Below are 115,343 nucleotides of genomic sequence, written 5' to 3'. Positions count from 1 at the left end.
GGTGAGATCCTGAAAAATTGAGGATCAAAGCAATCAGCATCCTCGATAAACCCGCCCCATTTCGACATTGGCTTGCCTGAAGGTGAATCCAGCCCGTTGTTTTCCTTCCATTCCCAGCGTGAGTTGGGGATCTCTGTGATGCAGTCGGTACCTGCCTTAAGATGTTCCCAAAATTCCTGTATGTTTTTTGCCTTAGGGTAACGTCCAGCCATTCCGATAATCGCAATATCCTCCCCAATCTTGGGTGAAGTGGGAGAGACGGCTGAAGAATCCCGCATTGGAGCAGGAGACTGGCGGACTGCATCGTCCGCCTCTCCCATTGAATAGTGATCAGAAAGATGCGAAGCTAGTTCTGCAATTGTTGTATATTCAAACAGCAGCGTTGGAGAGAGATCTGCTCCTATCTTAGCCCCTATCTCCTGAACCACATTAAGCAAGGATGGTGAATCCAGCCCAAGCTCATAGTATCCGGCGTGGATATCCATCTGTTCTGCAGGCCTATCAAGCTGTTCAGCAAGCAATTGACGCAAATACGTTTCAATTGCGGTATAGTCCCGGCCGGGATTCTGTAAGACAGCTTGTCTTTCTTCTTGAATTTCTTTTGCAGAATGAAAGGCTGCCGTATCCCTTACAGACTTGCCTGCAAACTGTTTTAGCTCGGCTACTTTTTGTCCTGATGAATTAAAATATTCAATCGTCATATAAGTGAGTTCTTTCTTCTGGCGCAAAGATGAAGAGAGGATCCGCGCTGTACATCCTTTTTGCAATCGTTCTGAAGCTGAAAACGATTCATAACACAACGGCAAATACATCGTTTGATCTGAGAGCAGGCAGCTTGAACTTATGCCGCTGCCGTCAATGAGAGTCGGATGAAACAGAAACGCTTCAGAATGAAGCAGCGCTTCCTGTCCGACTGCTAAATCAATCAAAGCACCTTCCTTGGTTTCAAAAATCTGCCCTTCCGCCTTCATCATGCCGGTATGCACTAATTGTTGAGAGCGGCATTGTTCATATATTTCATCCAAATTCAGGATCCTGTTAGCTGTACGTTTCCACTGATTAAGGTCTATTGTTTCCGCAAAAGCAGTCCGCTCTTTACGATACATGTCAGCTGTCACATATTGTTTTTTGTCCGATAGCAACTCGCCATGCTGTTTTTGTCCGTCGATGATGATGGACCATGTCCCTTTCTTGCTTTCAGACACGTGAATGGTCAGCGCAATGTCATATGATTCATCTGCGATCAAAGGGTAATAAATGGTCAGGTTTTTCAATTCAAGCTCTTGATATGCATAACCATGTTCTTGGAATACTTGGTAGATCAAATCTATATAAGCAAGGCCGGGTAATAACGCTTGTCCATATACCTTATGGTTGGACATGATAGGATTATTTAATGAAATGGTCAGTTGTTCAGTTATCATTTTCCCACTCCTCTCTTATTTGAAAGTTTTCCAAAACATTTCTTTAGGAGCTCCCATGCCTGAAAGCATTGTTTTCTGCACGGTCTGAGCTGATGGTTCTAATAAAACGGGCTGCCGATTTAATTCCGGCAAAGGCAGAGGTTTTCTTCTGATTGCACGCTCAACCGAGTCTTTCCAGGCTTCTACAATCAGATGGGCATTCGTTCCGCCATCGGCAAAGCAATTGATTGCCGCAGCTGGCATTGTCTCCTTCCACTCGGCTTGCGATTTACAGAAATACAAATCTGTCTCTTCTATATCAAAATGCGGCATGTTTTCGTCGCCTGACAGGAATGGAACCAGTTGTCTATGTTTCAGCATTAAAGCGACTTTAATCAGGCTCGCTATTCCTTCTGCACATAAAGGGTGGCCGATGTTAGGTTTCACTGATCCCAGCCCTAATGGCGCCTTTAATCCAGAGCGGTAAATGGCTTGAATCGCCTTTAGTTCAAGTAAGTCTGTTACTGCTGATCCCGAGCCATTCGCTTCGAGATAACTGACCTCTTCAGGCTTTTTGCCGCTTTTTTCAAGCGCTGTATGCATGACATCCTTTTGCGCCTCGAGATTCGGTGAAGACGGGCCTGCCGTTCTTCCGTCATTGTTAATAGCGGCGGCTTTAATGACTGCATATATGGAATCTCCGTCTTCCAGTGCTTGGCTGACGGTTTTGACGAGAACCATGCCCACACCTTCTCCTAAAATGACACCGTCTGCCCGCTTATCAAAAATATGAAATGACGGTTTTTTACTTAAAAGTCCTCGCTCCTGAAACATTTGATGCGCATCAGCGTCAAGCAAGCTGACGCCGCCCACAACTGCTGCCTCAATATCTCCGCTCCGCAGAGCCTGAATGGCCATATTCAGCCCAACCAGCGCAGAGGAACAAGCAGTATCCAGCACAATACTCGGTCCCCTTAAGTCAAAAAATTGTGAAATGTTAGCTGCTAAATAGTTTTGTCCGCCAGCCACAATCGGATTTTTTGCTTTTGAAAGACTGGACGGATCAGGCTTGTGCTGGCTGCGGCCTCCTATATAAACACCAGCACTCATGCCTTTCACTTCTTTCTCTGTATAACCGGCGTGATACCACAGTTTCAGACTTTCCTCCAATACGGCCAAAGCTTGAGGGTCCATCGCTCTGACATCGTTCTCTGACATCATGAAGAAATCATGATCAAATCGGTTCATTTCATCAATGAGACCTGCGTAATTTGAACTGGAGTGCCCGAATCGCTCAAGCGGTACAGGTTTAATCGCAGACCGTCCATCACGTATTAAATCCCAGTATGCCTCAAGCGTTTCCGCACCAGGGAACCTGCAAGTAAGACCGATGATGGCAATATCTTCTTCAAGACCCGCCGTTTTCACATGACTTATCTGTTCTGGCATTGGCGTCTGTTTCATTGCTGATTGCGCCTTGACAGGTGTCTGTTTCTCAGGAACAGATCGATGTAAAACAGCTGATACGTCATATTTCGATATAAGCCAGTTTGCAAAAGATTCTATTGTCGGATATTCAAACAATATTGACGGATCAATATCTCCATTTAATGTTTGGTTCATCTGCTGTACCAGCTGAGCCAATATAATCGAATCGATTCCGTATTCTTGGAATGGCTCATCCGTTTCAAAGTCTTCAGGCGCTATCTTCAGTTCATCTGAAAAAAGAGTTACAAGCCAGTCGACTGTTTCAAGGTACAGGTTGTGAGTGTCTGCTTGCTCTTTCGTCTCAGGATCAGAGAGAGCTTCAACAGGCAGTGACGGCTGTATAAGCTTGTCCGGCTTCCATACATTTGTATCTGGGATCGCTGGCAGCACAACAGCATGCTGTATATCATTTAGAATCTGATCCAGCAGCTGTAACCCCTCATCGTTTCTCAAGCTCATCAATCCCGTCTGTTCTAAAGCTTTGCTGCGAACCTCACCTAAACCGGTCTCCTTCCAGTTAGGCCACTGAATGCTGACAATTGGACATTCATCTTTATGGGCCTCTGCAAAATAATCCATAAAAGCATTCGCCATCGCATAATCAGCTTGTCCGGCTGCAAGAACAGGAATGGCCGCTGATACTGATGAAAACAAGGAAACAAACGCCAATGGTTCGTCTCTCAGCAGTTCAAACAACGTTTGCAGGCCTTCGACTTTCGGTTCAAGCACCTGTTCGATCTCTTCGAGTGATTTTCTGATAAATGCCGGATTATGTTTGTTCACCTTCCCGGCACAGTGGATAACTCCGCCAATCGCCCCCATTGTTTCGTGTATGGTCTTCAGGCTCTGTTCGACGGCAACCCTGTCGGTCAGGTCCAGTGAAAGCACGTGAACTTCCGCACCCATGGCTTCTAGCTCTTGAATGGCTTTTATTTTCTCCGCAAGCGAGGCAGTTTTTACTGAATTCCACTGGTCACGCGGCGGCAGTTCTTCACGGCCGATGAGCACCAGATGCTTAACGCCGTATGTTTTCACAAAATGCCGCGCACACAACGAACCGAGACCTCTTGTCCCGCCTGTAATGAGCAGGACCTTGTCTGCTGAAAACGATACTTGCTTTTGATAAGGGGCGGCAGCATCTGCTGGCTGCTCTGCCAAATACGCGCGATAACGCTTGCCGTCTCGATAACAGACTTCTGATTCTGTGCTATCGGCATAAAACTCGTCTGCAATCAGTCTGGCCAGTTCCTCACGAGAGGCTTTGCAATCCATATCTGCGTGTCTTGAAGTAAGGTGGCTGTACTCGCTTTGAAGCATGCGATATAAACCGGCCCGTGAAGCACCAGACAAATGAACAGCTTTATTTTCGAAAGACTCCAGCCCTTTCGTTACACCCAAGATCGTCAAATGATGCTTGCTTGTACGTCCTTGCTCGATCAGCTTTTGGAGCCAGTTTATCCAGCTTATAGACTGCTCATGGCTCGTTCCGCACCCGATCAGATCAACTGCTCCAGCAACATGTTCTTCGTCAGCAGCAGATACATGATCGAGCTCTTGACTGTCAAATATACGGTAGTTCGAAAAATATTTCGAAAGCTCTGCCGCCAATGCCATTGTCTCCTCGTTTGCTAATATGGCAACGGTTTGGTTCGTACGTGCTGCTGGTTCAATCGGACAATGCTGCCACTGTTTGTGCAAAAAGCAGCGCTTCGTAATCGGTTCGGAGTGAGACAATGCTGAACCAATGTATTCAGGCTTGTCTTCTTGATTTGGCAGCCAGTAATACTCTTTTGCAAACGGATAAGCAGGCAGACTGATTCGGCGAGGCATGTGATCTTCATAAAGTCCGTTCCAATCGATCTGCAGCCCTTTCACCCATAATTCCGCTACTTTCTCCAGCCTTTTCTTCTCTATCCATGTTTGCAGCAATGCTTTGGCATCGTAATCTGTTTCAAACAGCTTGATTTCGCTTTTCTTCGTTTTCACGTGAGCGGCAAATATGCTGCTGTTTGGCACGTCCGCTAAATAATCACCTAAAGCTTTGATAACCGCTTCTATCGAATCCGCTAAAAACGCCATCCGATAATCCATCGCTTCCCGGCCGGTCTGGAGTGTATATGCCATATCCTCCAGATCGATTTCTTCAAGCGAACTTGCGAAATCTTTCATTGCTTTTGCATAGGCCTTCAATTGCTGTTCTTTTTTCGCTGAGAGCACAAATAATGTTGAATGCTGCTTTGTTAATCGATCATTCCTTTTTTCAGGCTGATATTCTTCTATAACAATGTGGGCATTCGTCCCGCTATATCCAAAAGAGCTGACACAGGCTCTCCTCGGTTTTCCATCGGCCGATTCCCAAGGCTTAAGCTCCGTATTTACATATAAAGGAGAATGCTCAAATTGAAAATGCTCATTCGGTGTTGTGAAGTTCAAGGTTGGCACCAGTGTTTTGTGATTCATACACAATAACACTTTTTGAACACTGGCTACTCCGGCCGCCGCGGATGTATGTCCAATGTTGCTTTTAACTGAGCCGATTGCACAAAACTGTTTTTTGTCTGTTTTTTCTTGAAATACGGTGGACAAAGCCTCTAATTCAATTGGATCGCCTTGTTTTGTTCCGGTGCCATGCATTTCTGCATAACTGATACTCTCAGGATGTATGCCGTATGTTTCATATATGCCTCTTTCCAGATCCATTTGGCTTTTCGCACTCGGTGCCGTGATTCCGTTTGTTTTCCCGTCTTGATTAATGCCAGAGCCAATGATGATGCCATAAATATGGTCACGGTCCGCTTCCGCATCTTTCAGCCTTTTCAGTACCAGCGCACCCGCACCCTCGCCGGGCACAAAACCATTCGCGCCATTATCAAATGCTTTACATTGTCCATCAGGTGAGAGCATGCCAGCTTCACACATACTGATGTAAGATTCCGGCGACAGGTATAAGCTGACACCGCCAACCAGCGCCATATCAATTTCTTTGTTTATGAGTGCCTGTCGCGCTAAATGAGTGCCCACCAATGAAGATGAGCATGCGGTGTCAATAGGAATAGCAGGCCCTTTTAAATTAAGAAAATACGGAATACGCGCCGCGGCGATCGCAAAGCTGTTCCCGGTGGCGTTTGCTCTTGCCTGCCGATTCAGCATAACCCCATATTCATTGCTCATAATGCCGAGATATACGCCGCATTTTTTCTCATTTAATGTTCGGGCGTTATATCCAGCGTCCTCAAAGGCTTTATAGCCTTCCTGCAAAAATATCCGATGCTGCGGGTCCATCAGTTCAGCTTCTGACGGCGGAATATTAAAAAACAACGGATCAAAATGTTCAATATCATCAAGCATCCCCATTGATTTACAATAGACTTTCCCTTTTTTGTTCAGAGCAGGATCATAGTATTTGTCAACGTCCCAACGTGATGTTGGAATGTCCCGAATGGCATTTCTTGCATGAACCAGGTTATCCCAATACTCTCTTACATTACTGGCACCCGGGTACCTTCCCGACATCCCGACAATGGCTATCGCATCCTCCCGGTGATCTTGATGAATAGGAGCCAGTTTCTTCTCATGTTCTTTCTTTATTGGGGATTGAACAGACTGAAGCGGACGCTTTGCCGGCTCTGCCTCAGGCAGTGCGACCGGCTGTTTATCAGCTGCAGAGGCCTCATGCTGCTCTGTCATTTCTTGTTTTCTATTAAGATGCGTTCCAAGCTTAGACTTTAGCATTTCGGCAAAGTCTTGTATCGTTGGATAATCATACACTTTGGTGACTGAAAAGGACGTGCCATATTGCTTATTCACCGCTTTTATCCATTCAAGCCCAGTAATCGAGTCCATTCCGATATCAATGAATGCTTCGTCAATATCCACCTCATGCGGCTCCATGAATAACACATCTGCTATGCTTTCCCTCAATTCTTCATGCAGCGATTCAATTGTCCCAGTATATTGGCTTGATGCAGATATTTCAGCTGCTGCATATTGAATGGTTGCTGAAGCTTCTTCCTGCAACGGCTGATGATGCTCTAACGGCTGCAGGGAGATATTGTCCGGTTTAGCAGCAGGTGCTGCTGTTTTCTGTTTCATCGGCGCGTACATCTCCGTTTGGTTCGGAGCATCGCTTTCTGATATTTTCTCTCCGGCTTGTGCACTTAACTCATGTGCTAAGTAAACAGCGAAATCACGTGTTGTCGGGTAATCATAAACCTTGGTGACATTCAGTGATGTGCCATACTGTTTATTTATTGCTTTTATCCATTCAAGCCCGGTAATTGAATCCATTCCGATATCAATGAATGCTTCGTCTGGGTCAACCTCGTTTTGTTCCATGTACAGCACTTCCGCTAAGCTCGCCGTCAGCGCATTGCACAATTCTTCCGCCGAGATCGTCTCTGTTTCTGTATCTGATGGATGCTGAGATGCTGTACGCTGCAAACGCTCCTGATGTACCGGTAAAGGCTGTAACGTGATATTGGCAGGCTTGCCGCTGGCTTCCCTTACTATAGATGGCTTTTGTATGACCGGCTGTACTGTAAGAGCTGGTTCCACTGTTCTTTTTTCCTCAGCCTTTGTTGCATTGACTTCTATCCAATAGCGATCTCTTGCAAAAGGATAGGCGGGCAGACTGATGCGCTGCGGTTTTTGATCCTGATAGAGCGTGTTCCAGTCGATACGCAAGCCTCTTACCCAAAGGTCTAAAACCTTCGCGTACTTTCCTTTTTTCATCCATGCCTCGATTGTTTTTGACATATCTTCATCAGCTGTAAAAGCAGCAATGGATTCTTTGTTGCGCTTCACTTGTCCTCGATAGACAGATTCACGATTTTCTGTTTCGGAGATACATTCATTCAACTTTTCTTCAAGCTCCTGCATCGTTTCAACAACGAACGCCAGGCGATCATTCATCGCTTCACGTCCAACTTGCAGCGTATAGGCGATTCGGTGCAAATCTGTTTCAGCATATCTTTGTTCACGAATGGCATGCAGCAATCGTTCCGCCCGTTTCTGAAGTTTTTCCTCATTTTTTGCTGAGAGCACAATGACAACCGGCTGTTTCCCTGCTAGAGAACGTTCCTGCTCAGGTTCCGGAACATACTCTTCTATTAAAATATGGGCGTTAACTCCCCCAGCGCCGAATGAAGAGATGCCTGCGATTCTAGGATATTCAATGTCTTTACCATTGACAGAAATGATCGGCCTCTTCCATTCTTCTAGCTCTTGCGGAACTTTAAACGGTGAGTTAAGGAAATCGATATTCGGGTTCAGCACATTTGAATGCAGGGAAGGCGCCAGCTGCCTGTATTTCATTTGGAGCAATACCTTCGTTAATCCTGCGATACCTGCTGCACTCTCACAGTGCCCGATATTTGATTTGGCTGAACCTATTGCACAAAATTGTTTGTCATTCGTTTGTTGCGTAAACACTTTGGATAGCCCTGTGATTTCAATAGGATCTCCGAGAGACGTTCCCGTGCCGTGTGCTTCGATATAACTGACTGCCCGCGGGTCAACCTTTGCTTCCACAAACGCCTTTTTGATCACATCAGCTTGGGCATTCGGGTTTGGAACTGAGTACCCGTTTGTTTTTCCTCCGTGGTTAATGGCTGTCCCCTTAATGATTCCATAAATGTGATCGCCATCTTCTAGAGCTTTAGACAATGGCTTAAGAAGCACTGCTCCAACGCCTTCTCCCGGCACATAGCCGTCTCCGCCCTTTCCGAAGCTTTCACATCGGCCTTTGCTGGACATAAATTTGTTCTGCCCAAGCATCAAATATTTATTTGGGTGGATTGAAACATTCACGCCCCCCGCGAAAGCCGCCTCACACTCTCCGCGCTGCAAGCTTTGGCAGGCCAAATGAATCGCAGTTAAGGAAGAAGAACACATGGTATCCAAAGCAATACTCGGCCCATGAAAATCAAAATAATAAGATACCCGGTTCGCGATGGATGATGGATTCCCTGTTAAAGCCAGAGACCTGCCACGCACCTGCTCTTGCGCTCCGTACAGCTGGTATTCTTCGTACATGACACCTACGTACACCCCGACGCTTCCGCCAAGCTCTGAATCACGCTTACGGCCGAGATGCTCCCTTGTATATCCTGCGTCTTCCATCGTTTCATACACGCACTGCAAAAATAAACGCTCCTGAGGGTCCATTAATTTTGCTTCACGCGGCGAAATATGGAAAAACGTCGGATCAAATTTGTCTACATCCTTCATGAAGCCGCCCCACTTGCTGTAGGTTTTTCCAGGCTTGTCCTTATCTTCATCATAATAGAGACTATGATCCCAGCGATCTACAGGAATTTCCGTAATACAGTCTCGTCCATCCCTCAGGTTTTCCCACAATTCATAGATGTTGTCTGCCTGAGGATAGCGCCCTGAGATACCGATAATCGCAATTTCCTCTGCTTCCTTTTCTCTAGGCTGCTTCTTCCCTTGTTCTTGCAAAGGAAAGAATCCAGACTTTCTTGGGACAACAGAGATTTCTCTCTTTTCAGGCTCTGAGTCTGTTTTTCTATTTTCCGCAGCTGAAGGTTTGTCTGTTTCAATTTCCAAGATGTCCAGCAGCTTTTCTCGGTGGAAATCGGTAAAATACCGGGTTAAGGACCGAATATCCTGGTACTCAAAGAACAATGTTTTAGACAAAGATCCAAATACTTTTTCTAATTGACCCGTTACATGCATGATCATAATAGAATCGATCCCATAATCCTCAAGAGGAGCTTCAGCGTCAATCTGGCTGGCTGGCAGCTTGATAACCGAAGAAAGCACTTGTACCATATAATTCTCCGCTTTTTCTCTCAATGTCTCTTCATCGACTCCTAGGACAATGTCTGCTTTTTCTGTATCCTGAATGTCATTTCTATTTTTCCTAATGCGAGATTGGCCTTGACCATGTCCTGTTTCATCTAAAAATGCACGAATCTGATTGGCAACACCTGATGCCACCAACAGCTGCGGCTTTCCTGACGCCCAGCCATGGTATAATGCCTGGATCCCATGCCCTGTTTCCATGGCCACCATGCCTGTTTCTCTTGTCAGCACCCTCGCAGTTTCATCATCAATACGCATGCCCCCGTCTTTCCACAGCGGCCAGCACACCGAAAGAGTTTTCCCGTAACGTTTGTGCAGCGCTGCTTGGCCATTTCGATATTCGCTGAATGCATTCATAAATGCATTCGCCATTGCGTAATCAGCCTGTCCCGCACTTCCCACTGCCCCGGCACCAGAGGAAAAAAGGATAAAGAAGTCGAGCGGAATATCTTTTGTTGCTTCATCAAGATGAATCAGACCGGCTACCTTTGGAGCGAGCACGGTATGAACTTCTTCTTTCGTTTTCTTAATAATGAAATTATCTTTTATCATACCGGCGCTATGAATAATGCCGTCTAAGCCTCCGTAAACGTTCTGGATCTCTTCTAATAAGGCATCAACAGCTTGTTTCTCTGTCAGATCCGCTTGTCTGTAAACCGCTTGGACGTCAAGTTTCTGTAAGGCTTGAAGCTTCGCCTGCTTCCTTTCATCGAGCGGAGAGCGTCCTGTCAGGATCACGACAGCATCCTTCGTTTGGTTTGCGATTTCATTTGCAAAGATGAAGCCAAGACCGCCTGCACCGCCTGTAATCAGATAAACACCTTTATCCTTCCATGGCATGTCAGCACTCAGGTGCTCACCAGATATTTCTTTCCAATTGCTTACAAACCGTTTTCCTTGCCAGTAGCGGATATGCGTGTCACGAGGACAGCGTCTGTTTTCTTCCAATATTTCAAACAGCTCATTAGCAGACATCCCGGTGTCCAATTCAATCAGCTGTCCTGTCAGTTTTGGGTTTTCTAGTACAGCCGTTTTGAGCAGTCCGGTTAAGCCGCTTAGTAGCTGCGGCTCTTTTAATGCAGGCACCGCCACTTGAATGAATGTATATCCCCCTGTTTTCGAGTGCAGCAGCTGCTTAACTTCTTCAAATAACTGTACGGCGTATGCTTCAAACCGTTCATCAATTGTCTCTGCATAATGCTGCAGTACTGTACATTCAAGATCATTTCGGATGTTTTCCATTTGTTCTCCAAAATCACAGATAACGATTTTATGTGTCTCGTATGCTGTAAAATCATTCTTCTCGGCAAGACCTTTTTCTTCCAATACGTGTTCAAATAGCAGCGTGTCAATTGTCTCAGAAGGATTTTTTGCATCTTCTATCACTCTTGCAGAATAGCCCTTCATTCGCACGCAAATCTGCCCCTCTTCATTGCACAAATCGATATCAAGCTTCTGCATACGATCCCCAGCTCCACTGCCCTCGCTGTATGTGATCCGCACCCACATAGACGCCTCGCAGCCTTTGAAGATTTGGACATCCTGTAATGCAAAAGGCAGCATGGCCTTTGTGTTTGCTAAACTCGTATCGTCTCGCAGTCTCAAACCGATAGATGCTTGAAATGCCGAATCTATCATGCTCGGATGCAGAACATAATGGTTTTGCGTACCGGAGATCACAGTCGGCATCGTCAATTTCGCAAGAACTCCGTTTTTGCCGGCATATATGCTGTCGATCGCTCTATGGCTATCACCATAATGAATGCCCATTTCTGCATAAGCCTCGTAGCAATCGGAAGGTGACAGAATCCGCTCATCATTATTTGCCTTCAGTTCTTCAATGTCTATGAGCGGAGATTCATCAGCCTCACAAGGCACTGCACTCCCTTGTCCGTATACAACCGGCGCTTTCTCTGCGCTTTCAGTCTCCTGGCAGATTTCGAATGCAATCTCACCATTGTCCTCAGGATATAAACGTATGTGTATGTCTGCTTGCTGTTCTGTGACGGCAAACGGCCGAACCCAGACGATATTCCGGAGCCGGAATCCTGTTGGGAACTGATCTGCAGCTGCCTTTTCCACGGCTGCACGAACCATTTCCAATAAAGCTGCACCTGGTAAAACACGCTCGCCATTAATGACATGATCCTTTAAGAAAAATTCACGTCCGGTGAACGCTGAACGGAAGCGGACTCCCGACATGTCGGACACATTTTGATGCAGAAGAGGATGCAGGATGTGTCCTTCCTGCTTTAAACGATCTGCCGCCTCTGCTTTAGGCACCCAATAACGCACCTTCTCAAAAGGATATGTCGGCAAACTGATCCGTTTTGGTTTCTTTCTTTCATATAGAAGCTTCCAATCAACTGCAGATCCGTTCGCCCACTGCTCCGCAATCTGATAGAGTTTTCTTTGCTCCAGCAATTTATGTACCGTTTCTGCAGAAAGCGATAAATCGCTTCCTCTTGATAATCGTCCCATCCAGCAATTCTGAATGGATTCGTGCCCTTCTGCAAATGCCTTCAATTGACCTGCTAATTCTTGAATTCCGGCTGCAACAAAAGCAACTCGTTCTTCCATCGGTTCACGACCTACCTGCAATGTATAAGCCAAATCTCTAATCTGAATCCCTTCATGAAGAAAATCCAAGAGACGTTTTGCATATACACGAAGACGTTCTTGATTTCGAGCAGAAAGCGGGATAACAACAGGCATGTCAGAATCTGACGGCGTTGAAACGTCATGCTCATCTGTTTGAGGAATGTATTCCTCAAGGATAATATGGGCGTTTGAACCGGTCGCCCCGAAGGAACTGATACCCGCCCGGCGCGGATAAAGGATGTCTTCCTCTTTCTCCTTGATAACAGGCTGCTTCCACGTTTTTGTTTCATGCTGGACATAAAATGGAGACTTTGCAAAATCCACGTACGGATTCAGTTCTTCTGAATGCAAAGAAGGCACGAGTGTCTGATGGTGAAGCTGAAGGGCAACCTTGCTTAAACCGCTGATACCCGCGGCGGATTCAGCATGCCCGATGTTTGACTTAACAGAACCGATCGAACAGAACTGCCGATCCTCTGTATATTGACGGAATGCTTTCACCAACCCCTGTACTTCGATCGGATCTCCTAAGGACGTTCCGGTTCCATGCGCTTCCACATAACTGATCGTCCGCGGGTCAATTCCCGTTTTCTCCAAGCATGCCTCAATCAGATCAGCTTGAGAAACTGGACTCGGCACTGAAATGCCGCTTACAGTGCCCACATGGTTCACAGCACTTCCTTTAATCACAGCATAAATGCGATCTCCGTCTTCCTCCGCCTGGCGCAATGGCTTTAATAAAACCGCACCGATTCCTTCGGCCGGCACATAACCGTCTCCACCCTTACCAAATGTACGGCAGTGCCCGTCAGTGGAAAACATATCCCAGACCCCGTATGTCATATATTTATTAGGATGCAGGGACAGGTTCACTCCGCCCGCTAACGCGACATCACACTCACCGTGCCGAATGCTTTCCAACGCCAGATGTACAGCAGTCAGAGAAGAGGAGCATACCGTATCGACCGCCATGCTCGGACCGTGGAAATTACAAAAGTAAGATACACGGTTGGCAATTTGCGCATAGTTCAGCGAGAGAGGAAACACATTTTCCGCTGATGATTCTTCAGCGCCGACTAATGTATAATCCTTATGCATGACGCCCGCAAAAACTCCTACATGCTGCCTTTTGTTCCGTCCTTTAGGCTTGGCCAAAGTCTTTGGTGTGTAGCCTGCATCCTCAATCGTTTCCCAGCAGGTTTCTAAAAACAACCGCTCCTGAGGGTCCATGGTCTCTGCTTCTCTCGGCGTGATTCTGAAAAATTGAGGATCGAAGCAGTCTGGATCATCAATAAATCCGCCCCATTTGGAAATGTCCTTACCCGAAGGAGATGTGATTCCCTCAAAGCGCCGCCAATCCCAGCGCGACTCAGGAACCTCGCTAATGCAATCTTTGCCCTCTTTCAGATTGTTCCAGAATTCATGAATATTATTTGCCTTCGGATACCTGCCCGCCAAGCCGATAATGGCAATGTCGCCTGCTGTCTCAGAAGGTACACGAGAACATTCTTTACGTCCGCTTGTCTTCCGGCCTTCGGCAGCCTTATCGCCGATTATGCTATCGGAGGTGTGCTCTCTTTCATTTTGATCAAGGGAACCAGCGGCACTAAAATGCTCAGCATATTCCTCGGCAAGAAATGCTGACAACTCGGCAATGGTGGTATGCTCAAACAAGAGAGTCGGCGAAAGGCTCTCACCGATCTTGTCACTGATGGTTTCTACCACTTCAAGCAAGCCTGATGAATTCAGTCCCATTTGGTAATAGCCGACCTGCTTTTCAATCTGTTCGATCGGTTTATTTATTTTGTCTGCGATTAATTGGCTTACGAACTGTTCAGCCTCGCCATAGGCCCCCATACTGCCGGATGGAGATACCGTTTCAGCAGCTTGAGTATGCTCGGCTGTGTCCTTTCCCGTCTCTTGTTTCTCCTCTACATCCTGTTGCTTTCCGCTAATCAGCTCCGCTTCACGCACTAGTTTGCTTGTGAAGTTTTTCAGTTCAGCCACTTTTTCTCCGTAAGCATTGAAAAATTCAAGTGTTACATAAATCAGCTCTTTTTCCTGACGGACGGAGGAGCGCTTTATTCTCGTCATGCAATGTGTCTGCAAAAGTGCTGAAGCGGTAAAGGATTCATAGAACAGAGGCAGATACAGCCTCTGTTCTCCTTTAAGCAAAGATGTGAGCAAATTGTTGGCACCTACCCCGCTCCCGTCTATGAGAGTCGGATGAAACATAAAGCCTTCTGCGTGATGCATGGCTTCCAAGCCGAGAGAAAGATCAAGAAGGACGCCGTCTTCCTCTTCATAGATGTGACCGCTGGCTTTCATATATTCGCTGTGCACTAACTCCTGACGTCTGCATTGTTCATATACATCATCAAGCTTAACAACGTTTTGCGCAGCTGCTTTCATGTGATTAAGATCCAGTGTTTCTTCAAATACAGCCGGAGAGTGGGCGTGCATGTCAGCCTTCATATAGAGCTTTTCTTCTGAAGCTTTATTCCCATCACGTTTTTCAAAGCCTTTAGCTGTGATTTGCCACCTTCCTTCTTTTTTCTCCGTACATTGGACATTGAGAATGATCACCGCATTCTGTTGCACAGTCAGTGGCTGATAGATGGACAAATTCCGCAGCTGAAGCTCTGAGCAGGCGTAGCCGTTTTCTCTGAAAATCTGGTAGATCATATCAATATAAGCCAATCCCGGCAGGACATTTTGTCCGTAAACCACATGGTGATAAATAAACGGATTTTTTAACGATAATGTGAGTTGTTTCGTTATATTTTTCACGTTAGACCTCCACCTCATAAGTATCCCATATGTTTGCCGCATCCACTTTTAAGGTCTCCGCTTCCGGCTTTGACTCGCCAGGCGAAAACGCCCGTTTCTTTAATTGAGGAGGCGATATTGGACTGCGCTTGTTGGCACGTTTTTCATCTTCTTCCCACGCCTCTACGATGACATGAGCATTCGTCCCCCCATCGGCAAAACAGTTGATGGCCGCTGATGGCCGCGAATCTGTCCATTTTTCCAGCGTTCGGGTGAACGTGATATTCGCTTTTTGTTGATCGAAATGCGCCATCTCTTTTTCACCTGATAAAAATGGGACAAATCGGCGCTCTTTCAGCATCAGCACAACCTTAATAAAGCTGGCGATCCCTTCAGCACATAGCGGATGCCCGATGTTCGGCTTGATTGAGCCGAGAGAAAGAGGCGATGAGTGACCGGAGCGGTACACTGATTGGATCGCTTTCAGTTCAAGCAGATCGGTTACCATTGAACCTGACCCGTTTGCTTCAAGATAGCTGATGTCCTCTGGTTTTTTTCCGCTTTTGGCAAGCGCGTCTTTCATGACTTCCTTTTGCGCCTCCAGATTAGGTGTGGCCGGCCCTGCCGTTCTTCCATCGTTATTGACCGAGGCCGCTTTCACGACAGCATATATGGTATCCCCATCTTCAATCGCTTGTTTTACCGTTTTTAACATGACCATTCCGACACCTTCACCCAACACAACTCCATCAGCACGCTCATCAAACACATGGAAGGATGAATGCTTGCTTAAAATGCCGCGCCGGTCGAACAGTCTGTGAGAAGCATCTGAGCTTAGTAAGCTGACACCGCCGACTAAGGCAGATTGAATATCTCTACTGCGAAGAGCTTGAATGGCCATATTCATGCCGACCAAAGCTGACGAACAGGCTGTATCTACTACAACACTCGGGCCGCGGACATCAAAAAATTGTGAAATATTAGCCGCTAAATAATTTTGGCCGACTGTCACGATCGGATTCTTAGCATGATCAAGACTCTCTTCATTAGGTTTGTGCTGGCTTCTGCCTCCAATATAAACGCCGACTGGCTTTCCCTTTATTTCCTCAGGTGTATACCCAGCGTGATACAAGAGTTTCAGACACTCTTCCAATACGAGTAATGCTTGCGGGTCCATCGCCCTTACATCATCTTCATGAAGCAGAAAGAAATCAGGATCAAAATGGCTGGCGTCATCAATCACGCCGGCATAATATGGCGTTTTACAGCCCCAGCGCTCTGCCGGAACCGGACCGATTGACGAACGTCCCTCAGATAGTAACGACCAATAGGTTTCCAGCGTATCTGCTCCCGGAAAGCGGCAAGACAGCCCGACAACGGCTATATCTTCAGCATGAGAGTCCGGTGCAAGAGGCGCCGGCGCCTGTATCTGGGCGGCAGGAGCACGCTCCTTCGCAGTGGCAGATACGCCTGCCTCCATTTTGTTCTCCACAGCTGATGATGTATCCGATATCCTGCTCCCGAATAGAGCCGACAGCGTTTCGGAATAAGAGCCGAGCAGCCAACCTGCAAATCTTTGAATTGTCGGGTATTCATATAGAATAGATGGATCGAGCGCTGCTTCTAATTTGCGGTTTATACGCTGAAGCACCTGCGTCAAAATGATCGAATCCACCCCATAATCTTGAAATAATCCGTCAATCTGAAAGTCTTCATGATCAATTCTCAGCTCTTCAGTAAACAAATCAACAAGCCAGGACTGTGTTTCAGATAATAGCTCCTCACTCTTGGAAATTGCATCGATCTCTTCGTTATCTTTCGCCTGCGGGCTTTGCAAATTCGATTCCCGCAAACCGTCCTCATGCCGCTTCCTCCGCTTCATCAGCAGCTCCGGCTCCCAATTTGTTTGATTCGCTATCGCAGGGAGAACAACTGGTTCGAGCGGTTTCGATAAGATTTGATCTAGAAAACGTAAACCTTCTGTATTCGTAATGCTCAGCAAGCCGCTTTCTCGATATGCATCATTTGTCACTTCACCCATACCAGTTTCTTTCCAGTTCGGCCACTGAACACTGATGATCGGGGTATTTCTCTGATGTGCTGCCGCGAAATAATCCATATAGCTATTCGCCATAGCATAGTCAGCTTGTCCTGCCGAAAGCTGCGGAATAATAGCTGAAACAGAAGAAAACAATACAAAAAACTGTAATGGCTCGTTGCACACGTGGCGATAAAGCGTTGTAAGACCTGATACTTTCGGCTCCAGCACCCGCTGAATATCATCGGCCGTTTTTCGGATGAACGCCAGCGTATCCATATCCGTCAGACCTGCACAATGAATGACACCGCCAATCGGCCCTAAAGTTTTCCTGATATGTTGCAGCGTTTGCTCAACATGAGCATCATCAGACAAAGTAAGGGACAGCATTTGCACTTGCACACCCTGCGCTTCCAGCTCCCGCACTGCCTGGATTTTCTCTGCCGCGGATGAGTTTAATGTCTCAAAACGAGCCCACTCTTCTCGCGGAGGAAGCTGCTCTCGTCCGGTCAGCACCAGCTTTTTCACTCCATAGCGCTCCGCAAAATGCCGGGCGCATAATAATCCGATGCCTCGCGTCCCGCCTGTAATGAAAAGCACATGATCTTTAGGAAAGGTCATCCTTTGTTCGGCCCCCTGACCTGTTTCAGGATGCACTTTTAGAAAAGCCTGATACCGCAAACCGTCTCTGTAGCAAACCTCCGCATCGTAAGAATCTGAATAAAACTCATCTGCAATCTGCTTCGCGAGCCGATGATGATCAATGACCTCCTCTGCATCCATATGCCTTGATGTAAGGTGACTATACTCGCTTTGAAGCATCCGATACAAGCCAGCTCGTGAGGCGCCTGCCATCCGGACAGATGTGTTTTGAAACGATTCGAGCCCCTTCGTCACACAAAGCAGCCTAAGTCCCTCTTTATGTCCGAATTCAACCAGTCTTTGCACCCATTCAATCCAATCCAGCCTGTCTTCATCATGTTCGCTGCAGCCGATGACATCCACAAGGCCGTCAAACTCTTTCCAATCGATGTCTGACTGATAACCGTCTATCCGGCTCACGTCTATTAAAAGATGGTTCGGAAAATACACAGATACTTTAGCTGCCAAATCTGCTGTCTCTCGATTGCTCAGGATGGCAACCGTTCGTGTCCCCGGCACTGTTGAGACAACCGGGCTCAGACTCCATTGTTTTGTCAAAAAACACGCGGTGCGCTTTTCTCTAGTAACTAGTTCTATCTTGTCCGGTTCTGAATGTTCCTTTGACGGTACCCAATAGTGATCCTTCGCAAATGGATATGAAGGGAGACTGATCAGGCGCGGTTTGGTCTCACCGTATAATGTATTCCACTGGATCGCCACGCCTTTGACCCATAAATCTGCAAGTTTGGCGTATTTTCTTTTTCTGATCCAAGCCTCAATTGCCATTGCCATATCCTCATCTGCGGTAAAAATGGCCTGGGTTTCTTTATTTCGATGAGACTGTCCCCGGAAGAATGCTTCAGTTTCTTCCTTACCGTCAACAAACGCCTGCAGTTTCTCTTCAAGTTCCTGAACCGTCCCCGCAATACACGCAAGACGTTCATCCATTTCTTCTCGCCCAACTTGCAGGGTGTAAGCGATGCGGGGCAAATCTTGATCTGTATATTTTTTCTTGCGGATCGCCTCCAGTAATTGCGAAGCACGATCCATGAGCCTGTTTTTATTTTTTGCCGACAGCACAATCACGTTTGGCTGTTCTGATGCCGTTTGTTCTGAATTGGCTTTTGGCACATATTCTTCAACCACAATATGTGCGTTTACGCCGCCAATCCCAAACGAACTGATTCCGGCGCGGCGCGGAAGCTCGTTTCCGTCACGATCTGTGACAGTCTTCCAATCCTGTTTTTCCTGAACGATGTAAAACGGACTGTCGGCCAGCTGAAGATAAGGATTAAGCGTCTCGCAATGCATGCTTTTCACTAACGTTTTATGTTTCATTTGCAGTAGCACTTTGATTAGGCCAGAGATACCTGCGGCAAGCTCTAAATGGCCGATATTACTTTTAACTGAGCCGATGCCGCAATGATGATTTGGAATGTCCAGCTCGCTGCTGTCTCTGTTATTGGATAGTTCCTTAAAAGCCGCCTTCAGCCCGTTTATTTCAATCGGATCCCCCAATTCAGTCCCTGTTCCATGTGCTTCGATATATGTGACCGTGCTTGGGTCTATGCCTGCTTGGCGATATGCACGCACTAACAGATCAGCTTGGGCTTTTGGATTAGGCGATGTTAGGGTATTGGCTCTTCCGCCGTGATTTTCCGCCGTCCCCCGAATAACGCCATAAATGTGATTCCCAGCGCGCTCGGCATCTGACAGCTTTTTCAGCATGACCATTCCGACACCTTCGCCTCTGACATAACCATTCGCATCGGCGGAGAAAGTTTTACACCTGCCGTCTTTGCTGAGCATGCCCGCCTTGCTGTAGCTAATGTGCGCCTCTTCGGTCAGGATCGTGTTTACGCCTCCTGCAATTGCCATCTCACAATTGCCGCTTTGCATCGCAGTCACAGCACGGTGAATGGCTACAAGAGAGCTGGAACAAGCTGTTTCGATTGGCTCGCTCGGACCGTGGATGTTTAAAAAATAACTCATTCTATTCGGGCCGACCGAAGGAATCATATGACCTGTAGCCGCATGGCCTTCAATCGGAAGATTCGCTCTATGGAATAGATCTTTATAGCCTGTGTTGCCTGTGCCGATAAAGATACCCGTCCCTGTACCAGAAAGGCGTTGCGGCGAGCACCCCGCATCTTCGAGTGCCTTCCATACATATGTCATTAACAGACGCTGCTGCGGGTCGACATAATTGGCTTCTCGCGGCGATATACCAAAAAACAACGGATCAAACTCTGCTACACCATCAATAAACCCGCCCCATTTGATGTCGGTTTTATTGGCTTCTGTGTCAGGGTTTCCATAATGCTCACGCCAATCCCATCGGTCTTTTGGAACTTCTGTGATACAGTCTTTGCCTTCCTTAAGGTTTTTCCAAAATTCATCTATATCCAAAGCGCCAGGGAAGCAGCCGCTGATGCCGACAATCGCAATCGGCTCAAAATCGACAGTCTGTTTTTTGTTTCTTTCTTCTTTTGTAATGACAGGCTGTGTAAAGCGGTGCTTTCTTCGCGCTGTCATTTTCGGAACTTCAGAGGATATTGTCTGCAACTCTTCTTGCCCCGCTGATTTTTCGCGCTCCTGTGTAAAAGATTCCTTATGTTCATCTATCAAATATTCAGCCAGGCTTTGAATGCTTCCATATTCAAAGAAAATGGTCGGCGTTAATTCCAATTGATATGCCTCGTTAATCTGATTTGTAAAGACCGTAAATGTAACCGAATCAAATCCGTATTCACTCAGATCTGTATGGACATCAATATCTTCACTATCTACTTTTAAAATCGCACTGACCATGTTGCTTAATGATGTACTCAGGCTGTTTAAACTGTGCAATGAGCTTGACCCTTCTTCTGTGTCATTAACAGCAGGATCTCGATTCCATTCACCCGGATACGTGGCAATTACATATTCAGCCAGGCTTTGGATGCTTCCATATTCGAAGAAAATGGTCGGCGTTAGTTCCAATTCGTATGCTTCATTGATCTTGTTCGTAAAGACAGTGAATGTAACCGAATCGAATCCGTACTCACTCAGCTCAGTATTGACATCGATATCATCAGTGTTTACTTTTAAAATCGCTCCAACCATTTGAATCAAAGACGCTTCTAATGTTTGAGTTTGACCGTGAGCCTGATCTGCGTTTTTCTGCCCCTTTCGTTTGGCTGTCGTTTCTGCAGAAAGCAGTTTTTGCTTCATTTTCGGAAGCTGTCCTTCCAACACAAACACTTGCGGCTTTTCAGATGCTATTCCTTGATAAAATGCCTCCAAAGCGCTATTTGTTGGCATCGGGACCATTCCCATTGTTTTCAGCATTCTCTGCTCAACTTCAGCGCCGACTTGCATACCGCCTTCTTTCCATAGCGGCCAGTTGAAGGAAATGGTTGAGCCGAATCGCTTCTTCGATACCACAAGAGAACGGCGGTATGCAGCAAATGCATCCATAAACGTATTGGCTGCCGCATAATCGGCTTGTCCAGCGTTTCCTAAACATCCGGAAACAGATGAGGATAAAATGAAAAAGTCCAATGGAAAATCCTTGCTGTATTCGTCTACATGTAACAACCCGCTCACTTTTGGCTGTAACACTTCTTGAAACTCTTCATTCGTCTTATGAACGATGAAGTGATCTTTAATGCTGCCTGCACCGTGAATGATTCCGTTAAGAGTGCCATGCTCTTCTTTGATTTCCTTCATAAGACGACGAACCGCCTGCTGATCACTTACATCAGCTTCCCGATAGACGACCTCTGTTCCCATGTCTCGAAGATCCTTCAGCTCGTTTTCCTTATGCTCACTCAAAACAGAGCGTCCCGTCAGCACGATGGTGGACCGAACGGTTCGATTGGCAATTTCCTTTGCAAATAGAAGGCCTAAGCTTCCTGCTCCGCCTGTAATCAGATAAACACCCTCGTCTCTCCACGGCATATGAAGCTCCTCAGCTGAAGGCAGCGCCGTTTCCCGCCAGCCTTTCACAAAACGGTATCCATCCTCATATCGAATCTGTTTATCTCCAGGCCTCCGGCTATCTTCTATCAGCTTGAGATGAAGGTCATTTATCTCTTCAGGTTTCTCGATCTCGATGACCTGAGCTGTAAGTTTGCTAAACTCTAATTCAGCTGTTTTAAGCAAACCGGAAACACCGGCAAACAATTGTTTCTCTTTTTCCAGCGGAACGAGGGCTTGAATGATGATACGGCCGGCAGAATGCTCACGGATCTTTCTTTTCATGAGCTCAAACACGTTCTGCGCGTATAACTGATAACGTTCTGCAATATGCCCTTCAGCTTCATTCAAAGTTATGACACGGGCATCCTTCATGTTTGATACAAGGCTGTCTGTAACACTTCGTTCAGTTTCAAAGAGAACAACGATATGCTCTGCGAATGAAAGATCATCGTCCACAAATCCGCCATTCTGTTCTCTCCATATCGGCTCGAGCATTAAGCGTTCATGCCGCGGTGAAGGCTTTGATGAATGAACCTCCCCTTCCAGCACTCTCGTGGAGAACCCTTTGATTCTGACACATACGTCTCCGCTCTCGTCAATGAGATCGATATCCGCTCTCTGAACAATATCCCCGGAGTGATGGCTGTCACTTAAGTGAGCATAAGCCCACATAGAAGACGAACATCCTTTGATTACCTCAAGCTCCTCAAGCGCAAACGGCAAAATCAGCTTTTGATCCGTCAATTCCTGCATGATGCATATTGTTGCCGTCTGCAAGGCGGAGTCCATGATACTTGGGTGCAGCACAAACTGTTCCTTCGTTCCAGAAACGATTTCTGGAAGCTGCAGCTGCGCCAAAACCTCTCTGTTTCCTATATCCACATTCTTAATTCCTTGAAAGGCCGGACCATGGAACATCCCTCTGCTTCTGCCTTCTTCGTAAAATTGATCAGGCGACATCTTTCCTTTGACGCAACGGCGTGATATTTCCGCGAGATCTGCGACCGGCGTTTCGGCTGCAGATACCAGCTCCGCACTGCCTTGACTATGAATAACCGGGTCGGCCCCGTCTTCCTGTGTACTGTAAATGTCAAAAGTGATTTTCCCATCTTCTTCTGGAAATAGACCAATATCCACTTGAGCCGATTGTTTATCAATCACAACAGGCTGAACCCAGACTGTATGATTCAATCTGATTCTGCCCCCTCGGCCAGTATTGCTTCCTGTCGCCTGCTTGATAGCTGCGTGCGCCATTTCAAGGTACGCAACACCTGGTAGCACCGGCTTTCCTCTTACCACATGGTCTCTCAGAAAGAATTCCTCACCAGTGAAAACCGAACTGAATTTCTGTTCAGAAAAATCAGATGTATTCTGATGGAGCAGCGGATGAATGGAACCGATCTCTGTCAGATTTGCGGATATGTGACGTGACGGCTTACGGTCATCCTGCGACGGCCAGTATCGTTCCTTTGCAAATGGATATGTCGGCAGACTCATTCTGTATGGGCGCTCACCTTTGTAAAGCTGCATCCAATCCATATGCGCCCCCTTGCTCCAAATTTCCGCAAGCTTGTTTACTTTTCCTTTGGCCATCCAATTTCGGATCAGTTCCGCACTATCCTCGTCCTCCGTCAGCCATGAAATCTCCCTGTCATGGTTCTTACTTCCTTGAAAACAGCCTTCAATCGCTTTTTTTCCATTGATAAAATCTGTGAGCTTTTGTTTTAACTCATTCACATGATCGGCAGTAAAAGCAACGCGATGCTCCATCGCTTCCCGCCCGACCTGCAGGGTATACGCAAAATCAGGCAGCTGACCGTCCTCAAGCCCTCTTCTTTCCAAATAGGCCAGAATATCTTGCACATACTCTTGCAGCCTCTCTTTATTTTTGGCCGAGACCGGTATGATGCAGGTCCCGTCTACCTTTTTCTTGTCAGCATCCCTTTTGTATTGCTCAAAAATCGCATGCGTATTTGTCCCGCCAAGACCGAACGAGCTTAGTGCGGCCCTGTGTGTTTTACTATCACGGCTTAACGTTTTCTTTTGATCAACGACGTAAAAAGGAGAGCTGGCTAAGTCTGTATTTGGGTTCGGCTCCTTATAATTAAGGCTCGGTGCAAGCTCCTGATGGTAAAGACTCATCACGACCTTAATGCAGCCAGCCAGACCGGCGGCCGTATCTAAATGTCCGATATTGGTTTTCACCGACCCAATGCCGCAGAATTGCGTTTTATTTGTGTATTGCCTGTAAACGTTCGTTAAAGCTGCCAGCTCGATTGGATCTCCCAGCTTCGTTCCGGTTCCGTGCGCTTCCACATAGCAGATGGATTCAGGCTGTATCTTCGTTTGATTCATGACCTGTTGCACCACGTCAGCCTGCCCTTTGACACTCGGAGCATAAAAACCGACTTTGTCAGCGCCGTCGTTATTTACACCTATGCCTCTCAGCAAAGCATAGATATGATCCCCGTCCTTTACAGCATCAGCCGCTTTTTTCAGTAATACTACGGCAACGCCCTCACCGCCTATCATTCCGTCAGCTGAGGCATCAAAAGCTTTAATATGTCCATCACTCGAAAAGTTCAGTCCCGGCTGATGCATATATCCGATATTTGACTCGGTGTGCAGTGTTGCACCGCCTACTAAAGCATAAGCAGATTCCCCTGACTGCAAACTTTTATAGGCAGAATGCAATCCAATCAGAGACGATGAGCAGTTGGCGTGAACGAAATAGCTTGGCCCTTTCAGCCCGAGCTTATGAGAAATCATTGTTGGGATCGTCCCGCTCTGCGCAAGCACCCACGAGACATAGCCGTCAGGCGTTTCCAGACTCTCTGTTGTATCGGACGGAAGCAGCGCGCGGTAAGAATTATTGCTTGCCGACATAAAAACACTGGTTTGCGGAATCTGTTTCGCAGCATAACCCGCATCTTCTATTGCTTTCCATGAGTGAGTCAGCAGCATCCGAAGCTGCGGGTCCATAAATTCAGCGTCTTTAGGAGAGATTTGAAAGAAGCCTGGGTCAAACCTGTCTTTCCCGTCAATTGATGATTTAACCGGGACATAGCTGGCATTCTCCGCGATCTCCTCCGAAATACCAAAATGCTGAAGCTCTTCCTTACTGAAAAACGTGATGCTTTCCTTGCCGTCTCTGAGGTTCTCCCAAAACTCATCATGGTTTTTCGCCCCTGGAAATTCACATGATATGCCAATAATCGCCACACTATCCTCATAATAATCCGGGAGATCGCTCATCCGGGTGGACTGATCGATATAAGCTGCCGGTTCTGTCGGCATAGAGGCGATTGTATCTCCCATTCGCTGTTCAGTAATGTATTGGCTGATATTTTTGATCGTTGAGTACTCAAACAGGTCTGTGACAGAAAACTCACAGGATAGCTCATGTTTGATACGATCAGCCACAGTAACCGCGAGAAGCGAATCGCCACCAACATCAAAAAACCCGTCTTCCCATTCAATGTCACTCATTTTCAATACATCCTGCCAAATGGCGAAAACCGCTTCCTGAATGTTCAAAGGAGAAATCTCCCTTTGCTTTGGCTGCTTTGCAGTTAATTCGTTATTCTTAAGACTGTTTCTGTCTATCTTTCCGTTCGGTGTCAACGGCATATGGTCAAGCTGAATAAAATAAGAAGGCACCATATAGGCAGGCAAAACGTCTTTTATATAATGACGAAGCTCCCTCGCCGCAAGAGGTGCATTTGCATCTTTAGTTGTATAATAAGCAGCAAGCTTATCCATTCCATTCTCCTCAGCTGCGACAACGACGCAGTCCTGAACGCCGGGATGCTCACTGAGCCTGCTTTCAATATCGCCAAGTTCAATACGGAATCCGCGTATTTTCACCTGATTATCGATACGGCCTATATATTCAATTCGGCCTCCCGGAAGCCAGCGCGCCGTGTCTCCCGTTCTATAAAGCTTCGTTCCAGGCTCAAAAGGGCTGTCAATGAATCTCGAATTCGTTAATTCTCGCTTTTTGAAATAGCCCTTCGCCACGCCGTCTCCTGCTATGCAAAGCTCACCGGGAACGCCCACCGGTACTGGCGCAAGCTGAGAATCCGTAATATATATTTGTGTATTGGCGATAGGCCTTCCTATCGTGGCATGAGAGCATTCATCGTTTATACGCTGAACCGCTGACCAGATTGTTGTTTCGGTTGGCCCGAACATATTCCAGGCTTCGCTGCCCGTATGTAAGAAATATCGTTTTAATGTCTCCGGCAACGCTTCGCCTCCGCATAGAATTTTTACTCTTTCTTCATTTTCCCAGCCTGAATAAAAGAGCATCTTCCATGTAGCTGGGGTTGCCTGCATCACTGTCGGTTTGATCGTTTGGATGTCCCGTTTTAGTCTTTCAACGTCTTTTGTATGCTCCGTTTGACAAATATGGCAGTGTGCACCCTTTATCAATGGCAAATATAACTCCAGAGCTGCGATATCAAAACAATAGGTTGTGACAGCGAGCATTTTATCTTCTGGCGAAAGCCCCGGTGTTTCTCCCATTGAAACGAGAAAATTTGTCAAAGCTTTATGCGGTATCATGACGCCTTTTGGCTTTCCTGTGCTGCCGGATGTATAAATGACATATGCCAAGTGTTCCGGCGTGACAGTGCGTGTCAGCACTTTTCGATCAGAGGCTGTTTGTGCGATCTCATCCCAGTCTTGATCTACCAGAGCAGTCTTCACACCGTTCCAATTCAACGTATTTACTAATTCTGATGTCGTCAGTGCAATGGAAACTTCACTGTCCTCCAGCATGTATTCCAGTCGCTCAGCCGGATAGGACGGATCTAACGGTACATATGCTCCTCCTGCCTTGAGAATTGCCAATAATCCCACCAGCATATCCAGCGATCGATCCACATAGATTCCCGCCAGACGGTCAGGTCCCACTCCATGCGCCTGCAAATAAATGGCCAGCTGTGTACTTCTTTCATCGAGCTCCCGATACGTCAATGTGTGATTTTCATAGCTGACAGCCGCTCGATCAGGCGTCTTTTTCGCCTGCTGCTCAAATAATTCATGAAAACATGTATATGGGAACGTTTTGTCAGTCGTGTTCCATGTTTTGAGAATCATTTGCTCCTTAGCTTTAGGTAATAAAGAATACTCTTTTAAAGGCTGAGAAGGATTCAACATCACTTGTTCTGTCACACAAACAAAATGATCGAACATCGCAGTAATGGAAGCCGCATCAAACAGCGCAGTATCGTATTTGATGTTCAGCTCCATTTTTTCTTCTGTTTCCCACAGTTCAAATACTAGTTCGTATTCGCCCTCTTGATGAATACGCTCAACGAAATCGACAGAAAAAAAGTCAGCATAGCCGCTCAATAAGTTTTGATAGCTTCCAGATTGAAGAAAATTCTGATAGAAAAAAGCGGTTTGAAATATTGGTGAACCCGTTTGGCTGCGAGGAGCATTCAAATCCCTCACCATTTTCGGAAAAGGATAAGCTGCATGATCAAGCCCATCCAACATCGTTAATTGCAATTTTGAAATAAATTCAGAAAACGTGTCTGCCTGGTTCAGCTCACTTCGAATCGGGAGCATATTGAGAAAATGTCCAATAGAAGTATCAAATCTTTCTTCCGGTCTTACCATCGCCGGCATGCCGACAATCTGTTCCTTTTGGCCGGTATAACGGCCCAGCAGCATCATATAGCAGCTCAAGAATACCGTCGAAACATTCACAGAATGCTCTTCCGCAAACGTCCTGACCCGCTTCATGAAGCCGCTTGACAGCTGCCGGGTGTATGTATCCTCTTCAAACTCAGAATCAGCTGAACTTGTGCTGACCTTAGGCAGCTGAAGATTCGGCAAAGTTCCCGATAGCTGTTTCTGCCAGTATGAACGATGCTTCGCGCCGTCTTCTCCGGCTAATATGTTCTGCTCCCATGCCGCAAAATCATGATACATGGCAGGAGAAACTGACACTTCCGGCTGACGTCCTTCTAAAAGAAGCGTATAGCTGTCAAACAGACTTCGTATAAATGTTACAGATGAAACCCCGTCAAAAATCATATGGTGAATGACAACCAGTAACAAATGCTCTTGCTCAGATCTGGAAAAACTCATAACACGCATTAACGGGCTGTTTTCCTTTACATACGGTTCCTTAACTTTCTTTCTAAGAAAAGAAGGAATGGCAGACTCGTTCATTCCTGAGATGTCTTCTGTCTTGATTTCAAATGAAAGCGCTGGCTCATTTTTAAGAAATGGCACTCCGTCTTTCTCTTGGATGACGTGCTTTAAGATCGGATGCTGATTCATTACAAGGCTGAAAGCCTCTTGTAATGCTTCAAGGTGAAGCCCTGATGAAAATTTAAAACAGAGAGGTACGTGATATGCACTTTTTTCTGGTGACATTTTTTGCAATGTCCATAATCCTTTTTGAACCTCAGATAGGGGCTGAAAAGATGCCTGACTCTTTTCCGGTTCCGTTTTAGTGTCAGTACCCTCCCTGTCAGCAGACAAGCTGCTGATGTCTTCATGTTCAGATAGATAGTGAGCCAAGCGTTCAAACGTAGGATACTTATGTATCTCTCTGGCTCTGAGTTTGATACGGTATTTTTTCTCGACCGACCGAATAAGTTTCATCATCTTGATAGAATTCACGCCAAGGCTCTGGATATTTGCTTTTGGCTCCACCCAATCGCGGGAAACGTTCAGCTCCTCAATCAAACAGGTGAGCAGGTGCTCCTGTATTTCTTCTCTTAGCCTTTTCACATGGTCTGTTTGCTGAATCTCCCCGTCCTGAACCGTACCGTTCATCCTGTTGGATTTATGAAGCAAGTAGTCGAACTCACCATTTTCAAATGACGTTTTCAGCTGGGTGCGTTGAATCTTTCCGATAGCCGTTTTCGGAATCTCTTCTTTTTGGACCGGCAGCAAATATTCTGGGGTGACTCCGATCACCTGTGAGACATGGGATTGTATGTTTCTAAGAAGCTGAGACATCTGCTCATCATTCATTTTTGCGGAAGCAACAAAGAAGATAGCCAGCTGATCCGTTGAATTCTGATCCACGCGGACTGCGCATGCAGCAGTATAAGAAGTTTCAATGTCCGGTAATTCTTCAACAGCAGACTCAATCGCATGACTGTAATAATTAATGCCATTAATGATAATTGCATCTTTCGTGCGCCCCGTTATGGTTAAGCGTCCGTTTCGCAAAAAGCCAAGATCTCCGGTTTCAAACCATCCATCTTCTGTAAACACACTCTCATTTAAATCTGGGCGCCGGTAATAACCGCTTGTAACGGAAAGACCGGAGACTTGAAAACGGCCAATCTCGCCTTCCTCAACCAATTCATTATGGTCATTCACAATTCTCATAGAGAAGCCAGGGATTGGGGAACCAATTTCGACAAAATGATCATCATCACTTGTTGAAGCCCGGGTAAACTCATGAGAAAAAATAACGCCCGATGAAGTTTCGGACATTCCCCACGCAGGTCGGATGGCATCAGCAGGCAGTCCATAAGGCTCTAAAAGCTCAAGCATTCTGCGGCCTACCTTGGCTACCATTGCTTCACCGCCATTGAGCATGTAACGCATTGAGGACAGATCCCATTTCCTGTTTTTCATTTCTTCTGCAAAATCAGTGACCAGACCGAACGCAAAATTCGGCGCCCACGTAACAGAAGCACGGTAATGATCAATCCAATCCAGCCATTTCAGCGGCTCCATTAAGATCGTTTCACTTGAGACGTTAATTTCTTGGCAGCCAAGATAGACATCCCGCAAATGCAGCATCCCGATGCCTCCGACATGATCAAACGGCATCCAGTTAAACGTGATATCCTCTCTGGTGAAGCCCTGCATTTGAATAATCCCTTTCACCATACTCATAATGTTTCGATGATTCAGCATAACTGCTTTGGGCGTTCCTGTACTGCCTGAAGTCAGCAATAAAAGCGCTAAGTCTTCTGGACTGGATTGGTGCCAATCCGTCTCCGCTTCAGCACTGAGCAGATCCTCTACAGCAATTGCACGAAATCCTTCAAGGCTATGCTCTTTTGCCCAATCGAGCATTTCCTGGTGCATGTCCCGATCCGTAATCACCGCCGGCTTATCAAGAAGCGTCCATGCGTCTTTCAGCTTTTGAGTCCCGCTGCTCGATTCAGCATATGTTGGCGGAACGGCTAACGGAGCCGGAACAATTCCTGCTAAAACACACCCCCAGAATGCAGGGAGAAGCTGTGAATTGTCGCCAAGCTGCAAAATCACGTTTTGTTTTGCTTTCAGGCCTGATTGGCGGAGCCCCTTCACGATACGCAACGCATCATTCCACAATCGTCCATATGATTGGTACACTTCAGTTCCATCCGGGTGCAAATAAATGATTCCCTTTGTTTCCCCAAGCTCCGCAGCCGTTCTGTATAAAACTTCAGGTATTGTTGCCGGCTGCTCTTCAGATATATGTAAAGGCTCACCATAGCTGACAGAAGGATTAGCTAAAATGCGGGTATTATCATTATTTCTCATCGCGCTGCCTCCATTTCACCTGCAAATTTTTATGTAGACTCTTAGTTAATTTCCATACAAACCTTTGATTCTCGTTTTGACTTCGTCTTGATGAAATGTTTTCTCATGCATCATCAATTCCTGTTCTATGACGTGCGGCAGCTGCTCACGAAGCGGGGCCACCAAATGATTTTTTAATGTAATCAATGAGTTTCTCGGCTTTTCCGCCAGTTCATGCGCCAGCTCCACTGCATAATCTACTACTTCCGCACGGGGCAGCACTTTAAAAGGAATCCCTCTTTTTTCAAGATCAGCTCCGCGATAGCTGCCCGCATTCATTAATATTTCCTGTGCCAGGCTGAATCCCAGTTTTTTAGGAACGATAAAGGTGGCGCCCATTCCAGGCGTAAATCCGTATTTCATAAAATTAGCTGTATACACACTCTCTCTGCTCAAAATGACAATGTCAGCAAAGAGCCCCATGACAAAGCCGCCTCCAATTCCGTGGCCCTGCATAGCCGCAATAACCGGAATCTCGCAATCCAGCGCCAGAGAATAAAGATTGTCATCCGTGAACTTGGTCAATCCCTGCTGAATTCGAAGCAGTCCTTCTTGCGTTCCCCCTGAAGCAAAATAATTATCATACCCTGTCAAAATGACCGCTTTATAATTGGTTTTCTGCCGAATAAATTCAAACGCTTGAATTAAACCATCTGTCAGTTCTTGTGAAAACGCGTTTTTATGAGTGCGGTCATGCATCTTTACCTGAATAATAGCGGGCTCAATTTCGATGAGCTCTACAACAGAATGCGTCATGATGTCCTCCTAACGGTTCTGATTGACATCTTTTCAAATTACTGATTCTCCCATGGGAATTGGCCTGTTTCAACATACCTGATGATTCCCATTTGGTTTTGAGGATCTGAAAACATGTCTTGGTTTGCAGTCAAGGCGATGGATTTCGAACGGCTGACTTGATGATCAAGCGAGCTCATAAACTGTTTATAACGCGCGATTCCCTTTTTATTCAGCCTGCGCAAACGCAATAAATGCTTTCTCAGCAGCACCTCACTTTGAGCCTCAAAGGCATCTATTAACCCCCATTCACTGGCTTCCTGAACGGAAATCGGCTTTGTCATAAGTGTCATATAGTGTGCTTTCTGCCAGCCGATCCGGCGGACCAGAAACGGTAAAACACAAGCCGGATACAGACCGAATAGCAGCTCAGAGAGACTGAATGAAGCCGTTTCATCAGCAATGGCAATATCTGTGGCCGAAACGAATCCAAGGCCGCCGGCATTCACTTTTCCCCTGACATGCGAAATTGTGACATAAGGACCGGTCTGTAACTTCAGCCACAAATCATAGAGAGGCTCCTGGGAGCTTGCCTGTTTTCTGCCGCTTTTCATTTCCTGATAGATTTCATTAAAATCCGCACCGAAGCAAAATACCTCGGGAAGCCCTTCTAAAACGACAACCGTAACCGATGATGTCTCACATTGGTTTAACACTTGCAAACATTCTTCTATGAGTGTGTCATTAATCGTATTATTCGCTTCAGGGCGGTGAAATGTGATATAGCAAACCGACTCTTGAAAGCGGACCTTTATCGTTTGATAGGTCACGAGATCCACCTGTACTTCCGATGGAACTCAGAAATTTCTTCTAAAAACAAGCGCGGCTTCTCTTGAGTAAACTGCACGATGTCCGGTATCATCTCAAAATCTAGCTTTACATTCCGCGTCCCGAACCGCACCATCCCGTTCCCCTTAAACAGCAGCTCATACTCTTCCATGGAGAGCCGATACCTACGATCTAAATGCTTCTCAATGCCAAATGAACGCTGGCGTTCCTGACCTTCCGGAGTTGTAATTCCGCTGTAAAATTCAGAACAGCAGCCTGATCCATAGGAAAAACAGCCGATTCGTTTAGGCGAGTCAAACCGCCCTTGGTCTATCGTGCTGGCCAATGCCAGAAACAAGGCAGCCCCCATAATATTTCCAACTCGTTGGCAGTAGTTTAAACCTGGCTTTACCCGATTTAAAAAATCCGTTTCAATCTCAGCAGTTTTCACCTTCGCCACCTTACGCATCATTGTTCGGTGTGCGCCTTTCACCATCCCCCCAAAAGGCGTATGGTAAGCAAGGTATTGAAACGTGTCCTGATAACTGGCACCGGGTACACGTTTTTGGTATTCCAGAAAGGTTTGTTCGCAGCAATCCAGATAGGACATTAAAGACAGGTCAGAATCTCCCGCTTCACTGTCGGGAATGGGACGGCAGGTATCCATCACTTCATAGCCGTAATAGCCATTTGCTCCGGGATCTATTTGAAACACCTCGGGATTTTCGCCTACTAAAATAGCCACCGCCCCAGCTCCAGCGCTCGGTTCGGCATAAGACCAGTCTTCACTTAAAGCGTCTCCGCCCTCAGCGATTAAAAAACGTGAAATATCACTGGCGATAACCAGTGCTTTGGCACCCGGAGAGGTCTGGGATAATATAAAATTCACTGCCATCTGAAATCCTGCCGTTCCTGAATAACATGCCTGCTTAATCTCAAACAAACGGCAGTTGCGGTTAAGCCCTAAATATTCATGGATATATGTACTTAACGATTTCCCAAAGTCAATCCCGGATTCAGAGCAAGTGATCAGTAATTCAATCCGGTCCTTTTCTGCTTCGGATAAAGCATCAATAATCGGCTTAGCAGCATTGACTCCAAAGGTCACCGGATCTTCATAAGGCAGTGCAACAGCTTTTTCTTTCATTAATAAGTTTTCAAATCTAGCAGTATCTAAGTGTCTATATTTGGCCAGTTCCATGACATCAAGGTATGCCGTTCCGCCAAAGACATTCATCGCTTCTATTCCGGCTGAAACCATTTATGATTCGCCTCCACATTTCTCAATGTTTTGTATACAAACCGCGGTGTTCATTCCGCCAAACCCCATACTTAAGCTCAGCGCATTTTTGATGCGGTATGAAATCGATTTCTTATTTACCCAAGGAAAGGAATCATCGATTGGATGATCCAAGTTCCGGCTCGGGTGAAGGGCAGATTCTCGCATTTGCAGCAGAACAGAAACAATCTCTACGATTCCCGCCGCGCTAAGGCCATGCCCGGTTATCGATTTTGTTGAGTTAATATAAGCATGGGATAGCCGGCATGCATGCAGCGCCTTTAATTCAATTTCATCACCAATAAAAGAACCTGTGCCATGGGGATTAATATAATCAATCTCTTCTGGTGAAAGGCCGGCACGCTCCAGCGCCTCCTGGATGACATGAATCTCACCTTCTAAAGAAGGATCGGGATTACGGTTCCCGTCTAGTTTGATTGACCATCCGGACAATGCTGCATAAGGTTTGACACCTCGGTGTACGGCCGTCTCTTTTCGTTCGATCACCAATGCGCCGCATGATTCTCCATAAATAAACCCGTCTCTGCTTTGATCGAAGGGACGGCACGCTTTTTCAGGCTCATCAGCATATTTGTCCGTTCCCATAGCGCCTAAAGCCCTTAGCGCCTCGCATTCCATATAAGAAAGATCCATTAGAGCACCGAGTGCTATGCAAATATCAACCTCGCCAGACAGGACTTGCTGAATCGCATGAATCACCGCTAACTGGCCGCTGGCGGAGGCTCCTCCCGCCGTATAAGCTAGGCCCGTGATGCCAAACTGATCTGTGCAAAGCCCGCAAAGGTCGCTATCCATAAAAGACAGGCCATACGCCGGCGAAATAAAGCCAGAGCGATCTTGATAACTTTCATAAAGCTGTAAGGTTTCTCTCTGCTGAAAATTTGATCCACCGACTACCAGTCCAATACGTGCGGAATCGGTATCGTCTAATTGAGCCTCCTCCCAAGCTTCTGAGAGAGTTACCAATGCAGCACGGCTGGAAAATGACGCTTTTCGCAACAATTTTTTAGAGAGGCGGTCGGGATAAGACAATGACGCAATTTCTGCTCCGATAAACCGGCTGTCTTTTTGTCTGCCCGGACGCTTCATGACATCAAAGGCATGCCTGCCGGAAAGCAGCGAAGAAACAAAGGCCTCTTTCCCTTGACCGATGGCTGCCGTGACGCCTACACCGGTCACCACCACCTCAGACAGATTGCACTTTGTCATAAAGCACCTCAGCTAATTCGCCGATGTTTTTCACCCCGGACAGCTCAATACGGGGAATTTTTAATGATAAATCCTCAAGCACCATTGTGATAATTTCTGCTCTGTCCACAGAGTCAGCTCCTAACTCGACTAACTGATCTTGAGGCTCAAAACTGTGTCCATCTAATTCAGGAAGTACCTCGCAAATATTGGTGACTAACACTTCAAAGATTCTCTGTTTATCCATAACGCGCTCTCTCCTTCAAGGGATCATTTTATAGGTATATTTTCACAATATTCTAACTACTGCTCTTCTGCTATCTGATTAATACGAAGGTTGATACATTGATTGCATCCGTTCATGAAGCAATGCTGCCGTTTCTGTCATTAATGTTCTTCCGATCTCATCCACATGGCGATTGCGCCAGTTTTCTAATTCCGATCCTTTGACCCATTGATTAAAAGCTCCTAAAGCTGGACCGCAGTGAATTTGATAATCGACCTTCGAATGTTCGTCTCCGCTTATTGCCAAGTTGGAGGTGTATCTGAAGTACCACCTGAAAATCAAAGCCATTTTATGCTTCGCATTTCGTTCGGCCTTCTCAATTTCTGCCGCGGGATAATGCGATGTAATATCTTTATATATGTCTTCTATACTGCGTTTGAAGTATTTCTCCTCAAGCTGGGTCAACATCTTTGCATCCAGCTCACGTATTGACCCATATCGCTGGTACAGTTCGTATAACTTGCTTGCCCGCGCTGGAAAGAATACGCCTTTCTTCAGCACTTGCACTTTGCTGCCCGCTTCAAACATATCACCCGCAGGCGCATAGGCTGTATCTTGTACATTCATCTGCTGAAGCAAATCCTTTACTTTATCACTTGTCGCCGCCTCAACCGTACATTGATTGATTGAGCCTGTCACAATAAAATCCGCACCAAGCATAAAAGCTGCCACTGCTGCATCAGGCGTTCCAATTCCTCCAGCTGCCCCAACTCTTATTTTTTTCGGATATTGATATTTTTTCATCATTTCATCTCTTAATGATGTCATTGCAGGCATCAGGCTGTATGCCACACCGCCATCTGTATGACCGCCCGAATCAGCTTCAACACAAATATCGTCAGCCACCGGAACGGACCGCAATAATTCAGCTTCACTCACTGTGATTTTATTTTCTCCTAAAAGCTTTTGCAGCATATTCTCAGGCGCAGGACTCAGAAATGATTCTGCAACTTCCGGCCGTGATAGTTTCGCAATGATACGATTTAAGCATATAATTTCACCATTGGGGTTTCGTTTCACTCCTTTTGCGCGATACCTTACCAATGCGGGAGTGACACTTAAAAATGCTGAAGCTTCCACATTTCTCACTTGATGCTTTAATAAAAGATCAATCATTTTTTCTTCTGATTCAGTATGTTTCATGTTGTGGACGAGATTGATGCCATAGGCTTGTCCTTCCCCTAACTCTCCTTGAATGGTGAGGATCGCATCTTCAACCTCATTCAGACTCAGGCCGCCTGTGCCAAAGAACCCCATCATACCCGCTCTGGACAGCTTTACTATCATTTCTTTCGAAGCAATGCCGCGGTACATTCCTCCTGCAAGATAAGCATATGTAAGATGATAATCCCGTTTAAACTCAGCACTTCCTAAAGACTCTGCCGTAATCCCAGCTTGAACATTAGGCCGATGGACTGCAGATTCGGAATGACTTGAAGCAAGTTTCTTTTCGGGTGCATGTGTTAAGGGTTCTGCTTCATTTTTAATCCGATGTATGAGGCCAGTTAGAACAGTTCCAGGCCCGATCTCTTCAAACTCCATTTCTCCTCTTCCCATCAGAAAACGTATGCTGTCCGTCCATTTCACTGTCCTGTCCATTTGTTCAGATAATGTCTCTTTTAATCTGTCCTGATGATACGGTTCTGCATAGACATTCGAGATAACCGGGATAGCTAAAGGCGCAAATTGGAATGAATCAATAAATTGCTTAAATTCCTGTTTTGCTTGTTTCATATATCTGGAATGAAAAGCTCCGCTTACGTTTAAAGGATGAAACAGCTTTACATCCTTGGTGTTTTCAAAAACCGTTCGGGCTTTTTCGATCTCTTTTTTCGGGCCGGAAATCACAATTTGCCGGGGCGTATTTTCATTTGCCACATCAATGTCATGGAGATGGTGCTCTTCTAAAACGGCCGTAGCTTCTTCCTTATTCAAGCCAATCACAGCAGCCATTCCGCCTCCTGTAATTCGTCCCATCAGTTCGCCTCTTTTTTTGACGAGTCTTAATCCGGTTCCAAAATCAAATGCACCCGCTGCAAACAGCGCATTGTATTCTCCTAAGCTATGACCGGCCGCAAAATCGGGTTTTCTGCCTGTCTCTTCCACTCTTTTCAAATAATTGAGTGCATTGACGACGTACAAAGCCGGCTGCGTGTACTGAGTATGGTTTAAATCCAAATAAGATTTTTCGATACAGAGCTTTTCTATTGAATAGCCCAATATTTGATCTGCTTGGTCAGTCAAATACTGATATTCTTCAAATAGCCCTTGACCCATCCCCTTTTGCTGGGAGCCTTGCCCTGGAAAAACATATGTAATCATCTTGTAAACTTCCTTTCTGGTTTACGGAAACACTCAACCGTATTCAGATTTTTCAGCTCCTGATGAAATGGTGTCATGATCGAGCAGCAGCGGTTAGCTGAATCTCCCGAGACCAGCTGTTTCGCAAAAGCAGCTAAGGTGCCGGACGGACCTAAATCTATAAACCGACATGTATGTTGGCTTTCCAAATATCGAATTGCATCGCGAAATCTCATTGGCTTTCTGACCGCATCCCAAAGGAAATGCTTGTCCATTTCGTGAAGGCAGCCTCCCGTTAAACTCGATACAACCGATATTGACGGGTTTTTAAAAGAAATTGATCTTAAAAATTCTGCATACTCACTTTCTGCTGGATCAATAAGCGAAGAATGAAAGGCATAGGACACAGGCAGCAGTTGGCAAAGAATCTGTTTCTCTTTTAGAGCCTCCATGATCTGCTTTATGTTTTCTTCTTCACCAGAAATGACGAAGTGCGAATCATAATTGATAGAAATGAGTTCACTATTTCCAAACAGCTGCGGATAATCATTCAGTAATTGCGGTTTATCAAGAATGGCAAGCATTTTCCCTTTATCGCAAGATTTTTGGATGATTATAGCCTGTTCAAGTATGCAATCCAGTATATTCTCTGCGTCTGATACACTTGAAACAGCGGCCGATGCGAATTCTCCCAGACTTGATCCCAATACATAATCAGGATAGATTCCCCTATCTTCCAACACTTTGTATAAGGAATACTCAACCATAAAAATGGCAGGGTGGGAAAAAAGAATGCTGTCAAACGGATCCGACACACGTTTAGCAGGATGATAAATTTCTTCAACAATGGATGTACCAATTCGCCGCGCTGCAATGGCATCCATTTCCAGCATCGATTGGCGAAACACAATACTTTCCTTAAATAATTCCTTCCCCATATGATAGTACTGGGAACCTTGTCCGGAAAACATAAAAACGAGCGGTTCATTCATATGCATAACCTACTTTTTTTATATTTATGACGGCTATTTTGATTGTTCATCTCCATGTATGCTGTAAAAGATACACAGCAGCGAGTGAAATCAATTTATTTAATGAAAAGACATAATGCAAATAGAAATAAGAAGAATCAACTTTAGGAGGATTGCTTTTGATGCTCTGGATGCGGCTCTTTTATGAAGTGGATCGTAGATGTATGTTGATTTCTCAAAATTAATATAACTTGATGACAGGATCAGCAAAGAACATCGACTCTATGATTGCTTGGTGCGGTTAAATTGAGGCTATCTAGATGTGAGAGTGATGGTATGGCATACCGGCTGAAATAGTCCTAATGTCTAATAAGGTGCGAACATGTTTTACAGCCTCTTTATGTAACAGTATATAAAGTTATTCATTTAGAAACAGTGTCATTTGAACGATTGCATCTCTAAAGCTTTATACCTTAAATGTAAGGAAATCTGATCTTATCCCTGCTTTATGCGGTGCATGGTCATAGGAACAACCATTTTTAACGGGGCGTTGGTTCCGCATCTTTCTTTATGCGATGAATTAACCCTGTTAAAACATTTCCAGGTCCTATTTCCTCAAACTCCATTTGGCCTTTTTTCAGTAAGTAGCTTATGCTATCAGTCCATTTCACTGAATGATTGATTTGATCTGCCAGCGTCTGCTTCATGTATTCGTATGTATACGGTTTGGCATACACATTAGAAATAACCGGGATAGACGGAGGCGAAAAATGAAAGGTATGAAGGAACTGCTCGAATTCTTCTTTTGCTTTATTCATGTATCTGGAATGAAACGCGCCGCTTACGTTTAAGGGGAGTACCATTGTAACTTCAGTCATCGTTTCAAAAAGAGATGCGGCTTTTTCAATCTCATCTTTTTTTCCTGAAATCACAATTTGATATGGGGCGTTCACATTAGCGATATCAACAGCGTGTAAACGGTATTCTTTTAGAGTCTTTGCAACCTGCTCTTCATTTAATCCCATAATAGCGGCCATACCGCCATTGCTCACCATACTCATCAGCTCGCCTCTTTTTCTGACAAGCTTTAAACCTGTCTCAAAATTAAAGGCTCCAGCTGCAAATAACGCATTGTATTCACCCAAGCTGTGCCCGGCGGCAAAGTCAGGCTTAGCTTCTGCTTCCCTGATTTTTTTCAGATAGCTTAATGCGTTTACCACATATAACGCCGGCTGGGTAAATTGCGTTTTGTTTAAATTGGAATACGGATTTTCCAGGCAAAGACGTTTGATTGAATATCCTAAGATCTCATCTGCCTGATCCGTCAGTTCTTTAAATTCATCGAATAGATCGCTTCCCATTCCCTGTTTCTGCGAACCCTGACCCGGAAAAACATATGTGATCATTCTCTCAAACCCACCTTTCGGATTAGTAGATGTGTTTTACTTCTGTATGATTTTATAAAAAATAGTGATGACCGGATAAATAGTAGCATGTTCATGTTGATGGTAACCTCTGTAAATATTATCCGTCAAGTTAATTTTTCCTACAGTTCACTCGATTGTTTTCCTGCTTTTTTCAATTGAGGCATAAAGGATCAGGGGATATAGCAGAACATAAGGAAAATGACCTGCATCACATATAGGGCGCGGATATGATCAGAATACGCTTCATCTTATCTCCTGAGCCTAGTTCGAAATAAATAAAATCGTTCTATATAACCATTTTAAAAATGACTAATCATTTAGATATTCGAAGGAAAATAGGAGAATAGATTCAGAAGGCTTATTTAAAATCAAAAATACCTTTTTGGTTTTTACGAGTGCGAAATTTCACAAAATATTCTTTCTTATCAATTTGAAAATAAATATTATACTGAAAAAGATCCTCTATCGTATGGCCGGGCGCTTTTCCAAACGAGTGACCAGGATAAACCCGTACATAGGGGGAAACCTCTGACTTAATCCTTTGAATGCTTCTGAACATCTCTTCTGCAGAACTGCCATCACCCTCACATATGCCGCACCCTTCTGTAAATACCGTATCTCCGGTAAACATACTTTCAGAAAACAAATAACACATTCCGCCGGCTGTATGCCCCGGTGTAAGGAGGCATTTTGCTCTTGTGTTTCCTATGCTGATCGTCTGATGATCATGCAGGCCAATTAAATTTCGGCAACGGAATTGATAATAATCAATTTCTTTTTTTGACATATAAACTTGAGCGTTAAACATCTTCGTCAGCGGCTCTACCAGGTTTACGTGATCATAATGAGAGTGTGTCAATGCAATTGCTGTTAATTCAACTTCCAGTTCGGAAAGTTTAGTTGTTATTTTATTCAGTTCCCATGAAGGATCAACAACTATCGCAGATCTGCTTACAATATCCTCAACGATATAGCAATAATTCGTCCAGCCCTGATACCTTGTTTTTATGGGATGTACCTTATAGGTAAGATTCATTTACACCATTCCTATCATGTAAAGTTCTTTAATGATGGGCAAACTGTTCCACCCACAGTCTGTCTTTCATTCCACTTTACCAAACAGCATCATCGTTTTCCATTTTTTTCAGAGATCCTTATACATATAAAAAAGCTATTCTTTTGGAAGCATGTCCAACGAGAATAGCTTTTTCGCACTATATCTTAGGGATTTCTTTCTTCTGTCTCATATGTTTCTTCCACGCAAATTGATTTTACATGCTGCGTGATGACACGTTTGATCCTGTCTTTATTCACTCGCACAGGGTCAAGCATCGCATGTAAAGCCAAGCCGTCAATAAGCGCGTAAAGTCTCTCAGCTTCAATGTCTTTATCAGCATTCTGCTTCAGTAAATCGAATTCTTCTAAATAGGCAATCAGATTCCGCATGCCGCTGTAAATCCCGTCATGATTCGCATCAAACATATCTTTTTTATGTCTGGCGTAAACCGTAAAAGCAAACCACACCTCCATCTCTCTAATCGTTTCTTCATTCGTTGGGACAATTTCAAGCAAAATATGTAGCACTTTTTCCTTAGGAGGCAAATCCCTCATTGTAATGTCCTTAATTCGGGCCATCGCCTTTTCTTGAACGAGTTTCATTGCAAAAACAAGCAGTTCATCCTGAGTAGAAAAATAATGGCGCAGCGCACCTAATGACAATCCTGCTTCTTTTGCTATGTTTCTGGCTGAGGCTCCCTCCATCCCCCGTTCTAAAATCACACGCCACGTCGCTTCTGCAATTTGTTTTCTTCTTTTCTCATGGTCAATTTGTTTCGGCATAGCTTTATTGTAACAAGAAAAAAATAAGAGAGCAATTTTTATAGTACAGTTGTGTTGCAAAAACAAAGGTGGTAACATATAATTTAAATAATACAACTGTATTGAAAAGAGGGGGATGGATTGAACGGTATCGCATGGATGATTGTCTTCTGTGAAATTGCGTTTTGGGTTGTCATTGTTTTAGGGCTTGCTGTACGCTATCTATTCAAACAACGTGCATTAGGACTGCTATTCCTAGCATTAACCCCAGTTATCGATTTAATCTTATTAACGGCAACTGCCGTAGACCTTTACCGCGGAGCCTCAGCGACTGCAGCCCACGGGATTGCCGCTGTTTACATCGGGATATCGATCGCCTATGGAAAACAAATGATTCAATGGGCGGATGAAAAATTTCAATATTATGTGACAAATCAAGGATCCAAACCGCTGAAGCGATATGGAATGGATCATGCCAAACACAATGCTAAAGGCTGGATAAGACACGTGCTTGCCTACCTTATCGGTGCGGGATTATTAGCAGGGATGATCTATCTCATCAATGATTCTGCCAGAACTGACGCATTAAGCGGCATTCTTAAAATGTGGACAGTCATCATAGGTATTGATTTTCTCTTTACCGCCAGCTATTTTATTTGGCCAAAAAAAGAGAAAACTTCGGCGAATCTCAGGAGTTAACATGACGAAAAAGGCCCTTCCCCCAGCGGAAAGGACCTTTTTCGGTTTTGTAAAAATATGTTATACTATTTTCGTTAGAAAACTGACTTATACAAATTTGGAGCTAATTCAAGGGTAAGAGCAAGCAGATGAAGGGAGTTTCATACTTGAGCCAAAAAGAACAGAACGAGCACTCTAAAGATTTTAACCTGAAATCAAAATTAATCGGAATTGTATCTATCACTTTCATCGTTGCCATTGCACTTGCAGTGATCTTCGGCGGATATTTCTTTGGGATAAAAGGATTATTCTCCATACTAGGCGTCTCATACGATTCCAATCAAACTTTAGTTTTATTTATTTTAGTCAGTTTTGCTGTTGGCTTGATCATAGACCCACTCACAAAAATTGTCTCTATGATTCTGGCAAAATCACTTTCATTGAAAAAGACTGCACTTTTTGCTTTTATACTGTACTTTGTGAGCAATTTCATAACGATCTGTTTTGCAGATTACTATATTCAGTCTATATATATTCCAGATGTCTTGCTTCTTGTGATATCAGCATTGATGGCTTTCATTGAACTTGCCTTTGATGACCAGCCAAATGGGGAAACTGCTTAAGATCGCCTATGATGATGTAAGCGAGTTTTGCTATTATCATTCTTATCGTCTAATTTGGCCAATTAGACTACAAGAAAATGTAAATGATGAGTGGAATCATAGAAACGATAATGATAGATGATATGGCAGAAAACAAAGCACAATTCCATAACTCCTTATACGTTACCAGTTATAAAAGCGGACAAAAACAAGTATTTTCCTTTCATCGTTCAAAATAAAACTCCCTGTTTACACGAACAGGAAGCAAAATACAATGATGTAATTTAAATTCTGCATTCTGTAATTATTCTTACATTCGGATCATCAAGTTCATCCAAAACGATAACTATATTTGCACCACAAGACATGTTTCCACCCCCCTTGCCCCAAATATATATCAATTGCAATTATTTGTAAATAAAAGTTTATTATAAACTGTTACTTCAAACAAGTAAAAAAAGCATTGATCCATTCAAAGAATGTCTCAATGCCTAAATTCCCCATGACAAACCCCTCTACATCACGCGTTTGAACATCTTTTCCATCTCATACGTGGAATGGTGAATGATGATCGGACGGCCGTGCGGGCATGTAAATGGGTCTGATGTGCTTCGGAGGTCGTCCAGAAGCGCTTTGATCTCGTCATTTCTGAGGTGGCGGTTTGCTTTGATGGAGCCCTTGCAGCTCATCATAATCGCCGCTTCCTCACGCAGTTTTTTAATATCAATATTTTTGGAGTCGAGCACCTGCTGAATGATTTCTTCTATCAGCTCGGCTTCTTCTCCTTTCGGAAACCAGGCCGGGTGGCAGCGGACGATGTAGCTGTTTGAGCCGAATGACTCTAAAAAGACACCAACGCTTTCGAGTTCTTGTTTGTGCTGTTCAATAATCAATGCCTCGTTCGTGGAGTAGTGGAACGTCAGCGGCACGATCATATCCTGCACCTCAGGCTCAACCTCCCCGACCTTTTCACGGAAATATTCGTACTTAATACGTTCTTGGGCGGCGTGCTGGTCGATAATATACAGGCCGTTTTCGTTTTGTGCCAATATATAAGTTCCATGCATTTGGCCGATCGGGTACATAATCGGAACCCGCTCAGACGTTGGCTGCGGCTGTTCCTCATGGTATTCTTCCTGCTCAAATGTTGCAGGCTGTTCTTCAGAAACATCAGGCACCTTAATGCTTTGTTCCTGGTCAACGATAGGAGGCGTATCAAATTGGAGAGGAGGCAATTCTTCCTCCGCATCAACTGATTCTTTTACGACTGAGCTGAGTTTCATTGGTGAATAAGATGGCGCAGGCGCTTTTTCCGGAACTTTTCTTTCCGCAGGCTTTTCATCAAAGGTTATGAACTGCTGCTCATTTTTGATAACAGGCGCCGATTTTTTCGGAAGCTGGGCACTCGGGATCAGCTGCTGCTGTTTAAATACATCTTTAATTCCGTCACGAATTAAGTCATGAAGCTCTGTTTCCTTGCTGAGACGGACCTCAAGCTTCGATGGGTGTACGTTGACATCGACCAAAATCGGGTCCATCGTAATTTCTATAAAGGTAATTGGATGGCGTCCAATCGGCAGAAGCGTATGGTATCCTTCATGCACCGCTTTGACGAGCGGGAAATTCTTAATATAACGGCCATTGATCACAGACGACATATAGTTTCTCGACGCCCGTGTAATCTCTGGGAGGGCGATATATCCCTTAACTTCAAAATCCAATGAGCTCACATGCAGCGGAAGCATTTTTTTGGCGACAGCCGTGCCGTAAATCGCTGCCAGGACATGGCGCACATCTCCGTTTCCGTTCGTTTGAAGCAGGTTTTTCCCATGATGGCGCAGGCGGATCGATACCTCCGGATGGGCCAGAGCAATACGGTTGACCACATCTGTAATGTTCCCAAGCTCTGTATGAACGGTTTTCATATATTTCAAGCGGGCCGGTGTGTTAAAAAACAGATTGGAAACGACAATTTCGGTTCCCTTCCTGCTTGAGGAGCGCGATTCGGAAATCATATTTCCTCCTTGGAGTACAAGCTTCGTCCCTGCTCCTTCACCGGTGCTTGTCGTAATCTCCAGATGAGAGACTGACGCGATACTCGGCAGTGCTTCTCCCCTAAAACCAAGCGTTCTCACCCTGAATAAATCATTTTCATCTTTTATTTTACTCGTTGCGTGGCGGCGGAAAGCACGCTTGCAATCTTCATTTTCCATTCCTTCGCCGTTATCCAATACCCGAATGGATGCAAGACCCGCTTCCTCAATATCGATTTCAATGACTGTGCTGCCAGCGTCAATCGCATTTTCTACCAATTCTTTGACGACTGAGGCGGGGCGCTCGACAACCTCGCCCGCCGCTATTTTATTTGAAAGCTCATCTGACAGCTGGATGACTTTTGCCACATTCATCACCCCGTTTTAATGTAATTTCTTCTGCAGCTTGTACACTTCATTCATCGCTTCAAGCGGTGTCATATCCAATATATTAAGTGATTTGAAGGCATCGAGCACTTGCTTTTCTTTTTTTGAAAGCTTCGGCGCTTCTGCCGGCTTTTCCGCCTCATCAAAAAAGGATAACTGTGCCGGCTCTTCTTTGACCTGAGATTTTTGCACCGGCACTTCCGGTTTGTTCCCTGAATGCTCAAGCTCTTTTAAGATATCTTGAGCGCGCGAAATAAGATCTTCCGGCAGCTCGGCAAGCTGGGCTACATGGATACCGTAGCTTTTGTCAGCGGCCCCTTCTTTAATTTGATGAAGAAATACAACCGTTCCATTATATTCTTCAGCGCGAACATGAACATTTTTCAGCTGAGGCAGCTTGTCCTCAAGAACAGTCAGCTCGTGATAGTGTGTGCTGAACAGCGTTTTGGCGCCGATATGATCGTGAACATATTCGATAATCGCCTGTGCCAGCGCCATGCCATCATAAGTGGACGTTCCCCGTCCGATTTCGTCAAAGAGTATAAGACTATTTTTCGTCGCATTGACAATCGCATTTTTAGCTTCAAGCATTTCCACCATAAATGTACTTTGTCCGGAAATCAAATCATCTGCAGCACCGATTCGCGTGAAAATTTGATCAAAAATCGGAAGCACCGCTTTCTTCGCAGGTACAAAGCAGCCGATTTGCGCCATAATGGAAATGAGCGCGATTTGTCTCATATACGTGCTTTTCCCTGACATGTTTGGACCGGTAATGAGAAGCATTTGTCTGTTATCGCCCATCATACAATTGTTCGGGACATATTCCTGACTGTCCATGACTTTTTCAACGACCGGGTGTCTGCCTTCTACAACTTCGACTTCATCTTTAGAGAACTCCGGTTTCGTATAATGACGATTCTCACTGATTGTCGCAAAGCATTGCAGCGCGTCAAGCTCACTCATCTGTTTGGCAAGCTGCTGCAGCCGCGGAATATACATTTTCACTTTCTCACGCAGCTCGGTGAACAGCTCGTACTCCAGCTCGCAGATGTTATTTTCCGCTTCTAAAATGAGCGCTTCTTTTTCTTTTAATTCAGGTGTAATGTAGCGCTCTGCATTTGTTAACGTCTGCTTCCGCTCATAGCGCCCTTCCTCAAGCAAATGCAAGTTCGCTTTTGTCACTTCAATATAATAACCAAAAACTTTATTGAAGCCGACCTTTAAAGAGCGAATACCCGTGTATTCCCGCTCCTGCTGTTCCAGGCGGGCAATCCAGTCTTTTCCGTTTCTGCTTGCATCACGGTATTCATCAAGCTTTTGATTGTATCCGTCTTTAATCAGGTTCCCTTCTTTTAACGATAGAGGAGGGTTTGCGTACAGCGCTTCTTCCAGCAATTCAAGCACATCGCCACAAGGATCAATCCGTTCCGCACGTTCCTTGGCCTTGTCATGAGCCAGTGAAGCAATCAGCTGTTTAATGCCAGGCACTTGCTTTAACGATTCCTTCAGCTGAATTAAATCCCGTGCATTGACATTTCCAAATGCGACGCGGCCTGCAAGGCGTTCTAAGTCATATACTTCTTTTAACCGTTCACGCAGGTCTTCCCGCTCGAAGAAATGGGACATCAATGTTTCCACCATTTCCTGACGCTCTTCAATTTGATTGACTCTGATGAGCGGCCGGTCAATCCACTGTTTAAGCAGCCTGCCTCCCATTGCAGTTTTTGTTTCATCCAGCAGCCACAAAAGAGAGCCTTTTTTATTTTTCGAGCGGATCGTTTCAGTCAGCTCCAGATTTCGCTTTGAGTACAAATCAATTTTCATTGCTTCCTCAAGCTCATACACCTGTACAGGCTGAAGATGATCGAGGCTGCGTTTTTGGGTTCTTTTCAGATACGTATACAAGCGCAAAAATGTTTTTGTTACATCTTCATTATTTAAGTGCTCAATGATCGTTACGTGCTCGTCTGTTTCACCATCTTCAATTGAGATCGTTGCACCGCACCGCTCTTTCAGCTGTGCGACCGTATCGGCATCCAAGCTGCCTGAAACGACGATTTCCCGTGCGCCGACTGAATAAATTTCTGAGATGACATCTTCCAGCCGTTCAATCAAGACAGCCAAATTTTCTCCCGTTGTTAAATCAGACAGCGCGAGCCCGTATCCGTTCGAACAGGCGGAAACAGACGCGATAAAGTTGTTTTCTGATTCATGGATGCCTTTGCCGTCCATTACAGTTCCGGGCGTAATAAGCTGAACCACTTCTCGTTTCACAACGCCCTTTGCGGCTTTCGGATCTTCCGTCTGTTCACAGATCGCTACTTTGTATCCTTTTTTAATCAGCTGCTCGATATACGCGGAAGCAGAATGATACGGCACACCGCACATCGGTATTTTTTCAGCCGCACCGCCGTCTCTGCTCGTTAACGTAATTTCCAGCTCTTGTGACGCTTTTTTGGCGTCGTCAAAAAACATTTCGTAAAAATCACCAAGGCGAAAAAATAAAAAGGCATCCTGGTGCTCTGCCTTTATTTTTAAATATTGCTGTATCATAGGCGTATAACCGGCCATTGTTTAATCCCTCACTATGTATCAACGTTTCTATTTTCCAACCTTCATTATAACACAAACAAAAAGTGATAAAAGAATGATATATCAATATAAAAAAGAGACTTGGGGGTGCTGTCTCCCCTAGTCCCTTTTTTATTCTTCAGGATCTCCCACTAAAAATTCCGGGTTGATGTCTTCCAGCTCTTCATCAAGCTCATCTTCCCAATCTTCTTCGTCTTCCTCTTCCCAGTCAGGATTGACCTCAACAACTACCTTTGTTTCTCCTACCACTTCCGCCAAAAACTCCCTTTCTGCCTGCACAACAATTTTGTTTCCATTCGGTGAAATGGTCACTTCAAGACAGTTAGGCTGCTGAAGGACTTTCGCAATCACTTCATGCTCATCATCTAAGTAATTGTTGTCTCTGTATCTGAGTTTAATGACATCTACGTATTTCACCCGTTCTGTGACAACCTCTGTTTTTGTGTTGTCCGCGTAAGAGTACCATACGTTTATATCATAATACCCTTCAATTTCTACTGTTTTCCCGATTTTTTCAGCGTCATACTTGTGGTTAATGATCCAACCGCCCAAAATGCTGCTCGGTTTTTTCTCAGGGGAGATGGTATTGGTGCACTGAGTGAATTTTCTGCCTTTCGCTACTACCGCCTTCGTAATAATTTCCCTGTATTCAGACATTCCGGCATGCCTCCTTGTTCTTCTTCGTGTTATCTTATGCTGGGCATTTGTCTAGTGTGCATTTTTATAAATAAAATATAAAAATACAAAGTTTCTGTTCCATTGTATGCAGGCGTGCCTAGAAACTTTACTTTTAAGTGCGATAAAGTTTACTTGCGGCTAAGCAAAGAAAAACAATTGAACATTTGGTACATAGATTATTTAGTTCATTTTTATCCTCATATAAATAAAAAAACACGGGCCTATAAAAGGCACCGTGTTTAAAGAGAACAGCTGTTATTTGAATGCTTCACCTTCGAACCGGTTTCCCCTTTTAGCAGGTCGCCTCCGGTTGACGTGATAATTTCATTTGTGACTTGGTTGGAAATGGTGTGTGCAACGAGCTGCAGAAGGTCATTTACCTCCGTCTGCGAGTCTCTAAATTCCTGGATGACAGGAATCTCTTCAAGCTCCTCTTGCAGCGCGTCAATTTTTGCTTCTACTTGTTTGAGCGCTTCATGCTTTTCATAATGCTTCAGATTCACAGCTTGCTTTTGCAGGGCTTTAATCTGATTAACAATTGTAGACACTTTGTCATTCTCATTGATTTGCGCTTCAGCCCGTTTGAAAAAATCAACCTCTTCTGTTTCAGAGATCATTTTTGCAAGGTTTCGGGCCTGCTGCACAATGTCTTTTTTTGAGTAGAGCGTCATCTTATTTCACCTCGATTGCTTCTCCTACCATTTCTCCGTCAAGCGACCATGTTTTCGCTTGCTGGATTTTCACGCGGACGATTTTGCCGATGGCTTCCTTCGGCCCTTTGAAATTGACAAGCTTGCTTTTTTCAGTGTAGCCGGCAAGAATATCGGGATTATTTTTGCTTTCACCTTCAACTAATACTTCGACAACCTTGCCTTCGTATTCCTTCATTTTTTTAGCAGAAATTTCATTTACCAGTGCGTTTAGACGCTGCAGACGTTCTTTTTTCACGCGCATTGGTACATTATCTTTCATTTTGGCAGCCGGAGTGCCTTCACGCGGAGAGTAAATGAACGTATAGGCGCTGTCAAACTCCACTTCACGGTATAGAGAAAGGGTTTCTTCAAACTGTTCGTCCGTTTCGTTCGGGAATCCGACGATAATGTCAGTTGTCAAAGATGCGTTCGGCATTGCTGCTTTAATTTTTCGAACCAGCTCCATGTAACGCTCTCTGTCATATTTGCGGGCCATCAGCTTCAGAATCTCTGAGCTTCCTGACTGAACCGGAAGATGAATGTGATCAAGCAAATTTCCGCCTTTTGCGAGCACTTCGATGAGGCGGTCGTCAAAGTCACGCGGGTGACTCGTTGTAAAACGGATTCTCGGAATATCGATTTTTCTCAGTTCATCCATCAAATCACCGAGGCCATACGTCATATCTTCAAAGTCTTTTCCGTACGCGTTTACGTTTTGGCCTAATAGTGTAATTTCTTTATAGCCTTCACTTGCGAGCCTTCTTACTTCCTGAATGATCTCTTCAGGGCGGCGGCTTCTTTCTTTTCCGCGTGTGTAAGGCACAATGCAATACGTACAGAATTTGTCACAGCCGTACATGATATTGACCCAGCCCTTTATTTTTCCGTTCCGGACTTTTGGAAGGTTTTCAATAACGTCACCTTCCTTGGACCAAACTTCTATGACCATTTCTTTTGAAAGGTATGCTTCTGACAAAAGCTCTGGCAGGCGATGGATGTTATGCGTTCCGAAAATCATATCGACAAACGGATGTTTTTTCAAGATCCGGTTCACGACTGATTCCTCCTGGGACATACATCCGCACACGCCTAAAATCAGATCAGGATTGTTTTTTTTCAGCGCTTTTAAGTGCCCCAGCTCACCAAACACCTTGTTCTCGGCATTTTCACGGATGGCACATGTGTTTAACAAAATGACATTGGCATCGTCAACAGAGTTTGTCGCTTCGTAACCAAGAGCCATAAAAATCCCTGCCATAACCTCTGTATCATGTTCATTCATTTGGCAGCCGTACGTACGGATATAAAACTTTCTTCCGTCTCCCAATCCTTTAAATTGTTCAGAAATTTTAAAGTCATTATGATAAGTAACGGCTTCCTTGCCTCGTTTTTTCGCATCTTTTAAGGAAGGCGGAATATAAACAGCTTCAAAGTACTTGCTGTAATCCTTCTCGGATTTTTTGTCCGATGGATTAACTTGTCCGCTCTCTAATTTTTGTTTTTCATTCATGTCATGATTTCTCCTTTCAAACCAAACTTCCACCCTTCAGTATAAAGGTTATTGAAGCTCTGCACAACTGGCAACCTATCATTGTACACTCATTGAGAATAATAATCAATAAGGAATCAAAAGAGGAAGAGTATCCTCTTCCTCTTACAATAGCTGGAGCTCCTTAGCCGTCTTTTCAATGACATCAAGCGCCTTATCCAGTTCTTCTTTAGTGTGCTCAGCGGTAATAATCGTGCGAATTCTCGCTTTTCCCTTTGCTACAGTCGGGAAAACGATGCTTTGGGCAAAAACGCCGCGAGAAAGGAGCTGATCAGAAAATTTCTTGGCCGCACCTTCGTCACCTATTAAAATAGGAAGAATTGGCGTCTCACTCTGCGTTAGCGTCAGACCCATTTTCACAAGCATTGATTTAAAATAGTTCGTATTCTCCCACAAGCGCTCCATATGCTCCGGCTCTTCCAGCAAGACATCAATCGCTTCCATACAAGCTGCGGTAACAGCCGGCGGATGGGACGTGCTGAATAAAAACGGACGGCCTTTATGGCGCAAATAATCGATCAGCACCTTTGAACCTGCAGCGTAGCCGCCGAGCACTCCGATTGCCTTGCTTAGTGTTCCGACCTGAATGTGGACTCTGCCGTCCAGACCGAAGTGATTCACCGTTCCCCTGCCGTTTTCACCAAGCACTCCCGATGCATGGGCGTCATCCACCATCACAAATGCGTCATATTTCTCAGCGAGCTCTACAATATCAGGCAAAGGAGCTATATTGCCATCCATGGAAAATACGCCGTCTGTCACAATCAGACGCATCCGATAATTCATTGACTTTCTCAGCACCCTCTCTAAATCACTCATATCGGCGTGCTGATACACCTTTTTATCCGCCTTTGTCAGTCGGATTCCATCAATAATAGAGGCATGGTTCAATTTATCTGAGATGACAATATCCTCTTTTGAAAGAATACTTGAAAGTACACCTTGGTTTGTTGTAAAGCCTGATTGGAATACAAGTGCCGCCTCCGTTTTTTTAAAGGCTGCCAGCTTTTTCTCAAGCTCTTGATGCATTGTAAATGTACCGGCAATCGTTCTCACTGATCCGGTGCCTGCTCCAAATTGCTGAACGGCCTCCTGCGCGGCTTTGATGAGTCTTGGGTGTGAAGTAAATCCGAGGTAATTATTAGAAGAAAGCTGAATGACGTTTTTGTGATTCACTGTGACAGATGGGCCCTGCATTGATTCAAGCTGTTTTATCTCTTGCCATGTATGATTTTCTTTCATTTTATCAAGCTCTGTTTTTAAAAACTCAAATTCCTTCGTCATGTTTATCCCCCTTTTATGGTATTAAAATCACTTTACCGCATTGGCCGCTTCTCATCAGTTCGAATCCTTTCTCAAACTCCTCTAACGGAAACTGATGGGTAATAACAGGTGAAAGATCGAGCACGTTTGAGTTGAGCAATTGAGACACCTGCCGCCATGTGGAAAACATTTTTCTTCCTGTAATTCCTTGAATCGTAAGTCCTTTAAATACTACTTTATTCGTCAAATCAATTGTTACCGGATGTTCCGGCAAGCTGAGAATATGGAACCTTCCGCCATTCGCAGCCATCGCAAGACCCTGGGCAATCGCTGAGGGATGGCCCGACATCTCACAAACGAGATCCACTCCTTCTCCATCCGTTAAAGCGCTTACAATTTTAAGCGGGTCTTCTTTTTCAATAGAAACGGTACGTGTAGCTCCCATTTGTTTGGCAAGCGCCAACCTGTATTCATTTTTATCAATTGCTATCACCTGAGAAGCACCTGCTGCTTTTGCAACCGCAACAGCCATAAGACCAATCGGTCCGCATCCGATGACTGCAGTCGTTCCTCCTGCAGGCTGGCTTTCGAGTACTGTATGAACCGCATTTCCTAAAGGCTCTTGAATGGAAGCAATCGCCGGGTCCATATCGGCGGGATTCTTCCAAACGTTATCAGCTGGAACTTTTACATACTCCGCAAAACAGCCTGCCGTGTCCACCCCGATAATAGCTGTATTGGTGCAAACATGAGATTTTCCGGTTACGCAAGGGACACATTCACCGCAGACAATATGCGTTTCTGCAGACACATAGTCCCCCACTTTTACATTGCCGGCATTCTCTCCTACATCTTCAACAATGCCGCTGAACTCATGACCGAAAACATAGGGAGTTTTGATTCTCTGGCGTGCCCATTGATCCCAATTATAAATGTGCACATCTGTGCCGCATATGGATGCAGCTTTCACTTTTATGAGGACTTCATGTTTATCGATCTCAGGAATGGGAACTTCAGTCAGTACAGCACCGAACGTCCCGTCCTTTTTTATTAGAGCTTTCATCTTTCCACTCTGCATGTACAATCCTCCTTGAAAAACTCTTGTTATATTCGGATTGTACCATGATATGGAATAATCGTAAATAGCACTGTCTTCCTGAGAAAGACAAAAGTATCCGTCTTGAAAAATGGGCGGAATTTTTTTCTGAAACGTTCTAAATCATTTTTGACTTTTGTATATCTGTCATTTATATGCTGAAAATACTATTGGAAGAAAATATCACAACAAATGAAAAACAACCTGTTTGCATGACGCAAACAGGTTGAGAATGCTTTATTTGTTTTTAGCGAGGCTCCACGATTAATTTAATCGCCGTTCTTTCTTCCCCATCGATCTGAATATCTGTAAAAGCCGGAATACAAATCAAATCAACGCCGCTTGGCGCCACAAATCCCCTGGCAATCGCCACGGCTTTTACAGCCTGGTTTAATGCACCCGCTCCAATCGCTTGAATCTCGGCGGCCCCTCGCTCTCTTAACACGCCAGCGAGCGCACCTGCCACTGAATTTGGACTCGATTTTGCTGAAACTTTTAAGATTTCCATTTCTGCTCCCCCTTAGTTTTACAATGGATAAGTGAGTGTTCATTAGAACAATCATTATTAGATGTTGCTATCCAAAAAGCCATCCCCACAATGCTTTTCAAAAATAGCGGGCTACCTTCCATTTTTACTATATTCACTAAGAAGTTGCTATATTCCTGCTTTTCTTTTTAATATTTTTATAAAATAACCCTAAGTTCAATTATTCAAAGAACATGTGATCATCATTGATTACAATACGTTCGATTTTAACGGCTTTTTTCGTTTGATCGTCGATGTCGATGACGACACCGCTCAGCGTTGTTTTCCCTTCAGCGACAGTAAAACGGACTGGAAGATTCGTTTTGAATCGCTTAATAATCGTCTCTCTGTCCATCCCCAGTATACCGTCATATGGGCCAGTCATTCCTACATCAGTAATATATGCCGTCCCCTTCGGCAAAATGCGGTTATCCGCTGTTTGCACGTGTGTATGAGTTCCGACGACAGCTGATGCCCGACCGTCCGTGTACCAGCCGAGTGCAAGCTTTTCACTTGTCGCTTCGGCATGGAAGTCAATAAAAATGTACGGTGTTCTTTTCGAAGCTTCGGCAATCAGTTCATCCGCTTTTAAAAACGGATCATCAAGCGGCGGTAAAAACGTACGTCCTTGCAAATTAATGACGGCAAGCTCTTTTCCGTTTGCCTTCACATACGTGATCCCTTTTCCCGGTGTTCCTTCAGGAAAGTTTGCGGGGCGAACCAAGTTCGGAACGTCATCTATAAAATCGAAAATTTCTTTTTTATCCCATGTGTGGTTCCCCATCGTGATAGCATCTGCGCCGGACTGGATTAAGCTGTGATAAATTTTTTCCGTCAGGCCTTTTCCATGTGCGGCATTTTCACCATTAATAATAGTAAAGTGAGGCTTATATTTTGTTTTTAGCTTTGGTACATATTCTTTTACCATGTCACGGCCCGGTGAACCGACAACATCTCCGATAAATAAAATTCTCATTTTGTAAATCCCTTCTTCTTAAAAATTCCTTGACCGTCAAAAAAATAAAGTGATGCTTAGCGCATCACTTTATTTTGCATACTCTACGGCTCGAGTTTCTCTGATTACTGTCACTTTAATATGACCTGGATAATCGAGCTCGTCCTCAATTCGCTTACGGATATCTCGCGCCAGTCGATGAGCTTCAAGATCATTAATTGAATCCGGCTTCACCATAATACGCACTTCGCGTCCAGCCTGAATAGCAAATGACTTTTCAACACCTTCGTAGGACTCAGAAATTTCCTCGAGCTTTTCAAGTCTTCGAATATAATTCTCGAGCGTCTCACTTCGCGCGCCAGGTCTTGCAGCGGAAAGTGCATCTGCTGCAGCTACCAGCACAGCGATAATGGAAGTCGGCTCTTCATCCCCGTGGTGTGATGCAATACTGTTAATCACGACTGGGTGCTCTTTATATTTGGTCGCAAGCTCTACCCCGATTTCAACGTGGCTTCCTTCTACTTCATGGTCAATTGCTTTCCCGATGTCGTGAAGAAGACCCGCACGTTTAGCAAGCTTTGCGTCTTCTCCAAGCTCCGATGCCATTAGACCGGCCAAAAATGCGACTTCCATGGAATGCTTAAGCACATTTTGACCGTAGCTTGTACGGAACTTTAAGCGGCCGAGGATCTTGATGAGATCTGGGTGGAGGCCGTGAACGCCAACCTCAAATGTCGTTTGCTCACCCATCTCACGAATATAGTCATCGACCTCGCGGCGAGATTTTTCAACCATTTCTTCAATCCGTGCCGGATGAATACGGCCATCCTGAACGAGTTTATCAAGAGCAATCCTTGCTGTCTCACGTCTGATCGGATCAAATCCGGAAAGAATGACAGCTTCAGGCGTATCATCAATAATCAGGTCAATTCCTGTCAGCGTTTCAAGCGTACGAATGTTACGCCCTTCCCGTCCGATGATACGTCCTTTCATCTCATCATTTGGAAGATTGACAACTGATACCGTTGTTTCGGCAACGTGGTCCGCTGCGCAGCGCTGTAAGGCGAGTGAAAGAATGTTTTTCGCTTTCTTATCCGCCTCTTCTTTCGCGCGGTTTTCAGTTTCTTTTGTCATGATGGCGATGTCATGTGAAAGCTCGTTTTCAACCCGCTCAAGAATGATTTGTTTTGCTTCATCACGAGTCAGACTCGAAATTCGTTCCAACTCTGACTGCTGCATACGAATCATCTCATCCACTTTGCTTTCCATCTCTTCAATATGTTGTTGTCGTTCATTCAGAGAATGATCTTTCTTCTCCAACATCGCTTCCCGTTTATCAATTCCCTCATGTTTGCGATCAAGGTTTTCCTCCTTTTGGAGTAAACGGTTTTCTTGTTTTTGAAGCTCATTTCGTCTTTCACGAACTTCCTGTTCAGCATCTATTCGAAGTTTGTGGATTTCATCCTTTGCTTCAAGCAGAGCTTCTTTTTTCAGTGCTTCAGCATCACGCTTTGCATCTTCAAGAATTTGCTCGGCTGCACCGCGTGCGCCCGCAATTTTCGCTTCGGCAATGGTTTTACGAACAAAGTAGCCAACAACTAAACCGAGTAGAATCAGCAAAATGGAGATGAGAACCATCATAATTGGGGTCATACTTTCACCTCCTCTTGCTATGAACTTGGTTGTTGCTTAAATAAGTGTCGGCATGTACATTGTCTAGTTTTCTCAACATACAGAACCTTCACAGGGAATGAGTATTTTCATCGCCCTTGTCAAGTTTAAAATGGTTTAACAATCATGTTAAAAAAACAAATGTTACAACTTCATTGTAAATGTGTCGGAAATACTTGTCAAGCTTGCCATCTTAACGTTTGCCGACCTGCCGTCTTTTAACGTGCCGAACGCAATCCTTCTAAAGAAGATCATCAATCATTCTTGATTCAGAAGCTGGTATATTTTATTGTTCACTTGGCCCAGTTTAGCGTTATTTTGAATGTTTGATAACAAAACAACAATGGTTTGGCCAGATTTGCTAAAGCTATTCAAGATGTTGAAGCCAGGCATGACACCATGGTTTGAATAGCTTCCGGGGGCAACATAAAATCCCATACCGTATGTGGAGCTGCTCCCTGGCGTAAACATCTTTTCGTAGCTTTTTTGCGAATACAGTTTGCCGTCTATCAGCGCTTGGTCAAATTTGTACATATCTATAGCGCTCATGTAAATATCACCGGCTCCATACAGCTGGGATAAATCAGGCATATATGGTGTAATCGCTCTGCTGCCCTTCAGCTTATACCCGACAGCAGGATAAGGTTCTTTATTATAGGTTTTATAAAAGCCCGCATGCGTCATTCCCGCCGGTTTAAAAATATGATTCGTTATGTATTGTTCATAGGATTCACCGCTTACTTCAGCCACAATATAAGCGAGAACAGAATAATTGGAATCTTTATAGTCCCATACGCCCGGCTGACGTTTGATCCCCTGACGTTCTATGTCTTTTATTAAATCGTCCGGAGTGATTGCTCCGTTTCCTTCAATATGTCCGTTTATTCCCGATGTATGTGTAAGCAGATTCTTTAAAGTAATCGTTTGACCGTTAGGGAAATGCGGTAAATATGTACTTACCGGATCACTTGTCTGAAGTTTGCCCTTTTCCTCAAGCTGCAAAATAGCAGTTGCAATCAACGCTTTTTGTGACGAACCGACATAAAAAGATGTCAATGGATTATTTTGAATGTGATGTTTACGGTCTGCATAACCAAAACCTTTACTTGTTACGATTTCTCCATTTCTGACAATCATGGCTGTTCCGCTGAAACCGATCTCTTTTAAATAATTGCTGATTTTTTGATTATGATCGACTGTTTTGATTTGTTCCTCTGTTTTTTTGGCGGTTTTCTTTTTGACTTCTTTTTTCTTGCTGGTGTCTGAAACTGCGGCTTCTTGAGATGGCTCGTTCTCTTCCCTATTTTGATGAAGCGCATTCCACATCGTAAAGCAAATCATCACTGCTAATAGACCAAGCAAAAGTTTGCCTCTTTTATTTAGTTTTCTCCGTCTGCGTTTCGCAGTTCTTCTGCGGGTTGGGCTTGTCATTCATTTTTTCCTCCCAAAATAAATTCCATTTTGCACACGTTTTGTTAGACGAATAAAGCACTAAAAAAGTTGTCAAAAAAAGCAATATTTTTATCATTTTTTACGAAAATACAAAAAGGCTGAGTTGTTCACTCAGCCTTTTGTATCATTTCATACTTATTTTATTTTTATTCTTCAAATTCGAGTTCTTCTTGTGCCTCTCCAGCTTGCTGCTGAACTGCTCCGTGATTATCCAAGCCGTAATGTTCACGAATTTGCTCCTGGATCATCAGCATGATATCTTTATTTTCTTTTAAGAATTGTTTTGCATTTTCACGGCCTTGGCCAAGACGCTCTTCCTCATAAGAGTACCATGAACCGCTTTTTTGCACGATATCAAGTTCAGTTCCAAGGTCAATGATTTCGCCTTCTTTTGAGATGCCTTCTCCGTACATAATGTCAACCTCGGCTGTACGGAACGGCGGAGCCACCTTGTTTTTCACGACTTTGATTTTCGTTTTGTTCCCCATTACGTCGTTGCCTTGTTTCAGCTGTTCAGCACGACGCACTTCGAGACGCACGGAAGAGTAGAATTTCAGCGCACGGCCGCCAGGAGTTGTTTCCGGGTTTCCGAACATAACGCCGACTTTTTCACGAATTTGGTTAATGAAAATCGCGATTGTCTTCGATTTGTTAATGGCCCCTGAAAGCTTACGAAGCGCTTGAGACATTAAGCGTGCTTGTAAACCGACATGCGAATCTCCCATGTCTCCTTCAATTTCTGCTTTCGGAACGAGAGCTGCCACAGAATCGACAACAACAATGTCAACTGCACCGCTTCGAACCAGCGCTTCCGCAATTTCAAGCGCCTGCTCGCCTGTGTCAGGCTGAGACAGTAAAAGCTCTTCGATATTGACTCCGAGCTTTTGCGCGTATACCGGATCTAGCGCATGCTCCGCATCGATAAACGCGGCTTGTCCGCCCTGCTGCTGAACCTCAGCAATCGCATGAAGCGCCACAGTTGTTTTACCTGAGCTTTCAGGGCCATATACTTCAATAATCCGTCCGCGCGGATATCCGCCAATTCCTAGTGCTGTATCAAGAGCGAGGGAGCCGCTTGGGACAGTAGAAATTCTTGTATCTGTCTTTTCTCCCAGTTTCATAATGGAACCTTTACCGAACTGTTTTTCTATTTGTTTAAGAGCCATATCTAAGGCTGCCTGACGATCACTCATTCTATTTTTTCCTCCTTTATGTTACCACTACATATACTATACCCTGTTTGAAGGGATTTGCCAAGAAAAAAGCGAACGCATATTCGGATTTTTTCTTGGCGTGATTTCTATCAAAATATCATAATGTATCAGAGAAATCATGTTTTCTAAGGAGGATAATGTGCTGAAAATATTATTTTTGCTCTAAAAGCTTCAAGATTAAATGGCAGCCGTATTTAGCACCGCGTTTTCTGATTCCCGTTCTGGAGCCCGCAAAGTGAAACTCGTGAACCTCTTCTTTTCCATTTGCTGAAATGCCGATAAACACATGTCCAGGCTCATGCCCTTCTTGAGTATCAGGTCCTGCTACACCGGTAAAGCTGATGCCGATGTCGCTGCCAGTGAGCTTTTGAACACCCTTTGCCAGCTCTGATGCGCACTCCTTGCTGACCGCGCCAAATTGATCTAATGTTTCCTTCTTGACACCAAGCACATTCTGCTTTACGTCGTTTGTATAGCAAACGATGCCGCCGGCAAATAGTTTTGAAGCACCGCCAAGATCCGTCAGCCATTCAGAAAACAGCCCGCCGGTAAAGCTTTCCGCCGCGGAAATCGTAATGCCTTTTTCCCTACATGCTTTAGAAAGCTCCTTTACAAGGGAAGTATCATCGTAGCCATAGAAAAATTCACCGACACGTTCTAAGATAACAGCCTCTGTTTCTTTTAACAGACGCTCAGTTTCCTTTTCGTCAGCATGCTTGGCTGTCAGACGCAGCGTCACCTCTCCATCAGCCGCCAAAGGAGCGATTGTCGGGTTTGTTTGTGCATCAATAATATCTTCCAAATCGGCTTCAAGCTGAGACTCTCCGATACCGAAAAAGCGAAGAACGGTTGACACAATTTTTTCATTTGAACCCATCTTTTTCAGCAGAAGAGGCCTTGCCTCATTTTCAAACATGGGACGCAATTCGCTTGGCGGTCCAGGAAGAAGCATATAAAAGCGCGATTCATGCTCTGTAAGCATTCCCGGTGCCATTCCAAAGTGATTTGCCAGTACGTCGGATCCTTCAATCACAAGCGCCTGTTTTCGGTTATTAGGTGACATCGTGCGTTTTGTTCGTTTGAAATAGTCCTCAATGGATTGGAACGCCTCATCATTTAACACAAGCGGACGTCCTAGCGCATTTGCAATCGTTTCTTTCGTCAGATCATCTTTTGTCGGTCCGAGACCTCCTGAAAAAATAATGAAGTCGGAGCGTTCTTCGGCAATGCGGATGACCTGGTTCAGCCGCTCCGGGTTATCTCCGACTGCTGTATGATAAAATACGTTCACTCCGATTTCAGCGAGCTGTTTGCTGATAAATTGAGCATTTGTATTGGCGATCTGGCCAAGCAACAACTCTGAACCGACTGCAATAATTTCTGCTTTTTTTGGAAATTCCATGACGAAGTCCTTCTTTCTTAGTTAGATGTTTTTAACGCTTCCCAGTTTTTAGCGAAATATTCCCAGCCTGAGACGACAGTAAAGAAGACAGCTACCCACAGCGCTAAGTCAGCGAACGGGAATGACACAAGTTCAAACGGAAGATTATGAAGAAGCAATGCGGAAACCGCAATGATTTGTGCCCAGGTTTTAATTTTACCAAGCATGTTAGCCGCTACGACTTCTCCAGTTCCGGCAAGGACAAGCCTTAAACCTGTCACGGCAAACTCCCGGCTGATAATCACAATGACCATCCAGGCTGGAGCAAGATCAAATTGAACAAGGATAATTAACGCTGCGGATACAAGCAGTTTGTCAGCAAGCGGATCAAGAAATTTTCCGAAGTTTGTTACGAGATTCAGTTTTCGGGCATAATATCCGTCTACCCAGTCTGTTGTGGATGCAATAATAAATAGGATAGCTCCCGCCAAGTGTGCGACCGGGATCGATTCGTCTCCAAATTCGAGCCTGCCCCAGTCAAACGGCGCCAGCATGATAATCATGAAGATCGGGATTAATGCGATTCTAGCTAGTGTGATTTTATTTGGTAAGTTAAACATAAAGCCCCTCCAATTTCATACTCGGACGTGAAGAAAAGTCATCTGGTAATTAAGATGACTTTTCTTCCTTTTTATTTACAATCTTTATGGTTTGTGCCATCACTTTTTTCGGATCAAGTTCATATGAAAGAACCTTACCGTTGATTTTTATTTTCAGATTAGGTGCATATCCGGTGCGGATTTCAACTTGTTTCTGCTCAGTTATGTCTTTTTTATAGGTTTCGTCTTTTTTCAGCGTTCCCTCTTTTAACGAGCTGCTGTTTTCATCGCGCACTCGAATCCAAGAGCTGTCTGATGCTTTTAGTTCAAGCTCGATTTTATCAGCGCCGGACACTTCATAAGTCGTTAATGATCCCTCAGTGCCAGTTGCTTTAATCTCCAGTTTATCACTGTCGCTTTCTTCTTTTTTATCTTCTTTTTCTTTCGTTTCTTTTTTAGTGTCCGTCTCTTTTTGAGAGCTGTTATTTTTTAGCGTTGAATCTTTAGGGATTTCGTACTTGCTTTCACTTTGCGTAATTGATTTTTCAGATGCGGCATTGTTATCATCGCTGTTTTTATGATTCGCAAATTGAATGATCGCGTACACAATCGCAATCACGACAATCACGCCGAGTATGACAAGTATCGTTGGCAGCAGCTCCAGCGCCTTAGATGCTGTCTTTGGCATTTCCTTTTGAAGATTCATGCCGGAGATCTTTTCAGACACATCGTCATGATACGTATTCGGGATATCTTTTTTATGTTCCTCAAACAGCTGATCCGCATCAAGCCCGACAGCTTCCGCGTATTGCTTAATGAATGCCCGGACATAAAACTTTCCCGGAATAATGTCATAGTTCCCTTCCTCCAAGGCGGTTAAGTACCTTTTTTGAATCTTTGTTGCCGCTTGGAGATCATCCAATGACATTGCTTTTTCCTCTCTGGCTTCTTTGAGCCGGATTCCTAGTTCAGTCACAACAAACACCTTCCAATTTTAAAAATCAAAGCTTGAAAACCCGGATTGATCAAACATTTGGGGTTCCTCGGCATGTTCATATGTAATAACCTCATCAGGGTCATTTCTCAGTTCAATAATATAATCAAAGTCATCTAGTGTATACTCTGTATTTTGAACGAATATGTCCGGATGCTCCACCACTTTTGTTGCAGGCAGCCTCATGATTTCTCTGACCAGCTGGAGATGGCGTTCCGACCCTCTTCGTGTTGACACAATTCCGTCAACGATAAAGACATTTTCAGTGCTGTATTCATCGGCAATCAGCTGGCTTCGTATCGTCTGCTTCAGCAAAGTTGATGACACAAAAAGCCACCTTTTGCTTGCACACACGCTGGAGGCTACAATTGATTCTGTTTTCCCGACACGAGGCATACCACGAATTCCGATTAATTTATGGCCTTCTTTTTTGAACAGTTCGGCCATAAAATCGACTAATAAGCCTAGCTCGTCCCGTTCAAAGCGGAACGTTTTCTTGTCATCGGCATCCCTTTGAATATACCGGCCGTGACGTACGGCAAGACGGTCGCGAAGCCTCGGTTCTCTCAGCTTCGTTACTTTAATTGTTTCCATTGTTTTTAAGATTGATTCTAATCGTTTAATTTGATCTATATGGCGGCACCTGAGGAGCATTCCCCTTCTGGAAAGATCGACGCCGTTTATCGTTACGATGTTAATAGAAAGCATCCCAAGAAGAGATGAAATATCCCCGAGCAGTCCGGGGCGGTTCACTTGAATTTCATATTCAAAATACCATTCGAGCTTTGCCAAATGATATACCCCCTTCATTGTGGCAAAATTTTACCTTCCTTTATCATAAAGCATTTTTCTCTAATTAGAAAGAAGAATGTTGCTGTGATGAGGAAAACATAAAAAAAGAGAGGAAAAATCTCCTCTCTTCCTAGTGAGTGCTGTTATTTTCAACAAGCTTAACCATCATATTGGCAATAGCATGCTGTTCATCTTTTGATGCTACGCTCCAAAGATCTGCCAGCACTTTTTCCTGCTCGTTCTTAGATTCCACTTCATTAGCCAAGTAACTGCCGATTTCTGTCGCAAGATCTGTAATAGTATCCTGGCTCATACCTTTATCTTGCGCATAGTTCAGACGGTCGCCAAGGAAGTTTTTCCAGCTATCCCAGTTTTCTAATACTGACATATTTGTTTCCTCCATTTCATGTGAAGTTACAAGATTATTGTGTCCTTCGCATAAGAAACTATACACAGAATATTTTCTGATCAGCAGTGCCAGCCGCCATTCACCGACAGAATTTGGCCGGTGATATATGACGCTTTTTCAGACAGAAGAAAAGCTGTTGCATCGGCAATTTCTTGCGGCCGGGCCAGCCGGCCGATCGGGATCTCATCAGCGATCTCTTCTTTTTCAGACGGTGTGAATTGATTCATCATATTTGTATCAACAGCGCCCGGCGCTACAGCGTTTACTCTGATTCCGCTTGGCGCAAGCTCCTTAGCCAGTCCTTTTACAAACGAGTGCTGAGCTCCCTTCGCCATGCTGTACAGCACTTCACAAGATGCCCCAGTCTCTCCCCAAATAGAGCTGACAGCTACAATCACTCCTGATTTATTCCGGATCATGCCTGGAAGAAGGTTTCTCGTCAGCATATACGGACTCGCCACATGGAGCTGAACCATTTCCTGAACAGTTGTATTATCCACATCCGTAATCAGCCCAAAATGGCTTCTTCCGCTGTTTAAAACAATTGCATCAATCGGCTGAACAATTGAACTTGTCAGCTTATCTGCTCCTTCCGGTGTGGATAGATCAGCTTGCAATATCTCAGCGTGAATACCAAACGTCTCTCTTAACTTTTCAGCCAGCTCCGCTGCCGCTTTTTGATTTGTATGATAATGCAGCAGCAGATTGTATCCCTCTCCCGCAAGGGTTTCGCTTATGCTTTTGCCAATGCCGCCGCTTGCTCCGGTGATTAGTGCTGTTTTGATCATCCTCTTTCCTTCTTTCCGCAGAAAAACACCCCTCACACTGGAGGGATGTTTTGTTTATGATTTAGGAACAATCTTGCAGACAGTTAGTCTGTCTGCAGCAATTTCCTCCTGTATAACTTTCTGGACATCCTCGAGAGTAATTTGCTCAAGTACAGATACGACGTCAAATAGGCTCATATCCAAGAAAGCATAACGGGTAAATTGATTGGCAATGTATTCGGGTGAATTCAGCGCTTTTAAGAATGTACCGATCTTTTTCTTTCTGGCAAGTTCAATCTTTTCAGCAGTAATCAGTTCACCGGCGCGCAGAAGCATGCTTGAAATGTCTTCAGCCAATTGATCAGGCTCCGGCGTATCACCGCCGATCGCCGCAAAACCAAACCCATATTCAGCAGTAAAATCAAAGCTGAACGTTTCGTCAATATACCCTTTTTCATAAAGTGACTCGTACTGGGCAGAGCTTTTGCCGAAAAGAGATTCAAGCAATAAGTTCATTGAAAGTTCATGCTTTAACAGCTCTTTGCCTAATTTTAACGGATTCTTTGATTTCAGCCCGACAAGGCATTTCGGTCCCTGTACATTCATTTTAATCTCTTTTTCTTTGCGGAAAACCGCTTCTTGCTCTTTTACTTCTTCCCGTTTGATCTCCGGCTGGTCTGTATACGGCTTTCTCTCCTGATTTTCTCTTACCTGAGAAATGATCGCTTCAGGATCTACAGGACCGACAATAAAGAGGAGCATGTTGCTCGGGTGATAAAACGTTTCATAGCATTCATAAAGATTGTCTTTTGTAATATGTGAGATGCTTTCCACTGTTCCCGCTATGTCAATTTTGACAGGATGTTCTTTGTACATGTTTTCAATGACCCCGAAGTAAAGCCTCCAATCGGGGTTGTCATCATACATGTTAATCTCCTGCCCGATAATCCCTTTTTCTTTTTCAACCGTTTTTTCAGTAAAATACGGGTCCTGTACGAAATCGATGAGCGTCTCTAAATTGCGTTCAACATTTGATGTGCTTGAGAAAAGATAAGCCGTTCTTGTAAATGACGTAAACGCATTGGCAGAAGCACCCTGTTTGCTGAAATCTTGAAAAACGTCTCCGTCCGCTTTTTCAAACAGCTTGTGCTCAAGAAAATGGGCGATGCCATCCGGCACGTGAACCATCTCATTTTTACCTAAAGGGACAAAACGGTTATCTATAGAGCCGTACTTTGTTGTAAAGACCGCATATGTCTTGTTGAAGCCTTTTTTCGGCAAAACGTAAACGTCAAGGCCGTTTGACATTTTTTCATGGTACAGCGTCTCCTGGAGCTGTTCGTATTCGATTGGTTTGATCAAGATGCACCCTCCGTCCCTTTTAAGAAATAAGTCGTATCAAGCTGAATCTTTTCGCCGGCTTTCACGATATCCTCTTTTGTGACCTGCTCAATATTCGCGAGAAAGTCTTCGATAGGAATATCGACTTGGGCAGCGGCCTGCTGATATAAAAATTCAGATAAACCATATGCAGTATCAATGGTTTCCAGCACTTGATTTCGAATAACAGCCTTTGTCTGAGCAATGTCCTGCTCACTAAAGTCGCCGTTTTTCATTGCCTGAAATTGCTCAGCAATAATGGAAACAGCCTGTTCGTAATTTTTCACTTCAATGCCCGACATCACCATTAACAAGCCTTTAAAACTTTCTATACGCGAAGCGGCGTAGTATGCAAGACTGGCTTTTTCCCGAACATTGATGAAAAGTTTGGAATGAGAGAATCCACCGAAAAGCCCGTTAAACACTTGCAAAGCAGGATAATCCTGCTCCGTATAAGTGATGCTGGTGCGGTAGCCGATATTCAGCTTTCCTTGTTTGACATCTTCTTCATCAATTACTTCTTTTGGCTGGGCTTTGTGCTCATCGTGATTGTTTTCAATCGTGCCGAGGGTACGCTCTTTTGTTTGGAAATACTTATCAATTGCCGCTTGCACTTGGTTACTGTCCACATCGCCAACAACATAAAGATCGAGCTGGTCTTTTTGGATAGCGCTTTGATATGTTTCATATAACTGATCGGCCGTAATGGCATCGACATCGTCGATTTCTCCATTGACATGGAGAGCATAAGGCTCATTTTTGCACATTTCCTGTATCAGCCTTAAATTCGAGTAGCGCATTTTATCGTCATAGACGGCTTGGATTCTTTGCTTGAGCGTCCGTTTTTCCTGAGCCACATATTGTGATTGAAAAGCGTCTCCCTCTAAAGCAGGTGAAAAGACGATTTCTGCGAGAAGCTGTAATCCTTTTTCAAGAAGCGGTGTTTGATCTTTTAAATATTTTTCATTCGGGATTTCAAGCCTGAACGTAATGACATGCCGCTCTCCCTTTTTCGAAAGATCCGCCGAAACGGACGTGCCGTACAGTTCATCCAAATAAGAACGCAATTCCGAGGTTTTCGGATGGCTTTTTGTTCCGCGAAGAAGCACATGCGGAAGCAGAGCTCTTTTCGTGACTTGGTCCTTTGTCAAAGGCGCAAGCATTTTAAAAATAAGCGAGACGGTTTTAAATTTTTCTGTTTTTACAATGTGTGCGGTTAAACCGCCGTGCTTTGTTTTGATTTCATTTACATATGACATATGGAACCTCCTTCGTTCATTTCTTATTAGTATGTATTATGACCAATTTTCAGCATCCGCAGAAACACTCTTTCATGTAATTATAGCAACTGTAGGATTTATAAGGAAACAATAACCTCCACCCAACACAACGGAGGCTATATAGTAATCCATTTTTAATCTGAAAGACCGCTGTTTGTGCCTGTCAGAACGACAGTTATAAACTGGTTAAATTACACAAAAAAGACGGTTGGCTAGACCGTCCCTAGGTTTTTTTCTTCCTCTTCACTTTTTTTAGCATCGACAGTAAAGATCACTAGGAATAAAGAAACGATGCTGCAAAACGCCGACAGAATGAAAATCAGCCAGTTTGCATTAGACATTAATGCCGCAAACACAGGTGGACCGAGAGCTACTCCTATAAAGCGCATGCTATTGTAAAAGGAGGAAATGGTTCCGCATTGCTCACTTTCAATTCCTTCGGTTATCAGTGCATCTAAAGCCGGAAGCGCCATTCCAATCCCAATTCCGCCAAAGCTTAAAAAGATAAATAAAAAATAAAAACTGTGGTTCCACCACAAGGCAATATAAGACAGGGTTAACAGGATCATTCCCGTAACAACGCAAAATTTCATTCGAACTTTATCTTTGCCGATCTTTTTGCCAGCTATAAATGAACTGGTTGACAAAAATAAAAGTGGGATTGCAAGTAACCCGCCTTTAGCCACTCCATCAATGGCATACTTGTTCTCCAGCGTATCTGACAAATAAAATAATACGCCAAATAACAAAAACATAATCACACACCCGATAATAAAGACCGTATAAAGCCAGCGTCCATCCTGTTTAAAGATTTTCCGCACACTCTTGATAAATTCAGATACAGCTGGCGCATCCTCATCTTCTTCAGGCTTAGCCACCAGAAACAATACGAGCAAAAAGCTGATCAAACAGAAAAACGGAATAAACCAAAACGGGACAAACCAGTACCAGGTAGCCAATAAGGCGCCAAGTATGGGACTCAGTACCTTCCCTGACGTGTTGGCGGTTTCAATATCACCAAGGCCGGCGCTGACCTTTTCATCGTCTCCTTGAAACAAATCGCCGATAAACGGCATAACGATGGGAGCCGCCCCTGCAGAGCCGACACCTTGAAGGACCCGACCCGCCAAAATCATAGCATAAGGATTTTTCATATAGGTTGAGGCAAAAGCAGCCACCAACCCACCTAATCCTGCAATGAGGAGGCATGGAAGCAATATTTTTTTTCTCCCGAATCGATCCGACAAATATCCGGCAATCGGAATGCAAATAATCGCTACTACTGAATATACAGTAATGATTAAAGACACTTGAAATGAAGTCACTGACAGCTTTTTCTCCATCATCGGAAGAACAGGAATCAGCATGGAGTTCCCTAGTGTCATCACAAGCGGTACGGAAGACAATGCAATAATATTTTTCATTCCATTTTTCTTTCTCAACATCTTCACCCATTCACTTTCTTGTCATCCCTTATATGTTGCGTTAACCGAAGTGAAAGTATGTACAAAGAAACATGAATCAGTGCAAATAAAAAAACAGACACATCACAGCGCCCGTTTTAGAATCGTTTACGCAAAACATGAAATCTGAATTTGTCCGCTCTAAAATAATTTAATGAGTAAAGCACTGGTTTCTCGTGCTGATCGTAATGGGTTTGTTTTAACAGCAAAAGAGCTGTTTCCGGATCGCATTCCAGCACTGGAGAAATGGTATCATGATAGCCGATCGGTTCAATATCAGTCACGGCATAGCTGATCACGGAGCCTGAATTTTTCTCAAGCAGGTCAAACATTGATTCCTGCTGATGAGAGAAAGAATTCGGCAAAATATCCATTGGAATTTTGTCTATACAATACACAATCGGCTGTCCATTAGCTGTCCTGACTCGTTCGAGGTAAAAAAGTTCTTGCCCATCTGCCAAATGAAATCTCTTAATATCATCTTCAGACGGCATAAGCACTTGGGATGATAGAAAAATCGTGCCAGGCGCCATATTTGCCTGTTCTATCATCTTCGTTACACTGTTCAGCTGTTCAATGCCCGAAAGAAATAACGGCTTAGAATGGACAAAAGTGCCTACACCATGCCTTCTGATAATGACATGCTCTTCTTCCAGTATCCGCAAGGCTTCTCTAAGCGTCGCTCTGCTGACACCAAGCTTTTTGGAAAGCTCAAATTCAGAAGGCAGCTTTTCCTTCTCAGTGTAGATGCCATTTTTAATATCCTCTTTAATTCGTTCAATTACTTTCAAATACAAGTGCCGATTATCAGCTTTTGTAGACATGTTTCCCCTCCGTAAACCACTTTCGATAAAAATTATTGAACAATTGGGACAACTATATCATGTTTTGTCGAAAAAATAAACAGAAAGGTTATTAGTTTACATAATGTTATTATTGATAACTGGAGAAAACTGAACTCCCTTCTTTAAGAAGAGAGTTCATCATATTTCTCTTTTGATAATAAGACTTCCCTAGGTTTGCTTCCTTCATACGGCCCGACAACGCCTCGTTCCTCCATGGCGTCAATCAGGCGCGCAGCTCTCGTATAACCGATTCTGAATCTTCTTTGCAGCATTGAAACAGATGCCGTTTGCATGCCGACGATTAATTCAACAGCTTCATCATAAAGATCATCGGTAACCTCAGAATGAGTTTCCGTTATCTCCTCAGGAATCATTTCTTCCTGATATTGCGCTTTCTGCTGCGTAATTACATGGTCGACGACCTTCTCCACTTCGTCATCCGACAAAAATGCTCCCTGCACACGGACAGGTTTATTAGCCCCGACAGGCAAAAACAGCATATCGCCGCGGCCAAGCAGCTTCTCAGCGCCACCCATGTCAAGAATCGTCCTTGAATCCGTCTGTGAAGATACACTGAACGCGATCCGAGACGGAATATTCGCTTTGATGACCCCTGTGATAACGTCAACCGACGGCCGCTGTGTCGCAATAATGAGATGGATGCCGGCAGCCCGCGCCATTTGGGACAATCTCGTAATCGAGTCTTCCACATCAGATGAAGCGACCATCATGAGGTCAGCAAGCTCGTCCACAATCACAACGATATATGGCAGCTCCGGCTGTTTCGCTCCTTCTTCATTGTTGGCGCGTTTTATATAATCATTGTATCCTTCAATATTTCTTGTACCCGTATGAGAAAATAATTCGTACCGCCGCTCCATTTCATTGACAACCTTTTTCAAAGCCTGTGACGCTTTTTTCGGATCAGTTACGACCGGAGCAAGCAAATGCGGAATCCCGTTGTAGACATTCAGCTCTACCATTTTAGGGTCGATCATCATCATTTTCACTTCATGCGGTTTCGCACGCATCAAAATACTTGTAATAATGCCGTTGACACAGACACTTTTCCCGCTTCCGGTTGCGCCTGCGACCAAAAGATGGGGCATCTTGTTTAACTCAGCCAACACAGCTTCACCTGAAATATTACGGCCGAGCCCAATTAGCAGCTTTGCGTCCGGTCTGTCATTTAATTTAGACTCGAGTACTTCCTTCAATGATACCATCGCCACTTCTGCGTTCGGAACCTCAATTCCGATTGCCGATTTTCCTGGTATTGGAGCTTCGATCCTGATATCCTTTGCAGCAAGCGCAAGCGCTAAATCATCGCTTAAATTGACAATTTTGCTAACCTTTACTCCGACATCAGGATACACTTCATATTTTGTTACGGCCGGCCCGAGATGAACCTGTGTGACTTTCGCCTTTACGCCAAAGCTTTGGAAGGTGCGTTCGAGCTTTCTCGCATTTTCATAAATATTCTTTTTATCTGCCTGCTGGCCTGTATGCTTCGGATCTGCCAGTAAATCCAGTGACGGCATCTCGTAATCCTTATTTTCAAGCTCCGTAAAGGTCATAGGTGGAGCAGAAACAGTTTCCTGATCACCTGTCTCAGTCTGTATGTCCTGAATCGGCTCTGATACAGGTTCAGCGCGCTTTTCTATCACTGGAGACTCTTCATCTTCATTACGATCTGAAAAGCTTGAGATAATCGGCTCTGAATGAATAAGAGGCGATACCGTTTCCAAATCCCCCTCTTCTTCATCAGGAGGCTCAGGTTCTATTTGCTGTTTTTTGCGGGCCGGTTTTTGCTTTTTGCTCGGCGCCTTCGTTTTTTTCGATGACTTCATATTGGTTTTGACGGATTTCATATCATCAATAAATGCAAACCATTGTTCTTTTATAAAGCGGCCAATCGGGCTCATCCACTTTTTCAGCGTTTCTTGAAGAGAACGCCCTGTGACTAAAATCATTCCGATCAAAATCATGACAATCGCCATAATCTGAGAACCAGTTGACGCAAATAAAAAGTGTGAAGCCGCAAACAGCAGCGCACCGATCATCCCTCCGCCTAAATCAGGTGAGGCGGAACTGCCATTCATGTCCATCAAAAACAATTCCCACGTGTTTCGCACCACGCTTGCGGACTCAATAGAACCTTTGCGCGTCAAATTTTTAAACAGCTGCACGTGAGAAAGCAGCAATATGCTTGCGATAATACAGTACACGCCGGCCTTTCGTCTCGTTAAAAGGCTTGGTGTTTTCTTCTTCCAAAACAGCGAGACTCCTAACACCAATAAACCTAACAAGCATAAAATAAACCACTCTCCAGCAAAAAAGCGGAACAAGTAGATAAAGGTTTGTCCGACTACCCCTAGCTGAAGAATCGCGATAATTGAAATGGCGATACACAGCAATCCGTTGAGTTCGTATTTTATATTGAGCTGCTTCGCCTGTTTTTTTCTTGATTTTCGTTTTTTCTTTGCCACACTCATCACCTTACTGCGTTAAAAAATGTCAGTTCATACATAATGAAGAAAGCAGCCGTTTACAGGCTGCGTTTTTTCTGTAGGATTCCCCTATTATAGCATATTTTGCCCTTTAAAAAGGGGTGGATCTTATACGTTTAATTTCAGCTTTTGTCCCGGAGAAATGTCCGGGTGGAGAAAATGCATTGGATTTGTGCTCATGATTTGAATGACTTCCGCTTCATTGCCTTTCATCTCGACAAGAAGCGGCACACCTCTATATTCAATTTGCTCATGTGCACTTGTCTGTTGGTTCTGTTCCGCAAAAACAATTTCCTGCGGCATCATGGTATACAGAATCATTGAATCATCCGTCCTTCTTCTGCTCTTGCTTCCTCAATCAGCTCATTCAGTTTACTGATCGCTTGTCCGACTCCTCCGACGTGATCGATTAATCCGTACTCGACAGCATCCTTACCGACGACATTTGTTCCGATATCGCGTGTTAAGTTTCCTTTTGAAAACATCAGCTCTTTGAACTTATCCTCGTTTACATTTGAGTGGCTTGTTACAAAGTTAACAACTCTTTCTTGCATCTTATCCAGGTATTCAAACGTTTGCGGCACACCAATTACCAGTCCCGTCAGCCGAACGGGATGAATCGTCATCGTTGCTGTTTCAGCAATATAGCTGTAATCACAAGATACCGCAATTGGAACGCCGATGGAATGCCCTCCACCAAGCACGATGGAAACTGTCGGTTTTGACAATGATGCCAGCATTTCCGCTATTGCGAGTCCCGCTTCAACATCTCCTCCAACAGTGTTTAATATAATCAGCAGGCCTTCAATTTTGGGATTCTGTTCAATTGCCACAATCTGCGGGATGACATGCTCATATTTTGTTGTTTTGTTTTGCGGAGGAAGCTGAACATGACCTTCTATTTGTCCGATAATGGTCAAACAATGAATATTTGTATCTTGGGGCAGCTGCGGAAGCGTCGTTTCACCAAGCTGCTGTATTTTATTCATAATGCTGTCTTTCGCGTCATTTTTTTCAGGACGCTCTTCTTCTGTGTTTTCCATACGATGATCCATCTCGCTTTCACCCTTTCCGAATTTCTCTTTGTATTATGAACAAAGATACTCAATTCAATCCCGGCTTAAAAGGCAAAAAAATAAAGACCGGAGCAGCTCCGGTCTTTAGTCAGACATTATACTTCCATAATAATTGGGATGATCATCGGTTTACGTTTCGTTTTTTCATATAGGAATTGGTTCAACGCATCTCGCATCGCCTGCTTCAGCGTTGACCATTCAACATTCGATGTTTCAGTCGCTTCTGTCACGATGGAACGGACAAGCTCAGTAGCCTGTACGATAAGTCCTTCAGACTCTCTTACATAAACAAAACCGCGAGTGATAATTTCTGGTCCTGATACAAGATGTTTCTTTTGTTTATCAAGTGTAATCACAACGATTAAAATTCCGTCCTGTGAAAGCAAGCGGCGGTCTCTCAATACGATATTGCCGATATCACCAACACCCAAACCATCAATTAAAATATTGCCGTACGGAACTTTATCCCCAATTTTTACGTTTTGGCCACGGAATTCAACGACGTCTCCTTTTTCAATTAAGAAGATGTCACTGCGCTTCATGCCGGTTTCTTCAGCGATTTTCGAATGAGCTTTTTGCATTCTGTATTCGCCGTTTACAGGAATTAAATATTTTGGTTTAAGCAGATTAATCATAAGCTTTAACTCTTCTTGTGAGCCATGTCCAGATACATGGACACGCTTTTGGGCAAAGATGACTTGGGCACCGGCTCTCGCAAGAAGGTCTACTGTTTTAGAATAAATGAGTTCCTGCCCAGGAATTGGAGTTGACGCAATGACAACCGTATCCCCTTCTTCAATGTTCAGCTGTTTGTGGGCTTTGTTTGCCATTCTTGTCAGTGCAGCTAACGGTTCACCTTGGCTGCCGGCTGTAATAATAGCCACTTCGCGCTTCGGATATTTCTTGACATCCTGTACAGAAATAAATAATTCATCATCTGCTTCAATATATCCGAGCTTTCTTGCAAGCTGCAGCACAGATTGAAGATTTTTTCCGGCAACAGCAATCTTTCTGCCATTTTGAGCCGCTGCATGAATGACTTGCTGAATCCGGTTAATATTGGATGCGAAAACAGCAATAATCACCCGGTTCACTGAATTATATAGCGCGTCCGAAATTTCTCCGCTGACAGCAGCTTCCGAAGGTGTATAGCCCGGGCGCTCCGCATTTGCACTGTCGGAAAGCAGGGCGAGTACGCCGCTATTGCCGATCTTGGCAATCTCGCCGATGTCGCACGTTTGGTTAAGCGCAGGTGTTTGGTCAAATTTGAAGTCTCCCGTGCATACAATAGATCCAAGTGATGTTTTAAGACTCACACCCACAGAATCAGGGATGCTATGAATCGTTCTAAAGAACGATACTTTTGTCGATTCAAATGTAATGACAGATTTGGAGTGAATTTCTCTTAAATCAGTTTTTCGGTTATGTCCGTATTGTTTTAATTTTTCTCTTAATAGCGCAAGCGTCAGCTTTGTTCCGTATACTGGAACGGACAGCTTGTTTAATAAGTAAAAAACGCCGCCGATATTTTCATCGTGCCCATGCGTTAAAAAGATTGCCTTGACGCGGTCAGCCCGCTCAATCAAATATGATATGTCAGGAATCACCACATCAATACCGAGCATTTCGTTTTCAGGATGCATAAGGCCGGCATCAACAACAAATATGTCTGAGTCAATTTCGATGACATAAAGGTTCTTCCCAATTTCTCCGACACCGCCAAGGGCGATAATTCTAACGTTTTCTGTATTTTTCTTTTTCAAAATCTATATCCTCCTAGTCTCATACCCGTCCATCATCACTTGTTCCTATTATAACTGAAAGTAAATTTAGAAAACAAGATAAAGCAGAAGGTTTAGGGAAAACCAATATGTATAAGAAACGGTCAAACTCAGCTGAATGTGAGAATGACCGCGTTTGTTTCACTGTATGAAATTTTTCTTACAGTCCGCTGATCGTGCTGCTTAAGCTCAGACGTTCATCCTCGGTTAATGGGATAAGAGGAAGACGCACTGAACCGACATCAAGGCCTCTCAGCTGAAGCGCTGTTTTGACAGGAGCAGGATTAGGCGCTTTAAACAGTTCCTTCATAATCGGCAGCAATTTCTGATGAATCAGTGCCGCATTAGCTGTTTGCCCATTCGTATAATTTTTGATCATTTGCTGCATATCAGAGCCTGCAATATGGCTCGCCACTGACACAACTCCCCGTCCCCCGACTGAGAGAATAGGAAGCGTCAAGGCGTCATCCCCTGAATAGACAGAGAAGTCTTCTGGCGTTTCCGCAACAATTTTTGTAATCGCTTCGAGGTCTCCGCTCGCTTCTTTAATCGCAACAACATTCGGAATGTCTGCCGCCAAACGGATCGTCGTTTCAGGAGCTAGAGAAGCAACCGTGCGGCCCGGCACATTATAAAGCATAACTGGAAGAGATGTTTCTGCCGCAATTGCTTTAAAATGCTGGTACATGCCTTCTTGAGAAGGTTTATTGTAATACGGCGTAACGAGCATGACCGCGTCTACGCCCGCTTCTTCAGCTTTTTTTGTCAGCTTGATGGAATCTTTCGTGTTGTTGCTTCCAGTACCCGCAATAACGGGTACCCGACCGTTTACTTCTTTTACCGTATATTCAAAAAGCGCAATTTTTTCTTCAGTTGAAAGGGTCGGAGATTCTCCAGTTGTTCCCGCCACTACTAAAGAATCCGTTCCGTTTTTCAACAAGTAATCAATCAGTGTAGACAGTTTTTGAAAGTCTACGTTCCCTTTATTATCAAAGGGTGTAATCATCGCTGTAGACACATTTCCGAAATTCATTTTATTCACCTCATCATGATTCAATCACATTTACTTGGAAAGTTCAAACACTTCATGCAAAGCGTTTACAGCAGGAACCATATCCGCTTCATGGACGAGCACCCATATCGTCGTGTGGCTGTCAGCCGACTGAAGGATCGGAATTTCTTTTTCTGAAAGAGCCGAAACAATTTTGGACGTGACACCAGGAACACCCATAATGCCCGCTCCGACCGCCGATACCTTTGCGCAATTTCTCGTTACCATCGGATCATAGCCCATATCCATTAAAATACGCTGAGCTGTTTCTGTTTTATTTCCGGCCACCGTATATACGATTTCACTAGGTGTAATGTTAAAGAAATCGACACTGATTCCCGCATTCGCCATCGCCTTGAACACTTCAGTCTGAACGTTATACTGGCCAATTTTGGACGGCACTTTGAACTGCGTGACATCTTTGACATGAGCAATTCCCGTAATCAGCCTTTCAAAAACATCGCTTCCGACTTTGGAAGAATGATGCGATGTCACTAATGTGCCTTTATCTTTCGAATAAGTCGAACGGACACGGATCGGAACCTTGGCCTGCATTGCGATTTCCACAGCCCGCGGATGAATGACTTTCGCCCCTTGATACGCTAAGTTGCAAATTTCTGTATATGTCACGATAGGAAGCGGTTTCGCATTTTCCACCACTCTCGGGTCAGCAGTCATTACACCTTCTACATCGGTGAAAATATCGATGTAGTCCGCATCAACAGCTGCTCCGAGTGCGGCTGCGGACGTGTCGCTGCCCCCTCTGCCGATCGTTGTTATATCACCCTTTTCGGTTGCGCCCTGGAATCCTGCGACGACTACAGCGTCATGGTTCGCGAGCACACCGAATAAACGCTCCGGTCTCATTTCAATGATTTTCGCATTTGTATGCTGATCATTTGTTAAAAAGCCAGCCTGAGCCCCCGTCAGCGCAGCTGCTTTCACACCATTATCAAGCAGCATGCTTGTAAAGACGACAGAGGAAATGGTCTCTCCGCAAGATAAAAGCAAATCCTGCTCCCGCGGAGAAATCGCTGACTGATCGCCGTAAAGCAGCCCCAGCAAAGAATCTGTAGCGTACGGGTCTCCTTTCCGGCCCATCGCTGAAACGACAACGACAACCTTATATCCTTCACTGATTGCTTCTTTAATATGCCCTAAAGCCAGTTTGCGGCCATTATCATCTTTTACAGATGTTCCGCCGAACTTTTGAACAATTATCTTCACTGTTTTCACTCCAAATTATTCGGACGTAACAGAAGAGAGCAGGCTGATATCGCCTTACTCTCTTCTATTCGTCTTTAGGAAATTCTCTCTATTATACGAGGTTTAGTTTTTTCAGGCTTTCTGCAATTTGAACAGAGTTCCATGCCGCGCCTTTTAATAGGTTATCAGAAACAACCCATAAATGAAAACCGTTTGCTCTGTCCAAGTCTTTGCGGATGCGTCCTACAAACACATCGTTTTTGCCGACGGCATCAGCAGGCATCGGATAAAGCTGCTGGCTTGGGTCATCCTGAAGTGTCACGCCCGGAGCTTCTTTTAATAGATTTTTAATATCTTCAACTGTAGCGTCATCACGGTCTACTTCGATGTAGACGGACTCTGAGTGCCCAGTTTGAATTGGCAGTCTCACACATGTAGCCGCTACTTGAAGGTCTGGCATGTGCATGATTTTTTTCGTTTCATTTATCATTTTCATTTCCTCAAACGTATAGCCGTTATCTTGGAATTTATCAATTTGCGGAATCGCGTTGAAGGCGATTTGATAGTGTTTTTTGTCGCCTTTTACAGGCATGATCGCAGGCTCAATTTCTTCTTGATTTAAAATCGCCTGTGTTTGGCTGTAAAGCTCTTTAACAGCTTCATTTCCCGCTCCTGATACCGCCTGGTACGTTGATACGATGACTTTATTTAAGCCGTATGCCTTGCGGATCGGTTCAAGAGCCGCAACCATTTGGATTGTAGAGCAGTTAGGATTGGCAATGATGCCGTTGTGTTCATGCAAGTCTGCCTCATTCACTTCAGGCACAACAAGCGGTGTATTTTCGTCCATACGGAATGCACTCGTATTATCTATAACAATAGCGCCGCGTTTTACAGCTTCTGGTGCCAATGCTTGTGATACGCTTCCGCCGGCGCTGAACAAAGCAATATTTACCCCTTCAAAGCTTTCAGGAGAAGCTTCCTGAACAGTCAGCTCTTCGCCTTTAAACGTGACTTTTGTTCCCGCAGAGCGTTTTGAAGATAGCAATGTAAGTGTGTCCATTTCAAAATTTCTGTCTTCAAGTGTTTTAAGCATTTGTTGTCCTACAGCTCCTGTCGCTCCGACAACAGCTACGTGTAAACCTCTTCCCATCTGTAAAACTCCTTCCGCCAATCAGCATCATTGAATTGATTTGACTATGATTTTACGTTTTATTTTACCATAGAATATGCGGGTGATGGCCGAATTTTTTAGTTTGGGAAAGATTTTCTGTAAATTTAGTCATTTCCCTGATAATTCTCAACCAGAACCGGCTGAAGCTGCTGATGCATTAGTGCCTTTTCAATGGTTTGCGGAAGCAGATCCATTTTGGCTACCATTGAATTCGGTTTTTTAAATGGATCGTCTTGGCCGAATGGAATAAAAAAGATATTTTTTGTTGACATGAGCCTCATTAAATTTGTTCCGTTCAAGCCGAGAGCATCGTTTGTCGAAATACCAAGCACGACCGGCCGGTTGTTTCGGATTGTCGCTTTTGCCGCCATCAGCACCGGACTGTCCGTCATGGCATTTGCCAGCTTGCTCATCGAATTGCCAGTTAAAGGAGCGATGACCATACAGTCAAGGGGCAGCTTCGGCCCAAGGGGCTCTGCCTTCACAATTGAATCTATGGCCTCATATCCAGTCAAGTCTTCAATTTTTTTAACCCATTCTGCTCCCTCTCCAAATCGAGTATTTGTGGATTTTACGTTAAACGTGACAACCGGACGCACTTCAGCTCCTTCGTTGACCAATGCCTCAATTTGCGGAAAGACCGCTTCATATGTGCAATGCGATCCGGTCAGTCCAAACCCGATTCTTTTTCCTTTTAATGACGACATCCTTATTTTCCCTCCTCAGCTTGTATTTCGGCCAAAAGCTTACTCAAGACGTTTGCGAGGATTTGCCCGGCTGTTTTAGGAGCGACGATCCCTGGAAGGCCTGGGGCAAGAAGTGCTTTAATCCCCTGTTTTTCGGCATATTTAAAATCCGTTCCCCCGGGACGTGAGGCCAGATCCAATATTAAGGTTTTTGGTGTCATGCTAGAAAGAACCGTTTGATTTAAAATCATACTCGGTATGGTATTAATACAAATATCTATATCTTTTACATGCTCTTTCAGCTCATCAGTGTGAAAAGGAACGAGCCCCATTTCAGTGATACGTGCCAGATGCGCTGAACTTCTTGCCCCCACTTTTACATTAGCCCCGAGCGCGGCAAATGTACGGGCAATCGTCATCCCGGTGCGTCCCAAACCGAGAACGGCCACCTGAGATCCGTGTATCGTATAATCCGTGTGCTGAATAGCCAGCATGATCGTTCCTTCTACTGTTGGAATAGAATTGTATATCGCAATGTCATCCCGCTCAAACAGCTTAACAAGTTTTCTGTTTGCTTGAGCTGCAATGTTTTCTAAATAGGCGTTAGAAATCCCTGAGAAAATGACACAGTGTGCAGGCGTTTTGTCGAGATGGTCTTGTTTTAACACAACCTCTTCATTCGAAAATACCGTCGATACGACACCTTCTCCTGTTGTCGCAGAGACAGGAAGAATGATGCTGTCTATTTGCTGAAAAGGAATTTCATCAATATTACATTTTACTGCTCCGGTAAAACCGTGATCCAATTGGTCAAAACCGACAAGATAGATGTCAGCCTGCTGTTCAGTGAGCTTTCTTATAATTTCGAGCTGTCTTGCGTCACCGCCGATAACTGCAATTTTCAATCCGGTTAACATTCTAAACGTTCACCTTCTTTGTATATACTGGATCTCTAGTTGTTAAGCTCCCCTTCATCTTATGATCAAAAGGAAATACCGGTGAATTAAAACATGCGCTTTTTTCATATAAAAAAACATCGGCTTCGGCAGCCGATGTTCAGATGATTACTTTAGAGCCTTTATCACAGTCATTTTAGCCTTTTTTCATTTACTCTTGTCGAGGAGACATTTCCTCAGGTACGTCTAATATGATCATATCTGATCCGATCTTTTGAATATGATGCCAGGGGACCCGAATGTCATGACCTTGTTTTCTCAAACCAAACCACTTCACTGTTGGAATGAGGAGTGCTGTAATCTGGCCATCCTGTTCATTGATTTCTAAATCGGTCTGGCCAAGCACTCCCAGCCGTTCAGCTCTTTTGATGTCTACAATTTCCTTTCCTGATAATTCACTGAGCCGCATGTCTGTCACCCCCTTGTACTATGTATGATCAAAGGGATAAAAAAATGCCTGCTCCGTTATGGGGCAGGCTTTTCCTTTTTAAGACGGCATATTGCCGGAAGGGCTGATGAGTGCCAGTGCATAGTCATCAGTAAACAATTGTCTGGCAAGACCGTTGACACGCTCTAAGTTCACTGCGTTTAATTCATTGATGATCTCATCTAATGTTTTATGTTTGCCGAGCAGCAGTTCATTTTTCCCGTTTCGGCTCATTTTGCTGTTTGTGCTTTCTAAGCTTAGCATCAAGCTTCCCTTCATTTGCTCTTTGCTGTTTTCCAGCTCTTTAGAGGTAATGCCGTCGCGTTTTAATGTGGCAAGGGTTTCTTGAATTGTTTCTGACAGCTGCTGAAGCTGATTTGCACCCGTTCCTCCGTAAATGGTAAGCATTCCGCTGTCCTCATAAGAGCTGTGATAGCTGTAAACAGAATAAGCGAGGCCTTTTTCTTCGCGGACATCTTGGAACAATCGGCTGCTCATGCTGCCTCCAAGCACATTGTTCAGGACAATTAAATCATAAATGCGTTCATGGCCAACCTGAAGGCCTTTAAATCCAAGGCACAAATGAGCCTGTTCTGTTTCTTTTTTTCTCGTCAGTTTTTCCGTGTAGAACTCCGGCTTCTCAAGGCCTGTCGCTTTGCCTTTCGCCTCGTATGACCCGAACCATTTTTCTACATCTTTAATAAAACTGTCAGATATATTGCCCGCTACCGAAATCACCACTCGGTCCGGCGTATAATAATCATGCATGTATTGTCTTAGAGAGTCACCGTTGAAGGAAGCTAGCGTTTCTTCCGTACCTAGAATTGGGTAGCCTAAAGAATGATTGCCGTAAGTGGCTTTACTCAGTAAATCATGCACAATGTCGTCTGGTGCATCTTCGTACATTTTAATTTCTTCATATACTACATTTTTTTCTTTTTTCAGCTCGTTTTCATCAAAAGTTGAATGAAAGAACATATCTGCTAATACGTCCAGCGCGTAATTCGCATGCTCGTCAAGCACCTTTGCATAGTAGCAGGTATATTCCTTTGAAGTAAACGCATTGACCTGACCGCCAATACGATCAAAAGATTCTGCTATCTCGCGTGCAGATCTTGTGCTCGTCCCTTTAAAGAACATGTGCTCTAAAAAGTGAGAAATCCCGTTTATCTCCGGCATCTCGTGCCGCGAACCTGTGCCGATCCATACGCCGATCGCAACAGAGCGGACTGTCGGGTTATTTTCCAGCACAACTCTTACACCATTTTGACACGTATATCGTTTAATCAAATTTGTTCCTCCTATTCAAAGACAAGTTGCCTGCATCTGTTACTTCAACAGTCTTGTTTCATCCATTAGTTCAGTGACTGTTCCAAGCGCGTATCCTTTGTCTTTTATCTTTGTAATCAGCGCTTCAAGACTTTCCGCCGTAGGGTCAGTCGGATGCATTAAAATCATGGCACCATTATGTATCTTGCTTAACACTCTCGTTTGAAGTACAGACGGAGCCGGTTTTTGCCAATCGATCGTATCAACTGTCCACATTACTGTTCCCATCTGCTTCTCAGCTGCAATGTCGATAACCGCTTTTCGAAAACTTCCGCTCGGCGGAGCGAACCACTTTGGCTTAACGCCAATCGTTTGTTCTATTTGTTCATTCGTCTTGTCAAGCTGCTCGGAAATTCTTCCTGTAGTCAGTTTGCTCATATCCGGATGATTGTATGAATGATTTCCGATTTCATGTCCGTCTTCCGCAATCTTCTTAGCGAGCTGTTCATTGTTTCTCACCCAATTGCCTTCTAAAAAGAACGTAGCCTTCACTTGATGCTTTTGCAGAATAGGAAGCATTTTTTCCAAATACTCATTTCCCCATGCCACATTGATTAAAAGAGCCACCATCGGTTTATCAGGATTCCCTTTATAAATAGGCTCAGGCTGAAGAGACTTGAGATGAACTTTTGGTTTTACTTGGCTGTACACCAGGTCGTTTTCTCGAAACTCCCCGTGTTTTTTCATTTTTTTATATGATTGTTCAATATTGACCTTCAGTCCATTGTAGCCGGGAATGCTTTTCCACACTTTATCGATTCTGGCATCCTGGGGCTTAACTTCGTACTCCGGCGCTTTTTGAAGCAATTCTTCATATAACGGGTCTTTGGACGCCGTGACAGTCACCGTATCTTTTTTCATTGCCCCTATATAATCAAGTGCGTGCGGATTTTTCATCATCTCAAATGAGACAAAAAAAAGAAATAGAAAAACGGCAAACGGTACAAATTTTTTGTACATGTTCTGTCCCCCCTCACCTCACATTATGAAGGAGAAGGACAAGGTAGAACCCGCCTGCTTTTTAAAAGCTTCAAAATAAAGAAGCCGGGTCTCCCAGGCTCCTTTTTATGTTTTCATTTAAGATTGTTGTTCTTCTTTTTCTTTCTCTTCACGGAGCACCGCTTTACGGGACAAATTGACTCGTCCTTGTTTATCAATTTCAGTGACCTTGACAAGAATCTCGTCTCCGATTTTCACAACATCTTCAACTTTCCCTACGCGTTCAAGCGCAAGCTCTGAAATGTGCACCAAACCGTCTTTTCCGCTGAAAATTTCAACGAAAGCCCCGAATTTTTCGATTCGTTTCACTTTACCTAGGTAAAGCTGGCCGACTTCAACCTCTCTGACAAGGTCTTCGATGATTTTTTTCGCTTTTTGGTTGCTGCTTTCAACTGTTGAAGAAATAAAGATTGTGCCGTCCTGCTCAATATCAATTTTAACACCGGTTTCTTCGATGATCTTATTGATTTGTTTTCCGCTTGGCCCGATGACATCGCGGATTTTATCAGGATTAATGGCCATTGTTAAAATCTTAGGCGCATATTGAGAAAGCTCTTTTCTTGATTCGCTCAATGTCGCAAGCATACTGTTGAGAATTTCCATTCTTCCTTTTTTCGCCTGCTGAAGCGCTTCTTCTAGAATCTCTCTGGAAAGGCCTTCGATTTTAATGTCCATTTGCAGCGCTGTTACGCCTTTTTCCGTTCCAGCTACTTTAAAGTCCATGTCTCCAAGCGCGTCTTCCATGCCTTGAATGTCAGTCAGAACAGTGTAATGTTCGCCTGATTTGACAAGACCCATCGCAATACCCGCAACCGGGGCTTTGATTGGTACACCGGCATCCATCATTGCAAGTGTGCTTGCGCAAATACTTGCTTGAGACGTTGAACCGTTTGATTCAAGCACTTCTGATACAAGACGGACAGTGTAAGGAAAGTCTTTTTCAGACGGAATAACTGGCTCAAGCGCACGCTCACCCAGTGCTCCGTGTCCGATTTCACGGCGTCCCGGCCCACGCATTGGTCCTGTTTCCCCAACGCTGAATTGCGGGAAGTTGTAGTGATGCATAAACCGTTTTGACTCTTCAACACCTAAGCCGTCAAGGATTTGCACATCTCCTAGAGCACCTAACGTACATACACTGAGGGCCTGTGTTTGTCCCCTTGTAAACAGGCCTGATCCGTGCGTTCTTGGCAGAAGGCCGACCTCAGAAGAAAGCGGGCGGATTTGATCGACACCGCGGCCGTCCGGTCTTACTTTCTCTTCGGTAATCAGGCGGCGCACTTCATTTTTCACCAGTTTGGATAAAATCTGCTTTACTTGCTTGATTGTGTCTTCATCATGCTCTTCCTCCTCGAATTTTGCCACAACGCTGTTTTTCACTTCATTAATGGCATCTTCGCGGGCATGCTTTTCATGAACCTGGATGGCTTTCAGCAGATCTTCTTCTGCTAAAGCTTTTACTTTTTGACTAAGCTCTTCATCAATTTCATAGAGCGCAATTTCTGATTTCTCTTTGCCGACTGCTGCTACAATTTCTTCTTGGAATGCAATCAGGCGTTTAATCTCTTCATGGCCAAACATAATGGCTTCAAGCATGGTTTCCTCAGGAACCTCGTCCGCTCCCGCTTCTACCATGTTAATGGCATCTTTCGTGCCGGCAACCACAAGATTGATGTCGCTTTTCTCAAGCTGATCGACTGTCGGGTTAATGATAAATTGATCATCAATGCGTCCGACGGTAACCCCTGCAATCGGTCCTTCAAACGGAATATCCGATACAGAAAGAGCAAGAGATGAACCGAACATGGCAGCCATTTCAGAAGAGCAGTTTTGGTCAACACTCATGACAATGCTGATGACTTGAACTTCATTACGGAATCCATCTGCAAACAAAGGACGGATCGGACGGTCGATTAAACGGCTGGCAAGAACCGCTTTTTCACTTGGACGTCCTTCTCTTTTAATAAATCCGCCCGGAATTTTTCCTACCGCATATAATCTTTCCTCATAATTTACAGTAAGCGGGAAGAAATCAAGCGGTTTTGGTTCTTTTGAAGCGGTTGCTGTACTAAGTACTGCTGTATCACCGTAGCGGATCATCACAGCACCATTTGCTTGTTTGGCAAGCTGGCCGGTTTCGACGGTAAGCGTTCTTCCGGCCCAATCTATGGTAAAGACATGTTTTTCTTGTCCCATACGATTACGAACTCCTCTCTTCGTTGTGTGAAATAATCAATTACTCCTATTATGAACGAAATGAATTGAACATATCAATGTCAAAGTAGTATGTAAAAGGATTTCAATGATTTGTTATATGAAATTTCGCTTTAATACGATAAAAAAGCGGGAATCCTCCCGCTTTTTACGATTATCGACGTAAGCCTAGTTTGTTAATTAACTCACGGTAACGAGTTACGTCTTTATTACGTAGATACGTAAGAAGATTACGACGCTTACCTACCATTTTAAGAAGACCGCGACGTGAGTGGTGATCTTTCTTATGAGTACGTAAATGCTCGTTCAAGTTGTTAATTGAGTCAGTTAGGATAGCGATCTGAACTTCTGGAGATCCAGTATCAGATTCGTGTGTTTTGAACTCACTGATGAGTTGGTTTTTACGCTCTTGAGTAATTGCCATCCTGTTTCACCTCCAAATCATATTTAGCCCCAGTTACCTAGCAACCGTCGGTGACTTCGGATTGCCAAGCAATGGTTTTAAGACTACGAAAACTATCATACTAAAAATCGGGCCTATATGCAAATATTTTAGAATAAAATTTGTGTGCGTTGCATGTTATTTCCGCAGATTGCTGAAATAACGGATGGCTTCCTGCTTATCCCTCTCAATTTGTTCTGTTAATTCTTTGATGCCATTGAATTTCCGCTCGCTCCGAATCCGTTTGTACCATTCGATTTTTATAGCGGCTCCGTATACCTCCTGATCGAAATCAAACAAATTAACTTCAATTGAAGGCTGCTCCGGACGTTTTTCATAAAACGTCGGTTTATAGCCGATATTGCAAACGCCATTGTAGACTTCGCCGTTCACTTCCGCTTTTACGGCATATACACCCGTCGGCGGAACGATATAACTGTTATTTAAACCGACATTTGCTGTCGGAAACCCGATGGTCCGCCCTCTTTTATCACCGTGAATGACAATTCCTTTTATAAAATAAGGCTGTCCGAGCAAGGTATTCGCCAATTCAACGTCTCCGTTTTGAAGCGCGGTACGGATATACGAGGAGCTGATTTTTTTATCCTGCTCCGTTAATTTTTCTACCATTGTGCACTCTGCTTTTCCGTCTAAATCATGCGGCATGGTCTCCATTGTCCCCTTGCCGTATTTGCCATACGTAAAGTCAAAGCCCGCCACTGCGTGCTGTACATTAAGGCCGATAATATACTGATCTGCAAACTGCTTAGGAGAAAGAGAAGCAAATACTTCATTAAATTTAACGACATACAGAATCTCTGTTCCTAATTGTTCAATTTGGTTTATTTTATCTTCCAGAGGCGTAATCAGATCCTTTGGCTCCTGGTCCCTGCCCAATACATGAGAAGGATGAGGATGAAAGGTCATCACAGCTAATGCCAGGCCCTTTTCTTCAGCTATTTGCTTCGCTGTGCCGATTACCTTTTGATGTCCAAGATGAACGCCGTCAAAATACCCTAACGCCATCACAGACTTTGCCTGCTCCTCTTTGATTAAATGATGAGGATGTGTAATATGTATCGTCTTCACAGAACGGTCACCTTTTTTCTATTGTTCGCTTTTTTGCATCAATACTTTTGCCGGCTTTAACAGCCCTTTTTTTGCAGGATGGGGGAAATAAATCGCCAAACAGCTTCCAGCTTCAGTAAAGACAGCAATGCGGTCTTCGCTCGTCATTTCAGAAAACTGCTCGGGCGTCTCAAGCAAAGCCCCATTTTCTACTTTCTTAGCTAATGTATCACTTATGATCCATTTCGGCAAATGATTGAGCGCACGTTCAATAGGAACTGTATGCTCTCCCACGGTTCCGGACTGGACCTGTGCTTCCAGTTCTTCAAAGGTAAAGCATTCGTCTAGAGAAAAATCTCCGGATGCCGTACGGATTAAATGAGACATATGAGCGGGATATCCGAGCTTTTCGCCGATCATGACCGCCAGCGTCCTTACATAAGTCCCTTTGGAGCATGTCACTGTAAACCTGAAACTTGCAGTTTCTCCGTTATGTTTAACCTCTGTCGTCAGGGCAATGTCTTCAATGGTAATCATTCGTTTCGGACGTTCTACTTCAATCCCTGCTCTTGCATACTCGTACAATTTTTTGCCGTTCACTTTTACCGCAGAATACATGGGAGGAATTTGCTCTTGTTTACCCTTTAAACTGTTTAACACCTTTTCTACTTCCGCTTTATCAATGTCTTGGTTGACAGGCGTTGTTTCAACCATTTCGCCCGTTTGATCCTCTGTTGTCGTTGAAAAACCCAGCGTTATTTCCGCATCATACGTTTTAGACTTTTCAGTTAAGTATTCGACAATTTTTGTCGCCCTTCCCACACAAATTGGAAGTACGCCTGACACTTCTGGATCAAGCGTTCCCGTATGCCCTACTTTTTTTGTTTTTAACAGTTTTCGGATCTTCATGACACAGTCGTGCGATGTCATACCAACTGGTTTATGTAAAAGGAGAACTCCGTTAACCATTTGTCTTTCACTCCTTCTTTTGAGCTTTTCTCTTTAAAACGCAGAAAAGAGGACAGACGATATACGCCTATCCTCTCCATTTTTATTCAGATGGTTTCTCTGAATGTATTTCGTGAATCAGTGTTTCGATACGATTTCCGTAGTCGATTGATTCATCGAACTCAAATTCAATTTCAGGCGTTTTTCGAAGTCTGATGCGGCTGCCGATTTCGGATCGGATAAATCCTTTTGCCTTTTCCAGCCCTTTCAGCGCTTCCTCCCGTTTTTTCTCGTCACCGAGAACCGAGATATACACCTTTGCAATTTGCAAATCACCTGATACACGTACATCCGTTACTGTCAGAAAACCAATTCTCGGATCTTTCAGCTTGCGGCTGATAATATCACCGAGTTCTTTTTTCATTTGCTCGCCGACACGGTTTGCTCTCATACTCAATTCAATCACCTCTAAGTTAAAACCATTCTGTCCTAGTGATCGTCCGTTCAATTTCAGGAAAAGAATCGATAAACGCTAGGACGCGCTGCAGCTCTTTTTCTGTTTGAACGCGAGAGGAAGAAACAGCGGCGATACCAAAGCTGGTTCTTTGCCATGTGTCCTGATAGCCAATCTCCGAAATCGAAACATTGAATTTGTTTTGAACCCTGGTTAAAATCCGCTTCAGAACCGCACGCTTTTCTTTTAGCGATCCTGCATCATAAATGATGCATTCACACTCCGCAAATCCGATCACGTTCTTTCAATTTCTTGCATGACAAACGCTTCAAGAATGTCACCTTCGCGAATGTCATTGTATTTCTTAATTGTAATACCACATTCATAGCCTTGTGAAACTTCTTTCACATCATCTTTAAAGCGTTTCAGAACGTCTACTTCGCCTTCGAAGATTACGACGCCGTCACGAATTAAACGGAGGCCGCTGTCGCGCGTAATGGTTCCCTCAGTAACATATCCGCCGGCAATTGTACCGATTTTAGATACTTTGAATGTTTGGCGTACTTCTACTTGACCAATGACTTTTTCTTCATATTCAGGATCAAGCATACCTTTCATGGCAGCTTCAATCTCGTCGATTACTTTGTAAATGATACGGTGAAGGCGAATATCTACATTTTCAGCCTCAGCCGTACTCTTAGCATTTCCGTCCGGTCTCACATTAAACCCGATAACAATTGCATTGGAAGCAGATGCCAAGATAATGTCAGATTCAGTAATCGCACCAACGCCTGTATGGATGATTTTCACTTTAACGCCTTCTACTTCAATTTTTTGAAGTGCGGCCGTTAAAGCTTCAGCAGATCCTTGAACGTCAGCTTTTACGATGATGTTGATGTCTTTTACATCACCTTGTTTAATTTGCTCGAATAAGTCATCAAGACTAAGCTTCGCTTTATCGCTGCGCTGCTCTTCAAGCTGTTTCGAAGCACGGGCTTCCCCGACAGAACGAGCTGTTTTTTCATCTTTAAAGACAAGGAATTGGTCTCCCGCTTGAGGGACATCATTTAAACCGGTAATCTCAACCGGAGTTGACGGGCCGGCAGTTTTTACACGGCGTCCAATGTCGTTAACCATTGCACGGACACGGCCAAATGTGTTGCCGACTACGATCGGATCACCGACATGCAGTGTTCCAGTCTGTACAAGCAATGTCGCAACTGATCCTCTGCCTTTATCAAGTTCTGCTTCAATAACCGTTCCTTTTGCCTGGCGGTTCGGATTCGCTTTCAGTTCCTCTACTTCACTGACAAGCAAAATCATTTCAACGAGTTCATCAATGCCTTTTCCAGTTAAAGCGGAAAGCGGAACAAAAATTGTTTCTCCGCCCCAAGCTTCAGGGACAAGTCCGTATTCCGTCAATTCTTGCATCACACGGTCAGGATTTGCAGATTCTTTATCAATTTTATTCACAGCAACGATAATTGGAACTTCAGCTGCTTTTGCATGGTTAATCGCTTCTACTGTTTGCGGCATTACACCGTCATCAGCAGCAACAACGAGAATTGTAATATCAGTTACTTCTGCACCGCGTGCACGCATCGTTGTAAATGCGGCGTGGCCCGGAGTATCCAAGAACGTAATTTTCTTGCCGTTCTCTTCAATTTGGTAAGCACCGATATGCTGAGTGATTCCGCCTGCTTCTCCTTCAACAACCTTCGTTTTACGGATGCTGTCAAGAAGCGTCGTTTTCCCGTGGTCAACGTGACCCATGATCGTAACGACAGGAGGACGAATTTCAAGATCCTCTTCATTATCGGGCTCTTCGTATTTTTCCAGCTCTGTTTCTTCAAGCACAATAACTTCTTCTGTTCCAACACCATATTCTGATGCAATGAGTTCAATTGTGTCTTTATCAAGCTCTTGGTTAATGGTTGCCATTACACCAAGAAGCATCAGCTTTTTAATGATTTCTGAAGGCTCTTTGCCAAGCTCTTCAGCCAGTGCGCCGACTGTTAAAGTGCCAGAGAATGTAATTTTCTCAGGAAGCTCTTTTTTCGGCTTTACAGGCTTTTGCTGATGTTGGTTTTTATTGTTGTGGTTGCGTTTGTTTTTTTTGTTGTTGTTGTTATTCTTCTTGTTTTTGTTAAATTGATTATTCTGCACGTCATTCTTCTTTCCGTCTCGAATTTTATTTGGTTGATTTCCAGCTGATTGCTGATTGACCCCTTGCGGCTGTTTGTTTTTGTTCGTTTCTGCTGGCTTTTGAGATTTAGCGGCTGCGCCGCCTTTTTTATATTTGGCATCAAGCTGTTTAATGGCCTTTTCTTCAAGCATGGCCATATGATTATTCACTTCTAAATCCATGTTTTTCAGTGCGGTCAAAATTTCCTTACTTGAAACATTTAACGCTTTTGCATATTCGTATACTCTCATTTTAGCCATTCGTTCACCCCCAAAAATATTAATCGAGCAAGCTGATCAGCTTATTCGCAAAACCTTGGTCAGTGACGGCGACAACGACACGGGCTTCTTTACCGATAGAACGTCCAAGAACCGCGCGACTCTCGACTTTTTTATAAGGGACTTTATAATAATTGCACTTGTCGGTTACTTTTTTCGCTGTGTTAGATGATGCATCCTCTGTAAGCAGGACAAGCTTTGCACGCGCATTCCTGATTTCTTTTATTACCAAGTCTTCGCCTGACACGACCTTACGAGCTCGATTGGCCAGACCTAGCAAGGGAAACCATTCCATTCCAGACATTTTATTTTTTCACCTTTTCTGCCAGTTCCAGCAATTCTTCGAAAATCTGGTCATCGATTTGTGATTGAAATTGATTTTGCAAAGTGTTTTTCTTTTTTGCTGCTAAGATGCACTCTTTATCCAGCGTTAAATAAGCACCCCGCCCGTTCTTTTTTCCAGTCGGGTCTACTGAGACCTCGCCTTCTTTCGAACGTACAACTCGGATCAGTTCCTTTTTAGGCTTCATTTCACCAGTCACTACACATTTGCGTAATGGGATCTTTTTGTGTTTATTCACCTAAGGTCACCTCTTATTCATCCGATTCAGAAGTTTCAGGCTCCGTAAAGAGCGGCTCATCGTCTTCTTCTTCAAGTTCTCTCGGATAGATTCCAAGTTCTCTTGCGTCCGTTTCGCTCTTAATATCAATCTTCCAGCCTGTCAGTTTAGCAGCTAAGCGTGCGTTTTGTCCTCTTTTGCCAATCGCCAGAGACAGCTGGTAATCAGGAACAATAACAGTTGTCGCTTTTTCTTCTTCATTAACGATGACATCCAGCACTTTCGAAGGGCTGAGCGCATTCGCGACAAATTCTACAGGATCACTGGACCAGTTGACAATGTCAATTTTTTCACCTTTTAATTCATTGACGATCGCCTGAACACGCTGGCCTTTAGGGCCTACGCATGAGCCGACAGGATCCACGTCAGGATCGTCTGTGCGAACAGAAATCTTTGAACGGTCGCCGGCTTCTCTGGCAACAGATTTCAGCTCGACAGTTCCATCATAAATTTCAGGCACTTCGATTTCAAACAAACGCTTTAACAGGCCTGGATGTGTTCTTGACACATAAATCTGCGGGCCCTTCGTCGTTTTTTCTACTTTTGTGATATATACCTTAATGCGGTCATGAGGCTTGTAGCTTTCATTCGGCATTTGCTCATTAACCGGCAGCAAGGCTTCAATTTTGCCTAAAGACACGTAAATAAACTTATTGTCCAGACGCTGGACAATACCTGTCATGATGTCTTCTTCACGGTCGATAAATTCAGAATAAATCACACCGCGCTCAGCTTCGCGTACACGCTGTGTGACGACCTGCTTCGCTGTTTGAGCAGCTATGCGCCCAAAATCCTTAGGCGTTACTTCGATTTCGACGACATCGCCGACCATATATTCCGGATGAATGCCCTGTGCCTCTTCAATAGAGATCTCCAGTCTTTGGTCGTATACTTCGTCAACGACATCTTTTCTTGCAAATACACGGATGGAGCCTGTTTCACGGTTTAAATCCACCCGTACATTTTGCGCTTGATTAAAATTCCGCTTATAAGCAGAAATTAAGGCAGCTTCGATTGCTTCAATGATAATTTCTTTACTGATGCCTTTTTCTTTTTCAAGAATCGTGAGAGCATCTAATAATTCACTGCTCATTTAACGGTCTCCCCCCTTAAAACATTTGTATTCATTAGAATGTAACAGCTAATCTTGCATTAGCTATCTTTTCATACGGAATATTGATTCGTTTCTTTCTTGTTTTGATCGTGATCTCAACTGTCACTGTTTGTCCATCAAATTCAGCCAGTTCACCTTCAAACACTTTTGCGCCCTCAATAGGCTCATACGTCTTAATGTACACATTTTTTCCAAGTGATTTTTCGAAATCGGCTTTTTTCTTTAGCGGACGCTCAGCTCCTGGAGATGAGACTTCAAGAAAGTAATTTTGGCTAATTGGGTCTGCCTCATCAAGCTTTTCGCTTAAAGCTTCGCTTACTTTGGCACATTCCTCAATATCCACACCGTCATCGGAATCAATAAACACGCGAAGGAACCAGCTTTGGCCCTCTTTGACAAATTCAATGTCAACGAGTTCCAGCTGAAGGCTGTCTACGATTGGCTGAGCCATTTCTTGAACGGTGTCAGTCACTTTTTTGCTCATGTTCTTCCTCCTTGTGCTGTCGATATCATATTCGTCTCGTCACTCTGCATAAAAACCCTGCTTCAAAAGAGCAGGGGCTAAAAAGTAAACGATGAACATGTCGAGACAAAATTCTCTTGTTCAATACAAAAGAGCGGGTTTCCCCACTCTTTGCCTCGGTAATCGTTAGCATTTCCAATAAAACTATACCATAACCATATTTTTATTGCAAATGGATATACGCTTACCCTCATGCCTAAGCAAAGACTCTAATGTTACGATGGCATTTTTTGCGCTTATGTATGCATAGAAGCAGAATTTCCAGAGAAATTCTGCTTTCCACGTTAGAACAATGACAATTGGTTTTGATCAGGCAGTGATTCGAGACAGCCATGACGATCTAAATACTCTAGAATTGTTTTTGACACTTTTCCTCTCTTTTGCAAATCTTCTTTAGAGAGGAATTCGCCTTCTTCACGAGCCTTTACAATGTTCAGAGCGGCGTTCGTCCCTAATCCAGGAATGGAGTTAAACGGCGGGATAAGACTGTTGCCGTCAATAATAAACTCTGTAGCGCTTGAGCGGTATAAATCGACTTTTTGGAACGAATAGCCTCTCTCACACATTTCAAGGGCTAATTCCAAAACAGTGAGAAGGTTTTTTTCCTTCGGTGAAGCATCAAGTCCTTTAGAGTTAATATCCTCCATTACCGCCTTGATCGCTGTTGAGCCCTTGATCATTGTATCGATATCAAAGTCGTCTGCACGAACGGTAAAATAAGCCGCATAGTACAGAAGCGCGTGATGCACTTTAAAGTAAGCAATGCGGACTGCCATTAATACGTAAGCCGCGGCGTGGGCTTTCGGGAACATGTATTTAATCTTTTTACAAGAATCAATATACCAGTCTGGGACATTGTTATTTTTCATTTCTTCTTCCCATTCAGGTGTTAATCCTTTTCCTTTACGCACAAATTCCATGATTTTAAAGGCAAGGGACGGCTCAAGGCCTTGATAGATTAAATAAACCATAATGTCGTCACGGCAGCCGATAACCTCACTCAGCTCACAAATATTGTTGTGGATGAGCTCTTGCGCATTGCCGAGCCATACATCAGTTCCGTGAGACAAGCCTGAAATCTGAACGAGCTCGGAAAAAGTTGTCGGCTTTGTATCTTCAAGCATCTGCCGGACAAATCTGGTTCCGAATTCAGGGATTCCAAGAGTTCCCGTTTTACAGCCGATCTGTTCTTGTGTAACACCGAGTGATTCGGTTCCCTGGAAGATCTTCATCACTTCAGGATCATCCGTTGGAATTGTTTTCGGATCAATCCCGCTTAAATCTTGTAGCATCCGAATGACGGTCGGGTCATCGTGTCCGAGAATATCCAGTTTTAACAGGTTGTCATGGATGGAGTGGAAATCAAAATGAGTGGTTTTCCACTCTGAACCTGTAGCATCTGCCGGAAACTGAATCGGTGAAAAATCATAAATATCCATATAATCCGGAACAACGATAATACCCCCAGGGTGCTGCCCAGTTGTACGTTTTACCCCTGTACATCCCTGTACGAGCCGGTCTATTTCGGCCCCGCGCATGTGGAGGTTATTGTCTCCGGCATAGCCTTTTACATAGCCGTAGGCTGTTTTTTCTGCAACTGTGCCTATTGTTCCCGCTCGATACACATTGTCTTCTCCGAACAATACTTTTGTGTAATTATGTGCTTGCGGCTGATATTCCCCTGAGAAGTTCAAATCGATATCAGGTACTTTGTCCCCTTTAAATCCTAAGAACGTTTCAAACGGAATATCATGGCCGTCTTTTTTCAAAGGCGTTCCGCAATGAGGACATATCTTGTCAGGCAGGTCAAAGCCGGAACCGACAGAACCGTCATTAAAGAACTCAGAATGCTGGCACTCAGAGCATACATAGTGCGGTGGCAGCGGATTGACCTCAGTAATCTCAGTAAGCGTCGCAACTAATGAAGATCCAACGGAACCACGGGAACCTACGAGATATCCGTCATCTAGTGAACGTTTTACAAGTTTGTGAGAGATCAAATAAATAACAGCGAAGCCGTGGCCAATGATGCTCTTTAATTCTTTTTCAATCCGCGCTTCCACAATTTCAGGCAGCTGTTCGCCGTAAATGCTTCTTGCACGCTGATAGCTCATTTCTCTGATCTCTTCATCGGCGCCTTCGATTTTCGGTGTATACAAATCATCTTTAATTGGCTTGATGTCATCAATTAAAGAAGCAACCTTTTGGGTATTGGTGACAACGATTTCCTTCGCTTTTTCTTCGCCTAAGAAAGAAAATGCTTCAAGCATTTCGTCTGTCGTTCTGAAATGCACTTTAGGCAGTTCATGCCTGTTAAGCGGATTGGCCCCGCCTTGAGAGGATATTAAAATCTTTCTATAAATTTTATCCTCATCATTCAAGTAATGAACATTTCCCGTAGCAACAACCGGTTTATTAAGCTTTTCACCCAGTTTCGTGATATTCGCAATAATTTCTTTCAGCGACTTTTCATCACGGACCAGCTCAAGCTCTAGCAAGTGACGGTACACTTCAGGCGGCTGAACCTCAAGATAATCATAGAATGACGCAACATCTTCAACCTCTTCAGGCGATTTTTGCATCATCCCTTCAAAAACCTCTCCCCTGTCACAGGCCGAACCGATCAGAAGCCCTTCCCTGTATTTCTCAAGCTGAGATCTCGGGATACGAGGCACTCTGTAAAAATAATGAATATGAGAAAGTGACACAAGCTTAAATAAATTTTTAAGCCCCGTGCTGTTCACAGCAAGTAATGTTGCATGATAAGGTCTAGATCTTTGATAAGCGTTGGACTGACCCATATTTTCATTCAGCTCATCATGGTACTGAATGCCTTTTTCAGCTGCGTCCTTCAGCATTTTCAGGAGCAAATAAGCAGTCGCCTCAGTATCGTAAATCGCACGGTGATGCTGTGTGAGTTCGATATCAAACTTTTTACAAAGTGTGTTCAAACGGTGGTTCTTAAATTCCGGATAAAGAAAACGGCCAAGCTCCAGCGTATCAATGACTGGGTTTTTAGCTTTTTCAACTTCAAGAAGCTTTTTATAAGCTACGTTTAAGAATCCCATATCAAAGCTCGCATTATGAGCGACTAGGATATCATCGCCGATCCATTCTCTGAAATCTCTTATCACATCTACGACATCCGGAGCGTCGCGAAGCATATCATCGGTGATGCCAGTCAGCTCTATGATTGTGGCTGAAAGCGGACGATGCGGGTTCGCAAACGCCTCAAATTTATCAATAATTTCTCCGCCTTTTACTTTTACTGCAGCCAGCTCAATAATGGTATCGTAAACAGCAGACAGTCCCGTCGTCTCGACGTCAAAAACAACATATGTTTCTTCCTCAAGCAGACGGTGTGCAGCGTTATAAGCAATCGGCACGCCATCATCAACGAGATTCGCTTCCATCCCGTAAATCATTTTAATTCCATGCTTCTTGGCCGCAGAATATGCATCAGGGAAGGATTGAACAACAGCATGGTCAGTCAATGCGATGGCCTCATGCCCCCATTTTTTCGCCTGTTCGACAAGCTTTCCAATACCCGTAACAGCATCCATTTGGCTCATTGGGGAATGCAGATGCAATTCCACTCTTTTTTCGCCTTCAGGAGCCGAATCTTCCCGGGTTTTTGCTTTTATTTCGTTTACGTCATTTGCGATCATGACGAGATCTCTGACAAAAGTGTCATTTTGAATGCTTCCGCGTGCTTTTACCCACATTCCTTTTTTCAGAGACTTCATCAGTGCCGCATCTTCTTTTTCACGTGCAAACATTTTGATTAAAATACTATTTGTGTAGTCTGTAATTTTGAAGATACACAGCGTGCGCCCGCTTTTCAGCTCGCGGGTCTCCACATCAAACACGTAACCCTGGACCGTAATTCTCCGCTCTTCGTCCATGATGCTGTCAAGCGTCCGGATTTCTTCGTTATCTTTAATTTGATAACCGATGACAAGAGGACCAGATGGCACTTGCTCTTCATCACTTTCTTTATCTTTCTTCTCCATTTCAATCAGCGCCTGCATGGCCCGTTCTTGGTCTTCTGCAAGTTTTTGCTCCCGAAACTTTTGAACTTCTTGCTCGGATACAAATATTTCGGCATCAAGCTGAAGATCCGGAAAACCAAATTGACGGTAACCGGCTTGAATCATGGAACTGTATTTGTTCCTAAGAGCAGCCGCTTCTGTGTCCGTTTTTGTTTTGACAATCAGTTTATTGCCCTTCAGTTTCGGTTTTTGCTGGTTTAAGAGACTGATAATCGGTGGCGAAATGCCTTGCAATTCTTCAATGCAGCGTGACCAGTAGTCTTGCACAAGACTTTCGCTGATTTCAGTATCCTGCACTTCAATTGAAGATGTAACTTTCGCTATGTGGGCAAACGATTGCGTCAGCCTCATTGTTAATGTGTCATATATTTGAAAAGGCAGCAAAGATTTAAATTGAAAATGAAAATGCCAAGATTTTGACGCTTTGTGGATTGTCAGCTTTTTAATCTCACCATCTTCAAAGTATGTCATGAAGGTATCATCTGTCATATTAATCTGCTGCAGAAGAATTTGAAACTGCCTTCTGTTTACTGATAACTGTTCCATTCAGACAGTATCCCTCCCTAAAAACATCATAAGTGAAGGTACCTCAGGCAATGAGGTACCTTCTATTATTTCTATTTTAACATGTTTTTTGATAAATCGTTATGGTGATTACTGCTTGCTGATAAATGCAGATAATTCGTCTACTGAAATCTCCGTTGACTCACCCGTTTGACGGATTTTCACTTCGACAATTCCTTCGTCAGCACGTTTTCCGACAGTAATGCGGATTGGAAGGCCGATTAGATCTGAATCAGCGAATTTTACGCCGGCGCGCTCAGCACGATCGTCATAGAGCACTTCATAGCCTTCCGCTTTTAAATCGGCATACAGCTTTTCAGCAAGCTCTCTTTGCGAATCGTTTTTCATGTTCAAAGCAAGAATATGAAGATCGTACGGCGCAACGCTTTTTGGCCATATTAACCCTTTTTCGTCGTGATGCTGTTCAGCAATAGCAGAAAGCGTTCTTGACACACCGACTCCGTAACAGCCCATCAGCATCGGCTGCGCGCGTCCGTTTTCGTCTAAGTAGGTCGCATTCATTGCTTCTGAATAACGTGTCCCAAGCTTAAAGACTTGTCCGACTTCGATTCCTTCTGCAAAACGGATCGTGCCTTTACCATCTGGTGACGGATCACCTTCTTTAATAAAACGAAGATCAGCAAATTCTTTAATTTGCGTGTCACGGTTTACGTTGACATTTTTATAATGATGATCTCCTTCATTCGCACCGGCAACAGCATTGACTATTGCTTTCACAGCATGATCAGCATATACTTCAACATCTTGATTGACACCGACAGGGCCGACAAAACCCGGCTCTGTTCCGAGCTGCTGAATGACCTCTTCTTGTGTAGCAAGCTCCACAACTTCTGCATGAAGCAAATTTTTCACTTTAATATCGTTGACATCATGGTCGCCTCTTACAAGCACTAAGACAAAACGGTCATCTGCTTTAAACAAAACCGACTTAATGCAGGCTTCAGCGGAAATCTGTAAAAACGCAGTCAGTTCTTCAATTGTTTTCACGTTAGGTGTGTGGACTTTCTCTAAAGCATTAGGCTCTTCATTAGAAGGGACTTCTTGATAAAGAACTTCAGCCATTTCGATATTAGCCGCATACTGTGATTCATCAGAATACGCAATTGTATCCTCTCCGATTGCAGAAAGTGCCATAAACTCGTGCGTATCCTTTCCTCCCATTGCGCCTGAATCAGCGATGACAGGTCTTACATTAATGCCGCAGCGGGCAAAAATATTAGAATAGGCCTCGTACATTTTTTGATACGTTTCATCCAGGCTCTCTTCAGATGCATGGAAAGAATACGCATCCTTCATAATAAATTCGCGGCCTCTTAACAAACCGAAGCGAGGACGTTTTTCATCTCTGAACTTAGACTGAATTTGATACAGAGTCAGAGGGAGACGCTTATAAGATTTAACCTCATCGCGAACAAGTGAAGTGATAACTTCTTCATGCGTTGCCCCTAAAGCAAATTCACGGCCATGACGGTCTTTTAGTCTCATCAGTTCAGGACCATACGTATACCATCTGCCTGATTCCTGCCATGTCTCAGCCTGCTGCAGTGCGGGCATAAGCATTTCTACGGCATCAATTTTCTCCATTTCTTCACGAACAATCTGCTGAATGTTTTGAATCACCTTATACGCAAGAGGCATATAGCTGTATACCCCGCTCGTATTCTGTCTGATAAATCCTGCTCTCAGAAGAAGCTGATGACTTTTTGCTTCGGCATCAGCTGGAACTTCACGGAGCGTAGGAATAAGCGTCAAACTTTGTCTCATTTCTTCGCACCTCTGATTGATTTACTTTTCATTTACAAGAACAGCCGCTGGATATCGTTCCATGTGACGACCAGCATAAGAAGCATTAAGAAAGCTACCCCGATAAATACAACAAATGCTTCTTTTTCCCTGTTAATCGGTTTGCCCCGAATCGCTTCAATAAATAGAAATAACAGTCTTCCTCCGTCAAGTGCCGGAATCGGAAGCAAGTTAACAATCCCAAGGTTAATACTTAAAAACGCAGCAAACTGGAATAAGTTCACTAACCCTGTTTTCGCCACTTGGTCTGTCATGTCATATATGCCGACAGGACCTGACAGCATATCAAGTTTAAATTGGCCTGTTACTAACTTGCTTAAGTTGGTTAAAATGGCTTTAGTGACGTCAACTGTTGATGTCGCGCCGTAAGCAACTGCTGAGAGAACACCTTTTTCAGTCGGCGCATAGGAACCGAAACGTCCGATTGTTTTTTTGTTCTCATCTTTAACAGCTTCCGGAGTCACTGAAATATGAAGCGTTTTGTTATCTCTTTTTACGGCAACATCTATTTCTTTATCCGGATTTTCTTTTACAGCGGAGACAATGTCAGTCCAAGATCTCATTTTCTCTCCGTTAATGCTTTGGATGTAATCCCCTTCTTTTAGCCCTGCTTCGGCCGCCCGTCCGGTGTCAGTCAGCTGTCCGAGCATAGGCTCATTTGACGGCACGCCTTGAACCAGTCCAAGCATCACTAAAATCACGTAAGCTAAAATAAAGTTCATAATCGGCCCTGCAGCAATTGCTTTAATCCGCTGCCACACAGGTTTGGAACCAAATTGGCGATTATACGGCGCAATTTGCACTTCTTCTCCGTCTACAATGAAAAAGGATGTTTCGCTGACAGTAAAGCTGGAAAGCTCATCCTCTTTCCCTTGTTCATAGCCGGTGATCTTCATATCATGCTCTAAATCTGCTGTTTCCACTTCGATGACTAAAGCATCCGGGTATTTTTCCTTTTGATTGATAATAACTTTCTCAACTTGATCTTCTTTATTAAACAGAAGACCAACCGTGTAACCGGGTTTCACCTCAATCATTTCCGGATCTTCGCCGGCCATACGGACAAATCCGCCGACTGGAAGGAGCCTGATCGTATAAACTGTTTCATTTTTTTTGAAAGAAAAAATCTTTGGACCGAAGCCGATCGCAAATTCACGGCAGAGAATTCCCGCTCTTTGGGCTAGCAATAAATGGCCCAGTTCATGGAAGAAAACGAGCGTTCCGAAAATAATGATAAACGCTATAACTGTATTCACGAACATACCACCTTATGTGAGTATTGAATTGACGTATCCCCGGGTATCTTTGTCCACTTCTTGAATGTCCGCCAGGCTCGGTTTTTTAATTAACTGATGGCGGGATAGTGCCTTTTCGATACAGTCTTCAATAGCCAAAAACGGTATCTTGCCGGCTAAAAAGGCAGCAACAGCTACTTCATTTGCAGCATTTAGCACTGTCGGCATTGTTCCTCCTATTTTACCTGATTCAAAAGCAAATTGTAAGCATCGGAACCTGTCAAAATCAGCTTTCTCAAAATGGAGGCTGCCGATTTCCCATAATTCAAGCCTTTTCGCATCTGGTAATGGCAAGCGGTCAGGGTAAGTGAGTGCATACTGGATTGGAACCCTCATATCCGGAGTTCCGAGCTGTGCGATCACACTTTTGTCATGAAACTCAACCATTGAATGGATGATGCTCTCCTTATGTAAAACCACATCAATTTGTTCATATGGTATATCGAAAAGCCAATGTGCCTCGATCACCTCTAATCCCTTATTCATCATTGTAGCCGAATCAATCGTAATTTTTGCACCCATTGACCAATTCGGGTGTTTTAATGCGTCCTCAACTGTTACTGATTCGAGCTCATCCCGCGTCTTGTCCCGAAAGCTTCCGCCGGATGCCGTAATGATGAGGCGTTCAATGTTTTTAGCCTGTTCGCCTTGTAGCGCTTGAAAAATGGCCGAATGCTCACTGTCAACAGGCAGCAGCGGAACATCATATTTCTTAGCATGTTCTTTTACTATATGCCCTGCAGTGACAAGAGTTTCCTTATTTGCAAGCGCAATTGTTTTTTTCTGTTCAATTGCCTTTAACGTCGGGATGAGACCGACGCTTCCGAGTAAGGCGTTGACAACTATGTCAACCTCCTCCATCACTGCTGCTTCTATCAGTCCTTCTTCTCCCAGCCCGATTTGGCATTCAAAAGAAAAAGACATTTGTTTTAGTTTATGATATGTATCCAGATCACCGACAGAGACAAACTTCGGCTGAAAGGCCTCTATCATTGGAACGGCCTTATCAATATTTCTGCCAAACGACATAGATATCAGCTGAAATTGATCTTGATGTGTACGCAGTACGTCAAGAGTCTGTTCGCCGATTGATCCTGTTGCTCCTAAAAGACAAATATTTTTCAAAGTTGCCACTACTCCTATTCTTTGTGCTGCATGATCAGTCTCATATTCATATTAGACTTTTTTATGAAAAAAGGGCAAGCAGAAAGTACAAGAAAGGCATGACAAACAAGAAACTGTCAAAACGGTCTAATATCCCGCCATGCCCGGGAAGAATCTTTCCAGAATCCTTTACATCGTAATGTCTTTTCAAGGCGGATTCCACTAAATCTCCAAGTTGTCCGAAAACAGACAAAAACAGCGTGATCAACAGCATATAGATATACGGGATCGGAAGATGTGCAATAAGCTGAAAAATCGTCGCCAATACAAGCGCGATAACGATTCCGCCTGCAAATCCTTCCACTGTTTTATTCGGACTGATTTCTGGCCACAGTTTCCGCTTACCAAGCGATTTCCCGACAAAATACGCACCGGAATCCGTGGACCAAATCACAACACACGCGTAAAAAATGTATGTTAACCCGTATTGGTCAAGATTTCTGATTTCTATAAAATAATGAAAACACATTCCAATGTAAATTGCTGCAAGCGTAATAAAACCGACTTCATCAAAAGTAAAGGTGTTTTTCACCAACACTGTGTAAGTCAGCAAAAGCAGTACCGCAAACAAAGCGATTTCCATTTTTGAAATACCGTCTGCTTCAAAAAACGAATACTGGCTTGGCAATAAGAACATCCACAATAATAAAAGACCGATCAAACCCGGCAGTGAAACCAGCTTCAGCTTTTTCATCCGTAAAAGTTCAAAAAGCGCCACACTGCCCATAGCATAAATTAATATGGTGAACGGCAATTTCCCGACAATAACCAAAAATAAAAATACAATTGCTGCCAGAACACCTGTCAAAATTCTTTGTTTCATGTCCACCATCCTCTAAATTCCGCCAAACCTCCGGCCTCTCTGCTGATATTCTCCTAACGCCTGTAAGAAGTGATCTTCTTTAAAATCAGGCCACAAGACGTCAGTAAAGACAAATTCACTGTAGGCAACCTGCCATAGCATAAAATTACTCAGTCTTATCTCGCCGCTCGTTCGAATTAAAAGTTCAGGGTCCTGCAAAGATTCAGTCATTAAATAATTAGAAAAAAGCGATTCATCAATGTCTTCAATATTCAAAGAGCCATCCTTCACTTTTTCCGCGAGTGTTTTTGCAGCAGTGACAATTTCAGTACGACCTCCATAATTGAGAGCAAAATTAAGAATCATTCCGTCGTTTTGCGCCGTATCCTGTACTGCCTTTTCAATCGCGCGTAATGTGTGTGCCGGCAAAGCCGTTTCATCTCCAATGATCCGAACCTGTACATTCTCCTCAACAAGCTCTGGAAGATACGTATTCAAAAATTCTTCCGGAAGCTTCATTAAAAAATCAACTTCCATTTTCGGCCTCTTCCAGTTTTCTGTTGAAAATGCATACAATGTCAGTACTTTTACACCTAATTCGTTTGCAAGCTTCGTTGTCCTTTTTACCACCTTCATCCCTTCATGGTGGCCTGCAATTCGGGGAAGAGAGCGTTTTTTAGCCCAACGGCCATTTCCATCCATGATAATGGCGATGTGTTCGGGAATTTCTCCCTTAAGTATGTCTTCTTTTGTATAACGTTCTAAGTTGGAAGCCGCAGTTTGCTGGTTCTTCCAATTTTTGAGTATGTTGAGCATGAGATTCCTCCGTCACCCAAAAAGGTTGCATTCCCTGCTGATAATCAATGTAATCAACAGTATTAACAAAAAAACCCCCTGTAAACATGAGAGGGTCTTTTCACTATTATCTATTGTACATAGTTTTTCATTAAACTTCCATGATTTCTTTTTCTTTGTCTTTTGTGACACTGTCAATTTTTGACACATATTCATCTGTCAGTTTTTGAACGTCTTCAGTTGAAGCACGCAGTTCATCCTCAGTAATGTCTCCGTTTTTCTCAAGTTTTTTGAGATCATCGTTAGCATCACGGCGAACGTTACGGACAGCTACTTTCGCGTCTTCAGCATATTTTTTTACAACTTTCACTAATTCTTTCCGTCTTTCTTCCGTTAATGCCGGAATCGCAATTCGAATCATATTGCCGTCACTTGTTGGCGTAAGACCTAAATCAGCTTTTAAAATCGCTTTTTCGATATCACCGATTGCTGTTTTGTCGTATGGCGTTATCACGAGCATACGAGCTTCAGGCACATTAATAGAAGACAACTGATTTAAAGGTGTCTGTGCTCCGTAATATTCAACCGTTACTTTATCTAATAAAGATGGATTTGCACGGCCTGCGCGTACAGTAGCCAATTCACGTTGATAAGCAGCAATTGCTTTTTCCATTTTTTCCTTTGTTTGAGTTAATACTTCTTTTGACACGTTATTTCCCCCTCACGATCGTTCCGATTGATTCACCGATAACGGCACGTTTGATGTTTCCTTCTTCCATAATAGAAAAGACGATAAGCGGAATGTCATTATCCATGCATAAAGATGATGCTGTTGAATCCATAACTTCCAGGCCGTCTTTAAGAACGTCAAGATAAGAAAGTGATTCATACTTAACAGCTGATTCATCTTTTCTAGGATCAGCATTATACACACCGTCAACATTATTTTTAGCCATTAAAATAACATCTGCTTCAATTTCAGCAGCCCGCAGTGCAGCTGTCGTATCAGTTGAGAAATATGGGTTTCCTGTGCCCGCAGCGAAAATAACGACACGTTTTTTCTCTAAGTGGCGTATCGCTTTTCTTCTTATGTACGGTTCAGCAACTTGTCTCATTTCAATGGATGTTTGCACTCTGGACTGGATTCCGAGTGTTTCCAAGCTGTCTTGAAGAGCAAGCGAATTCATAACTGTCGCCAGCATTCCCATATAGTCAGCAGTTGCACGGTCCATGCCCAGGTCACTTCCTGTTTTTCCGCGCCATAAGTTGCCGCCGCCTACTACAACAGCCACTTCGACTTCAAGCTCAGCGATTTCTTTCACTTGCTTTGCAATGGATTGAATGACAGTTGGGTTAATTCCATTTCCCTGTTCTCCTGCCAATGCTTCCCCGCTAAGCTTTAATACGATACGTTTGTATTTTGGTTTTTCCATGATAACCTCCAAGTGTAAACATTGCCGTTTTCTATTATGCAAGAGAAAAAAAGGTTTGTAAATATAGTTTTAAAAATAGGGAACACAAAGTGTGTCCCCTATACTGCCTGAAAAGACGCGACTTGGCCGCGAAATCTTTTCACCATTATTTTTTCACTTGGTTCATTACTTCTTCAGCAAAGTTTTCTTGACGTTTTTCGATGCCTTCTCCAACTTCATAGCGTACATAAGTTTGAACAGTTGCGTTTTTCGCTGCAACGACTTGTTTCACTTTTTCATCTGGGTTTTTAACGAACGCTTGGTCTAAAAGACAAATTTCTTCGAAGAATTTGTTCAGACGGCCTTCAACCATTTTCGCTACGATGTTTTCTGGTTTACCTTCTTGAAGGGCTTGCTGAGTTAAGATTTGACGCTCATGATTTCTTTCTTCTTCAGATACTTGATCACGAGAAATGTAACGAGGGTTAACCGCAGCAACGTGCATTGCGATATCTTTCGCAATTTCTTCGTCAGTTGTACCGTTCAGAACAGTTAATACGCCGATGCGGCCGCCCATGTGAAGGTAAGCACCGAATGCAGAGCTGTCGTCTTTTGTAAGAACTGTAAAGCGGCGAAGAGTGATTTTCTCACCGATTTTAGCAACTGCGCTTGTGATGTACTCTTCAACAGTAGAGCCGTTTTCCATTTTTTGACCCATTGCTTCTTCAACATCTGCTGGAGTATTTGCAAGAAGGTGGTCAGCTAAAGTGTTAAGAAGCTCTTTGAAGCCTTCGTTTTTCGCAACGAAGTCAGTTTCAGAGTTCACTTCTAAGATAACGCCTTTGTTGCCGTCAGTTTTAATAAGAGTAGAACCTTCTGCTGCGATACGGTCAGCTTTTTTCGCTGCTTTTGCAATTCCTTTTTCTCTTAAAAGGTCAATTGCTTTGTCCATATCTCCGTCAGTTTCAGTTAACGCTTTTTTACAATCCATCATGCCCGCGCCAGTTTTTTCACGCAGTTCTTTTACTTGCTGTGCAGTAATTGCCATTTGTATTCCTCCTTATATGTTTAAACAAGAGTATGTATAATACACATTTTTCTTGAAAAAAGGTGATAAAAGGCAGTCCCTCTTATCACCTTTTGAATAGGTTACGCAGTTGTTGTTTCTGTTTCTGGTGCAGTTTCTTCAGCAACATCCGCTTCTTCTTCGCCTTGCTTCGCTTCTAAGATTGCATCTGCCATTTTAGAAGTTAGAAGTTTAACAGCGCGAATAGCGTCATCGTTCGCTGGGATTACAACATCGATTTCATCTGGATCACAGTTAGTATCTACGATACCGATGATAGGGATGTTTAATTTGCGAGCTTCCGCAACAGCGATGCGCTCTTTGCGAGGATCGATGATGAATAATGCATCAGGAAGACCCTTCATATCTTTAATTCCGCCTAGGAATTTTTCAAGACGCTCTAATTCTTTTTTCAATTGAACGACTTCTTTTTTAGGAAGGACATCAAACGTACCGTTTTCTTGCATTTTTTCAATGTCTTTAAGACGTTTAATACGTTTTTGGATTGTTTCAAAGTTTGTTAATGTACCGCCCAACCAACGTTGGTTGACATAGTACATGCCAGAGCGCTGAGCTTCTTCTTTGACAGAATCTTGAGCTTGTTTTTTTGTTCCGACGAAAAGGATTTTTCCGCCTTCAGCAGCAAGATTTTTAGTGAAGTTGTAAGCTTCCTCTACTTTTTTGACTGTTTTTTGAAGGTCAATGATATAGATTCCGTTACGCTCCGTGAAAATGTAACGCTTCATTTTTGGGTTCCAACGGCGTGTTTGGTGACCGAAGTGAACACCAGCTTCAAGCAATTGCTTCATAGAAATGACTGACATGTTATTTCCTCCTAGTATAATGGTTTTTTTCCTCCGCTTAGGTCATTTTTGTGCAGAACTGCCGCCTGCAGCACCCTCTGCATAAATCGTTAAGCGTGTGTATTTAACACCAAGACATAATATAACACAGCTTTATCCGACAATCAAGAATCCTTTACACCTTTGGAGCGAAATTTTAAAAATAGCTCGATTTCTGTCTTTCCGCTCTTCAGTTTCTGAGCAATTTGACTGGCCGAATACCCCTGCTCATATAATTCTATGACCTGGTCTTCAAATGATTGGGCATTGCTGTTAACGCTCTCTTCCTGACGTTCAACCTCAGTAATCAGACCTTCAATATGCTCAAGAAGATTCTCTTCTTCTTGAGCTGCATCCCGCTCTGAATCTTTTTTGGAGCGCCGAAGGTCTGGCTTTTGGGTTTCTTCTTCCGCGTGACTTGAAGGTGAACCGGTATTTTCTATCAGTTTCTCATTTTCTTCTTTTAATTCAAGAAGAAATGCCGCCAAGGTGTTTTCCGTCTCTTCAAGTATCTTCTTTTGCTGTTTTTCAGTTTCTTTCACAGCCGCGAGCCTCGTATACAAGATAATGACAGCGTACAGAAGAACACCGTGGAGCGTAAAGCTTAAAAGCCATAATAGTGTTGACATGTTTTTCACTCGCTAACCATGAAATTCATTATTGAATTACTTTTTCAAGCAGATTCTTTAATTTAAATAGTGCCTTTGAATGGATCTGTGATATGCGGGACGTAGAAAGATTCAATACTTGTCCGATTTCTGTCAATGTCAGCTCCTCTTTGTAGAACAAACTGACAACAAGCTGTTCTTTTTCAGAGAGTTCGTGAATTTTTTCAGCAAGCTGTGCAATCAGTTCATCCTTCATAATCTTTTCTTCAGGCGGAACATTCTTGTCATCTCTGATCATGACCTGAATGTTTTCACCGTCATCTTGATCGTGGAGCTTTTCATCAATTGACAGCAGATTTGCAAAAAAACCTTCATTCATTGTTGACACTACATCCTGTACCGTCATTCCGAGTTCCTCTGCAATTTCTGCGGGCGATACGTTCCGAAGATAGCGCTGTTCAAGCTTTTCAATTGCTGCTTCAACCTTCTTTGTTTTTTCACGGGAGGTTCTGGGCAGCCAATCTTCTTTACGAAGCCCGTCTATGATTGCACCGCGAATTCTAAACGAGGCATAGGTATCAAATTTTAAGTCCCGGCTGGGGTCAAATTTTTCAAGGGCATCATATAAACCAAGCATACCAAGGCTCATAAGATCGTCTTTATGCACTGATTTCGGCAGTCCGACAGAAATTCTGCCTACATGATATGTGACAAGCGGCATGTAACGGCGCATTAAATCGTCACCGGCTTTAGGATCTTTCCACTCTTTCCAGCGCGTCCAAAGCACCTGATCTTCATAATTCAAGGATTGCATTGTTATCCCCCTAATACCTTAATTAAATCGTTTTTTCACCTTGTTTAACAGTTCGAATATGCAGCATGCAGGACTTCGGTTCAAATTCTATCGTCCGGCCGCTTGAGCCGCCCGTATCTTCACTAATGATAGGAATATTATATAAAGACAACTGTTCCTTTATTGCTAATACATTTCTCGGTCCTATCTTCATCAAATCATTTGTCGATTTAAATTTAAACATCTCTGATCCGCCGGCCAGCTTTGCTTTTAATGCAAATTTCCGGCATCCTGCTTCTATCAGCATATCAATCGTGGTCTTTACGGCTGTGTCAGCATACTTAGCTCGATTGAGTTCGGCAGTTTTCGATAACGTCGAATCCGGAAGCATGACATGGACAAGCCCCGCCGTTTGCTTTTCTTTATCATAAAGCACCAGCCCCACACATGATCCCAACCCAGAGGTCCTGATGGTGTCCGGGAAGCGGGCGACCTTCACGTCAGCAATTCCAACCTTTACAACAACAGCCTCAGTTGTACTCATAATGATGCACCCAAGGCGACAAAGAGCTTTTCAAATGAATCATAGTCCGGCAGCATAAACATATGCGCTTTCAGCTCCTGCTGATGGCTTTGGTCAAAAATTGACGTGTCTACAACAATGGCGTGTTCTCCAACCTGACTGAGCTCCATCAGCCCTTCGCTGATCACAGCGCCGAACATGTCCAATGAAACTTCAGGAACACTTGGATAAAGCTGGAGTTTCGTCAAATCCGCTAAGGCCGTTAAATATGATCCTGCTAAAATATTGCCCAGTTCATGCAAAGCGGATGAGCTCATATGATCTTCACCTAAGTCCTCTATATCAAAATCGGGGTTGCCAATCAGCTCTCTGATAAACTGCTCCGCCTGATAAAAAGGCATTATAAAGAACATTGAACCCGTTAAGTCGCCTTCCATTCTTAAAAAAATGCTGGCAACCGGAATATCAGCGCCGCCGAAAAAATCGACAAGCTCATCGAAAGACAGCAGCTTTGCAAACGGGACTTCCATATCTATCTTTCTATTTAACAGCTGGGCCATTGCAGAGGCGGAGTGGCCGGCGCCTATATTGCCGACTTCCCGCAAAATGTCCATCTGCTCTTCTTTGATTCCATTAAAAATACTCATGTCATAACCCCTTTAAGATTAAGCTTGATCGGGCACAGCGGACTGAGATGATTCTTTATCCAACACCGCGTTTGCGTCAATAATATTTAAGAGTCTGTTCTCTTGTTTCACAATCTGTTCGATCGACACATCCGTATCTTTCTGGATGCCTTCTGGAGCGGATTCTATTTCACTTTCGTGTACGGTAATCACATCATTAGCTTCATCCACAATCCAGCCGATTTCAGTATCACGATAAGCAATAATGATAATTCGTGTTTCATCGGTAATTTCATACTCTGGCAAATTCAGGCGCTTTCTTAAATCAATAACCGGAGTCACCACTCCGCGCAAATTGATTACCCCGCAAATATATGGTTCGACGCCAGGCACTCTCGTTGGCTTTTGCCATTTTTCAATTGATTTCACCTGAGTGACGGAAATGGCATATTCTTTACCATTTACCATAAAGACAATCATTTTTTCGCCTGTTTTAATTTCTGCAGTCATGTGAGACACCTCCTCGAATGGTTAAATAATCAGTGCATTACAATCAATAATGAGCGCTACTTCTCCGTCTCCTAAAATAGTAGCTCCGGAAATTGCAAAAACGTTTGTTAAATAATCTCCGAGTGATTTCAGCACGACTTCCTGCTGGCCAATAAAGGAGTCCACCACAAATGCAGTAGGTTTGTCGCCTTTTTTCACGATAATGATATGGAGCTGTTCCGCATCTGGTCTTGTATCTTCTATTTTAAACTCTTCTTTTAAATAAACGACAGGGACAATATGCCCTCTAAAGTCAATCACTTCACGGTCATGCGTTTGCAAAATGTCTTTTCTGTCAATAACTGCCGTTTCAATGATTGAAGAAATCGGAATGGCAAATGTCTCTTCTTCCAATTTGATCAGCAGAACTGAAATAATAGACAAGGTAAGCGGAAGCTGGATGCTGAATAGAGAGCCTTGACCTTCTGCAGATTTCACACTGACTGAACCGCCCAGAGACTCCAGTTTATTTTTTACAACATCAAGTCCAACACCGCGGCCGGAAATATCAGAAATTTGATCAGCAGTTGAGAACCCTGGAGCAAAGATCAATTCGTAAATTTCATTGTCTTCTAAAGTTTCAGCTTCTTTTTCCGTAATGACCCCGCGCTCAAGTGCTTTTTCGAGAATTTTTTTGCGATTAAGGCCTGCACCGTCATCCTCTACTTCGATAAAGACATGGTTGCCGCTGTGATAAGCTTTAAGTACAACTTTTCCTGATTCCGGTTTTCCCTTTTGCAAACGTGTTTCCGGCGACTCGATCCCATGGTCAATACTGTTTCTGATCAAGTGAACGAGAGGATCTCCAATCTCATCGATCACTGTTCGATCCAGTTCAGTTTCCGCACCGATAATCGAGAGTTCGATTTTTTTATTCAGCTCTTTTTGAAGCTGGCGAATCATTCTCGGGAACCGGTTAAAAACGGTTTCAACCGGAACCATTCTCATATTAAGAATAATCGATTGCAAATCTCCGGAAATTCTCGTCATTCGTTCAACCGTTTCAGTCAGTTCATTGTGCTCAAGCTCTTTTGCAATCTGCTCGAGACGCCCACGGTCAATGACAAGCTCTTCAAATAGGTTCATTAAAGAATCAAGTCTGTCAATGTTGACACGAATTGTTTTAGACCCGCCGGCTGTATGCTTCGCCTGTTCATCGTTTTTAGCAGGCTGCTTTTGTTTCTCCTGCTTCACAGGTACAGGCGCTTGCGAATCTGCCGGCTTAGATTCTTCCGGCTTTTCAGCTGATGTTAAAGGAGCCCCTTGGATGACTTGAACATGCTCAATTTCTGAAACACCATTGATTAATTGTTCAATCTCTTCCGCTGATTGATGTGTTAAGAAACAAACTTGAAAGTCAGTGCCGAAATCTTCTGTTTCAAGCACTTCCGCACTTGGAATTGTTTTGGCTACTTCCCCAACTTCATTAAGCTTTTCAAACACCATATAGACACGAACTGCTTTTAACATACAGTTTTCGTTCAGAGAAATCTTGATTTCATATCGTTTGAAACCTTGCTCCTCAGCTTCTTGTATGACAGTCCGCTCAAATTCGTCATATTCCCAATCAGATGCTGAATTCTGTGCTTCTGCAACTTCCGCAGAAGCAGCTGTTTCAGCGTGCGCACCATTCACATCAAGCTTGGCACTCACTTCTGAGATATCTCTTTTACCATCCCCGCCGTCAATAATAGACTGAACCATAGCTTCCAGGTGATCCAAGGCTTCAAACAAAATATCCAGCCAGTCTGGGGTAACTGCCATGTCTCCGTTTCTGAATGCATCCAGCACGTTTTCAAGCAGGTGGGTTAGATGTGCTAAGTCGGTATAGCCCATCGTTGCGCTCATTCCTTTTAATGTATGGGCAGCTCTGAATATATCATGAACGAGCTGAAGGTCAGTCGGGTCTTTCTCTAAAAGGAGAAGCTTTTCATTACATGTTTGTAAATGTTCTTTACTCTCATCAATAAAGACATCTAAATACTGATTCATATCCATTTGAATCACACCCTCTCTTTTTTCACACAGCTTGTGATGGATGCTGCGATATCTTCCACATGTTTAATCTCATGGATGAGGCCCGCTTTAACAGCTGCTTTCGGCATCCCATATACGACACAAGAATCTTCAGACTCCGCAATGGTTTTCACATTGCCGGCCGTAAGCATGTCCTTTAAGCCGGCAGTGCCGTCACTGCCCATTCCGGTCATGATAACCGCTACTTTTTCATAGTCTGCCAGTTTACCGACAGAACGAAATAAATAATCAGCTGATGGTTTATGGCGGCTTGGCGTATCAAGATTATCAAGCACGATCTGAAGTCCTCCGCTGTTTTTGATAACGGATATGTTTTTTCCTCCCGGTGCTATGTAAACACAGCTGTTAAGAGCTGCTTCACCATCTTTTGCTTCTTTTACTTGAATGTCGGATAAATGATTCAGCCGCTCAGCCAAAGAAGCAGTAAAACCTTCAGGCATATGCTGAACAACAACCACTGGTGCGTTCAAATCCTTAGGGAGCTTCGGTATCACCTTTTGTAACGCCCTTGGACCGCCTGTTGATGTGCCGATACATACAATTTGTTTGCCTATGCCGGGTCTCGGCTTGCTTAATTCAGGCTTTACAGCACGTACTATAGGTTCAGGCCGAACTGCCTGTGAAACAGGGTGTTTCCGCTTGCCGGAAAGTCCAGCCGCGACAACACGCTCAACCAATTGTTCTTTAATTTTGTACAAATCCAGAGATATTGAGCCTGATGGCTTTGTGATAAAGTCAAAGGCACCGATCTCTAAACAATTAATGGTGCACTCTTTTCCTTTTTCGGTCTGGCTTGACACCATGATGACCGGCAAGTTATAAATCTCAATGATTTTGCGCAGTGTGTCTGTTCCATTCATGACCGGCATTTCAACATCAAGAGTAACAACATCTGGTTTTAGTAATTTAATCTTCTTAAGCGCTTCTTCTCCGTTTCTCGCAGTTCCGATTACTTCTATCTGCTGTTCCTCGGTTAAAAAATCACTTATCATTTTTCTCATGAAAGCTGAATCATCAACTACAAGCACACGAATCAAATTAAGCCCTCCTCATTAAAAAAGAAGATAATTTCTCAATAAATGTCTGTTTGTCTTCTTTGTGTCTTGTTTCTTCTCTTTCAAACAAGGCGTCCGCTAAAAGACGGACTGACCGGCTGGCTTTTGCCTGAGGACTTTTTATGAAAAAAGGAACCTGTTCGATAACTGCTTTGCTCACGATCGGATCGTCAGAAACGGAACCGGCAAACTGAACCTGAACATCCAAAAACATATGAATCGTGCGGGAAAGGCGAGTAAAAGCCTCCAGCCCTTCCTTTTGATCACGGCACCGATTGACAGCCACATTCATTGAAAGTTTATTTCCTGTCAAAACCAAGTGCTTGACAGCGCTGTATGCGTCCATGATGGCCGTCGGTTCGGGAGTTGTTATGATCAAAATATCTTCTGCCGATAAAATAAAAGGCAGCTGATCTTTTGATAAGCCCGCTCCCATGTCAAACAGCACATAATCGAACTGGCTTAGTGCATGAGAAAGCTCATTAGCAAAAAACGCCCATTTTTTCTGATCCAGCTTGAACATTACATCCAGGCCGGTTCCCCCTGATATATACCGCAAACCCTTTGGCCCAGTGGATAATGACTGCATCAAAGGCTTTCGATCGGTTAATACATCGATAATCGTGGCGGAAGATAAGTCTCCAATTAATATATCAATGTTCCCCATCCCAATATCAAGATCGATGAGCAGTACCTTCTTACCTTTATCCTGCAGCGCAAGGGCCATATTTAAGGTAATATTGGATTTTCCGACACCGCCCTTGCCGCTGATGACAGCAAGTGTCTTCGCTTTTTGTGAATAAACCATTGGCAGAACACGCTGACGCTTTTCCATTTTCGCCCGTAAAGTTGCTGCTTGGTCAAATCTATTCATCTGCACAGCATCCTTACAAAATCAAGTGGAGATACAGTCTGTATATCCTCCGGCACATTCTGGCCGTTCGTTAAAAACCCGGCACCTATTTTTGATTCTTCCAGTATATTAAATACAGAACCTAAGGAAGTAGTCTCATCTATTTTCGTAAAAATAAACTGATTGACAGGGACGGATGAAAAACGTTTGACAATATACTTCATATCTTCATATTTTGCAGTCGCGGATAAAACGAGAAATGACTGAATGCTGCTCTCAAAAGGAATCGTTTCTTTCAATTCTTCAATGTATTGCTGCTCCTTGAAGTTTCTTCCGGCTGTATCAATAAACACATGATCATACTCAGAAAATAACTCCTTCGCCTGCTGAAATTCTTCTTTTGTATAGCAAACTTCCAGAGGAGCCTGCAGCAGTTCGGCGTATGTTTTCAACTGTTCAACAGCTGCTATCCGATACGTATCTGTTGTAATAAAAGCGATTTTTTTCTGTTTTTCAAGCATAGATATGGCTGCGAGCTTAGCCAGTGTTGTTGTTTTTCCAGCCCCTGTTGAACCAAACAGCACGATATACTTTGAGTGAATAGGCTCCTGCCACTTGTCTGCTGAAGGCAGCGTATCGCATAGTATATCCTGAAGTTTGCCGATCACGTTTTCTTCCGTCAGACCGCCCGCTTCCACAGAGCAGCGAAGCAATTTTTTCAGAGCACTCGTCTTCGTCGACTCTTTAATTCCCGTTTCCTGCAAAAGCTTTTCTGCTTTTCGCAGCGGCTCAGGAAGTACAGATTGATAAACTGAAAAATCACCAGGCTCATGTTGCGCCGGAATTTGAGGGAGATATGTCCTCTCCTCTATTTTCGGACTGCTGACCGGAGTTTTTAATGCTGGTTTCGGCTCAGTTGCTTTCTTAGGCCTTTTTTGCTCAAGAAAGTCCTGATCCAATACGGCAATTACTTCAACAGCAGGCTTGTTGATGAGTCCAAACCATTTTCGTTTTTTAATGTTTTTCGAATTTAATATGACCGCTTCATTACCTAACTCTTTTCTGATGAGAAGTGCCGCTTCTTGCATTGAAGCAGCAGTAAATTTTTTTATTTTCATTAAATATCCACCACTCCAATGCTTTGTACCTCAACATTCGCCTCAAGTTCGTTATAAGAAAGTACCGGAAGGTCAGGGAAGTATCGTTCCAGAAGCTGTTTCACATACATTCTGACAGGCGGCGAGCAGAGAAGGATCGCAGTTTCCTGACGTAATGAAAGCTGTTCGGCTTCTTTAGCGACGGAGCGTACAATACTTTCTGAAACATCTGGTTCAAGCGACAAATAATTTCCGTGTTCTGTTTGCTGTACACCATCTGCAATTGCCTTTTCTACACGACCCGAACAAGTAACAACCTTCAACACTTCATTTTCTTTGGCAAACTGGGCTGTAATTTGTTTAGCCAGTGCCTGTCTTGTATACTCTGTCAAAAGATCAGAATCTGTTGTTAATTTTCCATAGTCAGCAAGCGTTTCAAAAATGGTTACTAAGTTTCGGATTGAAACTTTTTCTTTCAAAAGCTTGGCCAGCACCTTTTGAATATCACCGACAGACAACGGATTAGGCGTAACCTCTTCCACAAGGACTGGATACGTTTCTTTCAAGTGATCGATCAGCTGTTTCGTCTCCTGTCTTCCGATCAATTCGTGGGCATACTGCTTAATTTTCTCCGTAATATGGGTCGAAACGACTGAAGCAGGATCGACGACTGTATAACCAAGCATGTCAGCTTCATCTTTTACCGATTCGCTAATCCACTTGGCTGGCAGTCCAAATGAAGGTTCCACTGTTTCAATCCCTTCAATGAGATCGTCTTCAGGTGTAGGCGACATCGCTAAATAATGATCAAGCAACAGCTCGCCTTTTGCTACTTCGTTGCCTTTAATTTTCAATCGGTATTCATTAGGCTGTAACGCTATATTGTCTCTGATGCGCACGACAGGAATGACAAGCCCGAGTTCCAGAGCCAACTGACGGCGTATCATCACAATTCGGTCTAATAAATCACCGCCTTGATTGGCATCAGCAAGCGGTATCAGACCATACCCAAACTCAAACTCTATTGGATCGATGTGCAGAAGCTGAACAACGCTTTCAGGGCTTTTAAGGTCGTCAACCTCAGCCTCTTCCTCGAGAATCTCATCTACTTCTTCTTTTTCCTTACCTGATTTAGATAGCATATAAGCGCCGAAAGCAAGCAGCCCTGCAAGCGGCCCCGTCAGAAAAATGCCAATCGGAGTGAAAATACCAAGAAGCAAAATCGTAGATGCTGCGACGTATAAAAGCTTTGGATAGGCAAACAGCTGACCTGTAATGTCATGCCCTAAGTTTCCTTCAGAGGCAGCTCTAGTCACGACAATACCCGTCGCTGTAGAAATTAACAGCGCCGGAATTTGCGAAACAATTCCATCCCCTACAGTCAGCATTGTAAATTTTGAAGCGGCCTCTTGAATGGACATGCCCTGCTGAAGCATTCCGATCACGATACCGAAAATAATATTGATCATCACAATGATGATTCCGGCAATCGCGTCACCTTTTACAAATTTACTGGCACCGTCCATTGCTCCATAAAAGTCTGCTTCTCTTGCCACTTTTTCGCGGCGGTGCTTCGCTTCCTGTTCGGTAATCATCCCTGCGTTTAAATCAGCATCAATACTCATCTGCTTCCCCGGCATTGCGTCCAGCGTAAACCTTGCTGCAACCTCGGAAACACGTTCAGCACCTTTCGTAATCACGATAAACTGAATAATAATAAGGATGATAAATACAACGAGTCCAACTAATACATTTCCGCCGACAACGAAGTTTCCGAAAGTCTCGACGACTTTTCCTCCTTCACCATGTGAAAGAATTGAACGGGTAGTTGAGACATTCAAACCCAAACGAAATAGGGTTAGAAGAAGCAACAGTGACGGAAAAATCGAAAACTGAAGCGCTTCCTGC

Annotated in this window: 80 protein-coding genes and 1 pseudogene (2 of these 81 cut by a window edge); 2 read left to right on the top strand and 79 right to left on the bottom strand. The window is 43.9% G+C overall.

Annotated elements, in window-relative coordinates:
- The 14 genes and pseudogenes from AC4CV5_RS09760 to AC4CV5_RS09695 form a co-directional block, all read right to left on the bottom strand.
- On the bottom strand, window positions 1–1,424 hold the beginning of the coding sequence (locus tag AC4CV5_RS09760) for a type I polyketide synthase (protein ID WP_490922643.1). It extends 11,353 nt beyond the left edge of the window; only the first 1,424 of its 12,777 coding nucleotides appear in the window; its start codon is at window positions 1,422–1,424; its stop codon lies beyond the left edge, outside the window.
- Window positions 1,425–1,439: 15 nt separating this feature from the next.
- Complete coding sequence (locus tag AC4CV5_RS09755) at window positions 1,440–15,125, bottom strand: type I polyketide synthase (protein ID WP_490922642.1); 13,686 nt, start codon at window positions 15,123–15,125, stop codon at window positions 1,440–1,442.
- Window positions 15,109–30,243, bottom strand: a complete 15,135-nt coding sequence (locus tag AC4CV5_RS09750; protein ID WP_490922640.1) for an amino acid adenylation domain-containing protein — start codon at window positions 30,241–30,243, stop codon at window positions 15,109–15,111. The genes AC4CV5_RS09755 and AC4CV5_RS09750 overlap by 17 nt, the downstream gene beginning before the upstream one ends.
- A 45-nt stretch (window positions 30,244–30,288) precedes the next feature.
- Window positions 30,289–31,038, bottom strand: a complete 750-nt coding sequence (locus AC4CV5_RS09745) for a polyketide synthase (protein ID WP_166852772.1) — start codon at window positions 31,036–31,038, stop codon at window positions 30,289–30,291.
- Between the two features lie 38 nt (window positions 31,039–31,076).
- Window positions 31,077–31,856, bottom strand: a complete 780-nt coding sequence (locus AC4CV5_RS09740) for an enoyl-CoA hydratase/isomerase (RefSeq protein ID WP_166852775.1) — start codon at window positions 31,854–31,856, stop codon at window positions 31,077–31,079.
- A complete protein-coding gene (gene pksG, locus AC4CV5_RS09735; RefSeq protein ID WP_166852778.1) occupies window positions 31,844–33,106 on the bottom strand; it encodes a polyketide biosynthesis 3-hydroxy-3-methylglutaryl-ACP synthase PksG in 1,263 nt (420 codons plus the stop codon). The genes AC4CV5_RS09740 and pksG overlap by 13 nt, the downstream gene beginning before the upstream one ends.
- On the bottom strand, window positions 33,107–34,354 hold the full coding sequence (gene pksF / locus AC4CV5_RS09730; protein ID WP_373923616.1) for a polyketide biosynthesis malonyl-ACP decarboxylase PksF: 1,248 nt from the start codon (window positions 34,352–34,354) through the stop codon (window positions 33,107–33,109).
- Window positions 34,332–34,580 (bottom strand): acyl carrier protein, encoded by a 249-nt coding sequence (locus AC4CV5_RS09725; RefSeq protein WP_166852784.1) that lies wholly within the window; start codon window positions 34,578–34,580, stop codon window positions 34,332–34,334. Before AC4CV5_RS09725 ends, pksF begins: the two co-directional genes overlap by 23 nt.
- A gap of 78 nt (window positions 34,581–34,658) precedes the next feature.
- Window positions 34,659–36,941, bottom strand: coding sequence for an ACP S-malonyltransferase (gene fabD / locus AC4CV5_RS09720; RefSeq protein ID WP_490922638.1), 2,283 nt, complete (start codon window positions 36,939–36,941; stop codon window positions 34,659–34,661).
- The gene (locus tag AC4CV5_RS09715; RefSeq protein ID WP_490922637.1) at window positions 36,938–37,912 is read right to left on the bottom strand and encodes an acyltransferase domain-containing protein; all 975 of its coding nucleotides are present in this window, start codon (window positions 37,910–37,912) and stop codon (window positions 36,938–36,940) included. Before AC4CV5_RS09715 ends, fabD (AC4CV5_RS09720) begins: the two co-directional genes overlap by 4 nt.
- A gap of 518 nt (window positions 37,913–38,430) precedes the next feature.
- Window positions 38,431–39,297, bottom strand: coding sequence for an ACP S-malonyltransferase (gene fabD / locus AC4CV5_RS09710; protein ID WP_490922635.1), 867 nt, complete (start codon window positions 39,295–39,297; stop codon window positions 38,431–38,433).
- Window positions 39,294–39,565 (bottom strand): annotated as a pseudogene (locus AC4CV5_RS09705) (hypothetical protein). Before AC4CV5_RS09705 ends, fabD (AC4CV5_RS09710) begins: the two are co-directional and overlap by 4 nt.
- 111 nt (window positions 39,566–39,676) lie before the next feature.
- Window positions 39,677–40,354: an MBL fold metallo-hydrolase gene (locus AC4CV5_RS09700; protein ID WP_222142857.1), complete on the bottom strand. Its 678-nt coding sequence runs from the start codon at window positions 40,352–40,354 to the stop codon at window positions 39,677–39,679.
- 185 nt (window positions 40,355–40,539) lie between these two features.
- Entirely contained in the window at window positions 40,540–41,157 is a 618-nt protein-coding gene (locus AC4CV5_RS09695) for a TetR/AcrR family transcriptional regulator (protein ID WP_490922633.1), read from the bottom strand.
- A gap of 120 nt (window positions 41,158–41,277) precedes the next feature.
- On the opposite strand from AC4CV5_RS09695, the gene AC4CV5_RS09690 reads away from it, so the two are divergent.
- Both AC4CV5_RS09690 and AC4CV5_RS09685 read left to right on the top strand, forming a co-directional pair.
- Window positions 41,278–41,835, top strand: a complete 558-nt coding sequence (locus AC4CV5_RS09690) for a hypothetical protein (RefSeq protein WP_166852803.1) — start codon at window positions 41,278–41,280, stop codon at window positions 41,833–41,835.
- A gap of 146 nt (window positions 41,836–41,981) precedes the next feature.
- Window positions 41,982–42,437, top strand: coding sequence for a regulatory YrvL family protein (locus AC4CV5_RS09685; RefSeq protein ID WP_326220449.1), 456 nt, complete (start codon window positions 41,982–41,984; stop codon window positions 42,435–42,437).
- Window positions 42,438–42,931: 494 nt separating this feature from the next.
- Here AC4CV5_RS09685 and mutL read toward each other — a convergent pair whose 3' ends face one another.
- The 65 genes from mutL to flhA all read right to left on the bottom strand — a co-directional run.
- Window positions 42,932–44,818 (bottom strand): DNA mismatch repair endonuclease MutL, encoded by a 1,887-nt coding sequence (mutL, locus tag AC4CV5_RS09680; protein WP_222142853.1) that lies wholly within the window; start codon window positions 44,816–44,818, stop codon window positions 42,932–42,934.
- Between the two features lie 15 nt (window positions 44,819–44,833).
- Window positions 44,834–47,410 (bottom strand): DNA mismatch repair protein MutS, encoded by a 2,577-nt coding sequence (gene mutS / locus AC4CV5_RS09675; RefSeq protein WP_166852812.1) that lies wholly within the window; start codon window positions 47,408–47,410, stop codon window positions 44,834–44,836.
- A gap of 132 nt (window positions 47,411–47,542) precedes the next feature.
- On the bottom strand, window positions 47,543–48,088 hold the full coding sequence (cotE, locus tag AC4CV5_RS09670; protein WP_003221022.1) for an outer spore coat protein CotE: 546 nt from the start codon (window positions 48,086–48,088) through the stop codon (window positions 47,543–47,545).
- A gap of 260 nt (window positions 48,089–48,348) precedes the next feature.
- A complete protein-coding gene (gene ricA / locus AC4CV5_RS09665; protein ID WP_166852830.1) occupies window positions 48,349–48,780 on the bottom strand; it encodes a regulatory iron-sulfur-containing complex subunit RicA in 432 nt (143 codons plus the stop codon).
- Between the two features lies 1 nt (window position 48,781).
- Window positions 48,782–50,311, bottom strand: a complete 1,530-nt coding sequence (gene miaB / locus AC4CV5_RS09660) for a tRNA (N6-isopentenyl adenosine(37)-C2)-methylthiotransferase MiaB (RefSeq protein WP_166852832.1) — start codon at window positions 50,309–50,311, stop codon at window positions 48,782–48,784.
- 144 nt (window positions 50,312–50,455) lie between these two features.
- Window positions 50,456–51,634: a glycine C-acetyltransferase gene (locus AC4CV5_RS09655; protein ID WP_490922628.1), complete on the bottom strand. Its 1,179-nt coding sequence runs from the start codon at window positions 51,632–51,634 to the stop codon at window positions 50,456–50,458.
- Between the two features lie 13 nt (window positions 51,635–51,647).
- Window positions 51,648–52,691 (bottom strand): L-threonine 3-dehydrogenase, encoded by a 1,044-nt coding sequence (gene tdh / locus AC4CV5_RS09650; RefSeq protein WP_490922626.1) that lies wholly within the window; start codon window positions 52,689–52,691, stop codon window positions 51,648–51,650.
- Window positions 52,692–52,956: 265 nt separating this feature from the next.
- Window positions 52,957–53,217 carry a stage V sporulation protein SpoVS gene (spoVS, locus tag AC4CV5_RS09645; protein WP_003154135.1) on the bottom strand — a complete coding sequence of 87 codons (261 nt, stop codon included), beginning with the start codon at window positions 53,215–53,217 and terminating at the stop codon, window positions 52,957–52,959.
- Between the two features lie 199 nt (window positions 53,218–53,416).
- Entirely contained in the window at window positions 53,417–54,211 is a 795-nt protein-coding gene (gene ymdB, locus AC4CV5_RS09640; protein WP_166852838.1) for a 2',3'-cyclic-nucleotide 2'-phosphodiesterase, read from the bottom strand.
- A 69-nt stretch (window positions 54,212–54,280) separates the two neighbouring features.
- Window positions 54,281–55,843 (bottom strand): ribonuclease Y, encoded by a 1,563-nt coding sequence (gene rny / locus AC4CV5_RS09635; RefSeq protein ID WP_003221010.1) that lies wholly within the window; start codon window positions 55,841–55,843, stop codon window positions 54,281–54,283.
- 276 nt (window positions 55,844–56,119) lie between these two features.
- Window positions 56,120–57,292: a serine hydrolase domain-containing protein gene (locus tag AC4CV5_RS09630; RefSeq protein WP_490922624.1), complete on the bottom strand. Its 1,173-nt coding sequence runs from the start codon at window positions 57,290–57,292 to the stop codon at window positions 56,120–56,122.
- 167 nt (window positions 57,293–57,459) lie between these two features.
- Complete coding sequence (gene recA / locus AC4CV5_RS09625; RefSeq protein ID WP_014113838.1) at window positions 57,460–58,506, bottom strand: recombinase RecA; 1,047 nt, start codon at window positions 58,504–58,506, stop codon at window positions 57,460–57,462.
- Between the two features lie 172 nt (window positions 58,507–58,678).
- Window positions 58,679–59,929, bottom strand: coding sequence for a competence/damage-inducible protein A (locus tag AC4CV5_RS09620; RefSeq protein WP_490922622.1), 1,251 nt, complete (start codon window positions 59,927–59,929; stop codon window positions 58,679–58,681).
- 17 nt (window positions 59,930–59,946) lie between these two features.
- Window positions 59,947–60,528, bottom strand: a complete 582-nt coding sequence (gene pgsA, locus AC4CV5_RS09615) for a CDP-diacylglycerol--glycerol-3-phosphate 3-phosphatidyltransferase (RefSeq protein ID WP_166852847.1) — start codon at window positions 60,526–60,528, stop codon at window positions 59,947–59,949.
- A gap of 49 nt (window positions 60,529–60,577) precedes the next feature.
- Window positions 60,578–61,483 carry a cell shape determination protein RodZ gene (gene rodZ / locus AC4CV5_RS09610; RefSeq protein WP_490922621.1) on the bottom strand — a complete coding sequence of 302 codons (906 nt, stop codon included), beginning with the start codon at window positions 61,481–61,483 and terminating at the stop codon, window positions 60,578–60,580.
- Between the two features lie 18 nt (window positions 61,484–61,501).
- Entirely contained in the window at window positions 61,502–62,293 is a 792-nt protein-coding gene (locus AC4CV5_RS09605; RefSeq protein ID WP_003220998.1) for a DUF3388 domain-containing protein, read from the bottom strand.
- A gap of 130 nt (window positions 62,294–62,423) precedes the next feature.
- Window positions 62,424–62,681 carry a DUF3243 domain-containing protein gene (locus tag AC4CV5_RS09600; RefSeq protein WP_003245199.1) on the bottom strand — a complete coding sequence of 86 codons (258 nt, stop codon included), beginning with the start codon at window positions 62,679–62,681 and terminating at the stop codon, window positions 62,424–62,426.
- A gap of 80 nt (window positions 62,682–62,761) precedes the next feature.
- Complete coding sequence (gene ymfI, locus AC4CV5_RS09595) at window positions 62,762–63,490, bottom strand: elongation factor P 5-aminopentanone reductase (protein WP_222142849.1); 729 nt, start codon at window positions 63,488–63,490, stop codon at window positions 62,762–62,764.
- A gap of 54 nt (window positions 63,491–63,544) precedes the next feature.
- Entirely contained in the window at window positions 63,545–64,831 is a 1,287-nt protein-coding gene (gene yfmH / locus AC4CV5_RS09590) for an EF-P 5-aminopentanol modification-associated protein YfmH (protein ID WP_490922618.1), read from the bottom strand.
- Window positions 64,828–66,108 carry an EF-P 5-aminopentanol modification-associated protein YfmF gene (gene yfmF, locus AC4CV5_RS09585; protein ID WP_490922616.1) on the bottom strand — a complete coding sequence of 427 codons (1,281 nt, stop codon included), beginning with the start codon at window positions 66,106–66,108 and terminating at the stop codon, window positions 64,828–64,830. Before yfmF ends, yfmH begins: the two co-directional genes overlap by 4 nt.
- Window positions 66,109–66,341: 233 nt before the next feature.
- Window positions 66,342–67,553, bottom strand: a complete 1,212-nt coding sequence (gene bcbE / locus AC4CV5_RS09580; protein WP_222142846.1) for a bacillibactin exporter BcbE — start codon at window positions 67,551–67,553, stop codon at window positions 66,342–66,344.
- A gap of 137 nt (window positions 67,554–67,690) precedes the next feature.
- Window positions 67,691–68,416 (bottom strand): GntR family transcriptional regulator, encoded by a 726-nt coding sequence (locus AC4CV5_RS09575; RefSeq protein WP_166852862.1) that lies wholly within the window; start codon window positions 68,414–68,416, stop codon window positions 67,691–67,693.
- A gap of 143 nt (window positions 68,417–68,559) precedes the next feature.
- Window positions 68,560–70,926: a DNA translocase SpoIIIE gene (gene spoIIIE / locus AC4CV5_RS09570; protein ID WP_490922614.1), complete on the bottom strand. Its 2,367-nt coding sequence runs from the start codon at window positions 70,924–70,926 to the stop codon at window positions 68,560–68,562.
- A 129-nt stretch (window positions 70,927–71,055) separates the two neighbouring features.
- Window positions 71,056–71,268, bottom strand: a complete 213-nt coding sequence (locus AC4CV5_RS09565) for a YlzJ-like family protein (protein WP_041520957.1) — start codon at window positions 71,266–71,268, stop codon at window positions 71,056–71,058.
- Window positions 71,265–72,002 (bottom strand): translocation-enhancing protein TepA, encoded by a 738-nt coding sequence (gene tepA, locus AC4CV5_RS09560; RefSeq protein WP_166852868.1) that lies wholly within the window; start codon window positions 72,000–72,002, stop codon window positions 71,265–71,267. The genes AC4CV5_RS09565 and tepA overlap by 4 nt, the downstream gene beginning before the upstream one ends.
- Window positions 72,003–72,118: 116 nt before the next feature.
- Window positions 72,119–73,786, bottom strand: a complete 1,668-nt coding sequence (gene rnjB / locus AC4CV5_RS09555) for a ribonuclease J2 (RefSeq protein WP_166852871.1) — start codon at window positions 73,784–73,786, stop codon at window positions 72,119–72,121.
- A 178-nt stretch (window positions 73,787–73,964) separates the two neighbouring features.
- A complete protein-coding gene (gene dapA, locus AC4CV5_RS09550) occupies window positions 73,965–74,837 on the bottom strand; it encodes a 4-hydroxy-tetrahydrodipicolinate synthase (RefSeq protein WP_166852874.1) in 873 nt (290 codons plus the stop codon).
- A gap of 30 nt (window positions 74,838–74,867) precedes the next feature.
- Window positions 74,868–76,082: an aspartate kinase gene (dapG, locus tag AC4CV5_RS09545; RefSeq protein WP_490922613.1), complete on the bottom strand. Its 1,215-nt coding sequence runs from the start codon at window positions 76,080–76,082 to the stop codon at window positions 74,868–74,870.
- A gap of 91 nt (window positions 76,083–76,173) precedes the next feature.
- Complete coding sequence (gene asd, locus AC4CV5_RS09540) at window positions 76,174–77,214, bottom strand: aspartate-semialdehyde dehydrogenase (protein WP_003220972.1); 1,041 nt, start codon at window positions 77,212–77,214, stop codon at window positions 76,174–76,176.
- A gap of 125 nt (window positions 77,215–77,339) precedes the next feature.
- A complete protein-coding gene (dpaB, locus tag AC4CV5_RS09535; RefSeq protein WP_003220970.1) occupies window positions 77,340–77,942 on the bottom strand; it encodes a dipicolinate synthase subunit B in 603 nt (200 codons plus the stop codon).
- A gap of 2 nt (window positions 77,943–77,944) precedes the next feature.
- On the bottom strand, window positions 77,945–78,838 hold the full coding sequence (gene dpaA, locus AC4CV5_RS09530; RefSeq protein WP_166852885.1) for a dipicolinic acid synthetase subunit A: 894 nt from the start codon (window positions 78,836–78,838) through the stop codon (window positions 77,945–77,947).
- A 190-nt stretch (window positions 78,839–79,028) separates the two neighbouring features.
- The gene (locus AC4CV5_RS09525) at window positions 79,029–79,286 is read right to left on the bottom strand and encodes a YlmC/YmxH family sporulation protein (protein WP_014664003.1); all 258 of its coding nucleotides are present in this window, start codon (window positions 79,284–79,286) and stop codon (window positions 79,029–79,031) included.
- A gap of 78 nt (window positions 79,287–79,364) precedes the next feature.
- Window positions 79,365–80,594 carry a M16 family metallopeptidase gene (locus AC4CV5_RS09520; protein WP_166852888.1) on the bottom strand — a complete coding sequence of 410 codons (1,230 nt, stop codon included), beginning with the start codon at window positions 80,592–80,594 and terminating at the stop codon, window positions 79,365–79,367.
- A 39-nt stretch (window positions 80,595–80,633) separates the two neighbouring features.
- Window positions 80,634–81,593 (bottom strand): polysaccharide deacetylase family protein, encoded by a 960-nt coding sequence (locus AC4CV5_RS09515; RefSeq protein WP_166852891.1) that lies wholly within the window; start codon window positions 81,591–81,593, stop codon window positions 80,634–80,636.
- A 117-nt stretch (window positions 81,594–81,710) separates the two neighbouring features.
- Complete coding sequence (pnp, locus tag AC4CV5_RS09510) at window positions 81,711–83,828, bottom strand: polyribonucleotide nucleotidyltransferase (RefSeq protein ID WP_490922610.1); 2,118 nt, start codon at window positions 83,826–83,828, stop codon at window positions 81,711–81,713.
- A gap of 172 nt (window positions 83,829–84,000) precedes the next feature.
- The gene (rpsO, locus tag AC4CV5_RS09505; protein ID WP_003154182.1) at window positions 84,001–84,270 is read right to left on the bottom strand and encodes a 30S ribosomal protein S15; all 270 of its coding nucleotides are present in this window, start codon (window positions 84,268–84,270) and stop codon (window positions 84,001–84,003) included.
- 156 nt (window positions 84,271–84,426) lie between these two features.
- Entirely contained in the window at window positions 84,427–85,377 is a 951-nt protein-coding gene (ribF, locus tag AC4CV5_RS09500; RefSeq protein ID WP_222142842.1) for a bifunctional riboflavin kinase/FAD synthetase, read from the bottom strand.
- Between the two features lie 18 nt (window positions 85,378–85,395).
- A complete protein-coding gene (truB, locus tag AC4CV5_RS09495; RefSeq protein WP_326220473.1) occupies window positions 85,396–86,325 on the bottom strand; it encodes a tRNA pseudouridine(55) synthase TruB in 930 nt (309 codons plus the stop codon).
- A gap of 82 nt (window positions 86,326–86,407) precedes the next feature.
- On the bottom strand, window positions 86,408–86,761 hold the full coding sequence (gene rbfA, locus AC4CV5_RS09490) for a 30S ribosome-binding factor RbfA (protein WP_003220952.1): 354 nt from the start codon (window positions 86,759–86,761) through the stop codon (window positions 86,408–86,410).
- Window positions 86,762–86,777: 16 nt separating this feature from the next.
- Window positions 86,778–87,056 (bottom strand): DUF503 domain-containing protein, encoded by a 279-nt coding sequence (locus AC4CV5_RS09485; RefSeq protein WP_003220950.1) that lies wholly within the window; start codon window positions 87,054–87,056, stop codon window positions 86,778–86,780.
- A complete protein-coding gene (infB, locus tag AC4CV5_RS09480) occupies window positions 87,053–89,203 on the bottom strand; it encodes a translation initiation factor IF-2 (RefSeq protein ID WP_490922606.1) in 2,151 nt (716 codons plus the stop codon). The genes AC4CV5_RS09485 and infB overlap by 4 nt, the downstream gene beginning before the upstream one ends.
- Before the next feature lie 19 nt (window positions 89,204–89,222).
- Complete coding sequence (locus AC4CV5_RS09475; protein ID WP_003220946.1) at window positions 89,223–89,525, bottom strand: YlxQ family RNA-binding protein; 303 nt, start codon at window positions 89,523–89,525, stop codon at window positions 89,223–89,225.
- Window position 89,526: 1 nt separating this feature from the next.
- Window positions 89,527–89,802: an RNase P modulator RnpM gene (rnpM, locus tag AC4CV5_RS09470; protein ID WP_064813803.1), complete on the bottom strand. Its 276-nt coding sequence runs from the start codon at window positions 89,800–89,802 to the stop codon at window positions 89,527–89,529.
- Between the two features lie 13 nt (window positions 89,803–89,815).
- On the bottom strand, window positions 89,816–90,934 hold the full coding sequence (gene nusA, locus AC4CV5_RS09465; protein ID WP_166852901.1) for a transcription termination factor NusA: 1,119 nt from the start codon (window positions 90,932–90,934) through the stop codon (window positions 89,816–89,818).
- A gap of 34 nt (window positions 90,935–90,968) precedes the next feature.
- A complete protein-coding gene (rimP, locus tag AC4CV5_RS09460; protein ID WP_166852904.1) occupies window positions 90,969–91,439 on the bottom strand; it encodes a ribosome maturation factor RimP in 471 nt (156 codons plus the stop codon).
- Window positions 91,440–91,762: 323 nt separating this feature from the next.
- Window positions 91,763–96,076, bottom strand: coding sequence for a PolC-type DNA polymerase III (locus tag AC4CV5_RS09455; protein WP_222142839.1), 4,314 nt, complete (start codon window positions 96,074–96,076; stop codon window positions 91,763–91,765).
- Window positions 96,077–96,184: 108 nt separating this feature from the next.
- Window positions 96,185–97,879 carry a proline--tRNA ligase gene (proS, locus tag AC4CV5_RS09450; RefSeq protein WP_490922604.1) on the bottom strand — a complete coding sequence of 565 codons (1,695 nt, stop codon included), beginning with the start codon at window positions 97,877–97,879 and terminating at the stop codon, window positions 96,185–96,187.
- A gap of 32 nt (window positions 97,880–97,911) precedes the next feature.
- Window positions 97,912–99,180: an RIP metalloprotease RseP gene (rseP, locus tag AC4CV5_RS09445; protein WP_166852912.1), complete on the bottom strand. Its 1,269-nt coding sequence runs from the start codon at window positions 99,178–99,180 to the stop codon at window positions 97,912–97,914.
- A gap of 6 nt (window positions 99,181–99,186) precedes the next feature.
- Window positions 99,187–100,338, bottom strand: a complete 1,152-nt coding sequence (dxr, locus tag AC4CV5_RS09440) for a 1-deoxy-D-xylulose-5-phosphate reductoisomerase (protein ID WP_373923590.1) — start codon at window positions 100,336–100,338, stop codon at window positions 99,187–99,189.
- Between the two features lie 61 nt (window positions 100,339–100,399).
- Window positions 100,400–101,209, bottom strand: a complete 810-nt coding sequence (gene cdsA, locus AC4CV5_RS09435; RefSeq protein WP_326220490.1) for a phosphatidate cytidylyltransferase — start codon at window positions 101,207–101,209, stop codon at window positions 100,400–100,402.
- A gap of 3 nt (window positions 101,210–101,212) precedes the next feature.
- The gene (gene uppS / locus AC4CV5_RS09430) at window positions 101,213–101,995 is read right to left on the bottom strand and encodes an undecaprenyl pyrophosphate synthase (RefSeq protein WP_326220492.1); all 783 of its coding nucleotides are present in this window, start codon (window positions 101,993–101,995) and stop codon (window positions 101,213–101,215) included.
- Between the two features lie 130 nt (window positions 101,996–102,125).
- Window positions 102,126–102,683 (bottom strand): ribosome recycling factor, encoded by a 558-nt coding sequence (gene frr, locus AC4CV5_RS09425; protein ID WP_166852921.1) that lies wholly within the window; start codon window positions 102,681–102,683, stop codon window positions 102,126–102,128.
- Window position 102,684: 1 nt separating this feature from the next.
- Window positions 102,685–103,407: a UMP kinase gene (gene pyrH, locus AC4CV5_RS09420; protein WP_003220923.1), complete on the bottom strand. Its 723-nt coding sequence runs from the start codon at window positions 103,405–103,407 to the stop codon at window positions 102,685–102,687.
- 145 nt (window positions 103,408–103,552) lie between these two features.
- On the bottom strand, window positions 103,553–104,434 hold the full coding sequence (gene tsf, locus AC4CV5_RS09415) for a translation elongation factor Ts (protein ID WP_166852923.1): 882 nt from the start codon (window positions 104,432–104,434) through the stop codon (window positions 103,553–103,555).
- 101 nt (window positions 104,435–104,535) lie between these two features.
- Complete coding sequence (gene rpsB / locus AC4CV5_RS09410) at window positions 104,536–105,276, bottom strand: 30S ribosomal protein S2 (RefSeq protein WP_490922602.1); 741 nt, start codon at window positions 105,274–105,276, stop codon at window positions 104,536–104,538.
- A gap of 143 nt (window positions 105,277–105,419) precedes the next feature.
- The gene (locus AC4CV5_RS09405; protein ID WP_166852926.1) at window positions 105,420–105,923 is read right to left on the bottom strand and encodes a Swarming motility protein SwrB; all 504 of its coding nucleotides are present in this window, start codon (window positions 105,921–105,923) and stop codon (window positions 105,420–105,422) included.
- A gap of 28 nt (window positions 105,924–105,951) precedes the next feature.
- Window positions 105,952–106,716: an RNA polymerase sigma-28 factor SigD gene (gene sigD / locus AC4CV5_RS09400; RefSeq protein ID WP_003220911.1), complete on the bottom strand. Its 765-nt coding sequence runs from the start codon at window positions 106,714–106,716 to the stop codon at window positions 105,952–105,954.
- A gap of 22 nt (window positions 106,717–106,738) precedes the next feature.
- Complete coding sequence (gene cheD / locus AC4CV5_RS09395) at window positions 106,739–107,239, bottom strand: chemoreceptor glutamine deamidase CheD (protein ID WP_166852928.1); 501 nt, start codon at window positions 107,237–107,239, stop codon at window positions 106,739–106,741.
- Window positions 107,236–107,865 carry a CheY-P phosphatase CheC gene (gene cheC / locus AC4CV5_RS09390; protein ID WP_003220907.1) on the bottom strand — a complete coding sequence of 210 codons (630 nt, stop codon included), beginning with the start codon at window positions 107,863–107,865 and terminating at the stop codon, window positions 107,236–107,238. The genes cheD and cheC overlap by 4 nt, the downstream gene beginning before the upstream one ends.
- Before the next feature lie 18 nt (window positions 107,866–107,883).
- Entirely contained in the window at window positions 107,884–108,354 is a 471-nt protein-coding gene (cheW, locus tag AC4CV5_RS09385; RefSeq protein ID WP_166852930.1) for a chemotaxis protein CheW, read from the bottom strand.
- Window positions 108,355–108,375: 21 nt separating this feature from the next.
- Window positions 108,376–110,391 carry a chemotaxis protein CheA gene (gene cheA / locus AC4CV5_RS09380; RefSeq protein ID WP_326220498.1) on the bottom strand — a complete coding sequence of 672 codons (2,016 nt, stop codon included), beginning with the start codon at window positions 110,389–110,391 and terminating at the stop codon, window positions 108,376–108,378.
- Between the two features lie 5 nt (window positions 110,392–110,396).
- Window positions 110,397–111,467, bottom strand: a complete 1,071-nt coding sequence (gene cheB, locus AC4CV5_RS09375; RefSeq protein ID WP_490922599.1) for a protein-glutamate O-methylesterase CheB — start codon at window positions 111,465–111,467, stop codon at window positions 110,397–110,399.
- A 1-nt stretch (window position 111,468) separates the two neighbouring features.
- Window positions 111,469–112,365 (bottom strand): flagellum location/number ATPase FlhG, encoded by an 897-nt coding sequence (flhG, locus tag AC4CV5_RS09370; protein WP_490922598.1) that lies wholly within the window; start codon window positions 112,363–112,365, stop codon window positions 111,469–111,471.
- Window positions 112,356–113,456 carry a flagellar biosynthesis protein FlhF gene (locus AC4CV5_RS09365; protein ID WP_490922596.1) on the bottom strand — a complete coding sequence of 367 codons (1,101 nt, stop codon included), beginning with the start codon at window positions 113,454–113,456 and terminating at the stop codon, window positions 112,356–112,358. Before AC4CV5_RS09365 ends, flhG begins: the two co-directional genes overlap by 10 nt.
- A protein-coding gene (flhA, locus tag AC4CV5_RS09360) for a flagellar biosynthesis protein FlhA (RefSeq protein WP_166852942.1) crosses the window boundary here: on the bottom strand, window positions 113,456–115,343 show its 3' portion. It continues 146 nt past the right edge of the window; 1,888 of the gene's 2,034 nt are visible here — the last part of the coding sequence; its start codon lies off the right edge, out of view; it ends in the stop codon at window positions 113,456–113,458. The genes AC4CV5_RS09365 and flhA overlap by 1 nt, the downstream gene beginning before the upstream one ends.

This window comes from Bacillus sp. NS1, from assembly GCF_058248265.1.
Note: the sequence above shows the minus strand (reverse complement) of the source record. Positions and strands in the feature narration are given on the sequence as shown.

What these genes read in the sequence shown, in the direction of transcription:
- AC4CV5_RS09700 (WP_222142857.1), bottom strand. Translation starts at nt 40,354, where the DNA reads ATGAATCTTACCTATAAGGTACATCCCATAAAAACAAGGTATCAGGGC.
- pyrH (WP_003220923.1), bottom strand. Translation starts at nt 103,407, where the DNA reads ATGGAAAAACCAAAATACAAACGTATCGTATTAAAGCTTAGCGGGGAA.
- bcbE (WP_222142846.1), bottom strand. Translation starts at nt 67,553, where the DNA reads ATGAAAAATATTATTGCATTGTCTTCCGTACCGCTTGTGATGACACTA.
- sigD (WP_003220911.1), bottom strand. Translation starts at nt 106,716, where the DNA reads ATGCAATCCTTGAATTATGAAGATCAGGTGCTTTGGACGCGCTGGAAA.
- dapA (WP_166852874.1), bottom strand. Translation starts at nt 74,837, where the DNA reads ATGAATTTCGGAAATGTGTCTACAGCGATGATTACACCCTTTGATAAT.
- mutS (WP_166852812.1), bottom strand. Translation starts at nt 47,410, where the DNA reads ATGGCCGGTTATACGCCTATGATACAGCAATATTTAAAAATAAAGGCA.
- AC4CV5_RS09455 (WP_222142839.1), bottom strand. Translation starts at nt 96,076, where the DNA reads ATGGAACAGTTATCAGTAAACAGAAGGCAGTTTCAAATTCTTCTGCAG.
- pgsA (WP_166852847.1), bottom strand. Translation starts at nt 60,528, where the DNA reads ATGTTTAACTTACCAAATAAAATCACACTAGCTAGAATCGCATTAATC.
- ymfI (WP_222142849.1), bottom strand. Translation starts at nt 63,490, where the DNA reads ATGATCAAAACAGCACTAATCACCGGAGCAAGCGGCGGCATTGGCAAA.
- spoVS (WP_003154135.1), bottom strand. Translation starts at nt 53,217, where the DNA reads ATGGAAATCTTAAAAGTTTCAGCAAAATCGAGTCCAAATTCAGTGGCA.
- AC4CV5_RS09755 (WP_490922642.1), bottom strand. Translation starts at nt 15,125, where the DNA reads ATGAGGTGGAGGTCTAACGTGAAAAATATAACGAAACAACTCACATTA.
- AC4CV5_RS09750 (WP_490922640.1), bottom strand. Translation starts at nt 30,243, where the DNA reads ATGAGAAATAATGATAATACCCGCATTTTAGCTAATCCTTCTGTCAGC.
- dpaB (WP_003220970.1), bottom strand. Translation starts at nt 77,942, where the DNA reads ATGTCGTCATTAAAAGGAAAAAGAATCGGGTTTGGACTGACCGGATCG.
- AC4CV5_RS09565 (WP_041520957.1), bottom strand. Translation starts at nt 71,268, where the DNA reads ATGATTCTGTATACCATGATGCCGCAGGAAATTGTTTTTGCGGAACAG.
- rpsO (WP_003154182.1), bottom strand. Translation starts at nt 84,270, where the DNA reads ATGGCAATTACTCAAGAGCGTAAAAACCAACTCATCAGTGAGTTCAAA.
- cdsA (WP_326220490.1), bottom strand. Translation starts at nt 101,209, where the DNA reads ATGGTGGACATGAAACAAAGAATTTTGACAGGTGTTCTGGCAGCAATT.
- pksF (WP_373923616.1), bottom strand. Translation starts at nt 34,354, where the DNA reads ATGACAAAGTGCAATCTGTCTGAGGTGGTGGTGACCGGTGTAGGCGTC.
- AC4CV5_RS09655 (WP_490922628.1), bottom strand. Translation starts at nt 51,634, where the DNA reads ATGACGAAGGAATTTGAGTTTTTAAAAACAGAGCTTGATAAAATGAAA.
- cotE (WP_003221022.1), bottom strand. Translation starts at nt 48,088, where the DNA reads ATGTCTGAATACAGGGAAATTATTACGAAGGCGGTAGTAGCGAAAGGC.
- fabD (WP_490922638.1), bottom strand. Translation starts at nt 36,941, where the DNA reads ATGATTACATATGTTTTTCCAGGGCAAGGCTCCCAGCAAAAGGGGATG.
- recA (WP_014113838.1), bottom strand. Translation starts at nt 58,506, where the DNA reads ATGAGTGATCGTCAGGCAGCCTTAGATATGGCTCTTAAACAAATAGAA.
- cheA (WP_326220498.1), bottom strand. Translation starts at nt 110,391, where the DNA reads ATGGATATGAATCAGTATTTAGATGTCTTTATTGATGAGAGTAAAGAA.
- AC4CV5_RS09475 (WP_003220946.1), bottom strand. Translation starts at nt 89,525, where the DNA reads ATGTCTGGAATGGAATGGTTTCCCTTGCTAGGTCTGGCCAATCGAGCT.
- tdh (WP_490922626.1), bottom strand. Translation starts at nt 52,691, where the DNA reads ATGCAGAGTGGAAAGATGAAAGCTCTAATAAAAAAGGACGGGACGTTC.
- AC4CV5_RS09525 (WP_014664003.1), bottom strand. Translation starts at nt 79,286, where the DNA reads ATGCGGCTCAGTGAATTATCAGGAAAGGAAATTGTAGACATCAAAAGA.
- ymdB (WP_166852838.1), bottom strand. Translation starts at nt 54,211, where the DNA reads ATGAGAATTTTATTTATCGGAGATGTTGTCGGTTCACCGGGCCGTGAC.
- AC4CV5_RS09620 (WP_490922622.1), bottom strand. Translation starts at nt 59,929, where the DNA reads ATGGAATTTCCAAAAAAAGCAGAAATTATTGCAGTCGGTTCAGAGTTG.
- AC4CV5_RS09575 (WP_166852862.1), bottom strand. Translation starts at nt 68,416, where the DNA reads ATGTCTACAAAAGCTGATAATCGGCACTTGTATTTGAAAGTAATTGAA.
- fabD (WP_490922635.1), bottom strand. Translation starts at nt 39,297, where the DNA reads ATGATCACATATGTTTTTCCGGGTCAGGGTTCGCAGAAACAGGGAATG.
- cheW (WP_166852930.1), bottom strand. Translation starts at nt 108,354, where the DNA reads ATGACTGCAGAAATTAAAACAGGCGAAAAAATGATTGTCTTTATGGTA.
- ricA (WP_166852830.1), bottom strand. Translation starts at nt 48,780, where the DNA reads ATGACGCTCTACTCAAAAAAAGACATTGTGCAGCAGGCCCGAAACCTT.
- AC4CV5_RS09515 (WP_166852891.1), bottom strand. Translation starts at nt 81,593, where the DNA reads ATGTACAAAAAATTTGTACCGTTTGCCGTTTTTCTATTTCTTTTTTTT.
- pnp (WP_490922610.1), bottom strand. Translation starts at nt 83,828, where the DNA reads ATGGGACAAGAAAAACATGTCTTTACCATAGATTGGGCCGGAAGAACG.
- AC4CV5_RS09715 (WP_490922637.1), bottom strand. Translation starts at nt 37,912, where the DNA reads ATGAATGAACCGCTCGTTTTTATGTTTTCCGGACAAGGTTCCCAGTAC.
- tepA (WP_166852868.1), bottom strand. Translation starts at nt 72,002, where the DNA reads ATGGATCATCGTATGGAAAACACAGAAGAAGAGCGTCCTGAAAAAAAT.
- nusA (WP_166852901.1), bottom strand. Translation starts at nt 90,934, where the DNA reads ATGAGCAGTGAATTATTAGATGCTCTCACGATTCTTGAAAAAGAAAAA.
- uppS (WP_326220492.1), bottom strand. Translation starts at nt 101,995, where the DNA reads ATGCTCAACATACTCAAAAATTGGAAGAACCAGCAAACTGCGGCTTCC.
- rimP (WP_166852904.1), bottom strand. Translation starts at nt 91,439, where the DNA reads ATGAGCAAAAAAGTGACTGACACCGTTCAAGAAATGGCTCAGCCAATC.
- AC4CV5_RS09365 (WP_490922596.1), bottom strand. Translation starts at nt 113,456, where the DNA reads ATGAAAATAAAAAAATTTACTGCTGCTTCAATGCAAGAAGCGGCACTT.
- proS (WP_490922604.1), bottom strand. Translation starts at nt 97,879, where the DNA reads ATGAGACAAAGTTTGACGCTTATTCCTACGCTCCGTGAAGTTCCAGCT.
- AC4CV5_RS09600 (WP_003245199.1), bottom strand. Translation starts at nt 62,681, where the DNA reads ATGTCAGTATTAGAAAACTGGGATAGCTGGAAAAACTTCCTTGGCGAC.
- dpaA (WP_166852885.1), bottom strand. Translation starts at nt 78,838, where the DNA reads ATGTTAACCGGATTGAAAATTGCAGTTATCGGCGGTGACGCAAGACAG.
- truB (WP_326220473.1), bottom strand. Translation starts at nt 86,325, where the DNA reads ATGGTTAACGGAGTTCTCCTTTTACATAAACCAGTTGGTATGACATCG.
- rpsB (WP_490922602.1), bottom strand. Translation starts at nt 105,276, where the DNA reads ATGTCAGTCATTTCTATGAAGCAATTGCTTGAAGCTGGTGTTCACTTC.
- cheC (WP_003220907.1), bottom strand. Translation starts at nt 107,865, where the DNA reads ATGAGTATTTTTAATGGAATCAAAGAAGAGCAGATGGACATTTTGCGG.
- AC4CV5_RS09745 (WP_166852772.1), bottom strand. Translation starts at nt 31,038, where the DNA reads ATGACGCATTCTGTTGTAGAGCTCATCGAAATTGAGCCCGCTATTATT.
- yfmF (WP_490922616.1), bottom strand. Translation starts at nt 66,108, where the DNA reads ATGTCATATGTAAATGAAATCAAAACAAAGCACGGCGGTTTAACCGCA.
- AC4CV5_RS09695 (WP_490922633.1), bottom strand. Translation starts at nt 41,157, where the DNA reads ATGCCGAAACAAATTGACCATGAGAAAAGAAGAAAACAAATTGCAGAA.
- rseP (WP_166852912.1), bottom strand. Translation starts at nt 99,180, where the DNA reads ATGTTCGTGAATACAGTTATAGCGTTTATCATTATTTTCGGAACGCTC.
- tsf (WP_166852923.1), bottom strand. Translation starts at nt 104,434, where the DNA reads ATGGCAATTACTGCACAGCAAGTAAAAGAACTGCGTGAAAAAACTGGC.
- AC4CV5_RS09630 (WP_490922624.1), bottom strand. Translation starts at nt 57,292, where the DNA reads ATGACAAGCCCAACCCGCAGAAGAACTGCGAAACGCAGACGGAGAAAA.
- rny (WP_003221010.1), bottom strand. Translation starts at nt 55,843, where the DNA reads ATGACCCCAATTATGATGGTTCTCATCTCCATTTTGCTGATTCTACTC.
- AC4CV5_RS09405 (WP_166852926.1), bottom strand. Translation starts at nt 105,923, where the DNA reads ATGTCAACACTATTATGGCTTTTAAGCTTTACGCTCCACGGTGTTCTT.
- asd (WP_003220972.1), bottom strand. Translation starts at nt 77,214, where the DNA reads ATGGGAAGAGGTTTACACGTAGCTGTTGTCGGAGCGACAGGAGCTGTA.
- cheD (WP_166852928.1), bottom strand. Translation starts at nt 107,239, where the DNA reads ATGAGTACAACTGAGGCTGTTGTTGTAAAGGTTGGAATTGCTGACGTG.
- miaB (WP_166852832.1), bottom strand. Translation starts at nt 50,311, where the DNA reads ATGAATGAAAAACAAAAATTAGAGAGCGGACAAGTTAATCCATCGGAC.
- AC4CV5_RS09725 (WP_166852784.1), bottom strand. Translation starts at nt 34,580, where the DNA reads ATGGATAAACAGAGAATCTTTGAAGTGTTAGTCACCAATATTTGCGAG.
- infB (WP_490922606.1), bottom strand. Translation starts at nt 89,203, where the DNA reads ATGGCTAAAATGAGAGTATACGAATATGCAAAAGCGTTAAATGTTTCA.
- pksG (WP_166852778.1), bottom strand. Translation starts at nt 33,106, where the DNA reads ATGGTTTCAGCCGGAATAGAAGCGATGAATGTCTTTGGCGGAACGGCA.